We start from the raw sequence: 115,343 nt of genomic DNA, 5'->3' as shown, positions 1-115,343 counted from the left end.
AGGTTCACCAGTGCGCCGTCCCGGTCGGCGTGCAACAGGGCGTCCCACTCGCGGGCCCACACCACCTTGATGACGTTCCAGCCGGCCCCGCGGAAGAACGACTCCAGCTCCTGGATGATCTTGCCGTTGCCGCGCACCGGGCCGTCCAGGCGCTGCAGGTTGCAGTTGATCACGAAGGTCAGGTTGTCCAGGCCCTCGAGCGCGCCGACGTGCGCCAGCCCGCGGCTCTCCGGCTCGTCCATCTCGCCGTCGCCGAGGAAGCACCACACGTGCTGATCGGAGGTGTCCTTGATGCCGCGGTCGTGCAGGTAGTGGTTGAACCGCGCCTGGTAGATGGCGTTGAGCGGGCCCAGGCCCATCGACACCGTGGGGAACTCCCAGAAGTCGGGCATCAGCCGCGGGTGCGGATAGGACGGCAACCCGCCGGCGGCGTGGCTGTGTTCCTGGCGGAAGCCGTCGAGCCGGTCCTCGCTGAGCCGGCCTTCGAGGAAGGCGCGCGCGTAAATCCCCGGGGACGCGTGGCCCTGGATGAAGACCTGGTCGCCGCCGCCGGGATGCGACTTGCCCCGGAAGAAGTGGTTGAAGCCCACCTCATAGAGCGCCGCGGAGGAGGCGTAGGTCGAAATGTGGCCGCCCACACCGACTCCCGGCCGCTGGGCGCGGTGCACCATGATCGCGGCGTTCCACCGGATCCACGCCCGGAAGCGCCGCTCGACGTCCTCGTCGCCGGGGAACCACGGCTCCAGTTCGGTCGGGATCGTGTTGACGTAATCGGTTGAGGTCAGCGACGGAATGGCGACACGCTGCTCGCCGGCCCGCTCCAGCAGCCGCAACATCAGATACCGCGCCCGCGACGGTCCCGAGCGCTCCAGGAGCTCGTCGAACGACTCCAGCCACTCGGAGGTCTCTTCGGGGTCGATGTCGGGCAGGTACGAGGCGACGCCTTCGCGGATCACCCGAACGCGATCGGGTTCGCTTGCGCTGCTGGGGGTTTTCGCCAGATCGTGGCGCGCGAACTCGGTTGTCAACGCACTGCTCCTGTAGTTGGCGGGGGTTGTGCCCTCGGGTGCTGCGCACCGTCTCCCTCTATCGTGCCGCACCGGCGTTTCGCGGGGCCAGCCGACGCCTGCTAGCCGATGCGCGTTCGCCCGGCGGACACGAAGTCGTGCGTGGCGGGACTTTCGGCAAAGGCACCCGGTAACGTCAGGAGCCGTGCTCATCGGATGGCGTGCCGTCCCTGCGGGGATCTTCCCCAGGCGAGGCGCTCTGGCGCTCGGATGTATCGCGGCGACGCTGATGGGGATCGTGGGGTGTACCACCGTGACCAACGGCACGGCCACGCCCGACACCCAGGTGGCCCCGGCCTACCGCCAGTCGGTGTCCGCGTCGGTGTCGGCATCGTCGGCGACGTCGCGGGTGCGCGAGTCCCAGCGTCAGCAGTCGCTGACCACCAGGGCCGTGCGCACCTCATGCGACACGCTGGCCACGTCCAGCAAGGACGCGATCGACAAGGTGAACATCTTCGTCGGCGCGTTCAACGCGGGTCGCGGCACCGGCCCCACGGAGGGACCGGCCATCGACGCGCTGAACAACAGCGCCGACACCGTGAGCAACAGCTTCAACGATGCGCTGTCCCAGCAGCTGAAGGACGCGTTCAACACCTATATCGACGCCGCGCGCGGGGTGGCCAACGCCATCGGCACCCATGCGCCGACGGGGGAATTCAACCGGCGGGTGGACCGGCTCAACGACGCCAAGACCAAGGCGCTGAAACTCTGCCTGGCGTCCTTCTGAGGCGCCTCGTGAGGCACGAGTGACGACCGGGTTGCGGCTGTGCGACGATAATCCCCAATCGCAGAGCGCGCAGATGGCTTGCGAACAGATGCAAGGAGGCTCCACGGTGGTCGCGGCGGATCACGCCCCGGGCTACGCCCGCAAACTGGGCATCCAACGAGACCAAGTTGTCCAGGAATGGGGCTGGGACGAGGACACCGACGACGAGATCCGCGCTGACGTCGAGGAAGCGTGCGGCGGTGACTTGCTCGACGAGGACACCGACGAGGTGGTCGATGTCGTGCTGCTGTGGTGGCGCGACGGCGACGGCGACCTGGTGGACACCCTGATGGACGCGATCGGCCCGCTGGCCGAGGACGGCGTGATCTGGGTGTTGACGCCCAAGACCGGCAAGCCGGGTCACGTGCTGCCCGCCGAGATCGCCGAGGCGGCGCCCACCGCCGGTCTGATGCCGACCTCGTCGGTCAACCTGGGTGACTGGAGCGCCAGCCGGCTGGTGCAGCCGAAATCCCGAACCGGGAAGCGTTGATGCTGCCCGTCGGCGCCACCGCCCCGGACTTCACCCTGCGCGACCAGAATCAACAGCGAGTCACGCTGAGCGCCTACCGCGGCGCCAAGAACGTCCTCCTGGTGTTCTTCCCGCTGGCCTTCACCGGCATCTGCCAGGGCGAGCTGGATCAGCTGCGCGATCACCTGCCCGACTTCGAGAACGACCACAGCGCGGCGCTGGCCATCTCGGTGGGGCCACCGCCCACCCACCGGATCTGGTCGCTGGAGAGCGGGTTCACCTTCCCGGTGCTGTCGGATTTCTGGCCGCACGGCGAGGTCAGCCTGGCCTACGGCGTGTTCAACGCCGAGGCCGGCTACCCCAACCGCGGCACCTTCGTCATCGATACGTCCGGCGTCATCCGGTTCGCCGAGATGAAACAGCCCGGCGAATCCCGCAACCAGCGGCTGTGGACCGACGCGCTGGCGGCTTTGCGCGGCTGACACTTTTGGGTACTCGGGCTTGGTGCGTGTAGCCTGCCCGGCGGGCATGGGGCGCGTAGCTCAGTGGTAGAGCTCTGGTTTTACACACCAGCGGTCGGCGGTTCGATACCGTCCGCGCCCACTCATTCACCTTGGGCTTCACGACCGTAACGCCATGGCGTCTTTCGGCCCCGATTTTCGCCCTGGCGTTACGCTCGCGCAGTGAACGCGCAACCGGTGGAACCTTTTCGCATCGACGTGCCCGACGGGGTCCTGGATGACCTGCGCTCGCGGCTCGCCCGTACCCGCTGGCCGGATGCCGAATGCGTGGACGACTGGAGCCAGGGCATGCCGCTGGCCTATACCCGCGAGCTGGCCGGCTATTGGGCCAACGACTACGACTGGCGCTCACGCGAGGCCGCGCTCAACCGCTTCGACCAGTTCATCACCGAGATCGACGGGCTCGACATTCATTTCATCCACCGGCGCTCGCCGCACGACGACGCCTTCCCCCTGCTGATCACCCACGGCTGGCCCGGCTCGATCGTGGAGTTCCACAAGGTGATCGAGCCGCTGACGAACCCGGCATCCGGGCGCGCCGAGGACGCCTTCCACGTGATCTGCCCGTCGCTGCCGGGGTATGGATTCTCGGGCAAACCCACCCGCACGGGCTGGGGCGTCGAGAGGATCGCCGCGGCCTGGGAGACGCTGATGCTGCGCCTGGGCTACGACCGCTACGGCGCCCAGGGCGGCGACTGGGGCGCAGCGGTGACCACGCAGATCGGCCGGAACGGCGGCCACTGCGCGGGGATCCACCTGAACATGCCGATCGGGCGGCCCACGCCGGAGTCCCTGAAGAACCCGACCGAGGAGGAGCAGCGGGCGATGGCCGCGCTGGCCGAGCACCGCAAGTGGGGCACCGGCTATTCCAAGCAGCAGTCCACCCGGCCCCAGACGCTGGGCTACGGGCTGGCCGATTCGCCGGTGGGGCAGCTGGCGTGGATCGTCGAGAAGTTCTGGGCGTGGGCCGATTGCGACGGCCACCCCGAAAACGTGTTCACCCGCGACGAGCTGCTGGACAACGTGATGGTCTATTGGGTCACCGACACCGGCGCGTCCTCGGCCCGCCTTTACTGGGAGAGCTTCAGGGTGTGGGGGCAGCTGGACCGGGTCGAATTGCCCACGGGGGTGGCGGCTTTCCCGGGTGAGCTGCTCAAGGCGCCGAGGAGCTGGTGCGAGCCGGTCTACAACATCACGCACTGGACAAGGATGGAGCGCGGCGGGCACTTCGCCGCGTTCGAGCAACCCGAGCTGTTCGTCGAGGACGTCCGCGCGTTCTTCGCGACCGTGCGGGCCTAGACGATCCGCCAACCGCGTCGCGCGCGAAATCGCATGTCCCACAGGTAGACCTGGTAACCGAGGAGCCAGATCCCGTGCGGCAGGAAGAGGTCGGCCAGCCGCAGCGCCGACAGCAGCCACTCGAAGCGGCGCCGCTGGCCCGGCGACCAGTCGAACTGCATCAACGCGCGAAACTCCGGAGCCAGGAATCCCGTCGTCGCGAACAGGTTGAACCGGCCGGCGAGGACCCGCAACGGCCACGGCAAAAACGCCAGCGACGCCACACCGCGCAGATGCGCTCGCACCGGCGGGTCGATGCGCAGCTCGTCGAGCGAGCGCTTCCAGTACTCGCCGAACGCCGCCCGGTCCGGCGGCCACATCGATTCGGGCACCTGCAGCGTGGTGGCCAGCCGCCTGGCGTCGAGATAGACGGCGTCGGCGGACGCCTCGTCGAGCGGGCCGTGGAGGACCTCGTGCTGGTCGACGAAATAGCGGTACAGGCACGCCGCCACCCAGAGCTGCAGCTTGGGGTCGAAGGCGTTGTAGGACACCGGGCTTGACGGCGTGGAACGGACCTGCCGGTGCGCGGTGTCCACGGCGGCGCGGATCAACGCGCGGTCGGACTCGGTCCCGATGGTGGCGACCGCCAGGTACGTGCCGGTGGTGCGGGCCCGTTTGAACGGATGCTTGTAGACGTTGCCGCTGTCCACCGGGCTCTCCAGCACGCCGTAGCCGACGCCGGGCAAGGACAACTGCATGATCACGTTCGCGGCCGGCAACAACAGCGCCGCCGGGTTGAGCAGGTCGGCGACCCGGGTCGCGGGCCGCTTCATCGCCGACGACGCCATGTCCTCGAGTGAACCACGTGTGAGACGCTGCCGGGATGGTTGCGACGCGGACCAGGCTCGCCGGCGTGCTGGCCGGCTACCTGGCCGACGTCGCGCTGGGCGACCCGGCGTGGGGCCATCCGGTCGCGGTGTTCGGCCGCGCCGCCGCCTCGTTGGAGCGGGCGACCTACCGCGACAGCCGGGCCGCGGGGGCGGTGCACGTCGTCGTGCTGGTCGGGGCGGTGGGCCTGCTCGGCGCCGCGCTGCAACGGGCCGCCGGGCGCGGCGGCCCGCCCGCCTCGATCGCCGCCACCGCCGCCGCCACCTGGGTCTCGGTTGGCGGAACCTCGTTGGCCCGGACCGGCCTGGCCATGTCGGAACTGCTGGAGCGCGGCGACGTCGAGGCCGCGCGGCGGCTGCTGCCGGCGCTGTGCGGGCGCGACCCGGCCTGGCTGGACGGCGCCGGGTTGACGCGCGCGTCGCTGGAATCGGTCGCGGAAAACACGTCCGACGCCGAGGTGGCGCCGCTGCTATGCGCGGCCGTGGGCGGGGCGCCGGGGGTGCTGGCGTACCGCGGCATCAACACGTTGGACTCGATGATCGGTTATCGGTCGGCGCGCTATGCCCGATTCGGTTGGGCCGCAGCGAGATTGGATGACGCGGCCAACTATGTGGCCGCGCGGGTGACGGCGGCGCTGGTGGTGGTGTGCGCCCCCTTCGTCAGCGGGTCACCATCGGGCGCGGTGCGGGCCTGGCGCCGTGACGCCGCCCGTCACCCCAGTCCCAACGCCGGTGTCGTCGAGGCGGCCTTCGCCGGGGCGCTGGGGGTGCGGCTCGGCGGTCCCACCCAATACCGCCACGAGCTGCAGATTCGGCCCACACTGGGCGACGGCCACGAGCCGACCGTGGCCGACCTCCGTCGCGCGGTGGCGCTGTCGCGCATGGTGCAGGCGGGCGCGGCGCTGCTGGCGGGTTTGTTGAGCTATCGGCGGCGGCCGTAGCGGTCGGCGAGTTTGGCCTCCACGGTCGGTGGCGCCGGCGGGGCGTCCGGGGCCGCCGTGGCCGCGCCGGTCGCGGTTTGCTGCTGCTGCTTTTCCCGGCGACGGGCGCGGAGCTCGGAGTACGCGAAGTAACCCAATCCGAGCGGGGCGACGATGCCGAAGGAAATCCACTGGATGCCGTAGGACAGGAACGGCCCGGCGTCCAGGTGCGGCACCCCGATGACGCCCAGCCCGCCCGGCTGGTCCTCGGTCAACTGCAGATACGACCCGGCCAGGGGCACCTTGGTGAGCGCCGCGACCTGTCCGGTGTTGATCGAGTACACCTGCTGCACACCGTCCTCGGCGAGGGGTTCCCTGCCCGGGGCCACGGGTTCGGAATCGCGCAGCCGCGCGGTGACGGTGACCGTGTGCTGGGGCGGACGAGGGATCGGCGGGACGTGCGAGCCCTGTTCGGGCCGCACGTAGCCCCGGTCGACCAGGACGGTCGGCCCGTCGTCGACGACGAAGGGCGCCAACACCTCGAACGCCGGTTTGCCCTCGATGACCCGCAACCGGGCCAGCACCTGGACGTCGGGCAGATAGTGCCCGGTGGCCGTCACGCGGCGCCACTGGGCGTTCGGGGCCGACGAATCCTGCTGCGGCAGCAGCGTTTTGAGCGGGACGGGGTCGGTGTTGAGGGAATACTCGATCTGCCGGTTCTCCCGCGACGTCCGGTTGTGCTTGCCCAGCTGCCAGGGCGCGAGCACCGTGAAGCACAGGTACGTGAAGGCGATGACCACCAACGCCAGCGCTATCCAGCCCGGCCGCAGCAGGAACGCCAGCCGATGCAACGGCCCGGGCGTCATGGCGATCCGTTCCGGTCGAGTCGGTCGTCGACCCACGCGTGCAGGCCGGGCAACGACGCCTCGATGACGGTGAAGACGTCCTCGAAGTCCTGCGCGTCGCCGTAGTAGGGATCCTCGACGTCGAGGGCGTGCGCGCCCGAACGCGGATCGAAGGACCGCAACATCCGCACCCGCTCCTCGTCGACGCCCAGCTCGCGCAACATCCGAAGATGGTTGCGGCCCAGGGCCACCACCAGGTCGGCCGCGAGATGGCCGGCGTCGACCTGGGCGGCGCGGTGGTCGGTGGAGTAGCCGTGGGCGCGCAGGACGTCGGCCGCCCGGTCGTCGGCGCATTCGCCGACGTGCCAGTTGCCGGTGCCCGCGCTGGTCACCCGCACCGCGTCGGCCAGGCCGCGGCGGCGCAGCTGGTCGGCGAACATCTTCTCGGCCATCACCGACCGGCAGATGTTCCCCGTGCAGACGAACGTGACGTGCAGCGGCTCAGACACCGAGCACCCCCCGCAGTTCGTCGACGGTCGCGGCGTGCGTCACCACGGTGGACCCGGCCGCCGTCGCCCCGTCAGGGAAGTCGTCGCGACCGTAACCCCAGCCCACCACCACGGTGTCGATGCCGTGGGCGGCCGCACCGTGCACGTCGTGGCTGCGGTCGCCGACCATGAGCACCCGCCCGGGCAGCGGCCGCAGCTGCTCGAGCGCGTGGGCGAGCACCTCGACCTTGGTCTTGCGCGAGCCGTCGGGGCTCGCCCCGGCGATCACCTCGAAATGCCGATCGAGCCCGAAGTGGGCGAGGATGCGCCGGGCCGTCGGTTCCAGCTTCGAGGTGGCCACGGCCAGCCGGACACCGGCGGCCTCCAGGTCGGCCAGCAGGGGCTCGATGCCGTCGAACAGGGTGTTCATCGCCCAGCCCCGGCTGCCGTATTCGGCGCGGAAGGCGGCGATCGCCCGCTCGGCGTCCTCGCCCAGCATGGTGCGGAAGGTGTCGTCCATCGGCGGGCCGACGATCTGCGCCACCAGGTCGCCGTCGGGCACCGCGACGCCGACCTGGTCGAGCGCGTGCAGGAAGCTGGCCACGATCCCCTCCGCGGAGTCGGTGAGCGTGCCGTCGAGGTCGAAGATCACCAGCTGCGCCGCAGCGGGCGACGACGACGCTTCGCGGGGGGAAGCCGGCCGATCCGCCGACGTTGTGCCTGTCACCTCACCATTGTCCTCGATGGTCCGGACCGGCTGTGACGGTGTCGCTGCCACACGGCCAAGCCGCCCACTAGTGTTTCTCGGATGGCGAGTCTGAACCTGACCCCGCCTGCGGCGCGCTATCACGGTGATCAGGCCGTCGCGCCCGGGATGCTGGATTTCGCCGTCAACGTCCGTCACGGCCAACCGACCGAGTGGCTGATGCGGCGGCTGGCCGCGCGGCTGACCGATCTGGCGCGCTACCCGAGCGCCCACGACGTGGGCTCGGCGCAGGACGCGGTCGCCGAGCGGCACCGCCGCGCCCGCGACGAGGTGCTGCCGCTGGCCGGCGCGGCGGAGGGGTTCGCGTTGTTGCCCAACCTGCGTCCGGCGCGGGCGGCCGTCGTCGCGCCGTCGTTCACCGAACCGGCCGACGCGCTGAGCGCCGCCGGCGTGCCCGTGCACCACGTCGTGCTCGAGCCGCCCTTCGGCTTGGCGGGAGTCACCGTGCCCGACGACGCCGACCTCGTGGTGGTGGGCAACCCGACCAACCCCACGTCGGTGTTGCACACCCGCGAGCAGGTGCTCGCCCTGCGCCGGCCCGGGCGGATCCTGGTGGTCGACGAGGCGTTCGCGGATTCCATTCCCGGCGAATCCGAGTCGCTGGCCGCGGACTCGCTGCCCGACGTGCTCGTGCTGCGCAGCCTGACCAAGACGTGGGCGCTGGCCGGCCTGCGGGTCGGCTACGCCCTGGGCTCGCCGGAGGTGTTGGCCCGGTTGACGGCCCGGCGCGCCCACTGGCCGGTGGGGACGCTGCAACTGACGGCCATCGCGGCATGCTGCGGCCCGCAGGCCGTCGCCGAGGCGGCGGCCGGTGCGGTGCGGTTGGCGCAGGTGCGCGCCGAGATGGTGGCCGGGCTGACATCGGCGGGCGCCGAGGTGGTCGACGGCCGGGCGCCATTCGTGCTGTTTCGCATGCCCGACGCGGTTGCGATACGAAAGAGCTTGCGGGACAGGGGGATTGCCATCCGTCGCTGTGATACGTTCGTCGGCTTGGACGGGCGCTACCTGCGGGCCGCGGTGCGCCGGGAGTGGCCGCTGCTGGTCGAGGCGATTTCGGAGGTGCACCGGTGAGCGTGCGGCTGGCCGACGTCATCGGCGTGCTGGACGAGGCCTACCCGCCGCGGCTGGCCGAGTCGTGGGACTCGGTGGGCCTGGTGTGCGGCGACCCCGACGACACGATCGAGGCGGTGACCGTGGCGGTCGACCCGACGCCCGCGGTCGTCGACGAGGTTCCCGAGGGTGGCCTGCTGCTGGCCCATCACCCGCTGCTGCTGCGCGGGGTCGACACGGTGGCGGCCAGCACCCCCAAGGGCGCGCTGGTGCACCGCTTGATCCGGACCGGGCGCTCGCTGTTCACCGCGCACACCAACGCCGACTCGGCCGCGCCGGGGGTGTCCGACGCGCTGGCCCAGGCCCTGGGCCTGACCGTCGAAGCGGTCCTGGAGCCGCGCGCGGGCGGGCCCGACCTCGACAAGTGGGTGATCTACGTGCCGCGCGAGAACGCCGACGCGGTGCGGGCGGCCGTCTTCGAGGCCGGCGCCGGGCACATCGGGGACTATTCGCAGTGCAGTTGGAGCGTCAGCGGCATCGGGCAGTTCCTGCCGCACGACGGGGCGTCGCCCGCCGTGGGCAGCGTCGGAACCGTCGAGAAGGTCGCCGAAGACCGGTTCGAGGTCGTCGCGCCCGCGCGCATCCGGCCCGCCGTGCTATCGGCGATGCGCGCCGCCCACCCCTACGAGGAGCCCGCCTTCGACGTCTTCGCGTTGCTGCCGCCGCCCGGCGACACCGGGTTGGGCCGCGTGGCCACCCTGCCCCGGCCCGAACCGCTGCGCGACTTCGTGTCCCGCGTCGGCGCCGCCCTGCCCGCGACGGCGTGGGGTGTCCGCGCGGCCGGCGACCCCGACATGCCGGTGTCCCGGGTCGCCGTCTGCGGCGGGGCCGGCGACTCGCTGCTGGCGGCGGCCGCCGGCGCGGGCGTGCAGGCCTACGTGACGGCCGACCTGCGGCACCATCCGGCCGACGAGCACCGCCGGGCCTCCGGTGTGGCGCTCGTCGACGTGGCGCACTGGGCGAGCGAATTCCCCTGGTGCCGGCAGGCCGCCGACGTGCTGCGGTCCCATTTCGGTGCGGCGCTGACGGTGCGGGTGTGCACCATCCGCACCGACCCGTGGAACATGGGGCAGATGGACCAGTGCGGCGACGACAACGGGGGTGAGCGGTGATGAAGGCCGAAGTCGGTCAGCAGCGCTCGCTGCTCGAGCTCTCGAAGCTGGACGCCGAGCTGTCCCGCATCACCCACCGGGCCAGCCACCTGGCCGAGCAGCAAAACCTCGAGCGGGTGCGGGACGAACTCAGCACCGCCGGTGACCGCGTGGGCGCCATTCGAATCGCGTTGGAGGACATCGACGTTCAGGTGTCGCGATTGGAGTCCGAAGTCGAGGCGGTCCGGCAGCGCGAAGACCGCGACCGGGCGTTGCTGCAGTCCGGCGCCGCCGACGCGAAGCAACTGTCGGATCTGCAGCACGAGCTGGAGACGCTGACGCGGCGCCAAGCCAGCCTGGAGGATTCGCTGTTGGATGTGATGGAACGCCGCGAGGAGCTGCAGGGCCAGCTCGATGCGGCACAGGGCGACGTCGAGGCGCTGGAGGTCGAATTGGCCGGCGCGCAGCGGGCTCTCGACGCCGCGCTCACCGAAATCAGCGAGGCCCGCCAGGCGCACTCCTCGCGCCGTGACGTCCTGAGCGCGGCCCTGGACCCCGCGCTGGCCGCGCTCTACGAACGGCAGCGGGCCGGGGGAGGGCCGGGCGCCGGGCCGTTGTTGGGGCGGCGGTGCGGTGCCTGCCGGCTCGAGATCGACCGCGGTGAAATGTCCCGCATCACCGCCGCCGCCGAGGACGACGTGGTGCGGTGCCCGGAGTGTGGCGCGATCCTTTTGCGGGTCAAGGGGCTCGACCAGTGAAGGTGGTGATCGAGGCCGACGGTGGGTCGCGCGGCAATCCCGGGCCGGCCGGCTACGGCGCCGTGGTGTGGACCCAGGACCGCTCGACGGTGCTGGCGGAGACCAAGCAGGCCATCGGCCGGGCCACCAACAACGTGGCCGAATACCGGGGCCTGCTGGCCGGTTTGGGCGACGCCCTGGAACTCGGCGCGACCGAGGCCGCGGTCTTCCTGGACTCCAAGCTGTTGGTGGAGCAGATGTCGGGGCGATGGAAGGTCAAGCACCCCGACCTCATCGAATTGCACGCGCAGGCGCGAAAGCTGGCCGCGCGGTTCGAGCGGATCGACTACACGTGGATTCCGCGGGACCGCAACTCCTACGCCGACCGGTTGGCCAACGAGGCGATGGACGCCGCCGCGTCCGGCGACGCGTTGGAGGAACCCGAACCCCGGCAGCGGGCCGCCGAGCCCGCGAAAACCGCTGCGCCGCAATCCCCGCAGGCGCCCGGCTGGACCGGCGCGCGCGGCACCCCGACCAGGCTGCTGTTGCTGCGACACGGCCAGACCGAGCTCTCGGCGCAGCGCCGCTATTCGGGCCGCGGCAACCCGGCCCTCACCGAAGTGGGTCGCCGGCAGGCCGACGCCGCGGCGCGTTACCTGGCGCAACGCGGCGGAATCTCGGCGGTGTTCGCCTCCCCACTGCAACGGGCCTACGACACCGCGGCCAGGGCCGCCAAATCGCTCGGCCTGGACGTGACCGTCGACGACGACCTGATCGAGACCGATTTCGGCGCCTGGGAGGGGCTGACCTTCGGCGAGGCCGCCGAGCGCGACCCGGAGCTGCACGGCCGCTGGCTGCGTGACACCGGCACCACGCCGCCGGGCGGCGAAAGCTTCGACGACGTGCTCGACCGGGTCGTCCGCGCGCGCGAACGAATCATCGCCGCGCACCAGGGCACCACGGTGCTGGTGGTGTCGCACGTGACGCCGATCAAGATGCTGCTGCGGCTGGCGCTGGAGGCCGGGCCCGGCATCCTGTACCGGCTGCACCTCGACCTGGCATCGCTGAGCATCGCCGAGTTCTATCCCGACGGGGCGTCCTCCGTGCGTTTGGTGAACCAAACCGGATACCTTTAGCCGGAGGTTTAAGGAGACGTCGATGCAGCCGTCTGAGCCGGTCCGTGAATCGGTGCCCGCGGATGTCCGGGCGCGGGTGATGCCGGCGGTGCTCGACGAGTTGACCCGGTGGGGGGTCGAGCGGTTCAGTGTCGAGGCCCTGGCCGAGCGTCACCGTCTCGATGCGGCGATGGTTTACCGGTATTGGGGAGACCGTCGCCAGCTCATCGTCGATGCGGTGCTTTCCGATGTCGAGAAGATCAGTTCGGGCACCGACACCGGATCATTGCGCGGCGACCTACAGGCCTTGGCCCACAACGTGACCAATCGAATCAACAGCGAAGTCGGCCGCACACTCCTGCGCGCGCTGGTGATGGACCGGCGCGGCGGGCACGACGAAGCCACCCGGTCGCGGTTCTGGCGGGCGCACTTCACCGCGGTGCGCGCGGTTGTGGACCGTGCCCGGGAGCGGGGCGAACTGCGCGAGGGCGTGAACACTCTGGCCGCGGTGCAGATCGTGCTGGCGCCGCTCAACATTCGTGCCCTGTTCTCCGACGTTCCCGTCGACGACGACTATTGCGAGGCGATCGTCGACATGGCATGGCATGGTCTCGCGCGGCGCTGAGTGTGGGCGCGTTGCAGTTGATCGCGGCCGCGTAGCATCCCGGTATGAGAAGGACATTCGTCGCCACGTTCGCCTTCGGTTTGATCCTGGCCTTGTTCGGTTTGATTTGGGCGCTTCAGGGATTCGGGGTGCTTGGCGGGAGCCCGATGAGCAACACCACGACGTGGTCCGTCATCGGCCCCATCACGGTGGTGATCGGCCTCGTGATCGCGGTAGCCAGCTGGCGGAAACTCTCGTCGAAATAGCGCGTCAGGACCCTGCCACGGTGAAGTCCACCGTGTGCCAGCCGGTGGCGCCGTCGGGGACGGTGGCGACCCGATCCGCCGTCTGGGTGGCGCCGGTGTTGTCGGTGGCGCGCACGGTGATCGAGTGTTTCCCGGGGATTTTCGCCTGCCAGGGGAAGCTCCACAGCCGCCACGTCTCGTTGGAATAGCTCGCGCCCTGCTCGGCGGGCTGCCACTCGCCGCCGTCGATCCGGACTTCCACGGCCCGCACGCCGCGATTCTGCGCCCACGCGACACCGCCGAACACCACCGGGCCTATCGGGACCTGCTGCCCATCTCTCGGTACGTCGATCCGCGATTCGGTCTTGATGGGTGCACGCGCTGCCCAGCCCTGCCGCGTCCAGTAAGCCTCTGCTTTGTCGAAGCGGGTCAGCTCCATCTCGACGACCCACTTGGTGGCCGACACGTACCCGTAGAGCCCGGGCACGACCAGCCGGGCCGGATAACCATGCTCGATCGGCAGGGGCTGACCGTTGAGGGCGACCGCCAGGAGCGCGTCACGGCCATCGGTGAGTGCCTCCACCGGCGTGCCGGCGGTGAAGCCGTCGATCGATGTCGAGAGCACCATGTCGGCGTCCGGGTGCACGCCGGCCGCCGCCAGCAGATCGGCAACCCGGTAGCCTGTCCAGATCCCGGTTGAAATGAGGTCGCCGCCAACGGGATTAGACACGCAGGTGAGCGTCGTGCCCTTTTCGACGACGTCAAAACCGGCGAGATCGGCGAAGCTGTACGTGGCTTCGCGGTTCACCATGCCGTGGATACGCAACCGCCAGTCGCCGTGGCTGAGTTGCGGAACGCTGAGCGCGGTGTCCACCCGGTAGAAGTCGGCGCTGGGGGTGACAAAGCTCGGCAGGGCAACGCCTTTCGGTTGCACATCAGCTGGTATCGGTGCCGCGGAGATGCGCGGCCGGGGAAGCGTGAAACCACTGCGGTCGGCAGCCACCGAATGCACCAACCGCGTGATGACCGCGCCCGCCACGCCGCTCGCCACCCCCAATCCGAGCAGTCCGAGCGCGACCAACCTGCGCCTGCCGACATCGGTTTCGTCGTGATCGGCTCCGTCTCCGGGGTCTTGCGCGGCGGGCCGGAACCGACGGGTGAGCAGGCGTAGCGCCGCCACGCCGCAGGCCGCACCCGCGACGGTGGGTATGGTGTCGAGCGCTGTCGCGCCCTGCCGCGACAGCACCGCGACGCAGCCGAGCGCGCCCGCGGCGGTGATCGCGGCGCTGCCGAGCGGGCGGCGCCGGGTCTCGAGGGTCCCGGCGATTGCGGCGATCGCGGCGATCACCACGAGCACCGCGACTGCGACGAAGAGTTTGTCCAGGGAACCCAGGGTCTGAATCGCCCACTCTTTGACGGGGCCCGGCGCGAGGTCGACGACCGCCGAGCCGATCGCGGCACGCGCGTCGGCGCGAGCGCCGAAGGGGATGCCCACCAGCTGAGCCACCCCGAGCGCGATGGCCGCGGCGGCGACCCCGGCGATCATCCGCTCATTCGACGACGCGTCAGCCACTTGCATTCTGTTTCAACGAGATAGGGAGATGGCGCCCTCGGGGCAATTTTGCTCCGCGGCGACGGCCTGCGCCTCGAGTGCGCCGGAGACCTCGGCCACGAGCACGACGGAGTGGCCGAACTCGTCGGCGTCGAAGACGTCGGGCGCCAGGGTGTAGCAGCGGCCGTGCCCGGTGCAGCGGTCGGCGTCGACGACGATGCGAGTCATCAGCGGCGCTCCTCTCCCCAGCAGACGGGAGGTATCCCCGCGCATCGCGCGCGGATCATGGCAGACGAATCGTAAACCTGGTTTGCGCCTGGCGCACGAACTTGTCCTGGAGATGGCCGGTGTCTACCGGTGGCCGTCTGCGCCGGCGCGCGCCGGGCGGCGTTGCCGTGCAGGCCGCTCAGCCCAGCACGGCCAGCGCGGAGTCGTAATTCGGCTCCTGCTCGATTTCTGGCACCAGCTCCGTGTAAGTGACCGTGCCGTCGGGGCCGATCACCACGACGGCCCGGGCAAGGAGCCCCGCCATCGGACCGTCGGTAATTGTGACGCCGTAGTCTTCGCCGAAGCTGTCACGGAACGCCGAAGCTGTCGTGACGTTGTCGATGCCTTCGGCGCTGCAGAACCGTTGAAACGCGAACGGCAGGTCTTTTGACACGCACACCACGGACACACCGGTCGCGGCGGCGCGTTGGTTGAAGGTCCGCACGGTCGTCGCGCAAATCGCGATATCGACGGACGGAAAAATGTTCAGCACAAGGGGCTTGCCGCGGAACTGCTCGGCATCGACCACCCACAGGTCGGAGCCGATCAAATTGAAGGCCGGGGCTTTGGATCCGATGGCAGGCAGCTCGCCGACAGTGTTGACCGGTTTTCCACTCAGGGTTATCTGTGCCATGGGCACAGTGTGCCAGGCCCGCTTGAGCCAGGTCCGGGTGTTCCACTGAATTAGTGGAGCGTTGCGGACAATCCGTAGACACCCTCCGGACGACACAAGATCCATCGGCAAACCCGCGGAGCCTGGGACAAAGCCTGCGGATTCGACAGGCGCCACCACTCACTAAGTCGCCGTCGAGAGCAAGGCGGCTAAAGTTCAGCCCGTCGGGGCGTGTCTGGGCAATAATCACCACATGAGTGATGGACTCAAACGCCGTTGGCAGCGAGCAACTCAGCTCAGCTATCTCAGCCCGTTCGAACGCAGGCTCAATCGATCGCTCTGGGCGCTGGCGTGCGTTGCCCTGTCCTACTGCATTGCTCAACATGTTTTGCTCGCCAACGTGCCCGAAGTCTTCCGAGGTGGTGAGCGACTCGGCAGCGTCCTTTTCCACCTCGCCAACGGCTACGTTGAAGCGTTCATCTTTTACCTGCTGGTGGTCCGGCTGCCGTTGCGGCGGGATCGCCGGAACATCTACAGGAACCTGGAGCCGCTGATTGCTCGCGTCGTTGGCGAGGCGATCAGCCTCATGGCCACATTGAACCGGGCGGCCGGCTTCGACAGCCATCGGGAGAATACGTTGGCGAACGTTCAAGAGACGTGTAGCAGGATTGGACCCCAAACGCCTACCAACATGCTGATCGCGTCGGCCAGCCCGACTGCTCACGCGCCAATGTTGGATGCGATCAACTATCACATGGACCGTGCCCGCCGGGTGAATCGAGAGATTCTCGACCTGTCAGCGTTCGTCGCGTCGGAAGTCATTTGTCTGGTGAACGACATCGAAAGCCAGGGTTATTTCAGGGCCTTCGAGTTCGTCTACCCACTATTCAAGGCCGACCAGCTCAACAAGTCCGACCTGTCCTTTCTCTGTCGACACATCTTCGACTATCTGTTGATTGTCGACCGACTTGACGCCTACCGCCGCGACTTCCTTCCGGCGCCGTCACCGCGACCCACCTACCTCATTTCGGGCTCGATGCGCGAGAGCGACGAAGTTCCGCTACGACACTTCTCCGCCCCCGAGCGCGGGGGCGACGGCAACGGGATGCCCACGAGGCCCGGTGAGGAGCACCGAGCCTCTCGCGCCGTGAAGGTCTGAGCGGGGTCGTGACTGCCGCAACGCCGTCCGGCTAAGGCACCGGAAAGACCAGCGGCAGCGATTCCACGGAGCGCAGCGCGGCGGTGTAGGCCAGCTGGGTGCCGGGCTTGATCTCGTAATCCGGTATGCGCCTATGGAATTCGCGCAATGCCACCCGCAGCTCCATGCGGGCGAGGTGGGAGCCGAGGCACCGGTGCGGGCCGCCGCCGAACGCGCGGTGCCGGTTCGGGTTGCGGGTGAAGTCCACCAGCTCCGGGTCGGCGAACTCGGCCGGGTCGGTGTTGGCCGCGCCCAGCAGCGGGCTGACGCGTTCGCCCTTGCTGATGGGACAGCCGCCCACCTCGACGTCCTGCATGGCGACTCGAGCGACGCCGGGAACCGGTGTCTCCCAGCGCAACAACTCCTCGATGGCGCTCGGCAGCACGTCGGGCTGCTCGACCAGCTGATGGCGGTGGTCGGGGTGGCGTGCCAGGTAGACGAAGAAACAGTCGAGGGAGTCGGTCACCGTGTCCAGGCCGGCGATCAGGAATAGGAAGCAGATGTCGAGGAGTTCCTCGCGCGACAGCGGCCGCCCGGCGATGTCGGCGGCGATCATCGCCGACAGCACGTCGTCGCGGGGGCTGGCGATGTGGTCGTCGATGGCGCGGTCGAAGTAGTCGTAGATCTGTTGGGCCACCGCGGCCGAGCTCTCGTGGCGCCGGTCGAAACCGGAGTCACCCTCCGGGCGGATCACGCCGTCCTTCCATGCCAGAAACTTGTCGAGGTCTTCCAGCGGAAGCCCGAGCAGTTGCAGGAAGACGGTGCACGGAAGGGGCACGGCGAATTCGGTGTGGAAGTCGCACTCGCCCCGGTCGGCGAAGCGGTCGATCATCTCGTTCACCAGCGCGGTGACGCGCGGTTCGCGCCGGGCCATCTCGCGCGGAGTGAACAGCGGATCGAGGATGCGGCGGTACTTGGCGTGTTCGGGCGGGTCGATCTGCAGGGGGATCAGCGGCCGCACGTTACCCAGGTCGACCGCGTCCATGTTCGACGAGAACAACTCGGTGTGTTTGAGGGCCATCTCGATGTCGGCCAGGCGGCTGAGCACCACCGCCTGCGGCGACCGGAACACCGGGCTCGATTCGCGCAACGCCTTGTACATCGGCTGTGGGTCCGCCAGACCCGTCACCGTTTGGTCGACGAACCCTTCGGTATCTGTCATCTGGTCAGACTGGCACCAACGTGCCCGCCGGGCAATGGTCAATGCTAAGCGGTCGCCCAGTCGCTGTGCGACGGTCAACTGTGCAGGTGAAGCCGTTCGCCGGCGGTCCGCCCTCAGGCCGCGTCGTGAAAGATCAGGCCCAGGGCATACCGTTCGCCGGAGCGCACGAGCGATACACCGTGGCGCACCGGTGCCGCGGACCAGCCGCGGCTCGAGGCGACCGGCCGCTCCCGCGTGGTGAAGACGAAGCCGTGCCCCTGGGGCAATTGCGTTGCCAGGCCGCGGGACTGGGCCCGCAGCCGCTGTTCGACGAGGAGGAATTCCCCGCCGGTGTAGTCGGCGTCGGGCGAACTCAGGTTGATCACCACCTGAAGCGGAAACACCAAGTCCCCGTACAGGTCTCGATGCAGGGCGTTCCAGTCGCCCGCGCGGTACCGGAGCATCAGCGCGGTGGACCTGGTCTGCGCGGCGGCGCGGCAGGTCGCCAGCCAATCGTCCAGCCCGTCCGGCCAGGGCGCATCGCGGCCCAACTTGCCCCACCAGTCGCGGGCGATCGGCAGCAGCCGGGGGTAGAGCGCCTGTTTGAGCTCCTCGATCGGCGCGGGATAGGGCGCGTCGAAGTAGCGATACTGCCCGGCGCCGTATCGCCTGGGCGCCATGTCGATGGTCGAGCGGAACAGGGCGTCGTCGTCGTAGAGCTTGCGGAGCCGCGCCGCCTCGCCGGTGGTGACCAGCCGCGGCAGCAGCGCCCCGCCGTACTCGTTGACGGCGGCGGCGATGGCCGCCCAGTCGCCGGAGTCGACGCGCTTCTTCCACCGGGACATCCGCACCCTTCCCTATGGCTGCCTGCGAGGTCCACGATAGAGCCCGGGTTGCGGTCGTTGCTGGCAACGGGATCGCCCAGGTAGTAGCCTGGATCGTCGCGGACGAGTTGGCCGGGCGGCCGCGGGCCGCCGCGAGGCGGTTCGAGGAAAGTCCGGACTTCACAGAGCAGGGTGATTGCTAACGGCAATCCGAGGTGACTCGCGGGACAGTGCCACAGAAAACAGACCGCCACCTTCGCGGTGGTAAGGGTGAAACGGTGCGGTAAGAGCGCACCAGCATCCCGGGTGACCGGGGTGGCTAGGCAAACCCCACCCGAAGCAAGGCCAAGAAGGCCGCACCGAAAGGTGCGGCCGCGCAGGCGTTCGAGGGTTGCTCGCCCGAGCCTGCGGGTAGGCCGCTCGAGGCACCCGGTGACGGTGTGTCCAGATGGATGGTCGCCACCGTGCATCTCCGGCCGCGCCGGAGGTGTGCGGAACAGAATCCGGCTTACAGGCCAACTCGTCCGCCCCGCTCAGGACCGGGCCTTGCGCACCGCCTTGGCGAGTTTGCGCAACGCGTCGTCGAGCTGCTGTTCGCACCGCTCGGCCAAGTCGGCCTCCTGCTGGTACAGCAGGCCGTAGGTGAAGGTGTCCTCCCCGGCGGCGTGGGCGGCTTCGGATTCGTGGCGCAGGTGTTCGCGGCTGACCACGCTGTCCTGGTGGTCACCGAGCAGCGACTGAACGGCCTTCGCCTGCTCGGAGACCCTGTCGGCTCCGGTGGCCGCGGCGGTGTAGCGAAGTCGCTTGGCCCGCTTGCGAATCCGGTGGACCGCTTCGTCGCGCCCGTGCTCGTCGTCCGGGCGCTCCCGCTCCACCTCGGCGGCGGCCTTGGCGGCCTTGCGGACTTTCTTGTAGGCGGCGTCGATGGTGACCGGCGGGTGCTCCTCACCCGCCGCGATGCCGGGCGGTTGCGCCGCTATCGCGTCCAAGGCGTCGAGCAGCCGGAAGTAGCGCTGGGACCGCATGGCGATCAGCGACCGGCGCAGCCCCGTCTGGTAACGCCGCTGGGCACCGCCGACCAGGCGCTCGTGCACCGGCCCGCGCACCAAATCCGATGTGAGGCCGTCCAATTGGCGTTCGTAGCGCTCGGCGAGGACCTCGGCATCGCGTGCGATGCCGAGGATGCCGGCCAGCTCGCGCAGTTCGTCGAGCACCCAGCCGTCGTCGGGCAGCCCGAACGACTCCTGGTAGTCGCGCAGCAGGCTGCGCAACTTGCGGGTGGTGACCCGCATCTGGTGGATGGAATCGAAGGCGTCGGCCCGCACTGCGCGGTCCCACACCAAGAGTTCGCGAATCTGCTCGGCCACCGCGCGCTGCAACGGGTGCTCGGCGGGCGGCGCGCCATCGGGCTGCGGCGTCGTGCCGAGTACCCGCGCCAGCTTGGAGGCATGACCGGCCGGCGCGGCGCCGGCGTCGAGTAGCCGATTACCCAACCGGTTCAACAACTCGGTGTCCGGCGGCCCGTTCGATTCGACGAGTTCGAGTTCCCACTCGCGCCACTCCTGCTGGGTGGGCTCCAAGTCGGCGTCCTCGGAAGTGGCGGCCGACCAGGCGGTGACGTGGTCGTTGCAGAACTCGGCCAGTGGTGTGCCGTCGGCCGCCTTCAACACCTGGGTTTCGCGCTGGGTGGTGATGCGCGCGACCGGTTCCAGCGGGCGGTCGCGCACGATCGCCAGCACGACGTCCACCAACTCCTCCGGCACCGTGTCGGGCCCGCCCGGGCCCGAGGCGTCCAGCGGTGCCCGGACTTCGGTACGCGCTTCGGGCCCGGCCGGCAGCTTCAGGTGCCAACCCGCATCCGAGCCGCCGGTACGGCGGCGCAGGGTGATCTTGTTACGGGCGAGGTCCTGTGCGGGGGTGTCGAAGTACGTGGCGTCCAGTCGCTGCGCGGGTGACTTCTCGACGTGCGCCACCGCGGCGATGCCTTCGAACGAAGGTGACACGGTGGACTCGCCGACATCGAACTTGCGCTCCACCTCGCGGTGGCGCGAGGTTTGCGGCGCGTTTGCAGGCATTTTCGACTCCGTTGAGGGCGCGGTGCGGCGGCCTTGAACGTCGGGACGGTGGTGAGGTTCCCATAGCCTGCCATACCGCGGTTACGCGAATGGCGGTGACGGCTGGCCGTCCGGGGTGGGCCGTTCCCGGCCCCGGCGCTACGGGGGTGGCGGCGGGTCTTCGCGCAGATGCATGGCCAGGCCACCCAGCTCGCGGATCGTTTGAGTCTCGGGGTCACGGAAAGGCCGTCCGTCGGGTGCGAGCAGGTCGTGGAACCACTCGGCCGGCATGGCGGGGTACGGGTGCTCCCAGGAATCCCATGGAAAGAACGTCTGGGTTTTCCCGGCGACCAGCCCCCAGTTGAACGCGCCGACGTTGTAGCGCTTCGCGATGGGCAGCACACCCTGAACGGTGCTGCCCAACGGCCGCGCCATGTATTCGGTGCACAGGATCGGTCGCCCCTGGGGTGCGAGCTCGGCGATGCGGCTCTCGAATTCCGAGGGCTCGGCATAGGAGTGGAAGGTGATCACGTCGGAGTTGTCCAGCTGGATGCCGCTGATCACGCTGCGGCGCCCGGGGTCCGCCCACTCGCCGTCCCAGACGCCGCTGGTCAGCGGCTGAGACGGGTCGACCGCGCGCGCCCAGCCGAACACCTGCGGCAGCAGGTCGGCGACCAGGTCCAGCTTGTCGGCCCGCTCGACCGAGCGGTAGTACTTCGACGGGTTGTCGGGCTCGTTCCACAGGTCCCAGCCCAAAATGCGGTCGTCGGTGCGGAATTGGGTCAGCACTCCGGTGACGTAGCCGCGCAGGGTCTGCAGGTAGGCGCGGTCGTCGAGGCGTTGCGCGCCGGGGGCCTGCACCCACCCGGAGTTGTGCACGCCGGGGGTCGGCGCGCGCTGCGGACCGGACTGGGGATGCGGATCCCAGCAGGAGTCGAACAGGACGAACAACGGCCTGATGTCGTGGCGGGCCGCGATGTCGACGAACTGGCCCAGGCGGACTTGGAACCCCCGATGGTCCTGCGCCCACAGCAGGTCGTGCAGGAAGACCCGCACCGCGTTCAGCCCGTTGGCCCGGGCCCAGCCCAGCTCGGTGGCGATGCGTGGCGGGTCGAACGTCTCGGCCTGGAACATCTCCAGCTGGTTGATCGCGTTCGACGTGATGTAGTTCGCCCCGACCGGCCAGCCTTGCGCCTGATACCACCGGTTGGCGCGCTCGGGGGACCAGCGGCTTGCCTGCGGCGAGGTGCCAGGCGCGGGTTGCGCGGCCGCGCGAGGTGCTCGGGTCAGTGCAGCGCCTCCTGCCAATAGCAGCGGTATCTTCAGCACCGTCCGACGGTGCACGAAGTCACCAGAAATCCCCCGGTCGATGTGTTCACCCTTGCTCTCGGAGTCGAGACTTCATCATCCAAGAGCAATCGTACCCGCCTGCCACACAAGGATTTTCGGAATTGACAAAGATCGGTGGGCAACCGGTGGGTGCCGGTTCACGGAAACCTCTGGTCGCGTCCGTCAGAAGCAGTGCTCGTCGGCCGGGAAGACCCCTTCGGCCACCTCTTGCGCATATTGCATTGCCGCCCGGCGCAATTCCCCGCCGATGTCGCCGAACCGCTTGACGAAGCGGGCGGCCTTGCCGCTGCTGACCCCGGCCATGTCCTGCCACACCAGCACCTGGCCGTCGCAGTTGGGGCCGGCGCCGATCCCGATGGTCGGGATGGTCAGCTTGCCGGTGATCTGGGTGGCCAGCTCGGCCGGCACCATCTCCATCACGACCGAGAACGCTCCGGCTTCGGCGACCGCGATCGCGTCGGCGACGGTCTGTTCCGCCGCGTCGCCGCGGCCCTGCACCCGGAAGCCGCCCAGGCTGTTCACGCTCTGCGGCGTGAACCCGATGTGCGCCATCACCGGGATGCCCGCCGCGGTCAGGCAGGCGATCTGCTCGGCGACCCGTTCGCCGCCCTCGAGCTTGACGGCGTGGGCGCCGCCCTCCTTCATGAACCGGGTGGCCGAGGCCAGGGCCTGGGCCGGGCCCGCCTCGTAACTGCCGAACGGCAGGTCCGCGACGACCAGGGCGTGGCGGGCACCGCGCACCACGCCGCGAACCAGCGGGATCATCTCGTCGATCGAGACCGGCACCGTGGTGTCGTAGCCGTACACCACGTTGGCGGCCGAGTCGCCGACCAGCAAGACCGGAATGCCGGCCTCGTCGAAGATGCGGGCGGTCGAGTAGTCGTAGGCCGTGAGCATGGCCCACTTGTGCCCTTCGGCCTTCATCTTCTGCAGGTGGTGCGTGCGGATTTTGGTGAGCGGCTGCGCCTGCTCGGATGTGCCCGCACCGTAAACGTTCTGCTCAGACATCATTGTCCCTATGGGTGGTCGGGTCGATCCTCGAGGCCCTGAAGGTTGGAGTAGTCCTGGGCGGGTCCCCGGGTTCGTCTGACGGTGCCATTCTGCCACCTCTTGTGTGCGGTCGCACCGTCGGTGTGATGTGAGACATACCATGCCCGGCACGACCACCGCGCGCCGGTGGCAATCCAGGAGCCGCTCGCGGCCACCCGGTAACCCGCTGGTGGTGGCGCTCATGAGGATCTCAGCTTTCCTCTGGCAGCATATGTTGGCATGGGTCTGTCTCGCCGCGGCAAGGTCGCGCGCACGCTGCTGGTTTGGACAACGGTCGCTGCCGTGGCGCTCCTCGTCGCGGGTTGCGTTCGCGTTGTCGGTGGGCGCGCCGTCCTGGCGGGGCCCAGGCTCGGGCAGGCTGTGGAGTGGACGCCGTGCCGAAGCTCGAACCCGAAGGCCAAGATCCCCGCGGGCGCGCTGTGCGGCAAGCTGGCGGTCCCGGTCGACTACGACCACCTCGACGGAGACGTCGCGACGCTGGCGATGATTCGTTTCCCCGCCACCGGGGACAAGATCGGCTCGTTGGTGATCAATCCCGGCGGTCCCGGTGAATCCGGTATCGAGGCCGCCCTGGGGGTCGTCCAGTCGTTGCCGAAGCGGGTCCGCGAACGGTTTGATCTGGTGGGCTTCGACCCGCGGGGGGTGGGGTCGTCGCGGCCGTCGGTCTGGTGCAACTCCGACGCCGACAACGACCGGCTGCGCACCGAGCCGAACGTCGACTACAGCCCGGCGGGCGTCGCCCACATCGAGGACGAGACCAAGGAGTTCGTCGGCCGTTGCGTCGACAAGATGGGCAAGAACTTCTTGGCCAACGTCGGCACGGTCAACGTCGCCAGGGACCTGGACGCGATCCGCGCGGCGCTGGGCGACGACAAGCTGACCTACCTCGGTTACTCCTATGGCACCCGGATCGGCTCGGCCTACGCCGAGGCCTACCCGGACAAGGTGCGGGCGATGATCCTCGACGGTGCCGTCGACCCCAACGCCGATCCCATCGAGGCGGACCTGCGCCAGGCCAAGGGTTTTCAAGATGCCTTCAACGACTACGCCACCGATTGCGCCAAGCAGTCGAGCTGCCCGTTGGGCACCGACCCGGCCAAGGCCGTCGACGTCTATCACAGCCTGGTCGACCCGCTGGTCGACCCGAACAACCCGATGGTCGGCCGGCCGGCCCCCACGAATGACCCGCGGGGACTGAGCTACAGCGACGCCATCGTCGGCACGATCATGGCGCTGTACTCGCCGACGTTGTGGCACCACCTCACCGACGGGCTGAGCGAACTGGTCAACCACCGCGGCGACACCCTGCTGGCTTTGGCCGACATGTACATGCGCCGCGACGCGCACGGTCACTACACCAATGCCACCGACGCGCGGGTCGCCATCAACTGTGTCGATCAGCCGCCGATCACCGACCGTGCCAAGGTGATTGACGAAGACCGCCGCTCGCGGGAGATCGCGCCGTTCATGAGCTACGGCAAGTTCACCGGCGACGCCCCCCTGGGCACCTGCGCGTTCTGGCCCGTTCCGCCGACGAGCAAGCCACACACCATCTCCGCGCCCGGCCTGGCCCCGACCGTGGTGGTGTCGACCACCCATGATCCCGCCACCCCCTACAAGGCCGGGGTGGATCTGGCGAACCAGCTGCGCAGTTCGCTGCTCACCTACGACGGGACCCAGCACACGGTGGTGTTCCAGGGCGACAGTTGCATCGACAACTACGTCACCGCCTATCTGGTGGGCGGGGCGACGCCGCCCAGCGGCGCAAAGTGCTAGGGCGCGTAGAGGTCTGACGCGCAGCGCAATCTGACGCTCGGTGCGGGCCGCAGGCGAGACCAAGGCGTGACCGTTTCGCGCCGCTTCGGGTACCCGAGGCTGACACGATGACAGCCATGTCGCGCCTGAGACCGCTGAGTTCGGCGCTGCTGTCGTTCGGGCTGTTGGTCGGGCAATCCGCGATGGGATCGCCGGTCGTGGGCGCCACCCCCGAACCCGGTGCGGGGCAGACCGCGGCCCCCAGGCCATCGGCCGCGACGCCCCAGGCGTGGGGGAGTTGCGGTCAATTCGCCACGGACACAAGCGATGTCCCGACCGCGCAGTGCACCACCGTCTCCGTTCCGGTCGACTACGACAATCCCGGAGCGGGGCAGGCCAGGCTCGCGGTGATCCGCGTGCCGGCCACCGGCCAGCGGATCGGTTCCCTGCTGGTCAATCCGGGCGGTCCCGGCGGGTCGGCGGTCGACATGGTGGCCGGGATGGCGTCGAACCTCGACGGCACACCCATCAGGCGCAATTTCGACCTCGTCGGCTTCGACCCACGGGGGGTGGGGCACTCGACCCCGGCCCTGCGCTGCCGCTCGGACGCCGAGTTCGACGCCTACCGGCGCGAGCCGATGGTCGACTACAGCCCGGCCGGTGTGGCGCACATCGAACAGCTTTACCAGCAGCTGGCCCAGCAGTGCGTGAGCCGAATGGGGCCCGGGTTTCTGGCCAACGTCGGCACCGCCTCGGTCGCGCGCGACATGGACACGGTCCGCCAGACGCTGGGCGACGACCAGATCAACTACCTCGGCTACAGCTACGGCACCGAGCTGGGCACCGCATACCTGGAGAAGTTCGGTGCCCACGTCCGGGCGATGGTGCTCGACGGCGCGATCGACCCCACCGTCGGGCCGGTCGACGAGAACGTCCAGCAAATGGCGGGATTCCAAACCGCTTTCAACGACTACGCCACCGACTGCGCCCGATCGGCGGGCTGCCCGTTGGGCACCGACCCGGCCCAATTCGTCAACCGCTACCACGCGCTGGTCGACCCGTTGGTCGCCAAGCCGGGTCGTACGTCGGATCCCCGTGGACTGAGCTACGCCGACGCGACCACCGGCACCATCAACGCGCTGTACACGCCGGCGCACTGGAAGTATCTGACCAGCGGTCTGCTCGGGCTGCAGCGCGGCACCGATGCGGGCGATCTGCTGCTGCTCGCCGACGACTACGAGGGCCGCGACCGCGGGGGGCACTACACCAACGATCAGGACGCTTTCAATGCGATCCGATGCGTCGACGCGCCCACGCCGAAGGATTCGGCGAGCTGGGTCTCCGCCGATCAGCGCATCCGCCAGGCGGCGCCGTTCCTCAGCTACGGGCAGTTCACCGGGAACGCGCCCCGCGACCTGTGCGCGCTGTGGCCGGTGCCGGCGACGTCGACGCCGCACGCCGCGTCGCCCGCGGCGCCGGGCAAGGTCGTCGTGGTCTCCACCACGCACGATCCGGCCACCCCGTACCAGGCCGGGGTCAACCTGGCGCGCCAGCTGGGCGGCCCGTTGATCACCTACGACGGGACGCAGCACACCGCGGTGTTCAACGGGGACCAGTGTGTGGACGCCGCCGTGATGCGTTATCTCGTTGCCGGCGCGTTGCCGCCCCCGGCCTACCGATGCCAGTCATGACCACACTGAGCAGCTTGTTTGCAATGTCCGCAATAGTTCCGATTGTGCGTCGGTAACACAGAATTAACAGCCGTTGCCTACTGTTTCGGTTATGGATCGCCAGAAGGAATTCGTCCTCCGCACGCTGGAGGAACGGGATATCCGCTTCGTTCGGCTGTGGTTCACCGATGTGCTCGGTTTTCTCAAGTCAGTCGCCATCGCCCCGGCCGAACTCGAAGGTGCCTTCGAAGAGGGCATCGGCTTCGACGGATCCTCGATCGAGGGCTTCTCGCGGGTCTCGGAATCCGACACGGTGGCCAACCCCGACCCGTCGACCTTCCAGGTGCTGCCGTGGGCTTCCGGCGGGCACCACCACTCGGCGCGGATGTTCTGCGACATCACCATGCCGGATGGCTCGCCGTCGTGGGCGGACCCGCGCCACGTGCTGCGCCGCCAGCTGCAGAAGGCCAACGACCTCGGCTTCTCCTGCTACGTCCACCCCGAAATCGAATTCTTCTTGCTGAAACCCGGCCCGGACGACGGGTCGGTGCCCGTCCCGGTCGACAACGCCGGCTACTTCGACCAGGCCGTCCACGACTCCGCCTCGAACTTCCGCCGCCACGCGATCGAGTCACTGGAATTCATGGGCATCTCGGTGGAGTTCAGTCACCACGAGGGAGCGCCCGGACAGCAGGAGATCGACCTGCGCTTCGCCGACGCGCTCTCGATGGCCGACAACGTGATGACGTTCCGCTACGTCATCAAGGAGGTCGCGATCGAGAACGGCGCCCGCGCGTCCTTCATGCCCAAGCCGTTCGGGCAACACCCCGGCTCGGCGATGCACACCCACATGAGCCTGTTCGAGGGTGACGTCAACGCCTTCCACAGCCCCGACGACCCGCTGCAGCTGTCCGACGTGGGCAAGTCGTTCATCGCCGGCATCCTCGAGCACGCCTCGGAGATCAGCGCGGTCACCAATCAATGGGTCAACTCGTATAAGCGGCTGGTGGTCGGCGGCGAGGCGCCCACCGCGGCGTCGTGGGGTGCGGCCAACCGATCCGCACTGGTGCGGGTGCCCATGTACACCCCACACAAGACGTCGTCGCGGCGCATCGAGGTCCGCAGCCCCGACTCGGCGTGCAACCCCTACCTGACATTCGCCGTGCTGCTGGCCGCCGGGCTGCGCGGGGTCGAAAAGGGCTACGTGCTGGGGCCTCAGGCCGAGGACAACGTGTGGGACCTGACCCCCGAGGAGCGGATCGCGATGGGCTATCGCGAGCTGCCGACCAGCCTGGACAGCGCGCTGCGCGCCATGGAGTCCTCCGAGCTCGTCGCGGAAACCTTGGGAGAGCACGTTTTTGACTTCTTCCTGCGCAACAAGCGCACGGAATGGGCCAACTATCGCAGCCATGTCACGCAGTACGAGCTGAGTACCTACCTATCGTTGTAGCCACGTCGGCGTCAACAGGGCGCCCGACTTGCCCCTGCCGATCGGGCGGGTTGCGATACCGTCGTGATCGTGACCAAACCCGCGACCCAGCGCCCCCGCCTGCCCAGCCTGGGCCGGCTCGGCCTGGTCGATCCGCCGGCGGGCGATCGCCTGGCGCAGCTGGGTTGGTACGACCACGACGACCAGGCGCACGTCGACCTGCTGTGGTCGTTGTCGCGCGCGCCCGACCCCGACGCCGCCCTGCGCGCGCTGATCCGGCTGGCCGAGAACCCCGACACCGACTGGGACGAGCTGAACGCCGCGCTGCTGACCGAACGCCCGTTGCGCGGGCGGCTGTTCGCCGTGCTCGGCTCGTCGCTGGCCCTCGGCGATCACCTGGCCGTCCACCCGCAGTCGTGGAAACTGTTGCGGGGCACGGCCAGACTCCCTACGCACGAAGAGTTGGGCGCGGCGTTCATCGCGTGTGTCGAGGAGGCATCGGCCGATCCCGGTGCGGTGGTGCCGCGCCTGCAAATCCTGTACCGCGACCAGCTGCTGGTCTTGGCCGCGCTCGATCTGGCGGCGACGGTGGAGGACGAGCCGGTGCTGCCGTTCACCGCGGTGGGCGAGCAGCTGTCGGACTTGGCGGACGCCGCGCTGGCGGCCGCGCTGCGGGTGGCCGAACTGAGCGTGTGCGGCGACCGCACGCCGCCACGGCTCGCGGTCATCGCGATGGGCAAATGCGGTGCCCGCGAACTGAACTACGTCAGCGACGTCGACGTCATCTTCGTCGGCGAGCGCGCCGACCCGCTCACCACCCGGCTCGCCGGCGAGATGATGCGGGTGGCCTCGTCGGCCTTCTTCCAGGTCGACGCCGGGCTGCGGCCGGAGGGCCGCAGCGGTGAGCTGGTCCGCACCGTCGAATCGCACATCGCCTACTACCAGCGCTGGGCCAAGACCTGGGAGTTCCAGGCGCTGCTGAAAGCCCGCGCCGCCGTGGGTGACACGGAGCTCGCCGAGCGTTACCTGAACGCATTGATGCCGATGGTGTGGGTCGCCTGCGAGCGTGAGGATTTCGTCGTCGAGGTGCAGGCCATGCGCCGCCGGGTGGAGCAGCTGGTGCCGGCCGACGTGCGCGGCCGCGAGATCAAGCTGGGCAGCGGAGGGCTGCGCGACGTGGAGTTCGCGGTCCAGCTGCTGCAGCTGGTGCACGGCCGCGGCGACGAGTCGCTGCATGTGGCGTCCACGGTGGACGCGCTGGACGCGTTGGGGCAGGGCGGCTACATCGGACGCGAGGACGCGGCGAACCTGACGGCCTCCTACGAATTCCTCCGACTGCTCGAACACCGCCTACAGCTGCAGCGGCTCAAGCGCACCCACCTGTTGCCCGAGGTCGAGGATGAGGAGGCCGTGCGCTGGCTGGCGCGCGCCGCGCACATCCGGCCCGACGGGCGGCACGACGCCGCCGGCGTGCTCCGCGAGGAGCTGCGCCACCAGAACCTGCGGGTCTCCCAGCTGCACGCCAAGCTCTTCTACCAGCCGCTGCTGGAGTCGATCGGCCCGGCCGGGTTGGAGATTCGGCACGGCATGACCTCGGAAGCCGCCGAACGGCAGCTCGCCGCGCTCGGCTACGAGGGGCCGCAGACCGCGTTGAAACACATGTCGGCGCTGGTCAACCAGAGCGGCCGGCGTGGTCGCGTGCAGTCGGTGCTGCTGCCCAGGCTGCTGAACTGGATGTCGTACACCCCCGACCCCGACGGCGGGCTGTTGGCCTACCGCCGCCTCAGCGAGGCCCTGGCCGGGGAGAACTGGTACCTGTCCACGCTGCGCGACAAGCCGGCGGTTGCCAGGCGGCTCATGCACGTGCTGGGCACCTCCGCGTACGTGCCGGACCTGCTGATGCGCGCGCCCCGCGTGATCCAGGACTACGGCGACGGCCCGACCGGGCCCAAACTGCTCGAGACGGACCCCGCCGCGGTGGCCCGGGCGCTGATCGCGTCGGCGGGCCGCCACCCCGACGCGGTGCGCGCCATCGCCGCGGCCCGCACCCTGCGCCGCCGTGAGCTGGCCCGCATCGGCTCGGCCGACCTGCTGGGCTTCCTCGAGGTGACCGACGTGTGTCGCGGCCTTACCTCGGTATGGGTGGCCGTGCTGCAGGCCGCGCTGGAGGCGATCATCCGGGCCAACCTGCCCAAGGACGGCTCCGAAAAAGGGAAAGCGCCGGCGGCCATCGCGGTGATCGGCATGGGCAGGCTCGGCGGCGCCGAGCTGGGCTACGGGTCCGACGCCGACGTGATGTTCGTCTGCGAGCCGGCCCCCGGTGTCGAGGAGCCCGCGGCGATCCGGTGGTCGACGATGGTCGCCGAGCAGGTCCGCACGCTGCTGGGCACGCCCAGCGTCGACCCGCCGCTGGAGGTCGACGCCAACCTGCGGCCCGAGGGCCGCCAGGGCCCGCTGGTGCGCACCCTGGGTGCCTACGCCGCCTACTACGAACAGTGGGCGCAGCCGTGGGAGATTCAGGCGTTGCTGCGCGCGCACGCGGTGGCCGGCGACGCGGAGCTGGGCGAGCGGTTCTTGCTGGCGGCCGACAAGACGCGCTATCCCCCCGGCGGGGTGTCCGCCGAGATGGTGCGCGAGATCAGGCGCATCAAGGCCCGCGTCGAGTCCGAGCGGTTGCCGCGCGGCGCCGACCCCAACACGCATACCAAGCTGGGCCGCGGGGGCCTGGCCGACATCGAATGGACCGTGCAGCTGATGCAGCTGCGGCACGCGCACGAGATTCCCGCCCTGCACAACACCTCGACGCTGGCGTGCCTGGACGCGATCGCCGCGGCCGGCCTGGTGCCCTCCGAGGAGGTCGATCTGCTGCGGCAGGCGTGGCTGACCGCCACCCGGGCTCGCAACGCGCTGGTGCTGGTCCGCGGCAAGCCGACCGATCAGCTGCCGGGGCCGGGACGCCAGCTCAATGCGGTCGCGGTGGCGGCGGGCTGGCCGACCGACGACGGCGGGGAGTTCTTGGACAACTATTTACGGGTGACACGGCGGGCTAAAGCCGTGGTGCGGAAGGTGTTTGGGAGTTGAGTCAGGAGGCCGGCGCGTTGGACGCCATATTCGAGGTGCTCGACGCGGCGGAGGCTGATCGAGTGACAGCGCTCTACGCCCCGTTGGCCAACGCGGTGCGCGAGCTGATCGACGCCACCATCCGCACCGAGGTCGACGACGACGCCGTCGCGCAGGCGCGGTCGGCGATCGAGGCGGTCACCGCGTCGTTGCGGCAACGGACGCGCCCGGTCGGGGTGAGCTACCGCGTCGACGGCCGCCCGTTGCCGCTGGGCAACGCCGCGATCGGGGTGTGCAACCCGATCGCGCCGCCGATCGTCGTCCACCACGACGGCGGCGGCCGCTGCTGGAGTGAGTTCGTCCTCGGGTCAGCGTACGAGGGCCCGCCGAAGCTGGTGCACGGCGGCGTCAGCGCCCTGGTGCTCGACCACATGCTCGGCGAGGCGGCCAGCGAGGGGCTGTCCAAGGCGCGGTTCACCGGAACGATCACCGTGAAGTACCTGCGCGGCACCCCGCTGGGCCCGCTCCGTTGTGAGGCGTGGGTCGACGGCAAGGAGGGCCGCAAAGTGTTTGCGCGCGGCAACATTTCGGATGCTGCCGGGGTCACCGTCGAGGCCGAGGGCGTCTTCATCGAGCCGGCGTGGGCGCGGGACGCGCAGTGAAGTTCTACATCAGCAGCGCGTTCCTGAACACCCGGGAGATCCTCGAGCTCGCGAAGGCCGCCGACGAACTCGGCTACGACGGCATCGGCATACCCGACCATGTCGTCAACCTCGAGACCCTCGAGACCCCGTACCCGTACACCAAGGACGGGGAACGCCGCTGGCAGCCCTTCACCGACTGGCCCGATCCGTGGGTCCTCATCGGTGCGCTGGCTCAGGTCACCATGCGCCTGCGGTTCGTCAACACCGTCTACATCCCCGCGATGCGCAACCCCTATTCGGCGGCCAAAGCCATTGGCACCGCGGCGGTTCTGGCCTCTGGCCGGGTGGAACTCGGCATCGGCGTCGGCTGGTGCCGGGAGGAATTCGCGTTGATGGGCGAGCGGTTCGAGGCCCGCGGCAAACGCACCGACGAGATCATCGAGTTGATGCGGGCGCTGTGGCGGCCCGGCTGGACGGAGTTCGAGGGCGCGTTCTACCGCGCGCCTCGACTGGAAATGGAGCCCACGCCGCCGCCGATACCGGTGTACGTCGGCGGCCTCAGCGACATCGCGCTGCGCCGCGCGGCCCGCAACGACGGCTGGATCGGCGATCTGATCAAGACCGAACGCGCCATCGCGGCCGTGGAGCGGCTGCGAGAATTGCGCGCCGAAAACGGGCGGTCTATGGACGATTTCACGATCCTGACGCCGCTCACCGACGCCTTCACCACCGCCGACTATCGGCGCGCCGCCGACGCAGGCATCACCGGGATAATCACCATGCCGTGGATGTTCTATGCCGGGCCGGACGCCTCGCTGGACGACAAGATCGACGGCATGCAGCGCTTCCGCAAGGACCTGGCGCTCGACGGCTGATCGTCGGCTTTTCCGCTTTTTCGCTTTTCGTCACGCGAGCGCTTAACCTTGGCGACGACACGCCGGAAACCGCCGCCGTGGTTTATGTCTCGCGGTTCGGGGTTGAATGCGTGCGGTGCTGACAGCCGCCATGATCCGGCTGCCGCTGATTGACGCCCGACCTGCGTTCTGTGTGGCGATCTTCCCAATAATAGAGCGACCCTCGCAGCCCTGGCGCACAATACGGAGACGACTAGAAGGGTGGGCATGACGTCCAAATATGACACCGATGATCAAGCTCCCTCCACCGGCTGCTGCGCAGAACCCGCCAGCCATCGAATGAAATCGACGCACGCCAATGCCCATCAAGAACACCGCAACCACTGTGTGGGCTACGACGACGAGCTGTTCTTCAAACACTCCGGGAACTGCTCCCGATCAATCGCCAACTGGCCGTCGCTGATGCGCGATTGGTTCGCACCCGGAATCTCATGTGATTCGCCGAGCCGCAGCTGGATCGCGGTCGAAGAACCTGAACCACGGCCCGAAGGTGACTTCTGCCCGCTCGAGGCACTGACGTGAAAGGGAAACCTATAGAGCCGGGGGCGGAGACGCTCAGTGACGGCGCCGCGGCGAGTGGCCAGCGCCCGCGACGTCCGGGATTCCGACAAGATATCGAGGGTTTACGTGCCGTCGCGGTGCTGGCCGTTGTCCTCTTCCATAGCAATATGCCTGGCTTGGGTGGTGGGTTCGTCGGCGTGGACGTGTTCTTCGTCATTTCGGGCTTTCTGATCACTGGGCTGCTCTGGCGCGAGGCGAGCAGTGGCGGGACCATCCGGCTCGGTCGGTTCTACGGTGCGCGAGCGCGCCGACTACTGCCTGCGTCGGCCACGGTAGGCGTCGTTACCGCGATCGCCTCGGCTGTGCTGTTGAACCCCTTGCAGGCCAGGACCGTTATCGGTGACGGTATCGCCAGCGCGCTCTATGTCGGTAACTACCGGTTCGCTGTGCAAGGCGTTGACTACCAAATCGCCTACAGGCCGCCGTCGCCGTTTCAGCACTACTGGTCTCTTGGTGTGGAGGAGCAGTTTTACCTCTTATGGCCCGCGATAATTATCGGCACGGCGTGGCTCATCCGGCGGACCCGTCGGCACGCGGAGGTGCGCGCGGTGCCCACGTCAGCTCCGTACCTGTTGGTCTTGGCGCTGGTCGGTGCGGCGTCGTTTGCTGTGTCGCTGGTGGCTACTCATGTGGCGCCTTCTGTGGCATTCTTCTCGCTGCCCACCCGTGCGTGGGAGTTGGCAGTAGGCGGCCTGGTCGCCCTCAGCGCCAACCAATGGCGCCGATTACCGGTATCCGCGGCCGCGATCGCGGGATGGGCAGGTCTGGTTCTGATCCTGCTGTCCTGTAACACAATCGGTGCAACCACTCCTTACCCGGGGACAGCCGCGCTGCTGCCCGTGCTCGGCACAGCGCTGGTGATAGGCGCGGGCTGTGCTGGACCTGCCTGGGGATGCGGCCGACTCTTGGCGTTGGCGCCCATGCGAGCGGTCGGCCGGGTGTCGTACTCGTGGTACCTCTGGCACTGGCCGGTACTCCTGCTCGCGCCTCCATTGCTGGGCCGTTCGGGCCTGGGACCCGTGGATGGCCTGGCAGCGCTTGCCGTCTCCCTTGGCTTGGCCGTGCTCACGTTGCGCCTCATCGAGAACCCCTTCCGGTATGCCGCTTCGGTGCGCCGATCGGCAACCCGCAGTCTGGCTCTCGGCGGTGCCACCACCGCGCTAGCGGTGTGTGTGGGTGTGGCCCTGCTGGTATTGGTGCCTGACCCGGTCGGCCGCGGACCGGCGGCGCCAACCCTGACGGTCGCCGTCGGTCCTTTGCCGACGGGGCGAAACGCCGAGTTGTACGACGCGGCGGTGCAGCATGCGTTCGCGCAAGTACAGTCCGCGGTTGCGGCATCCGCCGAACTTAAGGCCCTACCGTCGAACCTCGACCCATCGCTTGCCGACGCGGTTAAAGCAGGAACCAACTCAAAGAGTTGCGTGCTCAATCTGTTAGAGATCGACCAGCCCGAGTGCGCATCGGGCGACACTGCCTCGACGACCACGGTGGCGTTGATCGGCGATTCGACTGCCGGGATGTGGGGCTCCGCGCTCCAGCAGGTCGCCGTCCAGCGGCACTGGCGGCTGGAGACCCTGAGCAAGGCTTCCTGCCCGATGTTGGACCTGCCCTTTACCAACGCTCTCCTGCAGCGGAAGTACACGGAATGCGATCAGTGGCGCGGACGAACCCTCGGTCGCTTACAGAGTGAGCACCCGCGGCTGGTCGTGCTTAGCATGTTGCGCCACGATCTACACACGGGTTTCCCTCCCTACGGCCGGGCGTGGAATGACAGCCTTACCCGCCTTTTGCGAGAGTTGCGGGGTACCGGCGCGAATGTGTTGGTGCTAGGGCCAATTCCGGATCTGCATTCAGATGTGCCGGAGTGCCTGTCCGTTCACCTAGATGACGCGACGGCCTGTTCGTCGCCGAGGACGACCGCGGTTGACGAACCTGGTATGGCCGCTGAGAGCGCCGCCACGAAAGCCGCTGGCGGACAATACGCCGACGTCACCGAGCTATTCTGCACGGCCGATCGCTGCCCGGCCTTCGTGGGCAACACCCTCGTGTACCACAACGAGTTTCATCTGACATCCAGGTATGCGCAACTCTTGGCGCCGGTAATTGATGCACTGGCCGACCGCGCGGTCGTCCTCGGCTAATATCTGCAGCATTTCGGCGGGACTCGCGCCGAACCATTGGTGTGAGGGGTTGTTTCGGGTCTCGTTTACTCCGCACCGGGCGACCCCACCGCACAATGTCAGTCTCGCGGGATCAAGAGGCCCGCGTTCCTTGATCGTCGTTTCCCCGCGACACTTAACCCACGTGAAGACACGACGGAAACGGTCGCCGTGGCTTATGTGACACCGACGGATGGTGGGAGCGTGCGCCGACGAAACCGCTTGCAAGCCTGGAAGAATGCCGGGCATGCCAGCCAACCTCGGCCGGGTGCGTCCGGCGTACGCGGAGGACGCCGCGGGATGCCTCGCGGTCTATCGCCCGTATGTCGAGGACACGACGATCAGCTGGGAAATCGAAGTCCCGAGCGTGGGGGAGATGGCCAGTCGCATCGCCGCCGCCCGCGAAGCCCACGAATGGCTCGTCCTCGAACGTGCGGGCCGGGTCGTCGGCTTCGCCTACGGCCACGCACTCGTGCGCCTGCCCAGTTTCCAGTGGTCGGCCGAAACCGGAATCTATGTCGACTCAGACCAGCGGCGCACGGGCGCCGGTCGCCGGCTCTACACGCGACTGCTACGCCGGCTCACCGAGCGTGGCTACCGCAGGGCTTTCGCCGGCATCACCCAACCGAACGAGGCCAGCGTGGAGTTTCACCGGTCATTCGGGTTTCGAGACGCCGGCCTGTATCGGCGCGTCGAATGGAAACACGGCCGCTGGCACGACGTCGCGTGGATGCAACTCGACCTGTTCGGCGCAGCCGAACAGGTCGACGAGCCGCCCGGCCCGATCGTGTGATCGGTTAGCGGCCCGCGCCGCCGCCGCCTCCGCTAACGCGGCCCGCGCCGCCGCCGCCTCCGCTAACGCGGCCCGCGCCGCCGCCGCCTCCGAAGCGGCCGCCGCCGCCCCCTCCGAAGCGGCCGCCGCCGCCCCCAACCATTACCTGTGCGGTGCTGATAGTCATGGCCGAAAAGTTAACGCCGGATCCCTTGCCGCCGCAAGAGTTTCAATCTTAACTTTCGGCGTCGACGAGCACCGTGCCGTGGCGCCGACGGACGCACGGGGCGGTGGGGCTCCGCACAGACGAAACCACCCGCGTGGCAATCGGCGATGCGATCGCGGCGCGGGTGGCGTCGTCTAGCGGATGCCCCTCGACTCAGACGTCGTAGTACAGCGCGAACTCGTACGGGTGCGGCCGGATCTGCACCGGCATGATCTCGTTCTCGCGCTTGAAGCTGATCCACGTCTCGATCAGGTCGGGCGTGAAAACGCCGCCCTCAGTGAGGTATTCGTGGTCCTCTTCCAGCCGGTCGATCACCGCGGACAGCTGGGTGGGCGCCTGCGGGATGTTGGCGGCCTCCTCCGGCGGCAACTCGTACAGGTCCTTGTCCACCGGGGCCTGCGGCTCGATCTTGTTCTTGATGCCGTCCAGCCCCGCCATCAGCATCGCCGAGAACGCCAGGTAGGGGTTGCCCGACGAGTCGGGGCAACGGAACTCGAGGCGCTTGGCCTTCGGGTTGCTGCCGGTGATCGGGATCCGCACACACGCCGAGCGGTTACGCTGGCTGTAGACCAGGTTGATCGGCGCCTCGTAACCCGGGACCAGTCGCTTGTAGGAGTTGACGGTCGGGTTGGTGAAGGCCAGCAGCGACGGGGCGTGGTGCAGCAGGCCGCCGATGTAGTGGCGGGCGGTGTCCGACAGGCCGGCGTAGCCGGTCTCGTCGTACATCAACGGGCTGCCGTCCTTCCACAGCGACTGGTGGGTGTGCATGCCGGACCCGTTGTCGCCGAACAGTGGCTTGGGCATGAAGGTGACGGTCTTGCCGTTCTGCCAGGCGGTGTTCTTGACGATGTACTTGTACAGCTGCATGTCGTCGGCGGCGTGCAGGAGGGTGTTGAACTTGTAGTTGATCTCGGCCTGCCCGCCGCTGCCCACCTCGTGGTGGCCCTTCTCCAGGCTGAAGCCGGCCTTGATGAGGTTCGACAGCATCGTGGCGCGCAGGTCGACGTAGTGGTCGACGGGAGCGACCGGGAAGTAGCCACCCTTGGGCCGGACCTTGTAGCCACGGTTGGGGGTGCCGTCGTTCTCGGTGGGCTCGCCGGTGTTCCACCAGCCCGAGATCGCGTCCACCTCGTAGAAGGAGCCGTTGGTGCGCGAGTCGAAGCTCACCGAGTCGAAGATGTAGAACTCCGCCTCAGCGCCGAAGTAGGCGGTGTCCGCGACGCCGGTGCTGATCAGGTAGTTCTCCGCCTTGCGGGCGATGTTGCGCGGGTCGCGCGAGTACGGCTCGAGCGTGAACGGGTCGTGCACGAAGAAGTTCAGGTTCAGTGTCTTGTATTCGGTGAACAGGTCGATCTGCGCCGTCGCGGGGTCGGGCAGGAGCAGCATGTCGGATTCGTGGATGGACTGGAATCCGCGAATCGAGGAGCCGTCGAAGGCCAAGCCGTCCTCGAAGACGCTCTCATCGAAAAACGAAACCGGAATCGTGAAGTGCTGCATGATGCCTGGCAAATCACAGAACCGGACGTCGACAAACTCGACGTTCTCGTCCTTGACGAGTTTGAAGACGTCGTCGGGCGTCGTTTCCGTCACAGAAATGCTCCTTTACTGGTGAGATCCGCGGCCTGACGCTATGGAGCAGATGTTGCCCGCCAGTCAACCCCGTGTTGCGCGCAGGTTACGCGACCAGTGTCATCCACCAAACAGGTGGGGTCGGCGGCGGGTTCTATTGTGGGGCCATGGATCGCAAGATCGTATCTGGTCGGGCGCGCGAGCGCAGCGCTCACTCTCGACTACAGGCCGTGCACGCGGGGAAGCCGAACGCCGGTCTGGGCCGATGACGCCGGAACCGCGATCCGCGTTCCCCGGCGAGAGGCTGGGCCTGCCGGCGAGCGGACCGGGATCCCTGGCCCCGATGGGACGCCGGCTGGGCGCGCTCATGATCGACTGGCTGATCTCCTACGGCCTGGCGGCGCTGGGCCTGCGCTTCGGCGTCTTCTCCGAACACACGCTGGCGACGGCGGTGCTGGCAATCTGGTTCGTGCTCGGCGTGGTCTCGGTCCGGCTGTTCAGCTTCACGCCGGGGCAGCTGGTGCTGGGTCTGCACGTCGTGACGGTCGACGGGAGGCCGTCGGTCGGCATCGTCCGCGCGGGGGTGCGGGGCGTGCTCGTCGGCACCGTCGTCCCCGCGTTGTTCACCGACTGGGACGGTCGCGGCCTGCAGGATCGGCTGACCGCAACGGCGGTCGTGCGCCGCTGAACCCGACGGCGGCGACCCGCGGCGCCCGGCTGCGCCGCGCTTGCGATCACCGCGGAGTTGGATGGCGGCGACCCGCGGCGCCCGGCTGCGCCGCGCTTGCGATCGCCGCGGAGTTGGATGGCGGCGACCCGCGGCGCCCGGCTGCGCCGCGCTTGCGATCGCCGCGGAGTTGGATGGCGGCGACCCGCGGCGCCCGGCTGCGCCGCGCTTGCGCTCGCCGCGGCTACTTGCGGCGCACGGTGCGCTGCACGCCGCGCATCTTGCCGGCGTTGGGCAGCGGCCCCTTGGGTAGGACCGCGGCGCCGGCCCGCGTCCCCAGCGCGGCCAGCCGGGACTCCAGCGTGTCCATCTGTTTGGCGGTGATGTTGGCCGGTAGGCGGTTGAGGTGGCGCTCCAGCTTGGCCAGCGGAACCTCGTCGTCGCCGTTGCCGACGACCAGGTCGTAGATCGGCACGTCGCCGATCAGCCGCGCGGTGCGCTTCTTCTCCTGGGCCAGCAGCGGCCGGACCCGGGCCGACGACCCTTCGGCCACCAAGATGACGCCGGGGCGGCCGACGACCCGGTGCACCGCGTCGAGGTGGCCTGTCGCCGCCACCCCGGGCGTCACCCGCCACTTGCCGCGCAGGTTGTCCAAAGCCCATGCGGCCGCGCCGGTTTGGCCCTCGGCCTTGCTGTAGACGCTCTTCTGGGCGCGGCGGCCGAAGATGATGAAGGTGACCAGCCCGCCGAGCAGCACGCCGAACGGGATCAGCGTGATCATCGTCAGCCCGCCCGCCCAGACGCCGACCGCCACCGAAATGCCCACGATCAGCACGAAGGCGCCGATCATGTAGGGCAACAGGCGCTTGTCCTCCTGGCGTTGCAGGTTGAACGCCTGCCACAACTGGGCGCGCCGCTCCTTGGCGGCGGCCTTGCGCGCGGCCTGCGCCTGCGCCCGGGCGGCCTTGCTCTGAGCGGCGGTGCGGGGTTTAGCCATAGTCAAAGAATACGTACCGGCGCCGCGGACAACCGCGCCCACGGCGCCGCGGGGTCTTCAGGCGCGGGTGCGCGCGGCTTGCTCGTAGAGCCGGCCCGCCCGATACGACGACCGCACCAGCGGCCCGGCCAGCACCCCGGCGAACCCCAGCCCCTCGGCGTGCCGGGCGAACTCGACGAACTCCTCGGGTCGCACCCAACGTTCGACCGGGTGGTGACGCGCCGACGGCCGCAGGTATTGGGTGATGGTCACGATGTCGCAGCCGGCGCTCCGCAGGTCGGCCAGCGCGGTGCGCACCTCGTCGGGGGTTTCGCCGAGCCCGAGGATGAGGTTGCTCTTGGTGACCAAGCCGGCGTCGCGCGCCGCCGTGATGACGTCCAGGCTGCGCTGATAGGTGAAGGCGGGCCGAATCCGTTTGAAGATGCGGGGCACGGTTTCGACGTTGTGCGCCAATACTTCCGGGCGCGACTCGAACACCTCGGCAAGCCGCGCCGGCTCGCCGTTGAAGTCCGGGATCAAGAGCTCGACGCCGGTCGACGGGTTGAGCTCCTTGATCGCGCGCACGGTCTCGGCGTAGAGCCAGGCCCCGCCGTCGGGCAGGTCATCGCGGGCCACCCCGGTGATGGTGGCGTAGCGCAGTCCCATGGTCCGCACGCTGTCGGCGACGCGTCTCGGCTCGTCGCGGTCCAGCGCGGCGGGCTTTCCGGTGTCGATCTGGCAGAAGTCGCAGCGCCGGGTGCACTGGTCACCACCGATCAGAAAGGTGGCTTCCCGGTCCTCCCAGCACTCGAAGATGTTGGGGCAGCCGGCCTCTTCGCAGACCGTGTGCAGGCCCTCGCGGCGGACCAAGCCCTTCAACTGGGTGTATTCGGGCCCCATCCGGGCCCGGACCCTGATCCACGGCGGCTTGCGCTCGATCGGGGTTTGCGCGTTGCGCACCTCGAGCCGCAGGAGTTTGCGGCCTTCGGGTGCGACAGTCACATGGCTGATGCTACGCGCGTGCCGGGGTGTTCCCGGACCGGCAGGGCGCCGTCAAGGGCGTCGCAGACGGCGGCGGCGACCGCCGCGCGGACCTCGTCGACGAGTACCGGGCGGCGCAGCTCGGCCGACAACGAGGTCACGCCGGCGTCGGTGATGCCGCACGGCACGATCGTGGTGAACGCGTCGAGATCGCAGTCACAGTTGAGTGCGAACCCGTGCAGGGTGGTCGCGCGCGAGACCCGGACTCCGATGGCGGCTACCTTGCGGTCGGGCCGGCCGGCACCGCCCGCCACCCACACCCCGGACCGGCCGTGCACCCGGCACGTTTCCAGGCCCAGGTCGCCGCACACCTTGATCAGCGCCTCCTCCAGGCGCCGAACGTAATTGACCACGTCGAGCGGTTCGCCCAGGCCGATGATCGGGTAGCCGACCAGTTGACCCGGGCCGTGCCAGGTGATCTTGCCGCCGCGGTCGGTGTCGACGACGGGGGTGCCGTTCACCGGCCGCTCGTGCGGCTCGGTGCGCCGTCCCGCGGTGTAGACGGGAGGGTGCTCCAGCAGCAGGAGGGTGTCGCCGCCACCGGCGATCCTGGCGTCGGCCAGCTCGCGCTGCAGCTGCCAGGCGGCGCGGTATTCGACGGTTCCGAGCTGGCGGACGTCGATCGCGGCCCGGCTGGACCGGATGGAATCGATCACGTTCGCGACGGTACTCGCCGGGCGATCGTGCCGCGGGCCGGACCCGCGACACCGGATGGCGGCGATCGGCGCCGCTCAGTGTGGCGACCCGCTTCGGCCGCGCTTGCGATCGCCACTAGTCGTGTTCGCGCCGGGCGGTGGCGTAGCCCAGCGCCTCGCCAATGGTGTTGTGGTGGAACTGAAAACCGGCCCGCTCCAGCGCCGACGGGATGGCGCGCTGGCCGATGAGCACGCCCTCGTCGGCGAACTCGCCGAGCGCGGCCCGCACCGCGAAGCCCGGCAGCATCAACGGGGTCGGACGGTTCACCGCCCGACCGAACGCGGTGGTGAATTCGGCGTTGGTGACCGGGGCGGGCCCGGTCATGTTCACCGGGCCGGACAACGCGGGGTCGGAGATGGCGAACAGCAGCGCTCGCACCTCGTCTTCGAGCGTGATCCAGGACATGTATTGACGGCCGCTGCCCAGCCGGGCCCCGAGGCCGGTCCGGAACAACGGCCGCAACCGCCCCAGCAGACCGCCCGCCGGGGCGATCACCAGCCCGGTGCGGGCCAGCACCACACGGGCACCCCCGTACTGCGCCGGCAGCGTGGCGGCCTCCCAGTCTTCGCACAACTGGGCCAGGAAACCCTTTCCCGCCCGGTCGTTTTCGTCGACCACGCGGTCTTTGGTGTTCCCGTAGTATCCCACCGCGCTGGCATTGACCAGGGTCGGCACCCCGGCCTCGGCGACGGCGTGCGCCAGGACTTCGGTGGGAGCGATGCGGCTGTCCCGCAGGCCCTGCTTGAAGGCGCCCGACCAGCGCCGCTGGCCGACGTTGACGCCGCAGAGGTTGACGACGACGTCGACGTCGCTGATCGCGTCGACGTCGAGTTCGCCCCTCTCGGGGTTCCAGTGCAACTCGTCGGAATTCGACGGTGCCCGGCGCACGATGCGCAGCACCCGGTGATCGGCCGCACGCAGCGCCGCCGTCAGGGCGGATCCGATCAGCCCGGACGAACCCGCTATGGCGATGACGGGCTTGGCCACGGTTCGGCAGCCCCCCTAAAGACCCAAGTCGGCCTCGAACGCTCCCTCTTCCAGCCGGTGCTTGATCGTGGTGAGGAACCGTCCGGCATCGGCGCCGTCGATGAGCCGATGGTCATAGGTCAGCGGGAGGTAGCAGATCGAGCGGACGCCGATGGATTCGTTGCCGAATTCGTCGACGATCACCCGGGGCCGCTTGACGATCGCCCCGGTGCCCAGCATGGCGGCCTGCGGCGGAACCAGGATGGGGGTGTCGAACAAAGCGCCCTGGCTGCCGATGTTGGTGATGGTGAAGGTGCCACCGGACAGCTCGTCGGGCTTGAGGTCGCCCGAGCGGGCGCGCGCGGCGATGTCGGCGATCGCCCGGGCCAGTCCGGCCAGCGACAGGTCGCCGGCGTTGTGGATGACGGGGGAGAGCAGACCCTGCTCGGTGTCCACGGCGAAGCCGAGATGTTCGGCGTCGTAGTAGGTGATCTCCTTGGTCTGCTCGTCGTAGCTGGCGTTGATGTTGGGGTGGATCTTCAGCGCGTCGATCACCGCCCTGGCGATGAACGGCAGAAAGGTCAGGTTCACGCCTTCGCGCTCGGCGAACGCGGACTTCGCCCTGGCCCGCAACCCGACGATCCTGGTCATGTCGACCTCGTGCGTCTGGGTGAGCTGGGCGGTCGCCTGCAGGGATTCCCGCGTCTTGTTCGCGGTGAGCTGGCGGATCCGGCTGGCCTTCTGCGTGGTGCCGCGCAGGTGCGCCAGCGCGGGCGCCGGGGTCGGCGCCGCGGCCGGGGCCGCCTTGCCGTCCGCCGCCGGCGCGGCGGGGGGTGCCTGCGGCGACGCGGGCGCTTTCTGGGCCTGCTGCTTCTGGCGTTGCTTCTCCTCCGCCGCGGCGAGCACGTCCTGCTTGCGGATGCGGCCGCCGACACCGGTGCCGGTGATCGCGGTCAGGTCGACACCGTTCTCGGTGGCCAGTTTGCGCACCAGCGGCGTCACGTACGGCGCCCCGTTCGGTCCCGAGTCGCTGGGTGCTTGCGCGGCCGGCTGCGCTTGCGCCGGTTGGGCTTTCGGGGCCGGCTCGGGCTGGCGTTGCGGCTGGGGCTCGGGCTTGGCCTCGGCCTTGGGCGGTTCGGGTGCCGGCTCGGGCTTGGATTCCGGTTTGGGGGCGGGCGCGGGCGTGGGAGCGGACGGGGCCTCGGAACCGGTGCCGATCCGCGCCAGCTCGCCGCCGACGGGCACGGTGGCGTCCTCCTCGGCGGTGATGCTGATCAGGACGCCGGCCACCGGTGACGGGATCTCGGTGTCCACCTTGTCGGTCGACACCTCCACCAGCGCGTCGTCGACCTGGACCGGGTCGCCCACCTTCTTCAGCCAGCGGGTCACCGTGCCCTCGGCGACGGACTCGCCGAGCTCGGGCATCAACACCGGCGTCGCGTCGCCGCCACCGGAACTCTGCGGGGCGGGCTCGGGTTCGGGCTCCGGCTGGGCCGGGGCCGGCGCTTCGGGCTCGGGCTCCTGCTGGGCCGGCGGGGCGGATTCAGCCTGCGGCTCCGGCTGGCTGGGCGCCTGCGCGGCCGCGTCCGAGCCGCCGCCCTCGGACGATTCGCCGCCCTCGGACGAGTCGCCGATGACGGCCAGTTCGCCGCCCACCTCGACGGTGTCGTCCTCCTGGGCGACGATCTTGGTCAGCACGCCCGCCGCGGGCGACGGGATTTCGGTGTCGACCTTGTCGGTGGACACCTCGACGAGGGGTTCGTCGAGTTCGACCGTGTCGCCCTCCTGCTTGAGCCAGCGGGTGACCGTCCCCTCGGTGACGCTCTCACCGAGTGCAGGCATCTGGACGGAGATGGCCATCGTTTTGACTCCTCGATCGCTCGTGGGTCGGGGCGGGTCGAACATCTGGCTAGCCGTTCGAAGTAACTATCCAAAACTATCCTGTCACTGCGTCCGCGCCGGCACACATCCAGGGCGGACCGCGCGGTTGCCGGGGCGGGCAGAATCCCCTTGCTACGGTGTGGCCACTGCAGTCGAAGCGGGGAGGTCCGATGCCGGGAACACAACAGCTAGCCCAGCATCTCGTCGAGAGCGCCGACGGCGCGCGAATCGCGGTCTTCGAAGAGGGCAACCCCGACGGCCCCACCGTCGTGCTGGTGCACGGCTTCCCCGACTCGCACGTGCTGTGGGACGGCGTCGTGCCGCTGCTGGCCGACCGGTTCCGCATCCTTCGCTACGACAACCGTGGCGTCGGTGAGTCATCGGTGCCCAAGCCGGTGTCGGCGTACACCATGGACCGGTTTGCCGACGACTTCGCCGCGGTGACCGGCGAGCTCAGCCCCGGCCGCCCCGTGCACGTGCTCGCCCACGACTGGGGCTCGGTGGGCGTGTGGCACTACCTGAAGCGGCCCGGCGCCGGTGACCGGATCGCCACGTTCACGTCGGTGTCCGGCCCGAGCCAGGACCAACTGGTCGACTACATCTTCAGCGGTCTGCGCACACCCTGGCGCCCCCGCACCTTCGCGCGGGCGATCAGCCAGGCGCTGCGGCTGACCTACATGATCTTCTTCTCGATACCGGTGCTCGCTCCGCTGGTTCTCCGGCTGACGCTGTCGATCCCGGCGCTTCGGCGCAACGCGGTGGACAACATCCCGGCCGAGCAGATCCACCACTCGCCGCAGCTGGCCCGCGATGCCGCCCGTTCGGTGAGAACCTACCCCGCCAACTACTTTCGTTCGTTCTCCGGCCGCGGGCGGGGCATCCACGTCGTCGACGTGCCGGTGCAGTTGATCGTCAACACCAAGGACAAGTACGTGCGGCCGTACGGCTACGACCACACGCCGCGCTTCGTGCCGCGGCTGTGGCGGCGCGACATCAAGGCCGGTCACTTCTCGCCGATGTCCCACCCGCAGGTGATGGCCGCGGCCGTGCACGACTTCGCCGATCTGGCCGAGGGCAAGCCGCCCAGCCGCGCGCTGCTGCGCGCGCAGGTCGGGCGTGCGCGCAAGTCCTTCGGCGACACCCTGGTCTCGGTCACCGGCGCCGGCAGTGGAATCGGCCGCGAGACGGCGTTCGCGTTCGCGCGCGAGGGCGCCGAGCTGGTCGTCAGCGACATCGACGAAGCGGCCGTCAAGGCGACCGCCGCCGAGATCGCCACCCGCGGTGGCGTCGCCCACGCCTACGTGCTGGACGTGTCCGACGCCCATGCGGTGGAGGCGTTCGCCGAGCGGGTCAGCGCCGAACACGGCGTGCCCGACATCGTGGTCAACAACGCCGGCATCGGACAGGCGGGTGGCTTCCTGGACACCCCGGCCGAACAGTTCGACCGGGTGCTCGACGTCAACCTGGGCGGCGTGGTCAACGGGTGCCGGTCGTTCGCGCGCCGCCTGGTCGAACGGGGCACCGGCGGCTACATCGTCAACGTGTCGTCGATGGCCGCCTACGCCCCGCTGCAATCGCTGAACGCCTACTGCACGTCGAAGGCGGCGACCTACATGTTCTCCGACTGCCTGCGCGCCGAACTCGACGCCGCCGGGGTGGGGCTCACCACGATCTGTCCGGGCGTCATCAACACCAACATCATCAACACCACCCGGTTCGACGCGCCCGCCGGCAAGGGCCAACAGGTCGACGGGCGGCGCGGCCAGCTGGGCAAGATGTTCGCGCTGCGCCACTACGGGCCCGACAAGGTCGCCAACGCCATCCTGTCGTCGGTGCAGAAGAAGAAGCCGATTCGCCCGGTGGCGCCGGAAGCCTATGCGCTGTACGGCGTTTCGCGTCTGGCGCCCCAGGGCTTGCGGAACTTCGCTCGGATGCGGGTCATCTGACGCGAGCTGGCGGCGCCCCCCTCCGGCTCAGGTGCCGGCCCGCGCCGCGCCCTGGCGGCCCGTCAGCAGTGTCCCGCCGATGGCGATGAGCCCGATGACCGCCAGCGGAATGGACCACGTTCGTCGGCTGCCCACCGACGACTGGCACTGCGCCACGTAATCGGTGTGCGGAACGACCTGGTTGAGGATCGGGATGTTCGCCACGCTGTTGTTGTTCGCGCTTCTGGCCGCGGACAGGTCCGTGGCGACGGCGTTCCCGCAGCCGATCGAATGGCCGTTGCCGTCGGAAATCGACACCGGCGCCAGGAGGCCGATCACGCCGGCCAGTAAAAGTACGGCCCCCACTCCGAGGATCAACCGTCGCACCGTCACGATCTCGCCTTTCTTCGTACTGGTTTTCGATCGGAGGGAGATTAGCCGCTGGGGGAGGCCGGTAAACGCGAAGTTGGCCGGATATCGCGCCCGATTCCTGGGTATCCCGCCGCGGTAGCCGAGAGGGGAATGCAACGTGGTGCTGAGTGCGACGCGGGACGTGGACGTGCCTTGCGAGCGGGTGTGGGAGGTACTGGCCCAGGGCTGGACCTACACCCAGTGGGTGGTCGGCAACAGCCGCATGCGGGCCGTCGACCCGAACTGGCCGGATCCGGGCTCCTCGATCAGGCACTCGATCGGGATCTGGCCGTTGGTGATCAACGACGCGACGATCGTGGAGGAGTGCGAACCGCCGCACAAGCTGGTGCTGTGTGCCCGCCTGGGGCCGCTGGGCGCCGCGAGGATCACGATGCTGCTGCACGAGACACCGCAGGGCTGCCGGGTGGAGATGATCGAGGTGCCCGTGCAAGGCCCGATGGCGGCCGTTCCCAATTCGCTGGCGCTGGCCGCGGCCTACCCGCGCAACAAGGAGTGCCTGTGGCGGTTGGCGGCTCTGGCGGAACGCGTGGAGCCGAGCCAGGTGAAGTGAGCGCGCGCGACACCGCCGACGCCGTCGTCATCGGGGCGGGGCACCACGGGCTGGTCGCCGCCTCGATGCTGGCCGACGCCGGATGGGACGTGCTGGTGCTCGAAGCCCAGCCGGAACCGGGCGGCGCGGTTCGCAGCGCCGAGCTGACGCCGGGCTACATCACCGACCTGTTCAGCTCCTACTACCCGATGACGGTCGCCTCACCCGCGATCGCGGCGCTGGGGCTCGAGGACCATGGCCTGCGGTGGTCACACGCCCCAGCGGTCGTCGGACATCCGCGCAGCGCGGCCGATGAGGACCCGCCCATCGTCTACCGCGACCCGGCGCGCACGGCAACGGAATTCGCGCGCCGGGAACCCGTCGACGGCGACAACTGGTGGCGGCTGGTGGAGTTGTGGCAGCGGATCAACGCGCCGCTGCTCGACGCCATGCTGGCGCCCTTCCCGCCCGTGCGGCCGATGCTGCGGCTGCTGACCAAACTCGGCACGTCCGAAGCGCTCCGGGTGGCGCGGCTGCTGGTGCAGCCGGCCAACACCATGGCGTGCGAGCTGTTCGCCGGCGAGGCTCCGCGAGTGTTGTTGCTGGGCAACGCGATGCATGCCGACGTCCCGCCGGACGCGCCCATCAGCGGCGCCATGGGATTCCTCATGACGATGCTGGCCCAGGACCGCGGCTGGCCCGTGCCAGTCGGGGGTTCGGGCCAGTTGACCGCCGCCCTGGTCAGCCGCGCCCGCTCCGCGGGCGCGCGAATCGAGTGCAACCAGAACGTGTCCCGCATCCAGGTGCGGGGCGGCCGCGCGGTCGGCGTGACCACGGCCGAGGGGCGCACGGTGGCGGCGCGGCGGGCGATCGTCGCCGACGTGACGGCGCCGCGCCTGTTCCGCGACATGCTGCCCGCGGATGCGCTGCCGCCCAAGCTGTTAGATGACCTCGAACACTTCGAGTGGGATCCGCCGGTGGTGAAGGTCAACTATGCGCTGGACCGGCCGGTTCCCTGGCGCGCGAAGAGCCTGCACGGCGTGGGCACCGTCCATCTGGGGGCCGACGGCGACGGGCTGGTCCGCTGGATGGCCGACCTGAACACCCGGGTGGTGCCCGAGCACCCGTTCATGTTGCTGGGGCAGACCACCACGGCCGACCCCAGCAGATCTCCCGAGGGAACCGAAAGCGTATGGGCCTACACCCATTTGCCGCGTAACGTCGCCGACGACGCGTCGGCCGACCGGCTCGCCGAAGCGGTGGACCGGGTCATCGAGGAGCATGCGCCGGGCTTCGGTTCGGCGGTCGTCGACCGGTTCGTGCAGCGGCCGTCGGACCTGGAGGCCAGTGACGCCAACCTGCACCTGGGTGCGCTCAACGGCGGGACCGCGCAATTGCAGCAGATGCTGATCTTTCGCCCGGCGCCCGGCATGGGCCGGGCCGAAACCCCGGTGCAGGGCCTGTATCTGGGCAGCGCTTCGGCCACCCCGGGTGGCTCGGTGCACGGCGCCTGCGGGCGCAACGCGGCCAACGCCGCGTTGGCCGCCGACGGCGCGAGCGGATGGCCGCGCCGCCAGGTGAGGCGCGCCGTCTTCTCGCTGCTGACCGGGAAGCGCTGAGGGCTAGCCGTTTACTAGCCTTTTTCGCAGATGTCTTCGAGCACCGCGAACATGGTGCGGGTCGGCACACCGGTGCCGCCCTTGGGCGTGTACCCCCACGGGCCGCTGGTGTTGTACGCCGGGCCGGCCACGTCGATGTGTGCCCAGCCCACCCCGTCGGCGACGAATTCGCGCAGGAAAACCCCGGCGACCAGCATGCCGGCGAAGCGCTGACCGCTGATGTTGGACAGATCGGCCACGGTGGATTTCAGGTCGTCCTTGAGCTCGTCGGGCAGCGGCATCGGCCAGCCGTTCTCGCCCACCTGCTGCGAGATCGCCGCGACGCGGTCGCGGAACTCGTCGCTGCCCATCACGCCCGGGATCCGGGCGCCCAGCGCCACCGTCTGCGCGCCGGTGAGGGTGGACGTCTCGATCAGGTAGTCCGGGTTGTCCTCACACGCGCGCACGATGGCGTCGGCCAGGATCAGCCGGCCCTCGGCGTCGGTGTTCTGCACCTCGACGGTGATGCCGCCGTATTGCGTCAGCACGTCGCCGGGCCGCTGCGCGGTGCCAGACGGCATGTTCTCGGCCATCGGCACCGTGGCGATCACGTCGATCGGCAAGCGCAACTGCGCGGCCAGCGCCACCGTGGCGATGACCGCGGCCGCGCCGCCCATGTCCGAGGTCATGTGGTGCATCGATGCCGCGGGCTTGATCGAGATGCCGCCGGTGTCGAACGTGATGCCCTTGCCGACCAGCGCGACGCGTTTCGCCTGTTTGGCCTTCTTGGCCAGCTTCGAACCCCGGTGGGTCAGCCGCACCAGCCGCGGTGGCCGCGACGAACCCTGGCCGACGCCGATCACGCCGCCGTAGCCCGCTTTCTGCAGCGCCTTCTCGTCGAGGACTTCCACCTCGAGACCCACGGATTCACCCAAAGCCCTTGCCCGCCGGGCGAATTCGGACGGATACAGGTGACTCGGCGGTGTGTTGACGAAGTCGCGGGCGGTGGCCACCGCGGTCGCCACGGCCGCGCCGTGCGCGCTGGCCGCCTTCGCGTCCTTCGCGGCGGACAGCACGGTGATCTTGCGCAGCCCTTTGTCTTTCGGCGCGGTCTTGCCGCTGCGGAACTCGGTGAACCGATAGCTGCCGAGAATCAGTCCCTCGACGGCCGCCGAGCACACGCCGGCGCCGGGCAACCCGCCCAGGGTGGTGAACACCGCCTCGGCGGTGCCCAGGGACCGCGCCGCCACACCGGCGGCGCGACGGATCACCTCGGCGGGCCATTCGGGCCGCGGTTTGCCCAGGCCGATCGTCAACACGCTGGACACCGGCAGCGACGGCACGACCAGGCGGTGGACCTGCTCACTGCCGCCGGTGGCGTCCAGCGCCCGCAGGCCGGATTCGATTGCGGCGACCGCGTCCGCGGTCAGCGGCGACTCGCCCTGGGCGACGACCGCCCCCGGCCTGTCCTCGTCGCCGGCCGAGACCACCGGCACGATCAACACCGAAGAGCCCGCCTGGCGTTTCGGCAGCGATGCGGCGACGTTGACGGCGGGGCTGCGATAGCTCAATTCGGTGGTCACGGGCAGTTACCCTAATCGCCGGAGCCCGCGCCGAGGTCGGCGGCGCCCCCGCCGTGCAGCTCGAAGGCGACGACGGGGTCGTCAAAGCCCTTGAGGTCAAAGGGGCCACGGGCGGTCGCCGGCCACTGCGGAAGTTGCTCGTGCAGGGCCGAATCGGCCAAGATCTGGGACGGGGCCGCGGCCCCGACCAGACGCGCCGCCAGGTTGACCGGACTGCCGAAGTAGTCACCGTTGATCGCCAGGACGGCGCCGTACGCGAGGCCCGCCCGCACCTGCAGACCCTCCTCGCGCGCCCGCGGATGCTCGACGAGGTCGACCGCCGCCCGGGCGAGGCGTTCGGGAGACGCGCTCACCCACATCACCTCGTCACCGATGAACTTCACCACCCGCCCGCCGTCGCGGTGCACCACGTCGGCGACGGTGCCGGCGAACTCGTTCAGCAAATACGAAAGCTGCGCGGGGTCGAGCGCGCGGGTGAGCACGGTGAAGCCGGACAGATCCGCAAAACCGATGCCGCACACCACGCTTGCCGAGGTATCGCGAAGGACGCCCTCGAAGTGGGTGCGGGCGCCGGTCAGATGGTGGCGGTGGACGACGTCGATCAGCGCCGAAATCCGGGGGACGAACTCCGCGACCGCGCGGTACGCCTGGGCCGTGGCGAGTTCGTCGTTGGTGTAGGTCATCTGGATGTCGGGCGTCCCGGCCCGGATCGCCGTCGACTCGGCCTCCGCGAGCCGGGCCATCGCGGCACCCAGCACCCGCAGCAATCCGAACGCGCCCTCCTCACCCACCACCGTCTTCAAGCCGACCCAGGTCGCCAGCGCGTCGACGTCGGCCTGGCTCAGCACCGGAACGTCGGGGCCGGCGACCGTCAGGCCGAGCAAACCCCACGCCTGGGCGACCTCCTCGGGCGACAATCCGAGTTGTTCGGCCGCGGTCGCAATCGTGTGGATCGGGCGCCCGGACCATTGCAGGACGTCGCCGGCGAGCCCGAACAGCCGTCCGCGTTGTTCGGCCTCCACCATCTCCTCGACGGTGAAGCCGAGCTCGTCCAGGTACTTGATCAGGTCGGCCCGCTCGCGCGCGTTGGCGATCCCGGCGGCCTCGAGCGCCGCGAAGTCCGGGGAATCGACCACCCACCCAAGTGTGCCAGCACACGGGATTAGGGTGAACCGTCGTGACCGATGACCTACAGCACGGCCCGCTGGAAGACCGCCACCGCGACCTGGGGGCCAGTTTCGCCGAGTTCAGCGGCTGGCTCATGCCCGTGTCGTATGCCGGCACCGTCAGCGAGCACAACGCCACCCGCAACGCGGTCGGCCTGTTCGACGTCAGCCACCTCGGCAAGGCGTTGATCCGCGGACCCGGTGCCGCCGAATTCGTCAACTCGACGCTCACCAACGACTTGAGCCGCATCGGCCCGGGCAAGGCGCAATACACGTTGTGTTGCACCGAATCCGGGGGCGTTATCGACGATTTGATCGCCTACTACGTCGGCGACGACGAGATCTTTCTGGTGCCCAACGCGGCCAACACCGCCGCGGTGGTCGAGGCGCTGCGGGCGGCGGCCCCCGCCGGCCTGACGATCACCAACGAGCATCGCTCCTATGCGGTGCTGGCGGTGCAGGGCCCGCGATCGGCGGCCGTGCTCGGCGAGGTCGGCCTGCCCACCGACATGGACTACATGGGCTACGCCGACGCCTCCTACGCCGGAGTGCCGGTGCGGGTGTGCCGGACCGGCTACACCGGAGAACACGGCTACGAGCTGCTACCGCCGTGGGAATCCTCGGGTGTGGTGTTCGACGCGCTGGCCACGGCCGTTGCCGCCGCCGGCGGCGAGCCGGCGGGCCTGGGCGCGCGGGACACGCTACGCACGGAGATGGGTTACCCGCTGCACGGGCATGAACTGGCGCGCGACATTTCGCCGCTGCAGGCCCGATGCGGGTGGGCGATCGGCTGGAAGAAGGACGCGTTCTTCGGCCGCGACGCGCTGCTGGCGGAGAAGGCGGCGGGGCCGCGGCGGCTGCTGCGCGGGCTGCGAATGGTCGGCCGCGGTGTGCTGCGCCCCGGCCTGACGGTGCTCGCCGGTGAGACGCCGGTGGGCGTCACCACGTCGGGGACGTTCTCCCCGACGCTGCAAGTCGGGATCGGGCTGGCGCTGATCGACGCCGACGCCGGGGTCGAGGACGGCCAGCGCATCACCGTCGACATCCGCGGGCGCGCCGCCGAGTGTGAGGTCGTGCGGCCGCCCTTCGTGGAAGCGAAGACCCGGTAGTGCCGCAGGTTCGGGTGAAAAGCCCGGTCGCAGGCGGATATACAATCACGCCATGACCAGCGGCTCCCTCGAGTTCACGGTTTCCCGCTCGGCCCATCCGGTGACCGACGCCGACCGTGAATCCATCCTGGCCGAGCCCGGTTTCGGCAAGTACTTCACCGACCACATGGTGTCGATCGATTACGACGAGGAGCAGGGCTGGCACAACGCGCGGGTCATCCCGTACGGCCCGATAGAGCTGGACCCGTCGGCGATCGTGCTGCACTACGCGCAGGAGATCTTCGAAGGGCTCAAGGCGTACCGCTGGGCCGACGGCTCGGTCGTGTCGTTTCGCGCCGAGGCCAACGCCGCGCGCATGCGGTCGTCGGCGCGGCGGCTCGCGATGCCCGAGCTGCCCGACGAACTGTTCATGGGCTCGCTGTGTCAACTCATCGCCGTCGATAAGCCCTGGGTTCCCGCCGCCGGGGGCGAACAGGCGCTGTATCTGCGCCCGTTCATCATCGCCACCGAGCCCGGGCTGGGCGTGCGGCCGTCCAAGCGGTACCGCTACCTGCTGATCGCCTCGCCGGCCGGGGCGTATTTCAAGGGCGGCATCAACCCCGTCACCGTCTGGGTGTCGACGGACTACGTGCGGGCCAGTCCCGGCGGCACCGGTGCGGCCAAGTTCGGTGGCAATTACGCCGCCTCGCTGCTGGCGCAGGCCGAGGCCGCCGCGCACGGGTGTGACCAGGTGGTGTGGCTGGACGCCGTCGAACGTCGCTTCGTCGAAGAGATGGGCGGCATGAACATCTTCTTCGTGTTCGGCAGCGGCGGGTCGGCGCGGTTGGTCACCCCGGAACTGTCCGGCTCGCTGTTGCCGGGGATCACCCGGGATTCGTTGCTGCAGTTAGCGATTGACGCGGGATTCTCCGTCGAGGAACGCAAGATCGACATCGACGAATGGCAGAAGAAGGCCGCCGCCGGCGAGATCACCGAGGTGTTCGCCTGCGGCACCGCCGCCGTAATCACCCCGGTCTCGCGCGTCAAGTACGGCGACACCGAGTTCACCGTCGCCGACGCCCAGCCCGGTGAGGTGACGATGGCGCTGCGCGACACGTTGACCGGGATCCAGCGGGGGACCTTCGCCGACACCCACGGCTGGATGGCGCGGCTGGGCTGATCGTCTCGCCCGAACGCCCGCCCAGCCGGGCCGCCGGGCCCGAGCGCCCGGCGGCCCGGGCGCTCGCGGCTAGAACCGCACCAATCCGGCGAGCGCCACGGCGCTCACCGTCGTGGTCAGCTCGATGGCGGCGCCCAGCACGTCACCGGTGATGCCGCCGAAGCGGCGCACGCAGTGCCGCACCAACACCGCGCCGCAGCACAGGCCCGCCAGCACGCCCGCCGGCCCCTGCCACGGCCGCGGACCGGCGGCCAGCGAGGCGGCCAGCAGCACCGCGACCCAGGCCACCACCACGGGCCCGGACTGGCTGCCCGCCACCCGCGCCCCCAGGGCGCTGCCCGCGGCCGCCGGCACCGACCGCCGTGCGGCCAGCACCGCGGCCACCCGGCCGGCGAACACCGCCACGGCGATGCCGACGATTCCCGGCCTGCCCGCCGCCCCGAGCGCGGCGAAGGCCAGCCCCTGCAGCGCGATCACCACGGCGACCGCCGCCGCGCCGAACGGTCCGGTCGACCCGTCGCGCATCACCGCCAGCGCACGCTGCGGCGGCCCGTAACAGCCCAGGCCGTCGGCCGTGTCGGCCACCCCGTCGATGTGCAGGCCACGGGTGGCCAGCAGCAGCGCCGCGACCGCGAGCAGCCCGGACAGCGGACTGGACGCCCCGAACGCCCACGCCCCGCCCCACGTCACGGCCGCGGCCAAGGCGCCCAGGACGGCGCCCACCGCGGGCAGCGCCGTCATGCCGCCCGGGCCCATCGCAGCGTCGTGCGCACGCGGCACGGGCAGCACTGTGCCGAACGCGAAAGCCGTTGCCAGCGAACGCATCACGACGGGGGAGCGGCCCGGTCGGACACGCCCGCCTGCGCGAACGTCGCCATCGACGACAGCGTGGCCACCGCGGCGCGCAACACCGGCAGCGCCAGCGCGGCGCCGCTGCCCTCGCCCAGCCGCATCCGCAGATCCAGGATCGGCTCCAGGCCGAGATCGGTCAGCGCCAGGGCATGGCCCGGCTCGGTGGACCGGTGACCGGCCTGCCACCACAGCCGCGCGCCGGGGGCGAGCCGTTCGGCGACCAACGCGGCGGCCGTCACCGCCATCCCGTCGAGCAGCAGCGGGGTGCGCCGCACGGCGGCCTGCGCGCAGAACCCCGCCAGCGCGGCCAGGTCGGCACCGCCGCCGCAGCGCAGCAGCGCCACCGGGTCGGGCAGCACCAGCCGCGCCCGGAACAGGGCATCGCGCACCGCGGCCGTCTTGCGCGCCCATCCGGCGTCGTCGATCCCGGTGCCGAAGCCCACCACCGCGACCGGTTCGGCGTTCGTCAGCGCCGCCACCAACACCGCGGCCGGGGTGGTGTTGCCGATCCCCATGTCCCCGGCGATCAGCAGGTCGGCGCCGGAGTCGACCTCCTCGTCGGCGATGGCCCGGCCCGCGGCGATCGCGGCGACGGTCTCGTCATGGGTCAGCGCGTCCTCGACGGTGATGTCGCCGCTGCCGCGCCGCACCTTGTGGGCGCCGATGCGGTCCGTGAACGCGTCGCCCGCCACCGCCACATCCGCGACGCGCACCGTGGCGCCGGCGACCTCGGCCAGCACATTGATCGCCGCTCCGCCGGCTTCGAAGTTGGCGACCATCTGGGCGGTCACCTCCGGTGGGTAGGCCGATACCCCGGACCGGGCGACCCCGTGGTCGCCGGCGAACACGACCACCCGGGCGCGCTCGAATTGCCTTGGCGGGCAATGCCCCTGACATGAGGCGAGCCACACCGACAGATCCTCGAGGCGGCCCAGCGCTCCCCTTGGCTTGGTCAGGGTGTCCTGGCGGGCGCGGGCCGTAGCGGCGACGCCCGCATCGGGCGGCGATACCGGGGCGAAGTCCATCAGGTCCCCGACGGCTTGATCGGCACCGCCTGCCCGGCCACCACCAGGACCACCCGGTCGCAGACGTCGGCGACGCGCTGGTTGAGGCCGCCCAGTTCGTCGGCGAACCGGCGCCCGGACGCGGTGGCCGGGACGACGGTCAGCCCGACCTCCGGGCTCACGACCACCAACGTGGAGCTGAATGAGCCGATCGCGGCGAGCAGGTCGCGGACCGGAGCCGCCACCGACCCGCCGTCCCACCCGCCGTGGCGGTCCAGCGTGCCGGTCAACCAGGCGCCCAGGTCGTCGACGAGCGTCGGGGTGTCCGGCGACCCGCGCAGTTGGCTTGCGATGTCGTCGGTTTCGACCGTCGACCAATGCCCCGGGCGGCGGCTGCGGTGCTCGGCGACCCGGTCCGCCCAGGCCGCGTCGTCCGCACCGGTCGGCCCCGGGGCCAGGTAACACACCGATCGGCCGGCCGGCAGCGCCTCGGCGATGGCGCCCTCCGCCCACCGGGATTTGCCCGATCGGATCCCGCCGAGCACCAGCGTGCGCACTCGCTCAGGCGGCTTTCCGGCGATGTCTAACGGACATCGCTGCCGCGCCCGACCTGAGGCCGCGGCGTGCGCAACCGCCGCATCTGCGACGCCCGGCTGGCGGCGTAGAGGCCCAGCTTCCAACGGGTTTCGGTGTTCTCCGGGAACTTCGCGTCCACCAGCTTGCTCACCTTGCGGCCCAGGAGCAGCCCGTCGACCATCATCACGCCCATCAGCAGCAGCATCGCCGGGGAGACGTAGAGCTGCAGCTGCGGGGTGGTGAACATGGCGAACATCAAGAACAGCGTCGCCGGCATGAACAGGCCCAGCAGGTTGCGCCGGGAATCCACCACGTCGCGCACGTAGCGCCGGACCGGGCCCTGGTCGCGCGGCAACAGGTATGCCTCGTCGCCGGCCATCATGCGCTCGCGTCGGTTGGCCATCTTCGCGCGGCTGGCCACCCGGTCGGCCTTGCGCTCCTCGCGGCTGAGCTTGGGGCCGGCCAACGATTTGCGGCGGGCCCGCGCCTCCGCCGCGGTCATCGGTGCGGGCGCGACCGGGCCCTTGCGCGCGGTGCGCCGCGCTTCGCTGCGTTTGGGCGTGGGGCGGCCCTTCGGGGTCGTCCCACGCGAGCCCCGAGAGGTCGCTTCTCCGGCTCCGGTGGCGTCGACCGCCGCCGCGCCCCCGTCAAGATCGTCCTGGCCCTTCTTACGGCCCATCAACTTCACAGAGGCCAGGTTACTTCGCGGATGTCCCGTCCCGGAATTGGCTTGGAATGCCTCGCTATTAGACCTGCGTCAGCGCCTCACTTGGCCCTACTCTTACCAGTGATGAACGGCTGCCTGTGATGGACGACGGGTCGATGGCCTCGGATGATGTTGCCTTTGGCCTCGCTCCCGGCCGTCTGCAGCTGCCCGCCATGCTCGTCCTGGTGGCCCCGGATTGCTATGGCGACAGCATGACTGCGGTGGAGGCCGCGGCGGCGATCGCGACGGGGTGGACCCGGTCCCGTCCGGGCGACCGGTTCATCGTCGCCCCGCAGTCCGACGGCGGCCCCGGCTTCCTCGAGGTGCTCGCCAGCCGGTTGGGGGGCAAGACGCGGCGCCTGCGGGTGTCCGGGCCGCTGTCCACCATGGTCGAAGCGCACTGGCTGTTCGACCCCGCGACGACGACCGCCTACCTGGAGTGCGCGCAGGCGTGCGGCCTGGCCCTGCTGGGCGGTCCGCCCACCCCGGAGACCGCGATGGCGGCCCACAGCAGGGGAGTGGGCCAGCTGATCGCCGAGGTGATGCGGGCCGGGGCGACGCGGATCGTGATCGGGCTGGGCGGCAGCGCGTGCACCGACGGCGGGCAGGGCATGATCGCCGAGCTCGGCGGCCTGGATTCCGCCCGTCGCCAACTGGGCAACGTGGAGCTCGTCGCCGCCTCCGACACCGAATATCCGCTGCTCGGGCCGTGGGGTGCGGCCAGGGTGTTCGGGCCGCAGAAGGGCGCGGACACGGTCACCGTCGCGGCTCTGGAAGTCCGCCTGCAGGCGTGGGCGCTCATCCTGGAAGCCGTCGCCGGACGCGACGTGAGTGCCGAACCGGGCGCGGCCGCCGCCGGCGGGATCGGCGCCGGGCTGCTGGCCCTGGGCGGCCGCTGCGAGTCGGGGGCGGCGATCATCGCCCATCACACCCGGCTCGCCGACGATCTGGACACGGCGGAGCTGATCGTCACCGGCGAAGGGCGCTTCGATGAGCAGTCGCTGCACGGCAAGGTGGTGGGCTTTCTCGCCGACGCGGCCCGCCCGCGGGGATTGCCCGTGATCGTGCTGGCGGGTCAGGTCGGCCTGGACAACGCCACGGTGCGCTCGGCGGGCATCATGGCCGCCTTGTCCATCGCCGACCACGCCGGATCGGTGCGGCTGGCGCAGGCCGACGCGGCCAACCAGCTCATGGGGCTGGCCTCGACGGTGGCGGCGCGACTCGGGAATAGCGGTCCGTCAAGGTACCGTTGATGCAGTGGGCTTTTTCCTGGCGGATTGGGCCGCCTAACGCGAGACCACCCGGCTCGACCTGAACGAACCCACCCAACGATGAGGCATGTAGGAGAAGCAATGACGGTGCAAAACGAGTCGAAGGCCAAGACGCACGGCGTGATCCTGACCGAGGCCGCCGCCACCAAGGCAAAGTCCCTGCTGGACCAGGAGGGACGGGACGACCTGGCGTTGCGTATCGCGGTCCAGCCGGGCGGGTGCGCAGGCCTGCGCTACAACCTCTTCTTCGACGACCGGACGCTGGACGGCGACCTGACCGCGGACTTCGGCGGCGTGAAGCTGACGGTGGACCGGATGAGCGCGCCCTACGTGGAGGGCGCGTCCATCGATTTCGTCGACACCATCGAGAAGCAGGGCTTCACGATCGACAACCCCAACGCCACCGGTTCGTGCGCCTGCGGCGACTCGTTCAACTGACCGGGTAGGCCCGCCAGCGCACCGGCTCAGTACGAGCCCCCGGTGCGCAGCACGTACGAGCACACCATGATCTGGCCCCGCTGAAAGAGCAGCTGGGCGATGCCCTGCAGGTCACCGCGCAGGGGGCCCCCGGTCGCGGGCGACGCCTTCATGGTGAACAGCGCCTGGGCCTGGTACTGCGACAGGTAGACGATCTTGTCGATCGAGGTCACCTCGACCTGGGAGAACTGCTTGCGGAACGCGTCGCTGCTCAGCTTGGCCAGCGCCTGGTCGGACCGTTTGTCGCGGACGCCGTCGTACATGCCGCACAGCGCGTTGCGTTCGATCTCCTCGATGTCGCGGTGGTCGAGCGCGTCCAGGTACCCCTGGATGGCCGTCTTGGCGGCGCCCTCGGAGAACGTGGCGCCGGTGTTGGCCCCGTTGGTGCGAACGCCGTACACGATCGCCACCGTCAGGGCGGCGACCACCGCGACGGCCAGCAGAACGCCGATGATCAGCCGCCGCTTGGGCCGGCGCTGCGGGTAGGGCATCGGCGGGGGCGGTTGCCCGGCATAATTGGCGGGGGCTGCGTCGCGGGCGCGGGGATCTTCGGGGAAATCGAACGGCCGAGGTTGGGCCGGCGGCTCGGGTCCGCTGGGTCCGCTACCGCCGACAGTGTGGTTCGGCGAGTGCGGACCTGCCATCGTGGTCTCCTACGGTGGTAGACGGGACTTGTACACGGGCTGGGTGCCGGGTAACCCCGACCGAGCGTCGTGTCCCGGCGACTTGAGCGAGTTCCCTAGGGAGGCTAGCGCACCGCTTCGCGCCGGCCGTGGACACAGCGACGGTCCGGACGCGTGGGTAAGCTAGATAACCTTACTAACGAAGGGCGGAGACATTCGTGACGATCGCGGTGACAGGTTCGATTGCGACCGACAACTTGATGCGGTTCCCGGGCAAATTTTCCGAGCACCTGCTGGCGGAGCACCTGCAGAAGGTATCGCTCAGTTTTCTGGTCGACGACCTGGTGATTCACCGCGGCGGCGTGGCGGGCAACATCGCCTACGCGATCGGCGTGCTCGGCGGTGACGTGGCGCTGGTCGGCGCGGCCGGCGACGACTTCGACGACTACCGGCAGTGGCTGCAGTCCCACGGTGTCAACTGCGACAACGTCCTCATCTCGAAGACGGCCCACACGGCCCGCTTCACCTGCACCACCGACGTCGACATGGCTCAGATCGCGTCGTTCTACCCGGGCGCCATGTCGGAGGCCCGCAACATCAAGCTCGCCGACGTGGTGTCGTCCATCGGCGAGCCGGACCTGGTCATCATCGGGGCGAACGACCCGGACGCGATGGTGGTGCACACCGAGGAGTGCCGCAAGCTGGGCCTGCCCTTCGCCGCCGACCCGTCCCAGCAGCTGCCCCGCCTGTCCGGCGCGGAGATCGACAGGCTCGTCGACGGCGCCGCCTACCTGTTCACCAACGACTACGAGTGGGAGCTGCTGCTCAACAAGACCGGCTGGTCGGAGGCCGACGTGCAGGGCAAGGTCGGCCTGCGGGTGACCACGCTGGGCCCCAAGGGCGTCGACATCGTCGAGCCCGACGGCACGACCACCCACGTGGGCGTGGTGCCCGAAACCAGCCAGACCGACCCGACCGGCGTCGGCGACGCCTTCCGCGCCGGTTTCCTGACCGGCCGCAGCGCCGGCCTGAGCCTGGAGCGCTCGGCGCAGCTGGGCTCGCTGGTCGCGGTGCTGGTCCTGGAGTCGACCGGCACCCAGAATTGGGACTGGAACCGCGAGACCGCGGTGAGCCGGTTGGCCGGTGCCTACGGCGACGACGCGGCCCACGAGATCGCCGCGGTGCTGGCCTAGGTTCCCGCCCCGGCTCGCGGTAGCACCTCAGAGCTGCACGGGGTACTGCGGCTCGCTGATCTGCGGCACCACGCTGTGTTCGACGAAGATCGCGTGCCAGAGCATGAAGATCAGCAGCGTCCACAGCCGGCGGCTGTGATCGCCGGCGCCGTTGCGGTGCTCGTCGAGCATGCGGCGGACGGCGGCCAGGTCGACGAGGTGACCGGCCTGGGAGGACGCCACCAACCCGTAGGCCCAGTCCAGCAATTCGCCGGCGCGCAGCCAGTGCCGGATCGGCACGGGAAACCCGAGCTTGGGCCGGTGCAGGACGTGCGGGGGGACGATCGGTTCCAGGGCCCGGCGCAGCGCGTACTTGGTCGTCGTTCGCGTGATTTTGGCCTCGACCGGCAGCCGCGAGGCGACGGCGAACACCTCGGGATCCAAGAACGGCACCCGCAGCTCCAGCGAGTTGGCCATCGTCATCTTGTCGGCCTTGACCAGGATGTCGCCGCGCAGCCAGGTGAACAGGTCGACGTGCTGCATGCGGGCCACCGGGTCCCAGCCGGCCGACTGCGCGTACACCGGTGCGGTCACGTCGGTGTGGGTCCACTCGTCGCGGAACCCCGGCAACACGTCGCGCAGCTGCGCGTCGGAGAAGCTGCGGGCGTTGCCGTAGTAGCGCTCCTCGAGCGTCAACGAGCCGCGGTGCAGCAGGCTCTTGCCGCGCATGCCCTCCGGCAGTGGTTTGGACACCTTGCCCATCGACCGCCGCAGCGGCCGGGGGAGATAGTCAAAGGGCTTGAGCGACAACGGCTCCCGGTAGATGGTGTAGCCGCCGAACAGCTCGTCGGCCCCCTCTCCGGACAGCACCACCTTGACGTGCTTGCGGGCCTCTCGGGCGACGAAGAAGAGGGGCACCAGCGCGGGGTCGGCCACCGGCTCGTCGAGGTACCACACGATTTCGGGCAGGGCGGCGACGAACTCGTCCGGGTGGACGACCTTGGCGATGTGGCGGGCGCCGATCGCCTCGGCGGAGGCCACCGCGACGTCGATCTCGGAGAAGCCCTCCCGCTCGAAACCGGTGGTGAACGTAATCAGCTTGGGGTTGTGCCGGATGGCCAGCGCCGCGATGGCGGTGGAGTCGATGCCGCCGGACAGAAACGCCCCGACGGTGACGTCGGCGCGCATGTGCTTGGCCACCGAGTCCTCGAGCACCGCGGTGATCTCGTCGTAGCGGGCCTGTTCGGTGTCGCGGGTGATCGGCGTGGCGGCGAAGCGCGGCGTGAAGTACCGGGTGACCTCGGGCCGGCGCCCGGGCCGGATCCGCGCGGAGCAGCCCGACTCCAGTCGGCGCACCCCGCGGTGCAGCGTCTCGGGCTCGGGCACGTATTGCAGCACGGTGTAGTGCTGCACGGCCCGGTCGTCGATGCGGGTGTCGAACCCGACCAAATCCGCCAGGTCCAGCAGGCATTTCTTCTCGCTGGCGACGGCCGTGCCACCCGGGCCGGTCGCCATGAAGAGCGGCTTGATACCGAAAGGGTCTCGGGCGCAGAACAATTCGAGGGTGGCGGTATCCCATAGGGCGAAGGCGAACATGCCGCGCAGCCTGGTGAGCACGTCGGCGCCCCAGAAGTGGTAACCGGCGACGATGGCCTCGGCGTCGCCGTCGGTGGCGAAGACCGCGCCGTGGGCGGTGGCCAGCTCGTCGCGCAGCTCGAGGTAGTTGTAGATCTCGCCGTTGAACACCAGCACGTAGCGGTCGGGCGCCTCCGGCGGCCCCCACCGCAGCGGCTGGTGCGAATGCGCGATGTCGATGATCGACAGCCGGTTGAAGCCGAACACGACGCTTCCGTCGGCGCCCGGGTCGGTCCACGTGCCCGCCTCGTCGGGCCCGCGGTGGCGCATCAGGTGCGCCGCGCGCGCGATCGCCCCGTCGGCCCGGGCGGCAGCGTCGTCACTGGCACTGTCAGGGGCAGCGACGAACGCCAGCAGACCACACACGGCGCCCCAGTATGCCGCACTTCGACCCCGGCCGTGGCCGTCGCACCCGGCACGTCCGCGATCCGCCGGGCGGGCCGGTGGGCCGGGGTTTCGTCGCTCGGGTCAGCGGCGTGGTCTACGCTGCGTAGTATTCGATATCCGAGCAGGAGGCGCCAACGTGACACCTCGCGAGCAGGTCCGTTCGCAACGTTTGTCGCAGGGCAGGTTTCGGGGCCTTTTCGGCGGCCGTTCCGCGGCCGTTCGGCGGGGTCGGTCCCGTCGGCTGCGGCCGGTGGCGCTGGCCGCGACGTTCGGCGTGCTGGCGGTGACCCTGAGCGGATGCAGCTGGTCGGACGTGCTCGGTCTGGGCTGGCCCAAGGGCATCACCCCGCAGGCCCACCTCAACCGCGAGCTGTGGGTCGGAGCGACCATCGCCTCGCTCGTCGTCGGGGTCATCGTGTGGGGCCTGATCTTTTGGGCGTCGGCCTTCCACCGCAAGAAGGCCACTGACACCGAACTGCCCCGCCAGTTCGGCTACAACATGCCGCTGGAACTGGTGCTGACGGTGACGCCGTTCCTGATCATCTCGGTGCTGTTCTACTTCACCGTGGTGGTGCAGGAGAAGATGCTGCACGTCGACAAGGACCCCGAGGTGGTGGTCGACGTCACGGCCTTCCAGTGGAACTGGAAGTTCGGCTATCAGCGCGTCGATTTCAAGGACGGCACGCTGACCTACGACGGTGTCGACCAGGCCCGCAAGAACGCGATGGTCTCCAAGCCCGAAGGCAAGGACGCCCACGGCGAGGAACTCGTGGGACCGGTCCGCGGGCTCAACACCTCGGACCGGACCTACCTGAACTTCGACAAGGTCGAAACCTTGGGCACCAGCGATGAGATCCCGGTGCTGGTGCTGCCGACGGGCAAGCGCATCCAGTTCCGGTTGGCGTCCGCGGACGTCGTCCACACCTTCTGGGTGCCGGAGTTCCTGTTCAAGCGCGACGTGATCCCCAATGCCGAGGCGAACAACTCGGTGAACGTCTTCCAGGTCGACGACATCAGCAAGCCCGGGGCTTTCGTCGGGCACTGCGCCGAGTTCTGTGGCACCTATCACTCGATGATGAACTTCGAGGTTCGGGTGGTGCCGCCCAACGACTTCAAGGCTTACCTGCAGCAGCGGATCGACGGAAAGACCAACGCCCAGGCCTTGCAGTCGATCGGTCAGGCGCCGCTCGCGGTGTCCACCCACCCGTTCGACACCCGCCGCGGCCAGTTGGCCGGACGTCAGTAGGTTAGGACACCAAATGCATATTGAAGCCAGGCTTTTCGAATTCGTCGCCGGGTTTTTCATTGTGGTGGCGGTCCTCTACGGCGTACTTACCGCGCTATTCGCCACCGGCGGTGAGGAGTGGGCGGGCACGACCGCGCTGGCGCTGACCGGTGGCTTGGCATTGATCGTGGCCACCTTCTTCCGGTTCGTGGCGCGTCGCCTCGATACCCGCCCCGAGGACTACGAGGGCGCCGAGATCAGCGACGGAGCAGGCGAATTGGGCTTTTTCAGCCCGCACAGCTGGTGGCCGATCCTGGTCGCGCTGTCGGCCTCGGTGACCGCGGTCGGGATCGCGCTGTGGCTGCCGTGGCTGATCGCCGCCGGGGTGACGTTCGTGCTCGCCTCGGTCGCGGGCCTGATCTTCGAGTACTACGTCGGGCCCGAGAAGCACTGATTCGCGCCAAAAGGTCACAATCCGATCACGTGAGCTGTGGCCGGTTCGCCAGGACTTCTCTGCCCCTCTCGGTTCGGTAATGTTTTGCCCAGGCAAATGACAATTTCTCAAGCGCGCGCGCAACGGTATGGCCGCCGGGCCCCGCGCGCTGGTGAGGCAGTCGGACAGGGCAGGCAAAGATGAGTGGGCCGAAACCCCCGGAATGGGAACCTGAGGAACCCGATTCCGTGAACGAGGCTCCCCACCAACCGGATTCCGACATCGAGCCCACGGGCGGCCCCGAGCCGGGGGAGGAACCCGGTCCCGTCGACGAGATCGAACCCTTCGACGACGGCGCCGAGCCGGCGGTCGACCAGACGGGCCAGACCGACGCCTATTCGCGGGCCTATTCGGCCCCCGAGTCGGAGCACTTCATCAGCGGCCCCTACCTGCCGGCCGATCTGAGGCTTTACGACTACGACGCCTTCGACGAGTCGGCCGACACCGACGACGAGCACGGTGCGCCGCGCTGGCCCTGGGTGGTCGGGGTCGCCGCCATCGTGGCCGCCATCGCGCTGGTGGTGTCGGTGTCGCTGCTGTTCGCGCGCACGGACACCACCAAGCTGGCCAACCCCAACACCACCACCGTCCCGTCGACGCCGCCGATGCAGGACGAGATCACGACCACCAAGCCGCCGCCCCGCCTCCGCCGCCCCCACCCACGACCGAACCGCCGCCCCCGACAGCAACGGAGACACAGACCGTGACGGTGACGCCTGCCCCGCCGCCGCCACCCCCGCCGCCCGCGCCGGCGCCGCCCCCGGCCACCTCGACCGCGGCGGCCCCGCCGCCACCTCCACCGACGACCCCCGCGGGGCCGCGGCAGGTGACCTACTCGGTGACCGGCACCAAGGCGCCCGGTGACATCATCTCGGTGACCTATGTCGACGCGTCGGGCCGGCGGCGCACGCAGCACAACGTGTACATCCCGTGGTCGATGACCGTCACGCCGATCTCCCAGTCCGACGTGGGCTCGGTCGAGGCGTCCAGCCTTTTCCGGGTCAGCCGGCTCAACTGCTCGATCACGACGAGTGACGGAACGGTCCTGTCGTCGAACACCAACGACTCGCCGCAGACGAGCTGCTGATGGTGAGCAGGTATTCGGCGTACCGCCGCGGGTTCGGCGACGACACCATTTCGCCCGACGTCATCGACCGCATCCTGATCGGCGCCTGCGCCGCCGTCTGGCTGGTCTTGCTGGGCGTGAGTGTGGCCGCGACCGTCGCGCTGGCGGACCTGGGTCGGGGCTTTCACAAGGCGGCCGGCAGCACGCACACCACCTCGTGGGTGCTCTATGCCGTGATCATCGTGTCCGCGCTGATCATCGCCGGGGCGATCCCGATGCTGTTGCGGGCCCGCCGGATGGCCCAGACCGAGCCGGCGGCCAGGGGGATGGCCGTGGCCAGTCGGCCCCCGGTGCGCCTGATGTCCCAGGCGCCGCGGACCGCGGCCGAACGGGCGCGCCTACCGCGGGGCCAGGCGCTCGCTCAGGAGACCGACTCCGAGTGGTCGGGTGAGGCGGTGGATCGGGCCTGGTTGCGCGGCACCGTGCTCCTGGTCGGCGCGATGGGAGCCGCGCTGGTCGCGGTGGCCACGGCGACGTACCTGATGGCCGTGGGCCACGACAGCCCGTCCTGGGTCGCGTACGGCGTGGCCGGCCTGGTGACCGCCGGGATGCCGGCGATCGAATGGCTGCACGTCCGCCAATTGCGTCGCGCCGTCGCCGCTCAGTAAGTCCGCGTCACGACTTGGCGTACCTGCGGACCAATTCGTCGTCGCCGAACGTGCCCGTGTATTGCTTGCCGTGGTCGTCGCGGCCGAAGAATGTCCAGCGCCGGGGAGTGGTCTGCGGCCCGCTGATCATCTTGACGGTGTAACGCAGTGCGGTGGGACGCAACGTGCCGATGATGTCACCCACGCGGATCTTCGATGGGTGGATCTCCGGGGCGTCGCCCCAGTCCTGTATCGCCATTGCCCATCCTCACCCTGTCGCCCCCCGCTCACCCGGACAGCGCCACGGTCGGACCCTCGCCACTGTAGTCCACCAGACGGCGCCAGGGCGGTCCGCGCGGCCCGACCTGCCCCGCTACGGCGCCTTCCGGTCCGCCGGCCGGGACGACCGAGCCCGCGCCGTGCGGCCCCTGGCCGCCCCGTGGGGTGGCGGTGGCGTAGCGTTGACCCCGAGCCGTTTCATTGTCAGCGGCGGTCCGCAGCCACCCGTGCGGATGCCGGCCACGGGCAATGCGATTCCTCCGTCCGCCCCGCGCCCGCCGGGGTGAACGACGCCGACGTGAAGGGATCCGCCCGTGATTGTCGCGAATCTGCCTCGCCCCCGGGCTCTCGGATGACCGAATCGTTCGAACGCCGACGCCGAGCCAATCCAGTCCGGGTGTCGGTGGCCCGTGAACTGGGCCGTGCCATCGACGGAGCGTGGTGGCCGCGCGCGGACCGCATCACCAACGAATTGCCCGAGCTGATCGCCGTCCTGACACCCCTGCTGGGAGACGTCAGCTCCATCAACGTCAACTGGCCGCCGCTGCAACGACCACCCGACCTGAACTGGGCGGGCTGGGAACGGAAACGCCAGCACGTGATGACCATCATCGGGGGCGACGCACGCGTCAACCTGCTGATCATCCCGTACACGACCTATAGCGCGCTCGGCCTGATGATGCTGCGCTGTGCGGCCAACCTCCCCGTCGAGTCGCACGACCAGACCAAACCGGCATTCCTGACCGCCGGCTCCATCCTTCGGGCGGCCCACCAACAGTGCGGCGCGGTCTTCAGCGAACCAGCACGGAGCTAGTGGTGCTCGCCGTTCTTCCCGTTGGTCGAACCGGCGATGCTGTCCTGGTGCTCGCGCAGCGCGGTGAGGGCACGTTGCTCGGAGCCGTGTGCCGCCTCGCGCAGGGCCGCGTCCTCCGACGCCGGGTCGGCGAACAGGAAGCTGCCGTGCCCCGGTGAACCGGCCGAGCCCAGCTTGTTCATCCGCTTGGGCAGCGCCGCGCCCTGGTACTCGAGCGGTATCGGGTGGCCGTGGTCGTCGACGGGGCCGAGCGGCTGATGCAACTCGATGTACGCCCCGTGCGGCAGCCGCTTGATGATGCCCGTCTCGATCCCATGCGCCAGGACCTCGCGGTCGCTGCGCTGCAGCGCGACACACCACCGGTAGGTGACGAAGTAGACCACCGGCGGCAGGATGACCATCCCGATGCGGCCGATCCACGTCGTCGCGTTCAACGAGATGTCGAACTTGAACGCGATGATGTCGTTCATCGCGCTCAGCGTCAGCACCATGTAGAACGCGATCGCCATCGCGCCGATCGAGGTACGCACCGGCACGTCCCGCGGACGTTGCAGCAGGTTGTGGTGGGCGTAGTCGCCGCTGAACCGCTTCTCCAGGAAGGGATAGATGATCAGCAGGACGAAGATCAGGCCCATCAGCAGCGCCACCCACACCGGGGCGGGAACGGTGTGGTGCCAGAAGTAAAACTCCCACGGCGGCCAGATGCGGGCCAGGCCTTCCGTCCACATCATGTAGAAGTCCGGCTGCGAACCGGCCGAAACGTGAGATGGCTTGTAGGGCCCCAGGTTCCAGATCGGGTTGATCTGCAGCAGGCCGCCCATCAGGCCGAGCACACCGACGATCGCGGCGAAGAACGCACCGGACTTCACCGCGAAGATCGGCATCACCCGCACGCCGACCACGTTCTGCTCGGTGCGGCCGGGGCCGGGGAACTGCGTGTGCTTCTGGAACCACACCATCGCCAGGTGCAGCCCGATCAGGGCCAGGATGATCCCCGGCAGCAGCAGGATGTGCAGGGCGTACATGCGCGGGATGATGATCCCCACCGTGGCGCACTCGTTGCCCACGCCGCCGCACGGGAAGTCGCCGCCGAACAGGGCCCAGTGCAGCCAGGTGCCGATGATAGGCATCCCCAGCGTGATCGAGGACAGCGCGGCGCGCAGCCCGATGCCGGACAGCAGGTCGTCGGGCAGCGAGTAGCCGAAGTAGCCCTCGAACATCGCCAGGATCAGCAGCAGCGAGCCGATGACCCAGTTGGCCTCACGCGGCCGCCGGAACGCGCCGGTGAAGAAGATGCGGGCGAGGTGCACCATGATCGCCGCCGCGAAAATCAGCGCGGCCCAGTGGTGCACCTGACGGACGAACAGGCCGCCCCGCACCTCGAAGGAGATGTCGAGGGTCGACGCGAAGGCCTTGGACATGTCGACGCCGCGCAGCGGCTGGTAGGCCCCGTTGTAGGTCACCTCGGCCATGGACGGGTCGAAGAACAGCGTCAGGTACACGCCCGTGAGCAGCAGCACGATGAAGCTGTACATCGCGATCTCGCCCAGCAGGAAGGACCAGTGGGTCGGGAAGACCTTGTTGAGCTGCCGGCGTACCGCCGCCGAGGGGTGATAGCGCGTGTCGATGTCTTCGCCCTGACGGGCCAGGACGTCGCCGATCTTGGGCGGTTTCGGGGGACTCAGTTTTGGACTCATGTTGTCGTCCTCTCCCAGAATGCCGGTCCGACGGGCTCGATGAAGTCACCGTTGGCGACCAGATATCCGTCGGTGTCGATCGTGATGGGCAGTTGCGCCAGCGCGCGCGCCGCCGGGCCGAAGATCGGCTTGGCGAAGTGCAGGGCGTCGAACTGCGACTGGTGACAAGGGCACAGGATCCGGTAGGACTGCTCCTCGTACAGCGACGCGGGGCAACCCAGGTGCGAACAGACCTTGGTGTAGGCGAACAACTCGCCGTAATTGAAGCTCTCCTGGCCCTGCCGCTTGACCACCCGGGGCATGTCGGACGGCCGGATGCGAATGAGCATCACGGGATTACGGACGCCCTGGTTGATCGCGCGGAGCCTTTCCTGCGATTCCGGGGTGGTGCCGTCACCGTCGGACTCCCGCCACGGGAAGACGGTTTCCATGCCGCCGGCGTCGAGGTCCTCGGGACGCATCTTGATGAACGGCGACGCACCGGCCGACCCGGTCGCCCGCGCGAGGAAGATGGTCTCGCCCGCATAGCGCGGGGTCCAGCCGGACGTCCACAGCACGGCCTTCTTGCCGTTTGCGGTGGGCACCACCGGCTTCCACGGGTTTTTGATCAGGCCGCCGGCGAACGCGACCAGCGTCGACAGCCCGAACGCGCCCAGGCCGAGTCCCAACGACAGCCCGACCACCTTGCGCCGCCGCACCGTCGAGCCCTCCAGGGCGTCGGTGAGGTTCGCCACGACCGTCTTGCGGTCGACCTCCCGGGAGGCACCGTCGTGCCGCTCCTGGATCGAAATCTCTTCGGGGATAAACCTTTTCTGGTACAGGATGGTGCCGATCGCGATCGACAGGATCGACATCCCGAAGGTCAGCCCGTACAGCGGCGTGGTCAGCGTGTACAGCAGGCTGCCCGGGGCGCTCTTCGGCTTGTACTCCCACGGCCAGAACAGGAAGATCAGCAGCAGCGCCAGTCCGAAAACGCCACCGAGCAACAGCCACAGGGCGACTCCGCGCTCGGCGCGCTTCTCGGCCTTGGTGCCCTGCACGGGCCAGCGGGGCTCCTTGACGATCGTCTCGACCCCGTCGAGCTTCCCGCCCAGTGCCACCAGCTCGTCGCGCGACATCGCTGCCAGCGCCGCGTCGTCGGGTTCCTTCTCGCCGACACCGTGGGTGGTTCCGCCGGCGTCGGCGCCGCGAACGTCGTCTTCGCTCATGATGCTCGTGCCCCAATCCACAGTGCCAAAGCGATGGCGGCGACCATCCCGATGATCCACGCGGCCATACCCTCGGGTGCGGGCCCGAATCCACCGAGGCCGTAGCCGCCGGGCTGGCGCTCTTCGGTGACCGCCTTGATGTAACCGATGATGTCCTTCTTGGCCTCGAAGGACAGCTGACGGTCGGAGAACTTCGGCATGCTCTGCGGGCCGGTCCGCATCGCCGCCAGGATCTGCTGCTCGTTGGCCGGGTCCAGCGGCGGCGCGTACTTACCCGACGACAGCGCCCCGCCCTTGCCGGTGAAGTTGTGGCAGGAGGAGCAGTTCAGCCGGAACAGGTCCCCGCCGCGGCCCAGATCGTCGCCGCGCAGCGACTTCATGGCCAGGCTGCCGTCCGGGTTGCGCACCGTCGTCGGGCCGCCGCCGTTGGCCTGCACGTAGGCGCCCAGCGCGTCGACCTGCCCCTCGTCGAAGATCGGCTCCTTGCGGGGCGCCTGGGCCTCGCCGGTCATCGCGGGCATCCGGCCGGTCGAGACCTGGAAGTACACGGCCTCCTCGCCGACGCCGATCAGGCTGGGCCCACGGTCGGGCACGCCCTGCAGGTTGGCGCCGTGGCACGACACGCACGACGTCTCGAACAACTGCTTGCCGGTCCGCAGCAGCGCCGAAGACGACTCGTCGGCCACGGCGACCTGCGGGCGCGGTGTCAGCACGGCGGCCAGCCCGCCGGCGACCGTGAGCGCGATCAGCAGCAACAGCCCGCCCGACAGGCGGCGGCGCAGCCGCCGCCGGGAGCGATCACCAGCGGCTTTTCGCGGCTGCCCGGGCCGCGCACCGGATCGGGTAGACCCCAGTTTCTTCAACCCAGCACTCCTGTTCGTCCAGCGTCGGCTCATCGGATGAAATAGATCACGGTGAACAGCGCGATCCACACGATGTCGACGAAATGCCAGTAGTAGGAGACGACGATGCTCGCGGTGGCCTGCGCCGGGGTGAACTTGCTCATCCGGGTGCGGGCGAGCAAGAAGATGAACGCGATCAGACCGCCGGTGACGTGCAGGCCGTGGAACCCGGTCGCCAGGTAGAACACGCTGCCGTAGGCGCTGCCGGGAATCGTGGTGCCGTGGGTCGCCAGGTGGAAGTACTCGTAGCCCTGTCCGCAAACGAAGAACAGGCCCATCAGGAAGGTGATCACGTACCACCGGCGCAGCCCGAAGACGTCGCCACGTTCGGCTGCGAACACCCCCATCTGGCAGGTGAACGACGACGCGATCAGCACCAGCGTCACCGGGACGGCCTGATAGAGGTTGAGCTCGGTGGGCGGCGGCGGCCACTTCCCGCCGGACTGCGCACGCGCGGTGAAGTACATCGCGAACAGGCCGGCAAAGAACATCAGCTCGCTGGAGAGCCAAACGATGGTGCCGACACTGACCATGTTGGGTCGATTCAAGGAATGAACCCGCGACGTGATTGCAGTACCTGAGGTCCCTACAGCGCTGGTCACATCCGCAAGTATGACGCTTTGTAGTTGTTCAACTCCACCCGGGGCGGCATTTGATGTTTTCGCGTCGCGGCCGGGTCCGGGGCGGGCGCCTTTCCGCGCCGGTTGGGGGAGGTCCGGTCCGCGTGGGACCATCGGCGCGTGGCTGTGTCACCCGAGGCTTCGCCCCCCGGCGGTTCCACCGCGGGCCCGGGGGCGGCGCCGTCGTGGCCGCAGGTCCTGGCCCGGTTGACCGACGGCCGGGACCTGCTCCGCGGCCAGGCCGGCTGGGCCATGGAACGGGTCATGGCGGGCGACGCGAGCCCGGCCCAGGTCGCCGCCTTCGCGGTGGCGATGACGATGAAGGTCCCCACCTCGGCCGAGGTCAGTGAGCTGGCCGACGTCATGCTGAGCCACGCGCGCCCGATGCCCGCCATGGGTGCCGACGCGGTGGACATCGTCGGCACCGGCGGGGACGGCGTCAACACCGTCAACCTGTCCACCATGGCGGCGATCGTGGCCGCGGCCGCGGGCGTGCCCGTGGTCAAACACGGCAACCGCGCGTCGTCGTCGTTGTCGGGCGGTGCCGACACGCTCGAGGCGCTCGGGGTGCGCATCGAACTCGAACCCGAGCAGGTCGCGCAGAGCCTGACCGAGGTGGGCATCGGGTTCTGCTTCGCGCCGGTGTTTCATCCGTCGTACCGGCACGCGTCGGCGGTGCGCCGCGAGATCGGCGTGCCGACCGTGTTCAATCTCCTTGGGCCGCTGACCAATCCGGCCAGGCCACGGGCGGGCCTGATCGGTTGCGCGTTCGCCGATCTGGCGGAGGTGATGGCGGGGGTGTTCGCCGCACGGCGGTCCAGTGTGCTGGTGGTGCACGGTGACGACGGGCTGGACGAGCTGACCACGACGACCACCAGCACGATTTGGCGGGTGCAGGCCGGGACGGTGGACAAGCTGACGTTCGATCCGGCCGGATTCGGTTTCGCCCGAGCCGATCTCGACGATCTGCTGGGCGGCGACGCGCAGGCCAACGCGGCGGAGGTACGTGCGGTGCTGGGCGGCGCCAAGGGCCCGGTCCGGGACGCCGTGGTGCTCAACGCCGCCGGGGCGATCGTCGCGCACGCCGGCCTATCCAGCCGCGCTGAATGGTTGCCGGCGTGGGAGGACGGGCTGCAGCGCGCGGCCGCGGCGATCGATTCCGGGGCGGCCGAACAGCTGCTCGCGCGATGGGTGCGGTTCGGCCAGCAGGTCTGAATCGTATTGCGCCGCTTGCTCGTAGGCGAGCCGCGCCGAGCGCGCCGATGCCGCCCACGCGGCCCAGGCCCCGGCCGAACGCAGCGGCGAGGCCCAGCCCGCGGCGTCGGGGGAGTCGTCGACGCGGACGATGCGCACCCCCGGAGCGGTCAGCCAGCGCGCGATGAGAGCGGATTCCTCCACCAACGCCCCGCCGAGGGGGGCCGCCGTCGGCAAGATCGCCTGCGCCCCAGCCACAATCGCGTCGACCACCGGCATCGGGGGCACCCCGCGCGCGGCGGTACCGGCCGCCGCGAGCTGGCCGTGCCGGACGACGGCCAGGTGATACCCGCCCTGGCCGTCGGGGGCGGCGGCGATCAGCTCGGGCAGCGTGGCCAGCGCGCGCAACCGCTGGCCCCGCCAGAGGATCTCGACGGCGGTGGCGGTGCGGTCACGCAGGCGCGCGGCGCTCTCGAAATGTCGTCGCTCGGCCAGCGTCGTGACCTGATCCACGGCGGCCGACAGGGCGGCGTTCTCCATCCCGTCGATCAGTGCCGCGCCGCGCGCCACCGCCGCGGCGTATTGCGTGGCCGTGATGCCGCGCCCGGCGGGACAGGGCGAGATCTCCGCCTCGGCGCAGACCGGCCCGTGCAGGACCGAGCGCCCCAGCCGCGTGGTGCACGTCCGCAGCCCGGTGCAGCGGGCCAGCAGTTCGGCCGTGTCGGCGGCGTCGGTGCGCGACCGGAAGGGCCCGACGGCCCGGTCGTGGCGGGGTGCTCGCACCACCGCGAGCCGCGGGAACGCCTCGTCGGTGAGCGCCACCCACCACCACCGGTGCGGGAACTTCGACCGGCGGTTGTAGGGCGGGGCGTGCGCGGCCAGCAGCCGCAGCTCGCGGACGCCGGCCTCCAGCGCGTGGGCGCACTCGACGTGGTCGACGGCGGTGGCCAGGTTGACCATTTCCTTCATTCGGCCGCGCGGGTCGGCGCCGGTGAAGTACTGGCCGACCCGGCGGCGCAGATCGACGGCGGTCCCGACGTAGAGCACCTCGCCCGACGGCCCGCGGAACAGGTAGACCCCGGGCCGGCGGGGCAGGCCCTCGGCGAGGGCCCGCTTGCGCCGCTGCGCCGGCGTCACGTCCGGCAGGTAGGAGCGCAGGTCGGCATACGTGTGCACGCCCTGGTTGCCCACCCGTTCGATGAGGGCGTGCAGCACGTCGACGGTGGCGCGGGCGTCGTCGAGGGCCCGGTGTGTGGGCCGGGTGGCCACGGCGAACAGCCGCGCCAGGGCGGCCAGCCGCACGCTGGGGGCTTCCTCGCGGCTGAGCACGCGGCGGGCCAGCCGCACCGTGCACAGGACCTGCGGCCGCGGCCAGGGCAGATCGCAGCGCGCCGCCGCCGCGCGCAGGAATCCGATGTCGAACCCGGCGTTGTGCGCGACCAGCACCGCCCCGCCGGCGAACTCGAGGAACATCGGCAACACGGCGTCGATGGTCGGGGCGTCGGACACCATCGCGGTGGTGATCCCGGTCAGCTGCACGATCTGCGGGGGGATGCTGCGCTGGGGGTCGACGAGCGTGGCGAACTCGCCGAGCACCACGCCGCCGCGGACCTTGACCGCCCCGATCTCGGTGATGGCGTCGGGGGCGTTTCCGCCCGTACTTTTCGTGCGACCCCCCGTGGTCTCCAGGTCCACCACGACGAACGTGGTGTCGCGCAGCGAGACGTCGGCGGTTTCGAAGGACGACCCCAGGTCGGCGAAACTGAGCTGAGTCGCACCACCGGCACCCATGCCGCGACGTTAAGCGCGGCCACCGACACCCGGGTGGCTCCCACGCCGAACGAACCCCGGCCGTTTACCGCCCGAACGCGGCGCCGGCCGGTTGTCGGTGGCTGCGGTTACCGTTTGGGCAGTCCGACCTGACGTTCGCCGAGCCTTGACCGAGAGGACCGATCCTGATGGCACGAAGCAGTGGACCCGACAGCAACGGCGCGACCGTGCCGGAAGCGGGGGCGCCGGTGGTGATCGACTGCGACGACTGCGCGGTCCGGGGGCCGGGTTGCCGCGATTGCGTCGTCAGCGTGTTACTCGGGGTTCCGCAAACTTTGTTGGAGGACGAATGCGCTGCATTGGCGGTACTCGCCGATGCGGGCCTGGCACCGCGATTACGGCTAGTGCCTATCCGCCGCGAGCGCGATTCGGGCGTCGCCTAAGATGCTTTGCGTGCCAAAGGTTTACGAGGGGGTCGGCGTCGTTCACATGATAATGACAGAAATCTTGCCAATTTCTTAACCGCTCGCTTTGGACAAACGTCGATATCGTTTCGTAACCTGTTTGAGACCTAAACCCAGCTCGACGACGCGCGTGGTCGTCGATGGCCGTTTAAGGAAGCAAAATCTTGAGGCTTGACTCTAGATACCCGTTTGCGCGTGTCGTCACACGATCTGCCATCGGGGCGCTAGCGGGCTTCACCCTGTTATCCGGTGTCCTTGCCGCCCACGTGTCGGCCGACCCGGCCGAGGACGCGCTGGCGAAGCTCAACCAGTTGTCCCGTCAGGCCGAGCAGACCACCGAGGCGATGCACAGCGCGCAGCTGGACCTCAACGCCAAGCTGGCGGCCCAGCGCGCGGCGGACAAGAAGCACGACGACGCCCAGGCCGCCGTCGATGCGGCCAAGGCCCGCTTGGCGTCCTTCCAAAGCGCCGTCAACAAGCTCGCCGCCGCCACCTACATGGGCGGCCGCGTCGACGGCATGACCGCCATGTTGACCGCGGGATCGCCGCAAGGGCTGATCGACAAGCTGGCCATGCAGCGACAGATGGCGACGCAGATGGCCGACCAGATGACGAACTTCCGGGCCGCCGGCGAGCAGGCCGCCAAGGCCGAGCGGGAGGCCGCCAAGTCGGCGGCCGACGCGAAGAGCGCGGCCGAGCAGGCCGCGGCGGTACGGGCCAGCCTGCAGTCCAAGCAAAGTCAGCTGCAGGTGCAGATCGCGGTCGTCAAGTCGCAGTACGTCGCCCTGTCGCCCGAGCAGCGCACCGCGCTCGCCGATCCGGGTACCGTCCCGGCCGGTCTCCCGGCACCGGGCGCGCCCGCGCCGGAGGCCGCGCCGCCCGGCGCGCCGCCGCCAGCGGGGCAGGCACCCGGTGAGGCGCCGCCGCCCGGCGGAATGCCCGGCCCGTTCGGCGGCCCGTTCGGCGGCGGTGACCGTGCGACCGTCGTGCAGGCGGCGCTGACCCAGGTCGGTTCGCCCTACGTGTGGGGCGGCGCCGCGCCCGGCGGGTTCGACTGCTCCGGGCTGGTCATGTGGGCGTTCCAGCAGGCCGGCATTTCGCTGCCGCACTCCAGCCAGGCGCAGGCCGTGGGCGGCCAACCGGTGTCGCTGTCGGACCTGCAGCCCGGGGACGTGATCACCTTCTATAACGACGCGTCACACAGCGGCCTCTACGTCGGTGACGGCATGGTGATCCATTCCTCCACCTACGGCCAGCCGGTGCGGGTGGTGCCGATGAATGCCGCAGGCCCGGTCCACGACGCCCGCCGCTACTAGCGGCCCCGGCCGGCGTCGCCGCCGGCTCGCGGTGCTGCTTGGCTGGGTGTTCGCCGTCGAGCTCGTCGTGGCGGCCGCCGTGCCGCTCGAAGCCGAACGCGGTATCGGGATACGGCCCGCGCAACTGGTCACCCCCCCACACGGCCAGATCAGTCCCGCGACGAAGTCGCTGAACGTGGGCGACCGCACCGTCCGGCTGACCGCCCTCGGCGGTCCGGCCGGTGACCGGCTGCTGTCCCGGGTGGCGTCCGGGATCGGCGCCGCGATCACCGCGGTCGAGGCTTTCTGGGGCGTCGATTGGTCACGCGACATCTCGGTGGTCGCGACCCGCACGAACGAGGAGTTCCGCGCCGCCGCGGGCGGGGGACCGGCGGCGCAATGGGCCGACATCGCGGCCGTGACGGTCGTCGACCGCGTCGACCCCGCGCACCGGGTGGCCGCCGGTCAGCGGATCGTGTTCGCGCCGGGAGCGGCCAACATGACCGCGGAGGCGCTACGAATCGTGTTGACCCACGAGCTTTTTCACTACGCGGCCCGCGTGGACACCGCCCCGGACGCGCCCCAGTGGCTGACCGAAGGGGTGGCCGATTTCGTCGCCCGGCCCCCGGCCCCGGTGCCCGCCGACGCGCTGCCGGTACCGCTGACGCTGCCTTCGGACGCCGAACTGGACGGACCCGGGCCGCAGCGCTCGCTGGCATACGACCGCGCGTGGTGGTTCGCGCGTTTCGTCGCGGACACCTACGGGCCGGCCAAGCTGCACGACCTGTACCTGGCCGTCTGTGGTGTCGGGCGCACCGACGTCCCCTCGGCCGTGCACGACGTCCTGGCCACCGACTCACCCGGGCTGCTCGTGCGCTGGCACGCGTGGCTCGCCCACCCGGGGTGAGCCACGCCCTCCCACGGTCCTCGCGCACCGTCAGGCTAGCCTGACGCAGTGAGTCGGGTCCTGCTGGTAACCAACGACTTTCCGCCCCGGCCGGGCGGCATCCAGTCCTACCTGAGCGACTTCGTCGGTCGGCTGGTCGACGCCCGGCTGCATTCGGTGACGGTGTACGCGCCGCAATGGAAGGGCGCCGACGCCTTCGACGCCTCGGCCGAGGCGGCCGGTTACCGGGTGGTCCGCCATCCCGGCACCCTGATGCTGCCCGGCCCGGCGGTGGACGCCCGCATGCGCCGGCTGATCGCCGCCGACGACATCGACACCGTCTGGTTCGGCGCGGCCGCGCCGCTGGCGCTGCTGGCGTCGCGGGCCCGGCAGGCCGGGGCGGGCCGGGTGGTGGCCAGCACGCACGGGCACGAAGTCGGCTGGTCGATGCTGCCGGTCGCCCGCTCGGTGCTGCGCCGCATCGGCGACACCACGGACGTCGTCACGTTCGTCAGCCGCTACACCCGCGGCCGGTTCGCGCCGGCGTTCGGACCCCACGCCTCGCTGGAATACCTGCCGCCCGGGGTGAACACCGAAAGGTTCCGGCCCGACCCGGCGGCCGGGGCCGGGCTGCGCGACCGGTATGGGCTGGGTGAGCGGCCCACGGTCGTGTGCGTGTCCCGCCTGGTACCGCGCAAGGGCCAGGACATGTTGATCAGGGCCATGCCGTCGATCCGGCAACGCGTCGACGGGGCCGCCCTGGTCATCGTCGGCGGCGGTCCCTACCTGGACTCGCTGCGCAAGCTGGCCCGCGATTGCGGGGTGGAAGAGCACGTGACGTTCACCGGGGGCGTGCTGGCCGCCGAACTGCCGGCGCACCATGCGCTGGCCGACGTCTTCGCGATGCCCTGCCGCACCCGCGGCGCCGGCATGGACGTCGAGGGCCTGGGCATCGTCTTCCTCGAGGCGTCCGCGACGGGCAAGCCGGTGGTCGCCGGCGACTCCGGCGGAGCGCCGGAAGCCGTGCAGCACAACAAGACTGGGTTGGTGGTCGACGGGCGTTCGCTGACCGCAATCGCCGACGCCGTCGCCGGGCTGCTCGGCGACCGCGACCGCGCCGCGGCCATGGGCGCGGCCGGGCGCGAGTGGGTGATGGCCCACTGGCGGTGGGACACGCTGGCGGCGCGGCTCGCCGAGCTTCTGCGCGCCTGACGGCTCGAGCGACGCGCTGGTGTGACGCTCGGACGGCCCCGCGTCACGCCCGGCGACTCACGACAGGCCCGCTACTCCTTTTCGTAGATCGAGTCGATGTCGGAGGCGAACTTCTCTGCGACGACGTTGCGCTTGACCTTCATCGTCGGCGTCAGCTCACCGGTGTCCTCGGTGAAGTCGACCGGCAGGATGCGGAACTTGCGGATCGACTCGGCGTGCGACACCGCCTGGTTGGCGTGCTTGACCGCGGCGTCCACCTCGGCGACCAGGTCCGGGTCGTTGGCCAGGTCGGCCACCGAGGCGCCGGCCGCCTTGTGGTTGCGTTCCTTCCAGGCGCCGAACGCCTCCGGATCGATGGTGATCAGCGCGCCGATGAACGGCTTGGCGTCGCCCACCACCATGGCCTGGCTGATCAGCGCGTGCGCGCGCAGCTGGTCCTCGAGCACGGCCGGGGCGACGTTCTTGCCCCCGGCGGTGACGATGATCTCCTTCTTGCGGCCGGTGATCTTCAGGAAGCCGTCCTCGTCGAGCGTGCCGAGGTCGCCCGTCTTGAACCAGCCGTCGGTGAACGCGTCGTTGGTGGCCTGCTCGTTGTGCCAGTAGCCGCTGAACACGACGCCGCCGCGCACCAGCAGCTCGCCGTCCTCGGCGATGCGCATGCTGTTGCCCGGCAACAACGTTCCGACCGTGCCGATCCTGACGTTGCCGACCTGGTTGACGGTGATCGCCGAGCTGGTCTCCGTCAGGCCGTAGCCCTCGTGGATCGTCAGGCCCACCCCCCGGTAGAAATGGCCCAGCCGTGCGCCCAGCGGTGCGCCACCCGACACGGACGCGTGGCATTCACCGCCCAGCGCGGCACGCAGCTTGTGGTACACCAGCCGGTCGAACAACGCATGCTTGGCGCGCAGCACCAGCCCCGTCCGCCCGCGGTCCCGCGCCTGGCTCCAGTCGACCGCGGTTTGCACGGCGGCCGCGAAGATCCGCCCCTTGCCGTCGTTGACCGCGTTCTGCTCGGCGGTGTTGTAGACCTTCTCGAACACCCGCGGCACCGACACCACCACCGTCGGCTTGAACACCGCGAACATGGGCAGCAGGTTCTTGATGTCGCTGGTGAACCCGACGGTCACCTTGTTGGCGAAGGCCGAGAGCGTCAGCGAGCGCGCCAGGACGTGGGCCAGCGGCAGGAAGATCAGCAGCCGCTGCCCCTCATCGAGCAGGGTCGGCAGGCACTCCTTGGCGCCGCGGGTCTCGTACAGCAGGTTGGCATGGGTGAGCTGGCAGCCCTTGGGTCGTCCGGTGGTCCCCGAGGTGTAGATGAGTGTCGCCGGGTCGTCGGAGCGCAGCGCCTGCTGGCGGGCGGTGAGTTCGGCCGGCTCGACCGACGCGCCCGCCTCGTCGAGCTGATCGAGCGCCTTGGGGCCCGAGCCGTCGATGTGCAGCACGCGGCGCAGCGCCGGCAGTTCGGCGGTCAGCTCGGTGACCATCGCCGCGTGCGCGTCGGTTTCGGCGAAGGCCAGCACCACCTCGGAGTCCTGCAGCACCCAACGCACCTGCTCGGCCGACGACGTCTCGTAGATCGGCACGGTGACCGCGCCCACCGACAGGATCGCCAGGTCGATGATCGCCCACTCGTAGCGGGTGGCCGAGAAGATGGACACCCGGTCGCCGGCCTGGACCCCGAGCGCGATCAGGCCCAGCGCCGCGGAGCGCACTTGACTGGCGACCTGCGCGCAGGTGACGTCGGTCCACTCGCCGTCGACCAGACGCCGGAAGATGCCGAAGCTGGGGTCCTCGCGCTCGTGGTCGAAGACCATGGCCGCGATGTTGTCGTGCTCGCCGACGGAGAAGCGGGCGGGGACACTGTACTCACGCACTCTTACTGACCTCGTTTGGCTTGGGTGACGTTCCGGGGGGGACGGCTTGTTGTCGTCCAGCCTAATCCGCGCATTCGCGCAGGAACGGTGGCACTCTGCCGTCCGGGGCCCGCATTGCCGGCCGCCCTCGGCGTGGCCATCGGGATCGGTGTGTGAAGCTGGGGTGGTGAACAGCATCCAGATCGCGGACGAGACGTTCATCGCCGCCGACGGCGCGCGGGTCGGTGCCGCGGTCGCGGATCGGTCGTGCTGGCGTCGCTGGTGGCCCGACCTGCGGTTGCAGGTCATCGAGGATCGCGCCGACAAGGGCATCCGGTGGGCGGTCACCGGTGCGTTGACCGGCACCATGGAGATCTGGCTGGAGCCGTCGCTGGACGGGGTGGTGTTGCACTATTTCCTGCACGCCGAACCGACGGGGGTGGCCGCCTGGCAGCTGGCCAAGCTCAATCTCGCGAAAATGACGCACCGCCGTCGGGTGGCGGGCAAGAAAATGGCCTTCGAGGTCAAGACGACACTGGAACGCACACGTCCGGTCGGAGTTTCTCCGGTAGTTTAGCCGGGTCAGGTTGCGGGAAGAGTACCGTTTCGGACCGGAGGCCCGGGGGCTGGACCCGCACGGTAGTTTCCCCGCCGGCGGTGTCGACCGCCAGCGGGAGAGAGGGCAGCACCAGGTGGCGGAGAAGACGTCGCAAACCATCTACATCGACGCCGACCCGGGCACGGTGATGGGCGTCATCGCGGATATCGATTCCTACCCGCAGTGGATCTCGGAGTACCGCGAAGCCGAGGTCAAGGAGAAGGACGCCGACGGCTACCCCAAGGTCGCGCGGGTGGTGCTGGACGCCGCCGTCCTCAAGGACACGTTGGTGATGTCCTACGAGTGGCCCAAGGACCGGCAATCGGTCAGTTGGTCACTGGTGTCCAGCTCGCTGCTGCGTTCGCTGGAGGGCACATATCGATTGTCCCCCAAGGGATCTGGCACCGAGGTCACCTACGAGCTGTCGGTCGATCTCGCCGTCCCGATGATCGGACTGCTCAAGCGCAAGGCCGAGCGCCGGTTGACCGACACCGCGTTGAAGGATCTGAAGAAACGAGTCGAGGGCTGAGTGAGTCCAGCGAATTGCGGGCGCCCTCCCCGGCACGGATCAGTCTCTTCGTTGGCAAGGGTGGGGTAGGAAAGTCCACGCTGGCATGTGCCACCGCGGTCGGCGCCGCGGGTGCGGGGCAGCGGGTGCTGGTGGTGTCCACGGACCAGGCGCACTCACTCGGCGACGTGCTCGGTGTCCCGGTCCCGCCGAGCCAGGGTGAACTGGTCCGCGTCCTCGCCGATGACGCGCAGGCCGGCGGCGGCTTTCTCGACGCGCTGGCGTTGGACACGTTGGCCCTGCTCGAGGCCCGCTGGCGCCATGTGGTGGACACACTGGATCGGCGGTTCATCGATTCCGAGCTGAGTACCATTGCGCCCGAAGAACTTTCGGCGTTGCCGGGCGTTCAGGAGGTGCTCGGGCTGCACGCCGTCGGTGAGCTGGCGGTGTCCGGGCGCTGGGATCGCATCGTCGTCGACTGCGCGTCGACGGCCGACGCGCTGCGCATGCTGACCCTGCCCGCCACCTTCGGGCTCTACGTCGAGCGCGCCTGGCCGCGTCATCGCCGGCTGTCGGTCAGCGCCGACGACACCCGGTCGGCGGCGGTGGTGGAGCTGCTGGAGCGCGTCAGCGCCAGCGTGGAGGCGCTCAGCGACCTGCTGACCGACGGCGAATTGGTCAGTGCGCATTTGGTTTTGACGCCCGAGCGGGTGGTCGCCGCCGAAGCGGCCCGGACGCTGGGCTCGCTGGCGTTGATGGGTGTGCGCGTCGAGGAACTCATCGTCAATCAGGTGCTGTCCGAGGACGAGTCCTACGAATACCGCAACCTGCCCGAGCACCCCGCGTTCTATTGGTACGCCGAACGCATTTCCGAACAACGTGGTGTTCTCGACGAGCTCGACGCGACCATTGGTGAGGTGGCCCTGGTGATGACCCCGCACCTATCCGGGGAGCCGATCGGCCCCAAGGCGCTGGGCGCTTTGCTCGACAGCGCGCGGCGCCGGGGCGGAACGGCGCCGCCGGGTCCGCTCCGTCCGACGGTGGACCTCGAATCCGGAACGGGACTTGGCTCCATTTACCGAATGCGGCTAGCGTTGCCGCAACTCGATCCGTCGGGGCTGACGCTGGGGCGCGTCGACGATGACCTGATCATCAGCGCGGGCGGATTGCGGCGCAGGGTGCGGTTGGCGTCCGTGCTCCGGCGGTGCACGGTGCTGGACGCGCACCTGCGGGGTACCGAGCTGACTGTACGTTTTCGACCAGACCCGGAGGTGTGGCCTAAGTGAGCGGGGCTCATCCCGAAATTGGTCCGGAGCTGCGCAGGCTCGCCCAGGCGATCCTGGATGGGATCGACCCGGCGATGCGGACGGCCGCCGCGCTGACGGCGGGCCGGGGCGTGGGGACCGGCAAGTGTCAGCAGGTGTGGTGTCCGGTGTGCGCGTTGGCCGCCTTGGCGACCGGCGATCAGCACCCCCTGATCACCGTGATCGCCGACCACAGCATCGCGCTGCTCGAGGTGGTCCGCGCGATGCTCGACGACATGAACGGCGCGGCGAAACCCCCGCCCGACGGTCCGCCCGGCGATGGCGCGACCGAGGCGGAGGCTCCCGACGCCGCGACCAGAACCCGCTACCAGCCCATCCCCGTCACCGTCGAGGAGTGAGCCGGCTGCGTCGAAGGTGGTCCCTTGCGCATGCGATGGGTACAGTTGGCGCAGAACACCGGCGGGCGGGCGAGAGGGCGGGCCATGTGGTACTGGCTATTCAAGTACGTACTGCTCGGCCCGCTGCTGTACCTGCTCGGTCGGCCAAAAGTCGAAGGGCTGGAACACATTCCGAGTTCCGGCCCGGCGATCTTGGCCAGTAACCACCTCGCGGTGATGGACAGCTTCTATCTGCCGTTGGTGGTGCGTCGCCGGATCACCTTCCTGGCCAAAGCGGAGTACTTCACCGGAACCGGCCTGAAGGGTTGGTTCCAGCGCTGGTTCTTCACCGCGGTGGGCCAGGTTCCGATCGACCGCACCGACGCCGACAGCGCGCAGGCCGCGCTGACCACCGCCGAAAGGCTGCTGTCGGCGGGCAAGCTGCTGGGGATGTACCCCGAAGGCACCCGTTCGCCGGACGGCCGGCTGTACAAGGGCAAGACCGGCCTGGCGCGGCTGGCCCTGCACACCGGGGTGCCGGTGATCCCGGTGGCGATGATCGGTACCAACGTCGTCAACCCGCCCGGCACCAACATGCTGCGCTTCGGGCGGGTCACCGTTCGCTTCGGCAAGCCGATGGACTTCTCCCGTTTCGAAGGGCTGGCCGGCAACCGTTTCATCGAGCGGGCCGTCACCGACGAGGTGATCTACGAGCTGATGGGGCTTTCCGGCCAGGAGTACGTGGACATCTACGCGGCCAGCCTCAAGGAAAATCGCAACGGCTCGAACGGTCACGGATCGACCGGCGAGGCAGCGCGGATCCCCGAAACCGCCGCGGGTTGATCCGCGACGTCGACTAGCCGACCGCTGTTGCCGGCGTCAATTGCTGCGGCGGCGAATCGCGGGCGGCTTTGCGGGCGGTGACCGTCAGCCCGGCCGCCACGATGACCGCCAGGGCCCACCACACGTACGACATCCCGACGAGTTGGCGCCACCAGACCGCCGTCGTCTCGTGATGCTTGGGCAGCAGGTCGATCGGCGACCACCTCATCAGCGCCACCCCCGCGACGGCGACCACCGCCAGCGCCGCGTTCCGGCGCCGCCAGGCCAACACGGCCAGCACCACGACCGTGGGCAGTCCCCACACCCAGTGGTGTGACCAGGAGACCGGCGAGACCACCAGCCCGAACAGCGCGACGCACACGACCGCCAGCACGGGCTCGTCCGCCCGCAGCACCCTGCGCATCGCCCACACCGTGAGCGCGAGCACCAGCAGCGAGGCCGCCACCCACAGCAGGAAGCGTTGTTGCTCTCCCAGCCCCAGCCGGGCCAGCGCCCCGGCGATGTTCTGATCGGTGTTCAGTGCCGCTTCACCGATTCGGTCGGTGTGAGCCAGGGTGTGCGTCCAGTACTCCCACGAGTCGCTCCACGCGAGAACGAAACCCACCGCCGTCGCACCCACGAAGGACGCCAGGGCCGTCAGCGCCGCGCGGTTGTCGCGACGTAGCAGGAAATAGAGCAGGAACACCGCCGGCGTGAGTTTGAGCGCTATCCCCACGCCCAGCAGCAGGCCCCGCGGCCACGGGGTGCGGCGGGGCAGGCAGTCGGCGATCACCAGGGTCATCAGCACGACGTTGATCTGGCCGAAAGCGAAGTTCGAGGTGATGGGTTCCAGCCAGGTCGACGCCGCCAGGGTGATGACGACCGCCAGCCACCAGCGCCGCAACCACGCCGGGCCGGGCAGGGCGGTCGAGGCGGCCCAGACGTCCAGGCGGGTCAGCACGATCACCGTCGAGACGACGAGCAGCACCAGCGTCAACGCCGTGATCGCGACGCTGGCGGCCGGCATCTGCAGCCAGGCGAACGGGCAGAACACGATCGCCGCCAGCGGGGGATAGGTGAACGGTAGGTCGATCCCGATCGGTGTGTGGAACAACACATCGCCGTGGTACAGCGAATGGCCGTGCATCCAGGCCTGCGCGCCCATCTGATAGACGTCGATATCGATGCGATAGGGGATGTGCCCGAACAGTTGCCAGGCCACATAGCCCAGTCCCGCCGCCGCCAGCAGCCAAAGACCGCACCACAACAGGACCTGCCCGGGGCCGCGTCTGCCTGGGAAGCCCACGCCGTGCACCCGCCATCTACTCATGTCGCACAACAGCGTAATCGGTGTGCGGGTGTGGCAGGTGGCCCGCGCGGCTCCCGCGGGGTCGACGGCCGCAGGCGTACGTTTCAAGAGTGCTCCACTGGTTCGTGCAGCGGGTGACGCACTGGTTCGCGCAGGACATCCTCGCCGGCGGCAGGTTGCCCCTGCTGTGCTGCCTGGTGGCGTTCATCATGACCTTCTTCGTCACGCGGACCTTCGTGCGCTTCATCCGGCACCGCGCGGACGCCGGCCGCCCGGCCAGATGGTGGCACCCGCGCAACGTCCACCTCGGCGGCGTGCACATCCATCACGTGACGTTCGGAGTGGTCCTGGTGTTGCTCTCCGGCCTGACCCTGGTGACCCTGTCCATCGACGGACACGAGCCCGAATTCACGTTGTCCGCAGTCTTTTTCGGGATCGGCGCGGCCCTGGTGCTCGACGAGTACGCGTTGATCCTGCACCTGTCCGACGTCTACTGGGAAGAGGACGGGCGCACGTCGGTGGACGCGGTGTTCGCTGCGGTGGGAGTCGCCGGCCTGTTGATCATGGGCCTGCACCCGCTGATGTTCTTCCTCCCGGTCTGGGAGGGAGCCGGTTCGTGGCCGCTGCGGGCCGCGGTGGCCGGCGGCCTGGTGCTGACGCTGCCGCTGGCCGTGGTGGTGGTGCTCAAGGGCAAGGTGTGGACCGGTCTGCTCGGCATGTTCATCGTCGTCTTGCTGGTGATCGGCGCCGTCCGGTTGTCGCGCCCCCACGCGCCCTGGGCGCGCTGGCGATACACCACCCAACCGGAGAAGATGCGGCGCGCGCTGCAGCGCGAACGCCGGCTGCGTCGCCCGATCGTGCGGGCCAAGCTGTGGGTCCAGTGCGCGATCGCGGGCACCCCGGGCCTGCCCGACGAACGCGCGGTCGACGCCCAGCTCGACCACGACGTCCACGCCGCCCCGCCGCCCACAGAGCCCATCCTGATCAGTCGATAGGCTTCTGCCGGTGCGGTACTTCTACGACACCGAATTCATCGAGGACGGCCGCACCATCGAGTTGATCTCCATCGGTGTGGTGGCCGAGGACGGCCGCGAGTATTACGCGGTGTCCACGGAATTCGATCCCGAGCGCGCCGGCGGCTGGGTGCGTGCCAACGTGCTGCCCAAGCTGCCGCCCCCGGCGTCGCAGCTGTGGCGCTCGCGCCGGCAGATCCGGGAGGAACTCGAGGATTTTTTCGGCGTCCGGGGCACCGACCCCATCGAACTGTGGGCGTGGATCGGCGCCTACGACCACGTGGCCTTGTGCCAACTGTGGGGCACCATGCCCGAGTTGCCGCGGGCGCTACCCCGCTTCACCCGGGACCTGCGGCAGCTGTGGGAGGACCGGGGGTGCCCGCCGATGCCGCCGCGCTCGCGCGACGCCCACGACGCGCTGGTCGACGCCCGCGACCAGCTGCGGCGGTTCCGGCTGATCACTGCGGACGACGGGAACGGGCCGGGCCGCGATCCGAGCGGGGGAGCGTCGGCCTGAGGCCGCCCGCACGACGTTCGCGCTGATCAGTCACCGTCGCGCCCCGGTTACCATGGACCGATGAACTGGACCGTCGACATCCCGATCGACCAGCTGCCGTCGCTGCCCCCGCTGCCGAGCGACCTGCGGGCGCGCCTCGACGCCGCGCTGGCCAAGCCGGCCGCCCAGCAGCCCAGCTGGCCGGCCGAACAGGCAGCCGCGATGCGCACGGTCCTCGAGAGCGTGCCCCCGGTGACCGTGCCCTCGGAGATCGTCCGCCTGCAGGAGCAGCTGGCGCAGGTCGCCAAGGGTGAGGCGTTCCTGCTGCAGGGCGGCGACTGCGCGGAGACGTTCACCGACAACACCGAACCCCACATCCGGGGCAACATCCGCGCCCTGCTGCAGATGGCCGTGGTGCTGACCTACGGCGCCAGCATGCCGGTGGTCAAGGTGGCCCGCATCGCGGGCCAGTACGCCAAGCCGCGCTCGGCCGACATCGACGCGCTGGGGTTGCGGTCCTACCGCGGAGACATGATCAACGGCTTCGCCCCCGACGCGGCCGCGCGGGAGCACGACCCGTCGCGCCTGGTCCGCGCCTACGCCAACGCCAGCGCGGCGATGAACCTGGTGCGGGCGCTGACATCCTCCGGCCTGGCGTCGCTGCACCTGGTCCACGACTGGAACCGCGAATTCGTCCGGACGTCGCCGGCCGGTGCCCGCTACGAGGCGCTGGCCACCGAAATCGACCGCGGCCTGCGCTTCATGAGCGCCTGCGGCGTGGCCGACCGCAACCTGCAGACCGCCGAGATCTACGCCAGCCATGAGGCTTTGGTGCTCGATTACGAGCGGGCCATGCTGCGGCTCTCGGAGAGCGACGACGGCGAGCCGCAGCTGTTCGACCTGTCGGCGCACACCGTCTGGATCGGTGAGCGGACCCGCCAGCTCGACGGCGCCCACATCGCGTTTGCGGAGGTGATCGCCAACCCGATCGGCGTGAAGATCGGCCCGACGATGACCCCGGAGCTGGCCGTCGAATACGTGGAACGGCTTGACCCGCACAACAAGCCCGGGCGGTTGACGTTGGTGAGCCGGATGGGCAACCACAAGGTGCGCGATCTGCTGCCGCCCATCGTCGAGAAGGTGCAGGCCACCGGTCACCAGGTGATCTGGCAGTGCGACCCCATGCACGGCAACACCCACGAGTCGTCCAATGGGTACAAGACCCGGCACTTCGACCGCGTGGTCGACGAGGTGCAAGGATTCTTCGAGGTGCACCGCGCGCTGGGCACCCACCCGGGTGGCATCCACGTCGAGATCACCGGCGAGAACGTCACGGAGTGCCTCGGTGGGGCGCAAGACATTTCGGACCTGGACCTGGCCGGCCGCTACGAGACGGCGTGCGACCCGCGGCTGAACACCCAGCAGTCGCTGGAGTTGGCGTTCCTGGTCGCCGAGATGCTGCGCGACTGAGTCGATGGCGTGCTCGCGGGCGAAGGCCTAGAGCAGTCCGTTCAGGTTGCTCCCGATCGTCCACGCCGCGGTGGCCACCAGGCCGGTGAGCGCCAGCACCAGCGCCACCCAGACCAGCACCATGCGCCGGCCATGCTGCCGGGCGAACGCGAATTCGCTGATCGGGATGCCCGCGAATTCCCCTGTGACAGGCCGATATTCGTATTCCTCGGGTTCGTCGTCGGACGGCGGTAGGCGCGGTGGCCCCGACCAGTCCTCGGGGCCGCGGGTCAACTGCCGGGTGGGCTGACGAACCGGTGCGGCCGCGGGCGGTGCGGGCGGTTGCGCGCCGAGGGGCCGTTGGCTCGCGCGGCTGTGCTGCACGGCCGCCGAGCGGTGTAGCGCGGAGTTGCGCGGCGCCGGGACCCGAAAGCCCGGCAGCGCAAGTTCTTCGGCGATCGCGTCGAGTTCGGCGCCCATCTCGATCGCGTCGGCGTAGCGGTTCGCGGGGTCGCGTGCGGTCGCGCGCTGCACGAACTCGTCGAACTGCGGGGGGACACCGTCGATCGCGGCGCCGGGCGCCGGCACGTCGGTGTCCAGCCGTTGGTAGGCGATCGACAACGGCGAGTCACCGGTGAAGGGGGTGCGCCCGGTGAGCAACTCGTAGGTGAGGATCCCGGCGGAATACACGTCGCCGCGGGGACTGGCGTCGCCGTGGCGCACCTGCTCGGGCGACAGGTAGGCCGCCGTGCCCAAAATGACGCTGGTGGAGGTGATTCCGGCGGCGGCGACGGCGCGGACCAACCCGAAGTCGGCGATCTTGACGTCGCCGTCGTCGGAGATCAGCACGTTCTCGGGCTTGACGTCGCGATGGACCAGACCGGCCCGGTGCGCCGCGGCCAGCCCGCCCAGCACCGGGCGCAGCACCGCGGCCACGGCATACGGCGGCATCGGCCCACGCTCGGCCAGCAGCTCGCGCAGCGTGCCGCCCTCGATGAGCTCCATGACCAGAAACGGGTGCCGGGCGTCCAAGCCCTGGTCGTAGACGGCGACCAGGCCCGGGTCCTTGAGCCGGGCGACCGTCCGGGCCTCCCGCTGGAACCGGGTCAGGAACTGGTCGTCGCCGGCGTAGCGGGTATCCATCACCTTCACCGCGACGGGGCGGTCGAGCCGGGTGTCGAGGCCGCGATACACCGTCGACGTGCCCCCGCTGGCGATCTTGGACTGCACCAGGTAGCGGCCATCCAGCAACGCGCCGTCCAAGGCGTCTGCCGTCGCGGCTTCACCCGGGCGGCGATGCGGGCCGGGACGGCCCGGGAGGGACCCGGGCAATTCAGCTTCGGCCACCGGGCCATCGTAGGTGCGACCCCGTGATTGGGCGGAAAACCCGGGTTCAATCCGCGTGCCAAGGCCTACACTTGCGCCGTGAGCAGTATTCCTGCCGGCGACGATGTTTTGGATCCTGACGAGCCAACCTACGACCTGCCGCGGGTCGCCGAACTGCTCAGGATCTCGGTCAGCAAGGTACAGCAGCAACTCCGCGAGGGTCACCTGGTCGCGGTGAAACGCAACGGCGGCGTGGTGGTGCCGCAGGTGTTCTTCACCAAGTCCGGCGAGGTGGTCAAGAGCCTGCCGGGACTGTTGACGATCCTGCACGACGGCGGCTATCACGACACCGAGATCGTGCGGTGGTTGTTCACCCCCGACCCGTCGCTGACGATCACCCATGACGGCAGCCGGGATGTGGTCAGCAACGCCCGTCCCGTCGACGCCCTGCACGCGCACCAGGCCCGCGAGGTCGTGCGCCGGGCGCAGGCCATGGCCTACTGAGCGCAGACTTCCCCGGTTGTGCCGGCCCGCCGGTCGGGGGCACGGCAGAGGCTGTACCACGCCATCAGCGCGCAGGCGGTGGCCAGCGAGACGTGCAGCCATGAGTACATCCCGTGCGAGCCATCGGGTTTGAAGATGACCATCACCCACGTCGACAGGCCCGCGATGACGGCGATCGCCCGTCGTGACTGCGCCAGCGGGGCCGCCACCGCCAGCGGCCAGGAGTAGTACCACGGCAGGGCCGCGGGCACGAACAGCACCACGACCAGCATCGAGAACGCGATGCCGGTCAGCGCGGCCCGGTCATCGCGCCGGAACCGCCACCACAGCAGCGGCAGCGACACCGCGATGATCGCGATCCCGACGAACCGGGTGATCCGCAGCAGGGGGTAGAAGTGCACCGCGAAGACCCCGCTGAAGACCGCGTGGATGAGGTTGGCGGCCGCGGTCGGCACCGTCAGCCAGTTGATGATCTTCACCGACCCGGCCAGGGCCGTCAGCCAACCCAGGCCCACGTGGGCCGCGGCCGACAGGATGCCGAACACCACGGCGAAGATCAGCAGCGACATCGCCGTGGCCGCCACGAACGCCCAGGCCTGCCGGTAGCCGCGGCGGTCGCGCAAATGGCGCGTCCACACCCACACCATGAACGGCAGGGCGATTCCGGCGGTGGCCTTGACCGCGATCGCCACGGTGATCAGCGAAGTACCCGAAGCGTGGCGGCCGGCGAAACTCAGCGCGATACCGGCGGCCATCAGTCCCACCATGAGCATCTCGTTGTGCACCCCACCCATCAGATGGATGAGCACCAGCGGATTGAGAACACAGATCCATAGCGCCGTCGGGCCGTCGGTGCCCAGGTGGCGGGTCAAGCGTGGGGTGGCCCAGATCAGCAGCGCGAGCCCCGGCAGCATGCACAGCCGCAGCAGCGCCGTCCCGGCCACCACGTTGTTGCCGACGGCCATGGTGACGAACTTGGCCACCAAGATGAACGCCGGGCCGTAGGGGGCGGTGGTGATCGTCCAGATGGGACTCACATTGTCCAGCAGGATGTTCGGGTTGGCGACCGGCCCGACCGCGTAGGGGTCAAGGCCGTCGCGCAGCAGCGCGCCCTGGGCCAGATACGAATAGGTGTCCCGGCTGAACACGGGAACCGACAGCAGCAACGGCGCCAGCCAGAAGCCGGTGGTGGCCTTCATCATGAACTCGGTCATCTCGCCGGCCAGCACGCGCCGGCCCAGCCCCACCCAGGCGATCAGCATGAGGCCCACGCCCGCCCACAACACGATGGACGACAACACCAGGCCGTGGCCAAAACGCAGCCACGACATGTGGATCGACTCCAGCAGCGGGTCGTGCTGCCGGATGCTGCCCGCGCCCAGGCCGCCCACAGCGATCAATAGCGAACCGAGCATGCCGAGCTTCGCCGGCCGGGACTGCTCGGCGGTGGCGAACGCGCGCAGCCGCGAAAACCCCTCGCCGACAGGCGGTTCCGTCGCGGGGGTGTGCGACGGTGGGATGTGCGTGGGACTCGTCATCGGCTCAGGCGGACCGGTCGGTGGCCATCCTGGCCAGCTCGGACAGCCCCTCCTTGGCGGCCGCGTCGATCGGCGCGGACGCCAGCGCGGCCAGCGCCCGCTGGGTCAGCTCGGCGATGCGTCGCTCCGCTGCGGCCAGGGCGCCCACCGACTCGATGACGCCGCGCAGCCGGTCCACCTCGGCGTCGGTCAGCTGCGCCCCGATCGAATCACGTATCAGCTTGGCGGCCAACGGGTCCGACTTATCCGCCAGTTCCACCGCCTCGGCCAGCAGCACGGTGCGCTTGCCCGAGCGCAGATCGTCCCCCGACGGCTTGCCGGTCACCGCCGGATCCCCGAACACGCCCAGCACGTCGTCGCGGAGCTGAAACGCCACCCCGAGGTCCACCCCGAACCGGCCGAAGACGTCGTGCACGTCGGGACGGTCGGCGGCGGCGGCCGCCCCCAATTGCAGCGGTCGCGACACGGTGTAACAGGCGGTCTTGTAGGTGTCGACGTTCATCGCGGACGCGATCGACTCGGCGGCGCTGGCTTCGGCGACGATGTCCAGGTATTGACCGCCCAGCACTTCGGTGCGGATTTCGGCCCACACCCGCTGGACCCGCCGCGCGGCGTCGGGGGACAGGTCGGCGCGGAAGACGATGTCGTCGGCCCAGGACAGCGCGAGGTCACCGAGCAGGATCGCGGCCGACATGCCGAACCGCTCCGCCGAGCCGCGCCATTGCCGGTTGCGGTGCAACTCGGCGAACTGGACATGAGCGGTCGGCCGGCCTCGGCGGGTGGAGGAGTCGTCGATCACGTCGTCATGCACCAGCGCGCAGGCATGTAGCAGCTCGAGCGCGGAAAACAGCAGCAGCGCTTCGGAAGTGGGCTCCCCGGTGGCAACGGCGCGCCAGCCCCAGTAGGCGAAGGCCGGCCGCAGCCGCTTGCCGCCGTTGAGCACGAATTCCTCGAGGGCTGCGACCAGCACCTGGTAGTCGCCGCCGATGTAGGCGGTGTCGGCACGCCGGTCGTGCAGATACCGCCGAAGTCGATCGGTGATCGCGCCGGTCAACTCGACGGTTGCCGCTGCCGCTGGGGCTTTCGGGCTCAGCGCGGCGCCCCTTTCTCCCTCGACGTGGCTCGATGTGTGGCGGGCCCGACCAGTGTATTCGGCGCGGTACCGGAGATCTTGCCCACATCGCGCGGGCGGGACACCGCGTTTGCTTCGACTGCCTCACTATTCCCCCGTAAGTGGGCGGTACCCCCACGCCTATGCTGGCGGGGGTGTCGGGGCCGTCCGCCGCTGTGCGGCCGGGAGACGCCCCAAAGCCACTAGTCGTCGGATGGAGAGAGGCCGCGTGACACTGAACACCATTGCGCTCGAGCTGGTGCCGCCCAACGCCGACGAAGGCCGGGAGCGGGCGCTCGAGGACGCGCGAAAGGTGGTGCAGTACTCGGCGGAATTCGGTCTGGCCGGCCGGCTTCGGCACGTGATGATCCCCGGGATCATCGCCGAGGACGACGACCGTCCCATCGCGATGAAACCCAAGCTGGACGTGCTCGACTTCTGGTCGATCGTCAAGCCCGAGCTGGCGGGGCTGCATGGCCTGTGCACCCAGGTCACCGCCTTCTCCGACGAGCCGACGCTGCGCAAGCGGCTCACCGATCTGCTCGGCGCCGGGATGGAGGGCGTGGTCTTCGTCGGCGTCCCGCGCACCATGAACGACGGCGAGGGATCCGGCGTCGCTCCGACGGACGCCCTGTCGATCTATCGCGACTTGGTGCCCAACCGCGGCGTGATCCTGATCCCGACCCGCGACGGGGAGCAGGGCCGGTTCGAGTTCAAGTGCGACCAGGGCGCGACCTACGGCATGACCCAGCTGTTGTATTCCGACGCGATCGTGGGATTCCTGCGCGAGTTCGCCGAAAACACCGATCACCGGCCGGAGATACTGCTGTCGTTCGGTTTCGTCCCGAAGATGGAGAGCCGGGTCGGCCTGATCAACTGGCTGATTCAGGACCCGGGTAACGCGGCGGTGGCCGACGAGCAGGAGTTCGTCAGGCAACTGGCCGGCAGCGAACCGCCCCGGAAGCGCCGGCTCATGGTCGACCTCTACAAACGCGTGATCGACGGGGTGGCCGGGCTGGGCTTTCCGCTGAGCATCCACCTCGAGGCGACCTACGGGGTGTCGGCGCCCGCCTTCCAGACGTTCGGCGAGATGCTGGCGTACTGGTCACCCGCCGGGCAGGGTTAGCCCGGAGGCTGGTCGCGGGGTGTGGTGACCCGCGGCGAGCGGTCGCGGTTCATCCAGGCCAGCAGCGCGACCACGCCGGCGGCCGCAAACGACGCGATGCCCAGCCATACGCCCGCCCCGGTGAACGAGCGGGTGTTCGGGTCGGTGTAGCGGGCCTGGGCGGTCATGGTGCTGACCACGCCCGGCTTGAGCTTCCAGGAGACCACCGTGGACTCGACCCGGTCGCCGTTGGTGGAGGTCACCACGCCCGGGAAGGCGACGGTCAGCTCGACGTCGGCTTCGGAGTCGGTCAGCGAGGTCAGGTCCGCGCGACCCTCCAGGATCACCAGGTTGCCGTTACGGCGCAGCGACAGGCTCACGCCCTGCGCGTCGGAATTCATGTTGGCCAGCTGCGGCAGCTCGGCGAAGGTCAGATCGGAGAACACCGCTTGGGATCCCACGTAGCCGTCGCTGTCGTAATTCGACACCGCCACCTTCTGGCTGAACGGCAAGTTGTTGCTGTCGAGCTGGGGGCCGGTGTCCTTGGGAGTCTTGGGTTTAGCGGCGGCGACGATCTCGCCGGACACCAGGTCGTCGGGCGAAATGGTCAACGATGCCCTGACCCGCAGGCACCCGGTGGCCAGCGGCACCAGCATGAGCAGCATCGCGATGGCCACCAACCGGCGCCGCCGCGCGGTGAATCCTCGGCTTCGGGACGGGGCATGGCTGGCGCGCACCAGGTCATCGTGCCAGATGCCGACGCTCACAGCGGCAGCTTGCGCCCCAGGATCGCGAATGCCCGTGGGTCGCCTGCGAAGTGGTAGCGGCGGATGACGTCGGTGAACCCCAGGCGCCGGTACAACCGCCAGGCCCGGTTGGGCTCGCCGGTGGTCTCCGGCGTGGACAGCAGGACATTCTCTTCGGCCCGGCCTTCGAGAAGCCGCCGGGCCAGCGCCTCGCCGAGACCACGACCCTGCGCCCGCGGATGAATGTGCAGCTCGGTCAGCTCGAAATAACTGTTCATCAGGCCCGCGATCTCCTGGGGCGGTAGACCGCCGCGTTGCAAGCCGAGGATGACCTGCTGTTGCCACCACTGCCCGGGCGCCCCCGGGTAGCCGTAGGCCACGCCGAGCAAGGGCGCGTTGCTCAGTTCGGCGGGCGGCGGGTTCGCCGCGTCCGCGCCCTCGCCCAGCTCGGCATCCACGACGCCCACCCCTCGCCAGCCGCGCCGGCGGATGTGCTCGAGCCACATCCCGGCACGCTGATTTTCGGTGCCCCGGGGGTAGCGCATCGCGTCGACGTACACCTTGAGGGCGTCACCGAGACGACGCTCCATGTCGGTGGGCGGCAGATCGATGAGGAAGATCGCCAACTCGCGGTGTCCTCCTCGTCCGTGCCCGGGTTCGCTGTGCTCCGGGGTTTCGCGCGGCCCCAGCCCTCACCGCCATTATCGGACCCGGGGGAGGTGCGTTGACGAGCGGTCGCGGCAACGAACCCACGGGCCACCCCTGGCGCAAGCCGGTTGTAGCGCACGGCCGTTGCGGCTCGGCTGAGGGCGCGGCCGCGGCCGGGATAGAATCGCCACGGAACCAGTGGTATGGCGCAGAATGACCTCGTATCATTCAATTAGTTGCCCGGCAACGGGCATCCGCGTGCTATCGATAGTTACGCGCCAGACTGTCGGCAAGGAGGGACGAATGCCACTCTCCGATCATGAGCAGCGGATGCTCGATCAGATCGAGAGCGCTCTCTACGCCGAAGATCCCAAATTCGCGTCGAGCGTCCGCGGCGGAGGGTTCCGTGCACCCACCGCGCGCCGCCGCCTGCAGGGCGCGGCGCTGTTCGTCATCGGACTGGCAATGTTGGTTTCCGGTGTGGCCTTCAAAGCGACCATGATCGGAAACTTCCCGATTCTCAGCGTCTTCGGATTCATCGTGATGTTCGGCGGCGTGGTGTTCGCCATCACGGGCCCCCGGTTGTCCGGCCGGCCCGACCAAGCAGGATCGGCGCCCGGGTCGGTGCGCCAGCGCCGCGCCAAGGGCGGATCGTTCACCAGTCGTATGGAAGACCGGTTTCGCCGCCGCTTCGACGACTAGCGGCATCTCCAACCCATCGGGGTAGCCATCGGCTACCCCGTTTTCATGCCCGGTCGTCTACCGGCCACGCCCGGCGGCCGGCGCGATCATCACAGACACACCCCGGCTGCGAGGCGATCGCCGGGCCGTCGATGCCGTTTTGACGCCGGATCGAGCCCGAACCGAGCTTCGAGGCAGGACTTGAGCCCCACCGGGCCCCACTGTGGCCCCCCACTTCACCCCACACGCCCGTCCGCAGCCCTGTGAAGTGCGGTTTTCCCCCGATCATCGGGGGGTCCCGCGTGAGCACCGAACGCCCTGTCCCGGAGTGTGGGCGCCCGTAGGTGGCAGATAACCCGGAAAACGACGCCACGACACTCCACGAATGGGGCGAAGTGGGGGATTGTGGGGTATGGTGGCTGCAGTGTTTGGGTGACCCCGAGCGGGAGGTGAGCTGGTGTTTCTCGGCACCTACACGCCCAAACTCGACGACAAGGGGCGGCTGACATTGCCCGCCAAGTTCCGCGACGCACTGGCAGGGGGGTTGATGGTCACCAAGAGTCAAGACCACAGCCTCGCCGTCTACCCGCGGGGGGAATTCGAGCAGCTCGCGCGCCGGGCGAGCAAGGCCTCCCGCAGCAACCCCGACGCCCGCGCGTTCCTGCGCAACCTCGCGGCCGGCACCGACGAGCAGCATCCCGACGCGCAGGGACGCATCACGTTGTCGGCCGACCACCGCCGCTACGCCAACCTCTCCAAGGATTGCGTGGTGATCGGGGCGGTCGACTACCTGGAGATCTGGGATGCACAGGCATGGCAGGACTACCAGCAGACCCACGAAGAGAACTTCTCCGCGGCAAGCGATGAAGCACTCGGCGACATCATCTGAGGCGCATGCCCGTGCAACGTGGCCTCTGCCCGAACCGACCCTGGCGTACTTCCCCAACGCCAGGTTCGTGCCTTCGGACAGGGACCTCGATGCAAGGGCGCCGGCCCGCCGGGCCGCCGAGGGGTCAGGGGCATTCAGCCCGACCCGGGGAGGTGTTGGGGTGGTTGACGATTCACCGGACTTCGGGCATGTGCCCGTCCTGCTGGACCGCTGTGTCGAGCTGCTCACCCCGGCGCTGACCCGCGACCACGCCGACGGTGCGGGCGCGGTGCTCCTCGACGCCACCCTGGGCGCCGGCGGGCATGCCGAACGGTTCCTGACCGACCTGCCGGGGTTGCGGCTGATCGGACTCGACCGCGATCCCAGCGGACTGGAAATCGCCCGGGCCCGGCTGGCGCCATTCGCCGATCGGGTCACCCTGGTGCGCACCCGCTACGACGGCATCGCCGCGGCGCTGGCCGAATCCGGTTACGGCGCAGCCGGATCGGTCGACGGGATGCTGTTCGACCTCGGAGTGTCATCGATGCAGCTCGACCGCGCCGAGCGGGGCTTCGCCTACGCCCAGGACGCGCCGCTGGACATGCGGATGGATCCCGAGTCGCCCTTGACGGCGGCCGACATCGTCAACACCTACGACGAGGCGGCGCTGGCCGACATCCTGCACCGCTACGGCGAAGAACGGTTCGCGCGCCGCATCGCGGCACAGATCGTGCGCCAGCGCGCCCGCACCCCCTTCACGTCGACCGGGGAATTGGTGGCCCTGCTGTACCGGGCGATTCCGGCCCCCGCCCGGCGCACCGGCGGGCATCCGGCCAAGCGGACCTTCCAGGCCCTGCGGATCGCCGTCAACGACGAACTGGACTCGTTGCGCGGCGCGATCCCGGCCGGGCTGGACGCGCTCGCCGTCGGTGGACGGATGGTGGTGTTGGCCTATCAATCGCTGGAAGACCGGATCGTCAAACGGTTGTTCGCCGATGCGGTCGCCTCGCGCACGCCGGTTGACCTGCCCGTCGAACTCCCCGGCCACGAGCCGCGATTCCGGTCGCTGACCCACGGCGCCGAACGTGCGGACGCCGCCGAGGTGGAACGCAATCCCCGCAGCGCAGCGGTGCGACTACGAGCCGTGCAACGGGTCCAGCAGGCAACCGGAAAGGGCGACGCATGAAAGCAAAGCGGGAGACGCCGAATCGCCGTGGCGGGCGTGACGGTTCCGCCCGGCGGGGCGTGCGCTCGGCCACCGATCCCGGCCCCGTGCGACGGACCCGGCCCGGGCGGGCCTCGGCGCCCACCCGCGAGAGCCGCGCGCCCAAGTCCGGACCGCAGACCAGTCCCGTCGCCCGGCCGGTCGAGCGGCCGGCGCGGCCCAAGAGCACCAGTCAGGCCAAGGCCCGAGCCAAGGCGCGGAAAGCTAAGGCGCCCAAGGTCATTCGCCCTCGCCTGACTGAGCGTTTGGCGGCCCGGCTGGCTGCGATCGATTTGCGGCCCCGCACATTGGCGAGCAAGGTCCCCTTCGTCGTGCTGGTCATCGGCGCGCTCGGCGTCGGGCTGGGCCTGACGCTGTGGTTGTCCACCGACTCCGCCGAGCGCTCGTACAAGTTGAGCCACGCGCGGGAGAAGACCCGGCTGCTGCAACAGCAGAAGGAGGCGCTGGAACGCGATGTGCGCGAGGCGGAATCCGCACCGGCGCTGGCCGAGGCGGCCCGCAAGCAGGGCATGATCCCGACGCGCGACACCGCGCACCTGGTCCAGGACCCGTCGGGCAACTGGGTGGTGGTCGGCACACCCAAGCCGGCCGACGGGGTGCCGCCCCCACCGCTGAACAGCAAGCTCCCCGAACAGGGTCCGCCGCAGCCCGTGGCGCCGCCGGCGCCTCCCGCGGAGGTCCCGGTGCGGGTGCAACCCAACCCCGCGGGGCCGCCACCGGCCCGCTCAGGACCCGAGGCGCTGTTGCGCGCACCGGACGGATCGTCGACGCTGGGCGGCCAGCACCTGGCACAGGCCGGGCCCCAGCTGCCGGGCATGCCGGGCTCGCCGGCCATCGGGCAGGCACCGGGTGCGCTGCCCGCGCCGGGTGCGCCGGTACCGGGGCTGCCCGCTCCGGCGCCGGGACCCGCGCTCGCCCCGGTGCCCGCCGAGGTGCCGATCCCGCTGGGCGGCTTGCCCATTCCGCCGCCCGGCCAGGTGCCCGCGCCGTTACCCGCGGAGGTGCCGGTTCCGGTGCAGCGCGCGCCCGCGGTTCCCCAAGGGATCGTCCCCGCCGCCCCCGTGCTCGTGCCGCAGCCCGCCGCCCCGGCGCTCGTGCCGCCCGCGGCCCCGGCCCCCGTCGTGACACCGGGTGCGTCCCGGTGAGCCGCGGCGACTCGAAGCGCACCCGCCGGTCGCAGCCGACGCGCGGCCCCGGTAAGGCGCAGGACGCCAAGGGGCTTCGCCAGCCCAAGCGGCGCGCGAAGCAACAGCAAGCCCAAGATGTCCGGGAGCCGAAGAGGTTCCGCAAATCCAAGCAGCCCAAGGATGCCGGGAAAGCCAGGCCGGCCGACCAGCCGGACGCGGTGGCGACCGGGCACTCGGCGCGGGAGCGGCGCACCCGGCAACTCGTGCAGGCCGGCGGCCGCGGCGCGTCGTTCGTCTTCCGGCATCGAGCCGGCAACGCGGCCATCGGGGTCTTGATCGTGGTGGCGGCGGCCCAGTTGTTCGTCCTGCAGGTCACCGAAGCCCCCTCGCTGCGCGCCCAGGCCGCGAGCCAGCTCAAGGTCACCGACGTCGAGAAGGCCGTCCGCGGCAGCATCGTCGACCGCAACAAGGATCAGCTGGCGTTCACCACCGAGTCGCGGGCGCTGACGTTCCAGCCCAAGAGGATTCGCAAGCAACTGGAAGAGGCCAAGAACAAGAACTCGGTGGCCCCCGATCCCCAGCAGCGGCTGCGAGACATCGCCCAGGAGGTCGCCACCCGGCTGGGCAACAAACCGGATTCGGCGACCGTGTTGAAGAAGCTGCAAAGCGACGAGAACTTCGTGTATCTGGCACGCGCCGTCGACCCCGCCGTCGCCAGCGCCATCTCCGACAAGTTCCCCGAGGTCGGTTGGGAGCGGCAAGACCTCCGGCAGTACCCCGGCGGGTCGTTGGCGGCCAACATCGTCGGCGGCATCGACTGGGATGGTCACGGGCTGCTGGGATTGGAGGAGTCGCTGGACTCCGTGCTGTCCGGAACCGACGGCTCGGTCACCTACGACCGTGGGTCCGACGGTGTCGTCATCCCGGGCAGCTACCGCAACCGGCATCGGGCGGTCAACGGTTCGATGGTCCAGCTCACCCTCGACGATGACATCCAGTTCTACGTGCAGCAGCAGGTCCAGCAGGCCAAGAATCTCTCTGGCGCACACAATGTCTCGGCCGTCGTGCTGGACTCTAAGACCGGCGAAGTGCTGGCCATGGCCAATGACAACACCTTCGACCCGTCCCAGGACATCGGGCGCCAGGGCGACAAACAGCTGGGCAACCTGGCGGTGTCCTCACCGTTCGAGCCCGGCTCGGTGAACAAGGTCATCACCGCGTCCTCGGTCATCGAGTACGGCCTGTCCAACCCCGACGAGGTGCTGCAGGTGCCCGGGTCGATCCAGATGGGCGGGGTGTCCATCCACGACGCGTGGGACCACGGCGTGATGCCCTACACCACCACCGGCGTGTTCGGAAAGTCCTCCAACGTCGGCACGTTGATGCTCGCCCAACGCGTCGGTCCGGAACGCTTCTACGACATGGTGCGCAAGTTCGGGCTCGGGCAGCGCACGAACGTGGGCCTGCCCGGCGAGAGCGCGGGGCTGGTGCCGCCCATCGACCAATGGTCGGGCAGCACCTTCTCGAACCTGCCGATCGGGCAGGGCCTTTCAATGACGCTGTTGCAGATGACCGGCATGTACCAGACCATCGCCAACGACGGGGTGCGCATACCGCCGCGGATCGTCAAGGCCACCATCGCGCCGGACGGCACCCGGACCGAGGAGCCGCGTCCCGACGGGGTGCGAGTGGTTTCCCCGCAGACGGCCCAGACCGTGCGAAACATGCTGCGCGCCGTCGTGCAACGCGACCCCATGGGTTACCAGCAGGGCACCGGGCCCGCCGCCGCGGTGACGGGTTACCAGATGGCCGGCAAGACGGGCACCGCGCAGCAGATCAACCCGGCCTGCGGCTGCTACTTCGACAACGTCTACTGGATCACCTTCGCCGGGATGGCCACCGTGGACAACCCGCGTTACGTCATCGGCATCATGATGGACAACCCGGAGCGCAACGCGGACGGTACGCCGGGCCACTCGGCGGCCCCGCTGTTCCACAACATCGCCGGCTGGCTCATGCAGCGCGAGAACGTGCCGCTCTCGCCGGATCCCGGCCCGCCGCTGACGCTGCAGGCCACCTAGCGGCCGGAGACCCCCGGGCCATCGCTCCTGCGGTGACGGCGTCGGGTGTGCGCCCAGGGCGGGATTCGGGCCCAAATCACGCCCGCAGCGCACACTGAAGGCCCTCAACGCACGCTCAATTGACGAGGCCACCGGGGTGGCGGGTGCCTCTCGGTAGGGTGTCATGGCCGATCATGAGGATCACGCGGCGTCTGCAGGGAGGTGTGAACGGGTGGTGCCGATGCCCACTGATTTGCGCCCCGGCGCGGGCGCGGGGACGCGCCTGCCCGCGCTGGCGGCCCAGGTCGGGGCGGTGCTCGCGGACCGGGGCACCGCGGTTCCCGACGTGGCCGTCACCGGCGTGACGCTGCGCGCCCAGGAGGTGCGGCCCGGCGACCTGTTCGCGGCGCTGACGGGCTCCTCGACGCACGGCGCCCGCTACGCGGCCGAGGCGATCGAACGCGGCGCCGTCGCGGTGCTCACCGACGCCGCCGGGGTCGCGGAGATGGGTGGCTCGGCGACGGTGCCGACGCTGGTGCACCCGGCACCCCGCACGGTGCTCGGCTCGGTGGCCGCCACGGTGTACGGCAACCCGTCGGAGCGGCTCACGGTCGTCGGGATCACCGGTACCGCCGGCAAGACCACCACGACGTATCTGGTCGAATCGGGGCTGCGGGCCGCCGGCCGGACGGCCGCGCTGATCGGCACGATCGGCATCCGCATCGACGGCGCCGACGTTCCCAGCGCGCTGACCACCCCCGAGGCGCCCGCCCTGCAGGCGATGTTCGCCGCGATGGCCGAACGCGGGGTCGACACCGTCGTGATGGAGGTGTCCAGCCACGCGCTGGCGCTCGGCCGGGTGGACGGCACCGGGTTCGCGGTGGCCGGCTTCACCAACCTGTCCCGCGACCACCTCGACTTCCACCCGACCATGGCCGACTACTTCGAGGCCAAGGCGAAGCTGTTCGACCCCGCGTCGCCGCTGCGGGCCCGCCGGGTGGTGGTCTGCATCGACGACGACGCGGGGCGGGCCATGGCCGCCCGGGCCGGTGACGCGATCACCGTCAGCGTCGCCGGCCAGCCCGCGCACTGGCGCGCCATGGACGTGCTCCCGATGGGCGCCGGCGGGCAGCAGTTCACCGCGATCGATCCCCCCGGCGTGCGCCACCGGGTCGGCATCCGGCTGCCGGGGCATTACAACGTCGCCAATTGCCTTGTCGCACTGGCGATTCTCGATGCGGTGGGAGTGTCGCCGGAGCAGGCGGCGCCCGGGCTGCTGGAAACCCGGGTGCCCGGCCGCATGGAAGAGATCGACTGCGGCCAGGATTTCCTCGCGCTGGTCGACTACGCCCACAAGCCCGAGGCGCTCCGTTCGGTGCTGGCCAACCTGCGCCGCCCCGGTCGCCGGCTTGCGGTGGTGTTCGGCGCGGGCGGTGACCGCGATGCGGGCAAGCGGCGACCGATGGGTGAGATCGCCGCGGAGCTGGCCGATTTCGTCGTCGTCACCGACGACAACCCGCGCAGCGAGGACCCCGCCGCCATTCGGCGCGAAATCCTGGCCGGGGCGCGCGGCGGCAACGCCGAGGTCGTCGAGATCGGCGACCGCCGCGCCGCGATCGATCGTGCGGTGGCCTGGGCGCGCCCCGGGGACGTCGTTCTGGTCGCGGGCAAGGGTCACGAGACCGGCCAGCGCGCCGGGGGCGAGACCCGTCCCTTCGACGACCGGGTGGAGCTCGGCGCGGCCCTGAAAGCTTTGGGGGCGCGGCCGTGATCGACTTGACCGTCGCCCAGATCGCCGACATCGTGGGCGGCACGCTGGCCGACATCTCGCCGCAGGCCGCCGCAGAGCTCCGCGTCACGGGCACAGTCGAATTCGACTCGCGCGCCGTCGGCCCCGGTGGGCTGTTCCTCGCGCTGCCCGGCGCGCACGCCGACGGGCACGACTACGCGGGCGCGGCGGCGGCGGCCGGCGCGGTCGCCGTGCTGGCCGCCCGGCCGGTGGGGGTGCCCGCCGTCGTGGTGCCCCCGCAACCGCGGGCCGGCCGCCTCGACGGTGGCCTGGCCGGGGTTCTCGAACACGATTCCGACGGCTCGGGTGCGGCGGTGCTGGCGGCGCTCGCCAAGCTGGCCAAAGCGGTGGCCGCGGAGCTGGTGGCGGGCGGACTGACCATCGTCGGGATCACCGGCTCGTCGGGGAAGACATCGACGAAAGACCTGGTGGCGGCCGTGCTCGAGCCGCTGGGCGAGGTGGTGGCCCCACCCGGGTCGTTCAACAACGAGCTGGGGCACCCGTGGACGGTGTTGCGCGCGACGCGTCACACCGAGTACCTCGTTCTCGAGATGTCGGCCCGCCACCCCGGCAACATCGCCGCGCTGGCCGACATCGCCCGGCCGGCGATCGGCGTCGTCCTCAACGTCGGCACTGCCCACCTGGGTGAGTTCGGCTCGCGGGAAGCCATCGCGCGCACCAAATCCGAACTGCCCCAATCTGTTCCGTCCTCCGGTGTGGTGATCCTCAACTTCGACGACCCGGCCGTGGCGGCGATGGCCCGCGTCACCGATGCGCGCGTGGTGCGCGTCAGCCGGTTCAGCCACACCGATTCGGGGCCCAGCGACGTCTGGGCCGACGGAGTGTCGCTCGACGAACTGGCCAGGCCCCGCTTTACCCTGCACGCGATGGACAGCCGAGGTCCCGTGGAGGTCGACGTGCAGCTGGGCGTCTACGGCGACCATCAGGTCACCAATGCGTTGTGCGCGAGCGCCGTCGCGTTGCAGTGCGGCGCCACCGTCGAGCAGGTCGCCGCGGCGCTGGCGCACGCCGGGCCGGTGTCGCGGCACCGCATGCACGTGACGACCCGCGCGGACGGGGTCACCGTGATCGACGACGCCTACAACGCCAACCCCGACTCGGTGCGGGCCGGGCTGCAGGCGCTGGCCTGGATCGCTCACGCGCCTCGACAAGGCCACAGCGCCGGCGCCGGCGAAAAGCGCAGGAGTTGGGCCGTGCTGGGCGAAATGGCCGAGCTCGGCGAGGACGCGGTGGCCGAGCACGATCGCATCGGCCGGCTGGCGGTGCGCTTAGATGTGTCTCGACTTGTCGTCGTGGGAAGTGGGAGGTCGATGAGCGCCATGCACCACGGAGCGGTCACGGAGGGCTCGTGGGGGGCCGGGGACGATCGGGGGGCCGTCAACGTGGCCGACGCCGATGCCGCCCTGGCGTTGTTGCGGGCCGAGATCCGGCCCGGCGACGTGGTCCTGGTGAAGGCCTCCAACGCCGCCGGTCTGGGTGCGCTGGCCGACGCGCTCGCCACGGAGGGTTCCGCGACCGCGAACGGGGGGACGGCCTCGTGAGGCAGATCCTCATCGCGGTGGCCGTCGCGCTCGCGGTGTCGATCCTGTTGACTCCGGCCCTGATCCGGCTGTTCACCCGGCAGGGGTTCGGACACCACACGCGCGAGGACGGCCCGCCCAGCCACCACACCAAGCGCGGCACGCCGTCGATGGGTGGGGTGGCCATCCTGGCCGGCATCTGGGCGGGTTACCTGGGGACGCACCTGGCCGGGCTGGTGTTCGACGGGGAGGGTGTTTCCGCTTCTGGTCTGCTGGTGCTGGGCCTGGCGACCGCGCTCGGGGGCGTCGGTTTCCTCGATGACCTGATCAAGATCCGCCGGTCGCGCAACCTCGGGCTGAACAAAACGGCCAAGGCCTTGGGGCAGGTCGCGGCCGCGGTGCTGTTCGGGGTGCTGGTGTTGCAGTTCCGCAATGGCAGCGGGTTGACGCCGGCCAGCTCGGACCTGTCCTACGTGCGCGAGATCGCCACCGTCGCTTTCGCTCCCGCGCTGTTCGTGTTGTTCTGCGTGGTGGTGGTCAGCGCCTGGTCCAACGCGGTCAACTTCACCGACGGGCTCGACGGGCTGGCGGCCGGGTGCATGGCGATGGTCACCGCCGCCTACGTGCTGATCACCTTCTGGCAGTACCGCAACGCGTGCGTCACCGCGCCGGGTCTGGGCTGCTACAACGTGCGCGACCCGCTGGACCTGGCGCTCGTCGCGGCCGCCACCGCGGGCGCCTGCATCGGCTTCTTGTGGTGGAATGCCGCTCCCGCAAAGATTTTCATGGGGGACACCGGGTCGTTGGCGCTGGGCGGCATCATCGCGGGCCTGTCGGTCACCAGCCGCACGGAGATCCTGGCCGTCGTGCTGGGGTCGCTGTTCGTCGCCGAGGTCACCTCGGTGGTGCTGCAGATCCTGGCGTTTCGGACCACCGGGCGCCGGGTGTTCCGGATGGCGCCCTTCCATCACCATTTCGAGCTGGCCGGCTGGGCCGAGACGACGGTCATCATCCGCTTCTGGCTGCTGACGGCCATCACCTGCGGTCTGGGCGTCGCCCTGTTCTACGGTGAATGGCTGGCCGCGATCGGTGCCTGACGTGCCCGATCTCGACCCCCTGGTGCCTGGCGCGCCCGTGCTGGTGGCCGGCGGCGGCGTCACCGGCAGGGCGGTGCTGGCGGCCCTGACCCGGTTCGGCGCGGTGCCGACCCTGTGCGACGACGACCCGGCCACGCTGCGCCGCTACGCCGAAACCGGCGTGGCGACCGTGACCACGTCGACGGCCACCCGGCGTCCCGCGGACTATGCCCTGGTGGTCACCAGCCCGGGGTTTGCGCCGGACACTCCGCTGCTGGTCGCCGCGGGGGCGGCGGGCGTGCCCGTCTGGGGCGACGTGGAGCTGGCCTGGCGGCTCGACGCCGCGGGCCGGTACGGACCGCCGCGCCGCTGGCTGGTGGTCACCGGCACCAACGGCAAGACCACCACGACGTCGATGTTGCAGGCCATGCTGATCGCCGGGGGCCGGCGCAGCCGGTTGTGCGGCAACATCGGCGATCCGGTCCTCGATGTGCTCGCGGAGCCGGCGGACCTGCTGGCCGTCGAGCTGTCCAGCTTCCAGCTGCACTGGGCGCCCTCGGTGCGGCCCGAGGCGGGCGCCGTCCTCAACATCGCCGAAGACCACCTGGATTGGCACTCCAGCATGGCCGAATACACGGCTGCGAAGGCGCGGGTGCTGCGCGGCCGGGTCGCGGTGGTCGGGCTCGACGACGCCCGGGCGGCGGCACTGCTGGGCACCGCCCCGGCGCCGGTGCGCGTCGGCTTCCGGCTCGGCGAGCCCTCGCCGGGCGAACTGGGTGTGCGCGACGGCCAACTGATCGACCGGGCCTTCGCCGCCGACCTCCCGCTGCTGCCCGTCGACTCGATCCCCGTGCCGGGACCCGTCGGCATCCTGGACGCCCTGGCCGCGGCGGCGCTGGCGCGCAGCGTCGGCGTGCCCGCCGATGCGATCGCCGACGCGGTCGCGGCCTTCCGGGTGGGTCGGCATCGGGCGGAGGTGGTCGCCATCGCCGACGGAGTCACCTACGTCGACGACTCCAAGGCCACCAATCCGCACGCCGCCGAGGCGTCCGTGCTGGCCTATCCGCGCGTGGTGTGGGTGGCCGGCGGTCTGCTCAAGGGCGCATCGGTGGACGCCGAGGTCGCCAGGATCGCCCCCCGGCTGGTCGGCGCGGTGCTCATCGGCCGGGATCGCCATGAGGTTGCAGAGGCGTTATCGCGACACGCGCCGGATGTCCCCGTCGTCCAGGTTGTGACAGGCGAGGATGCTGATATGAAAGCGACGCCTGTGGTTGTTGGTGCAGATGTGACAGAAGTGAAACATTCGGGCGGGGATCTCGGCACTTCCGTCATGACCGCGGCGGTGGCCGCGGCCCGCGACCTGGCACGGCCCGGCGACACCGTGCTGCTGGCACCGGCCGGCGCGTCGTTCGACCAGTTCACCGGGTACGCCGACCGCGGCGACGCCTTCGCCGCCGCCGTCCGCGCGGCCACTCGGTAGGCGGGCGTGGGTAATCCGCTGGCCCGGCTGCGACGCCGGGACAAAGCAACCGAGGCGACCGCCGGCACCGCCGCGGCCGAGCCGGGGGAGGCCGACGCCGACGAGGCGACCGGCCCGGTGAGCCCCGCCGGGACATCGGAGGCCAAGCCGGCCGCGAAAACCCCGGTCAAGACCGACGAGCGCAACCGGTTCGGCGCCTGGCTGAGCCGGCCCATGACCTCCTTTCACCTGATCATCGCGGTGGCCGGGCTGTTGACGACGCTCGGCCTGATCATGGTGCTCTCGGCGTCCGGCGTGCGGTCCTATGACGCCGACGGATCGGCCTGGGTCATCTTCGGCAAGCAGGTGTTGTGGACGTTGATCGGCCTGATCGCCTGTTATGCCTCCCTGCGCATGTCGGTGCGGTTCATCCGCCGCGTCGCCTTCACCGGCTACGTCGTCACCGTCATCTTGTTGGTGCTCGTGCTCGTTCCCGGCATCGGAAACCTGGCCAACGGGTCGCGGAAGTGGTTCGTCGTCGCCGGCTTTTCCATGCAGCCCTCCGAGCTGGCCAAGATCGCCTTCGCCATCTGGGGCGCGCACCTGCTGGCGGCCCGCCGGCTGGAGCGGGCCTCGCTGCGCGAGATGCTCATCCCGCTGGTACCCGCCGCGGTCATCGCGCTGGCGCTGATCGTGGCCCAGCCCGACCTCGGGCAGACCGTGTCGCTGGGCATCATCCTGCTGGCGTTGTTGTGGTACGCCGGGCTGCCACTGCGCGTCTTCGCCACCTCGCTGCTGGCGGTGTTCATGGCCGGGGCCGTCCTGGCCATGTCGGCCGGTTACCGCTCCGACCGGGTGAAGTCGTGGATGAACCCCGAGAACGACCCGATGGACACCGGTTACCAGGCGCGCCAGGCGAAGTTCGCGCTGGCCCACGGTGGCATCTTCGGCGACGGCCTGGGCCAGGGCGTGGCCAAGTGGAACTACCTGCCCAACGCCCACAACGACTTCATCTTCGCGATCATCGGCGAGGAGCTGGGCTTCGTCGGCGCCTTCGGGCTGCTCGTCCTCTTCGGGCTGTTCGCCTACACCGGGATGCGCATCGCCCGCCGGTCGGCCGACCCCTTCCTGCGGCTGCTCACCGCCACCACGACGATGTGGGTGCTGGGTCAGGCGTTCATCAACATCGGTTACGTGATCGGGATCCTGCCCGTCACCGGCATTCAGCTGCCACTCATCTCCGCGGGCGGAACATCGACGGCGGCAACGCTTTTCATGATCGGGATCATGGCCAACGCGGCCCGTCACGAGCCCGAGGCGGTGGCCGCCCTGCGCGCTGGCCGCGACGACAAGGTGAACCGGTTCCTCCGGCTGCCGCTGCCCCAGCCGTACGTGCCGACCCGGCTGGAGTCGTTCCGCGACCGCAAGCGGGCAGGCAAGCCGCCGGCCAAGGGCGCCCCTTCGCGCAGCGGCGCGCGGAAGGCCGCCCAGGCGTCGACCCGCAAGGCCGCCCGCAAGGCCGAGGAACCGCTGCGACCGGCGTTCTCCCGCACAGCCGCACGGCCGGCCCGCGCGGCGGTGCATCATGGATCTGGCCAGCGCTCCGCCAGTCGGCGAGCCGGCCAGCGTCAACCACGGCGCGCTCGCGCACTGGAAGGTCAGCGTTACGGGTGAACCACACGGTCAGCAAGCCGACCGGCGGGCGGGGGACAAGTCCCCAGCCCGCCGGTGCCGCGTTGTCGGCTTTTAAGCCGCTGTCGGTCGTCCTGGCCGGCGGCGGCACCGCCGGCCACGTCGAGCCCGCGATGGCCGTGGCCGACGCGCTCAGCGCGCTCGACCCGCAGGTGCGGATCACGGCGCTGGGCACCCACCGCGGCCTCGAGACCCGGCTGGTGCCCCAGCGGGGCTACCACCTCGAGCTGATCACGCCGGTGCCGCTGCCGCGCAAGCCCAGCGGCGACCTGGCGCGGCTGCCCCCACGGGTGTGGCGCGCGGTCCGGGAGACCCGCGCCGTGCTCGACGCGGTCGACGCCGACGTCATCATCGGTTTCGGCGGATATGTGGCGCTGCCGGCGTACCTGGCGGCCCGCGGGATCCCCCGCGGTCTCGGCCGCAGGCGCCGCGTCCCGGTGCTGATCCACGAGGCCAACGCCAGCGCCGGGCTGGCCAACCGGATCGGCGCCCGCCGCGCCGACCGGGTGCTCTCCGCGGTACCCGATTGCGGGTTGCCGCGCGCCGAGGTGGTGGGGGTGCCGGTGCGGGCGGCCATCACCTCGCTGGACCGCGCGGCCCTGCGCGCCGAGGCGCGCAGGCACTTCGGCTTCGCCGACGACGCGCGGGTGTTGCTGGTCTTCGGCGGGTCTCAGGGCGCCGTGTCGTTGAACCGGGCGGTGTCCGCGGCGGCCGCCGACCTGGCCGCCGCGGGCGTGTCGGTGCTGCACGCGCACGGCCCGAAAAACTCTCTCGAGCTGCGCGAACCCCGCCCCGGCGAGCCGCCCTACGTGGCGGTGCCCTACCTGGACCGGATGGACCTGGCCTACGCCGCCGCCGACCTGGCGATCTGCCGGTCCGGCGCCATGACCGTCGCCGAGGTCTCGGCGGTCGGCCTGCCGGCCATCTATGTGCCGCTGCCGATCGGCAACGGCGAGCAGCGGCTCAACGCGCTGCCGGTGGTCAACGCCGGGGGCGGCATGGTGGTCGCCGATGCCGCGCTGACGCCGCAGTTGGTCGCTCGCGAGGTGGCCGGGCTGCTCAACGACCCGCCGCGGTTGGCGGCGATGACGACGGCCGCCGCGCGCGTGGGGCATCCCGACGCGGCGCGCCACGTGGCACAGGCTGCTCTGGACATCGCCAGGAAGGCAGCGGAGGGAGGGCGGCGGTGACCGCCGGACAGCTGCCGCCCGAGCTGCAGCGGGTGCACATGGTGGGCATCGGGGGAGCCGGCATGTCGGGCATCGCCCGGATTCTGCTGGACCGCGGCGCGCTGGTGTCCGGGTCGGACGCCAAGGAGTCGCGCGGCGTGCACGCGTTGCGGGCCCGGGGCGCCTCGATCCGCATCGGCCACGATGCGTCGTCGCTCGACCTGTTGCCCGGCGGCCCCACCGCGGTCATCACGACCCACGCCGCCATCCCGAAGACCAACCCCGAGCTCGTCGAAGCCCGGCGGCGCGGCATCCCGGTGATCCTGCGGCCCGCGGTCCTGGCCAGGCTGATGGACGAGCGCACCACGCTGATGGTCACCGGGACCCACGGCAAGACCACGACGACGTCGATGTTGATCGTGGCGTTGCAGCACTGTGGACGCGACCCGTCCTTCGCGGTCGGCGGCGAGATGGGGGAGGCCGGCACCAACGCGCACCACGGCAGCGGTGACTGCTTCGTCGCCGAGGCCGACGAAAGCGACGGCTCGCTGCTGGAATACACGCCCGACGTCGCGGTGGTCACCAACATCGAGACCGATCACCTGGACTTCTACGGCAGCGCCGACGCCTACCTCGGGGTGTTCGACGCCTTCGTGGAGCGGCTCGCGCCCGGGGGAGCGCTGGTGGTGTGCGTCGATGATCCGGGCGCGGCCGCGCTGGCCGAACGCACCGCGGAGCTGGGGATCCGGGTGCTGCGGTACGGGTCCACGCCGGATGAAGGCAACGCCGCGACCCTGCTGTCCTGGGAGCAGCAGGGCACCGAAGCGGTCGCGCACATCCAGCTCGCCCCGGACCTGGACCCGGAACCGTATCCCCGCGCGATGCGGCTGTCGGTGCCCGGGCGGCACATGGCGCTCAACGCGCTGGGCGCGCTGCTGGCGGCGATCGAGATCGGCGCCTCGGTCGACGCGGTGCTCGACGGGCTGGCCGGATTCGAGGGGGTGCGCCGCCGGTTCGAACTGGTCGGCAACGCCGGGTCGGTGCGCGTCTTCGACGATTACGCCCACCATCCCACCGAGATCAGCGCCACGCTGGCCGCGGTCCGCACGCTCCTCGAGCAGAGTGGCGGCGGGCGCAGCCTGGTGGTCTTTCAACCCCATTTGTATTCGCGCACAAAGGAATTCGCTGCACAATTCGGCCGTGCGCTCGATGCCGCCGACGAGGTGTTCGTCCTCGACGTCTACGGCGCCCGCGAGCAACCGCTGGCCGGCGTCAGCGGCGCCAGCGTCGCCGAGCACGTCACCGCGCCGGTGCGCTACCTGCCCAACTTCTCCGCGGTCGCCGAGCAGGTGGCGGCGGCCGCCGGCCCCGGCGACGTGATCGTCACGATGGGCGCGGGTGACGTCACCCTGTTGGGGCCCGAGATCGTGACCGCGCTGCGGATCCGGGACAACCGCAGCGCACCCGGCCGGCCGGGAGTGCGGCAATGACGCGGCCCAACGACGCGACGCCGACGGACGGCCCGGAGCCGGGCAATCTGGGCGTGGTGGGCCAGCCGGCCGACGCCGGGGAGGCCGTCACCGAGCCGCTGTTCGTCGGAGGACCCGAGGCCGAAAAGCAGGCGCCCGCGGACGAATTCGAGGGGCCGCGCCGGCGGGCGCGCCGCGAACGGGCGGAACGCCGCGCCGCGCAGGCGCGCGCCACGGCCATCGAGGAAGCCCGGCGGGAGGCCAAACGCCGGGTCAGCGGGCGCGCGGTCGACGAGCCCAAACCCGTCGCGCGCGGCGTGGTTCGTGGCTTGAAGATGCTGTTGGTCACGGTGCTGCTGGTCGTCGTCGGCATCGGCCTCGCGTTGACCCTGTATTTCACCCCCGCGATGTCGGCCCGCAGCATCGTCGTGGTCGGCACGGGGGAGGTGACCCGCGAAGAGGTGCTCGACGCGGCGCGGGTGCGGCCCGGGACGCCGCTGCTGCAGATCAACACCAACCAGGTCGCCGACCGGGTGGCGGCGATCCGGCGCGTGGCCAGCGCGCGGGTGCAGCGCCAGTATCCGTCGGCGCTGCGTATCACCATCGTCGAGCGAGTTCCGGTGGCCGTGAAGGACTTTCCGGACGGTCCGCACCTGTTCGACCACGACGGCGTCGACTTCGCGACCGGGCCGCCGCCGCCGGCGCTGCCCTACCTCGACGTCGCCAATCCCGGCCCCAACGACCCGGCGACCAAGGCCGCGCTCCAGGTGCTGACGGCGCTGCGGCCCGAGGTCGCGGGCCAGGTGGCCCGGGTCGCGGCCCCCTCGGTGGCCTCGATCACGCTCACGCTGGGCGATGGCCGCGTGGTCATCTGGGGGACGACCGATCGCACCGACGAGAAGGCCGAGAAGCTGGCGGCGCTGCTGACCCAGCCCGGGCGGACCTACGACGTCTCCAGCCCCGACCTGCCCACGGTGAAGTAGCGAAGCCCGCGGCGACCCGCGTGTGACGTCGGCAACAGAAAAAATTTGCGAGCCGCGCGTCGGCGCGCCTGCGGGGTTCGCGCGCGCCGTGCCCATACCGTTCTGGTTGCGCGGAACTACTTGACATAACTCTAACTCTATGGTTGAGGTTGAGGGTTTGCCAGGGCGGACCGCGAACGTTCGGGAGAAACCCCGTCGCGAAGAACTTGAGCCCATCAGGGAGGAAACCGAATGATGACCCCCCCGCATAACTACCTGGCCGTCATCAAGGTCGTGGGTATCGGTGGCGGCGGTGTCAACGCCGTGAACCGGATGATCGAGCAGGGCCTCAAGGGCGTGGAGTTCATCGCGATCAACACCGACGCGCAGGCGCTGTTGATGAGCGATGCCGACGTCAAACTCGACGTCGGCCGCGACTCCACCCGCGGGCTGGGCGCCGGCGCCGACCCGGAGGTCGGTCGCAAGGCCGCCGAGGACGCCAAGGACGAGATCGAGGAGCTGCTCCGCGGTGCGGACATGGTGTTCGTCACCGCCGGCGAGGGCGGCGGGACGGGCACCGGGGGCGCACCCGTGGTCGCCAGCATCGCCCGTAAGCTGGGCGCGCTGACCGTCGGCGTGGTCACCCGGCCGTTCTCGTTCGAGGGCAAGCGGCGGGGCAATCAGGCCGAAGCCGGCATCGCCTCGCTGCGCGAGAGCTGCGACACCCTGATCGTCATCCCCAACGACCGGCTGCTGCAGATGGGCGACGCCGCGGTGTCCCTGATGGACGCGTTCCGCAGCGCCGACGAGGTGCTGCTCAACGGCGTGCAGGGCATCACCGACCTGATCACCACGCCCGGTCTGATCAACGTCGACTTCGCCGACGTCAAGGGCATCATGTCCGGGGCCGGCACCGCGCTGATGGGCATCGGGTCGGCCCGCGGCGAGGGACGTTCGCTCAAGGCCGCCGAGATCGCGATCAACTCGCCGCTGCTGGAGGCGTCGATGGAGGGCGCACAGGGCGTGCTGATGTCGATCGCCGGCGGCAGCGACCTGGGCCTGTTCGAGATCAACGAGGCGGCGTCGCTGGTGCAGGACGCCGCCCACCAGGACGCCAACATCATCTTCGGCACCGTCATCGACGACTCGCTGGGCGACGAGGTGCGCGTCACCGTGATCGCCGCCGGCTTCGACGCGGTCGGTTCCGGCCGCAGGCCCGTCGTCGGCGGCACGGCCGGCGAGAAGCCCGGGGCGCACCGGATCGAGTCGGCGAAGGCCGGCAAGCTCACCTCTACCTTGTTCGAACCCGTCGACGCCGTCAGCGTGCCGGTCCCAACCAACGGCGCCACGCTGAACATCGGCGGCGACGACGACGACGTCGACGTGCCGCCGTTCATGCGCCGCTGAGGGTCTCGATTCGCTTGCCAGTGCGCGACAAACCGGCCACGAAAAATGGGGGCCGGATGGCGTTGCCCTCAGGCAGTGAGTGCGGTCCGGATACTGAACATGTGAGCGTGCGCATCCGGCGGGTGACCACCACCCGCGCGGGCGGTGTCTCGGGCCCACCGTTCGAGTCCTTCAACCTGGGCGACCACGTCGGTGACGACCCGGCGGCGGTGTCCGCCAACCGACACCGGCTCGCCACCGCCATCGGCCTCGGGCCCGACCGCGTGGTGTGGATGAACCAGGTCCACGGCGACCGGGTCGAGGTGGTCGACGGGCCACAGCGCACCGCGGTCGGTGGAAAGGTGGGCACCGATGCGCTGGTGACCACCACCCCGCGGCTGGCGCTGGCGGTGGTGACCGCCGACTGCGTGCCGGTGCTGCTGGCCGACGCGCGCGCGGGCGTGGCCGCGGCGGTTCATGCCGGTCGCGTCGGGGCGCAGCTGGGGGTGGTGTCCCGCACCGTGGAGGTGATGCTCGCCCTGGGCGCGCACGCCGGGGACATCTCGGCCCTGCTGGGTCCGGCGGTCAGCGGGCGCAACTACGAGGTGCCCGCGGCCATGGCCGACGAGGTGGAGGCCGCGCTGCCCGGCAGCCGCACCACGACCACGGCCGGCACCCCCGGACTCGACCTTCGGGCCGGAATCGCTTGTCAGTTAAAGTGTTTGGGCGTCACGGCCATCGACGTCGACCCGCGGTGCACGGTGGCCGAGCCGAGCCTGTTCAGCCACCGCCGGGACGCGCCGACCGGGCGGCTGGCCTCGTTGGTGTGGATGGAGTGACCGCGATGGCGGTAGACATGCCAGCCGGGGGCGACCGTGAAACGGAATTGATGCACGCATTAGCGGCCGTGCGCTCGCGCCTTGCGGCGGCCGCGGAAGCGGCGGGTCGCAATGTCGGGGAAATCGAACTTCTGCCCATTACCAAATTCTTTCCAGCAACCGATGTCGTGACTTTGTCCCGATTGGGTTGCCGCGCCGTCGGCGAATCGCGTGATCAGGAAGCGTCGGCGAAAGTGAGCGAAGTCACCAAACTCTTGGCGGCCTCTGCGCGGGCGGACGCGCCGGGCCTGCGCTGGCACATGGTGGGCCACATTCAGCGAAACAAGGCCCGCTCGGTCGCGCGGTGGGCGCACACCGCCCACTCGGTCGACAGCGCGCAGCTCATCGGCGCCCTCGATCGGGGGGTGTCGGCGGCCCTGGCCGAGGGTCGCCGCGCCGACTCGATGCGGATCTACATCCAGATCAGCCTCGATGGCGACGATTCGCGCGGCGGCGTCGACATCTCGACGCCGGGTGCGGTCGACGAGTTGTGCGACCGGGCCGAGGAGTCCAAGCACCTGGAACTGGCCGGGCTGATGGCGATCCCGCCGCTGGGATCGGACCCGGAAGCGGCCTTCGCGCGCCTGCGCACCGAGCACCTGCGCGTTCTCGAGTCGCATCCGAACGCCGTCGGCCTGTCCGCGGGCATGTCCGACGATTTCGAAGTCGCCGTCAAACACGGTTCCACATGTGTGCGTGTCGGTACCGCGCTATTGGGCCCACGGCCGCTACCGTCACCGTATTAAGTCACTGTAGTCACATCTTCATCACTGACACCAGCATCAGGGGCTAGAAGGGGTCAACGCAATGAGCACACTGCACAAAGTCAAGGCCTATTTCGGTATGGCCCCGATGGACGACTACGACGACGAGTATTACGACGACCACGCCGCTCCCTCCCGCGGTTTCCCGCGGGCGCGTTTCGACGACGGCTATGGACGCCTCGAGGGGCGTTACGAGGGGCGCGACTACGACGACCCCCGCGAGCCCGCCGACTACCCGCTGCCCGGCGGCTACCGCGGCGGTTACGGGGACGAGCCGCGCTACGGCGCCGTCCACCCGCGCGAGTTCGAGCGGCCCGAGATGGGCAGGCCCCGGTTCGGGTCCTGGCTGCGCAACTCCACCCGCGGCGCGCTGGCGATGGACCCGCGCCGGATGGCGATGATGTTCGAGGAGGGTCACCCGCTCTCGAAGATCACCACGTTGCGGCCGAAGGACTACAGCGAGGCCCGCACCATCGGCGAGCGGTTCCGCGACGGCACCCCGGTCATCATGGACCTGGTGTCGATGGACAACGCCGACGCGAAGCGCCTCGTCGACTTCGCGGCCGGCCTCGCCTTCGCGCTGCGCGGCTCCTTCGACAAGGTGGCGAC

General features: G+C 69.9%; 106 protein-coding genes, 1 tRNA gene, 1 other RNA gene and 2 pseudogenes (2 of these 110 cut by a window edge). 69 read left to right on the top strand and 41 right to left on the bottom strand.

Going from position 1 to position 115,343, the window contains the following annotated elements; genetic code table 11:
- A protein-coding gene (gene aceE / locus G6N51_RS06085) for a pyruvate dehydrogenase (acetyl-transferring), homodimeric type (RefSeq protein WP_083172800.1) crosses the window boundary here: on the bottom strand, positions 1-1,028 show its start. The gene continues 1,762 nt to the left of window position 1, outside the view; only the first 1,028 of its 2,790 coding nucleotides appear in the window; its start codon is at positions 1,026-1,028; the stop codon falls past the left edge of the window.
- Between the two features lie 184 nt (positions 1,029-1,212).
- Here aceE and G6N51_RS06080 point away from each other — a divergent pair, with 184 nt between their 5' ends.
- The 5 genes from G6N51_RS06080 (at position 1,213) to G6N51_RS06060 (ending at position 4,122) form a co-directional block, all read left to right on the top strand.
- Positions 1,213-1,794, top strand: a complete 582-nt coding sequence (locus G6N51_RS06080; protein WP_083172801.1) for a hypothetical protein — start codon at positions 1,213-1,215, stop codon at positions 1,792-1,794.
- A 106-nt stretch (positions 1,795-1,900) separates the two neighbouring features.
- Positions 1,901-2,323, top strand: coding sequence for a DUF3052 domain-containing protein (locus G6N51_RS06075; RefSeq protein ID WP_083172855.1), 423 nt, complete (start codon positions 1,901-1,903; stop codon positions 2,321-2,323).
- Positions 2,323-2,784 carry a peroxiredoxin gene (locus G6N51_RS06070; RefSeq protein WP_083172802.1) on the top strand — a complete coding sequence of 154 codons (462 nt, stop codon included), beginning with the start codon at positions 2,323-2,325 and terminating at the stop codon, positions 2,782-2,784. Before G6N51_RS06075 ends, G6N51_RS06070 begins: the two co-directional genes overlap by 1 nt.
- 49 nt (positions 2,785-2,833) lie before the next feature.
- A tRNA-Val gene (locus tag G6N51_RS06065) sits at positions 2,834-2,905 on the top strand.
- A gap of 95 nt (positions 2,906-3,000) precedes the next feature.
- Complete coding sequence (locus G6N51_RS06060; protein ID WP_083172856.1) at positions 3,001-4,122, top strand: epoxide hydrolase family protein; 1,122 nt, start codon at positions 3,001-3,003, stop codon at positions 4,120-4,122.
- On the opposite strand, the gene G6N51_RS06055 is transcribed toward G6N51_RS06060, so the two are convergent.
- Positions 4,119-4,934, bottom strand: a complete 816-nt coding sequence (locus G6N51_RS06055; protein WP_083172857.1) for an oxygenase MpaB family protein — start codon at positions 4,932-4,934, stop codon at positions 4,119-4,121. The genes G6N51_RS06060 and G6N51_RS06055 overlap by 4 nt on opposite strands.
- Positions 4,935-4,984: 50 nt before the next feature.
- Here G6N51_RS06055 and G6N51_RS06050 point away from each other — a divergent pair, with 50 nt between their 5' ends.
- Entirely contained in the window at positions 4,985-5,929 is a 945-nt protein-coding gene (locus tag G6N51_RS06050) for a cobalamin biosynthesis protein (protein ID WP_083172803.1), read from the top strand.
- Here G6N51_RS06050 and G6N51_RS06045 read toward each other — a convergent pair.
- The 3 genes from G6N51_RS06045 to G6N51_RS06035 are packed head-to-tail and all read right to left on the bottom strand — an operon-like array spanning position 5,911 to position 7,968.
- A complete protein-coding gene (locus tag G6N51_RS06045) occupies positions 5,911-6,759 on the bottom strand; it encodes an SURF1 family cytochrome oxidase biogenesis protein (protein ID WP_142275031.1) in 849 nt (282 codons plus the stop codon). The two genes, G6N51_RS06050 and G6N51_RS06045, sit on opposite strands and share 19 nt — an antisense overlap.
- Positions 6,760-6,770: 11 nt before the next feature.
- Entirely contained in the window at positions 6,771-7,262 is a 492-nt protein-coding gene (locus G6N51_RS06040) for a low molecular weight protein-tyrosine-phosphatase (RefSeq protein WP_083172805.1), read from the bottom strand.
- Positions 7,255-7,968 (bottom strand): HAD-IA family hydrolase, encoded by a 714-nt coding sequence (locus G6N51_RS06035; protein ID WP_174814296.1) that lies wholly within the window; start codon positions 7,966-7,968, stop codon positions 7,255-7,257. Before G6N51_RS06035 ends, G6N51_RS06040 begins: the two co-directional genes overlap by 8 nt.
- Positions 7,969-8,049: 81 nt before the next feature.
- On the opposite strand from G6N51_RS06035, the gene cobC reads away from it, so the two are divergent.
- From cobC to G6N51_RS06005, 6 genes are read left to right on the top strand one after another with little or no spacing between them, the layout of a single operon-like run.
- Positions 8,050-9,078 carry an Rv2231c family pyridoxal phosphate-dependent protein CobC gene (gene cobC, locus G6N51_RS06030; protein WP_083172807.1) on the top strand — a complete coding sequence of 343 codons (1,029 nt, stop codon included), beginning with the start codon at positions 8,050-8,052 and terminating at the stop codon, positions 9,076-9,078.
- Positions 9,075-10,229 (top strand): Nif3-like dinuclear metal center hexameric protein, encoded by a 1,155-nt coding sequence (locus tag G6N51_RS06025; RefSeq protein WP_083172808.1) that lies wholly within the window; start codon positions 9,075-9,077, stop codon positions 10,227-10,229. Before cobC ends, G6N51_RS06025 begins: the two co-directional genes overlap by 4 nt.
- Positions 10,229-10,966 carry a zinc ribbon domain-containing protein gene (locus G6N51_RS06020; RefSeq protein ID WP_083172809.1) on the top strand — a complete coding sequence of 246 codons (738 nt, stop codon included), beginning with the start codon at positions 10,229-10,231 and terminating at the stop codon, positions 10,964-10,966. Before G6N51_RS06025 ends, G6N51_RS06020 begins: the two co-directional genes overlap by 1 nt.
- Entirely contained in the window at positions 10,963-12,081 is a 1,119-nt protein-coding gene (locus G6N51_RS06015; protein WP_083172810.1) for a bifunctional RNase H/acid phosphatase, read from the top strand. The genes G6N51_RS06020 and G6N51_RS06015 overlap by 4 nt, the downstream gene beginning before the upstream one ends.
- A 22-nt stretch (positions 12,082-12,103) precedes the next feature.
- Positions 12,104-12,685 carry a TetR-like C-terminal domain-containing protein gene (locus G6N51_RS06010; protein WP_083172811.1) on the top strand — a complete coding sequence of 194 codons (582 nt, stop codon included), beginning with the start codon at positions 12,104-12,106 and terminating at the stop codon, positions 12,683-12,685.
- Between the two features lie 44 nt (positions 12,686-12,729).
- Complete coding sequence (locus G6N51_RS06005; protein WP_083172812.1) at positions 12,730-12,930, top strand: hypothetical protein; 201 nt, start codon at positions 12,730-12,732, stop codon at positions 12,928-12,930.
- 4 nt (positions 12,931-12,934) lie between these two features.
- Here the strand turns inward: G6N51_RS06005 and G6N51_RS06000 are convergent, their stop codons facing one another.
- The 3 genes from G6N51_RS06000 to tpx all read right to left on the bottom strand — a co-directional run bounded on the left by G6N51_RS06000 (position 12,935) and on the right by tpx (position 15,362).
- Entirely contained in the window at positions 12,935-14,455 is a 1,521-nt protein-coding gene (locus G6N51_RS06000; RefSeq protein ID WP_083172858.1) for a molybdopterin-dependent oxidoreductase, read from the bottom strand.
- A gap of 39 nt (positions 14,456-14,494) precedes the next feature.
- Positions 14,495-14,689, bottom strand: coding sequence for a ferredoxin (locus G6N51_RS05995; RefSeq protein WP_083172813.1), 195 nt, complete (start codon positions 14,687-14,689; stop codon positions 14,495-14,497).
- A 178-nt stretch (positions 14,690-14,867) separates the two neighbouring features.
- Positions 14,868-15,362: a thiol peroxidase gene (gene tpx / locus G6N51_RS05990; RefSeq protein ID WP_083172814.1), complete on the bottom strand. Its 495-nt coding sequence runs from the start codon at positions 15,360-15,362 to the stop codon at positions 14,868-14,870.
- 232 nt (positions 15,363-15,594) lie between these two features.
- Here tpx and G6N51_RS05985 point away from each other — a divergent pair, with 232 nt between their 5' ends.
- Positions 15,595-16,500, top strand: a complete 906-nt coding sequence (locus G6N51_RS05985) for a hypothetical protein (RefSeq protein WP_142275025.1) — start codon at positions 15,595-15,597, stop codon at positions 16,498-16,500.
- A 31-nt stretch (positions 16,501-16,531) separates the two neighbouring features.
- Here G6N51_RS05985 and G6N51_RS05980 read toward each other — a convergent pair whose 3' ends face one another.
- Together G6N51_RS05980 and G6N51_RS05975 are read right to left on the bottom strand one after the other, a co-directional pair.
- Positions 16,532-17,701, bottom strand: a complete 1,170-nt coding sequence (locus G6N51_RS05980) for a cytochrome P450 (protein WP_083172816.1) — start codon at positions 17,699-17,701, stop codon at positions 16,532-16,534.
- 113 nt (positions 17,702-17,814) lie between these two features.
- On the bottom strand, positions 17,815-18,525 hold the full coding sequence (locus tag G6N51_RS05975; protein WP_083172817.1) for a 2OG-Fe(II) oxygenase: 711 nt from the start codon (positions 18,523-18,525) through the stop codon (positions 17,815-17,817).
- 103 nt (positions 18,526-18,628) lie between these two features.
- Between G6N51_RS05975 and rnpB the strand changes: the two genes are divergently transcribed.
- An RNA gene (gene rnpB / locus G6N51_RS05970) (RNase P RNA component class A) lies at positions 18,629-19,031 on the top strand.
- A 6-nt stretch (positions 19,032-19,037) separates the two neighbouring features.
- Here the strand turns inward: rnpB and G6N51_RS05965 are convergent.
- The 3 genes from G6N51_RS05965 to panB form a co-directional block, all read right to left on the bottom strand.
- The gene (locus tag G6N51_RS05965; protein WP_083172818.1) at positions 19,038-20,579 is read right to left on the bottom strand and encodes a CYTH and CHAD domain-containing protein; all 1,542 of its coding nucleotides are present in this window, start codon (positions 20,577-20,579) and stop codon (positions 19,038-19,040) included.
- Between the two features lie 138 nt (positions 20,580-20,717).
- Positions 20,718-21,902, bottom strand: coding sequence for a glycoside hydrolase 5 family protein (locus tag G6N51_RS05960; protein ID WP_083172819.1), 1,185 nt, complete (start codon positions 21,900-21,902; stop codon positions 20,718-20,720).
- A 168-nt stretch (positions 21,903-22,070) separates the two neighbouring features.
- Complete coding sequence (gene panB, locus G6N51_RS05955) at positions 22,071-22,916, bottom strand: 3-methyl-2-oxobutanoate hydroxymethyltransferase (protein ID WP_083172859.1); 846 nt, start codon at positions 22,914-22,916, stop codon at positions 22,071-22,073.
- 261 nt (positions 22,917-23,177) lie between these two features.
- Between panB and G6N51_RS05950 the strand changes: the two genes are divergently transcribed.
- The 9 genes from G6N51_RS05950 (at position 23,178) to G6N51_RS05910 (ending at position 35,943) form a co-directional block, all read left to right on the top strand.
- Positions 23,178-24,734 carry an alpha/beta hydrolase gene (locus G6N51_RS05950; RefSeq protein WP_083172820.1) on the top strand — a complete coding sequence of 519 codons (1,557 nt, stop codon included), beginning with the start codon at positions 23,178-23,180 and terminating at the stop codon, positions 24,732-24,734.
- Between the two features lie 107 nt (positions 24,735-24,841).
- Positions 24,842-26,404 carry an alpha/beta hydrolase gene (locus tag G6N51_RS05945; protein WP_142275026.1) on the top strand — a complete coding sequence of 521 codons (1,563 nt, stop codon included), beginning with the start codon at positions 24,842-24,844 and terminating at the stop codon, positions 26,402-26,404.
- Positions 26,405-26,495: 91 nt separating this feature from the next.
- Positions 26,496-27,833, top strand: a complete 1,338-nt coding sequence (locus G6N51_RS05940; RefSeq protein WP_083172822.1) for a glutamine synthetase family protein — start codon at positions 26,496-26,498, stop codon at positions 27,831-27,833.
- A gap of 63 nt (positions 27,834-27,896) precedes the next feature.
- On the top strand, positions 27,897-30,893 hold the full coding sequence (locus tag G6N51_RS05935) for a bifunctional [glutamine synthetase] adenylyltransferase/[glutamine synthetase]-adenylyl-L-tyrosine phosphorylase (protein ID WP_083172823.1): 2,997 nt from the start codon (positions 27,897-27,899) through the stop codon (positions 30,891-30,893).
- Positions 30,890-31,534: a PaaI family thioesterase gene (locus tag G6N51_RS05930; RefSeq protein WP_163750660.1), complete on the top strand. Its 645-nt coding sequence runs from the start codon at positions 30,890-30,892 to the stop codon at positions 31,532-31,534. Before G6N51_RS05935 ends, G6N51_RS05930 begins: the two co-directional genes overlap by 4 nt.
- On the top strand, positions 31,531-32,391 hold the full coding sequence (locus G6N51_RS05925; protein WP_083172825.1) for a TIGR03619 family F420-dependent LLM class oxidoreductase: 861 nt from the start codon (positions 31,531-31,533) through the stop codon (positions 32,389-32,391). Before G6N51_RS05930 ends, G6N51_RS05925 begins: the two co-directional genes overlap by 4 nt.
- 246 nt (positions 32,392-32,637) lie before the next feature.
- Positions 32,638-32,952, top strand: coding sequence for a hypothetical protein (locus tag G6N51_RS05920; protein ID WP_142275027.1), 315 nt, complete (start codon positions 32,638-32,640; stop codon positions 32,950-32,952).
- An 11-nt stretch (positions 32,953-32,963) separates the two neighbouring features.
- The gene (locus tag G6N51_RS05915) at positions 32,964-35,132 is read left to right on the top strand and encodes an acyltransferase family protein (RefSeq protein ID WP_083172860.1); all 2,169 of its coding nucleotides are present in this window, start codon (positions 32,964-32,966) and stop codon (positions 35,130-35,132) included.
- A gap of 265 nt (positions 35,133-35,397) precedes the next feature.
- Positions 35,398-35,943, top strand: coding sequence for a GNAT family N-acetyltransferase (locus G6N51_RS05910; RefSeq protein WP_083172827.1), 546 nt, complete (start codon positions 35,398-35,400; stop codon positions 35,941-35,943).
- A 358-nt stretch (positions 35,944-36,301) separates the two neighbouring features.
- Here G6N51_RS05910 and glnA read toward each other — a convergent pair whose 3' ends face one another.
- Positions 36,302-37,738: a type I glutamate--ammonia ligase gene (gene glnA, locus G6N51_RS05905; protein WP_083172828.1), complete on the bottom strand. Its 1,437-nt coding sequence runs from the start codon at positions 37,736-37,738 to the stop codon at positions 36,302-36,304.
- Positions 37,739-37,982: 244 nt separating this feature from the next.
- On the opposite strand from glnA, the gene G6N51_RS05900 reads away from it, so the two are divergent.
- Positions 37,983-38,405, top strand: coding sequence for an RDD family protein (locus tag G6N51_RS05900; protein ID WP_083172829.1), 423 nt, complete (start codon positions 37,983-37,985; stop codon positions 38,403-38,405).
- 223 nt (positions 38,406-38,628) lie between these two features.
- Here G6N51_RS05900 and G6N51_RS05890 read toward each other — a convergent pair whose 3' ends face one another.
- From G6N51_RS05890 to sucB, 5 genes are all read right to left on the bottom strand, one after another.
- Positions 38,629-39,381: a DUF4191 domain-containing protein gene (locus G6N51_RS05890; protein WP_083172830.1), complete on the bottom strand. Its 753-nt coding sequence runs from the start codon at positions 39,379-39,381 to the stop codon at positions 38,629-38,631.
- A gap of 57 nt (positions 39,382-39,438) precedes the next feature.
- Complete coding sequence (gene lipA / locus G6N51_RS05885; protein WP_083172831.1) at positions 39,439-40,362, bottom strand: lipoyl synthase; 924 nt, start codon at positions 40,360-40,362, stop codon at positions 39,439-39,441.
- Positions 40,359-41,057 (bottom strand): lipoyl(octanoyl) transferase LipB, encoded by a 699-nt coding sequence (lipB, locus tag G6N51_RS05880; protein WP_083172832.1) that lies wholly within the window; start codon positions 41,055-41,057, stop codon positions 40,359-40,361. Before lipB ends, lipA begins: the two co-directional genes overlap by 4 nt.
- A gap of 115 nt (positions 41,058-41,172) precedes the next feature.
- Positions 41,173-42,084, bottom strand: a complete 912-nt coding sequence (locus G6N51_RS05875) for a TIGR01777 family oxidoreductase (protein ID WP_083172833.1) — start codon at positions 42,082-42,084, stop codon at positions 41,173-41,175.
- 15 nt (positions 42,085-42,099) lie between these two features.
- Positions 42,100-43,923, bottom strand: a complete 1,824-nt coding sequence (sucB, locus tag G6N51_RS05870) for a 2-oxoglutarate dehydrogenase, E2 component, dihydrolipoamide succinyltransferase (protein ID WP_083172834.1) — start codon at positions 43,921-43,923, stop codon at positions 42,100-42,102.
- Positions 43,924-44,114: 191 nt separating this feature from the next.
- Between sucB and G6N51_RS05865 the strand changes: the two genes are divergently transcribed.
- Positions 44,115-45,890, top strand: a complete 1,776-nt coding sequence (locus G6N51_RS05865; protein WP_083172835.1) for an SDR family oxidoreductase — start codon at positions 44,115-44,117, stop codon at positions 45,888-45,890.
- A gap of 27 nt (positions 45,891-45,917) precedes the next feature.
- Here G6N51_RS05865 and G6N51_RS05860 read toward each other — a convergent pair whose 3' ends face one another.
- The gene (locus G6N51_RS05860; protein ID WP_083172836.1) at positions 45,918-46,262 is read right to left on the bottom strand and encodes an aminopeptidase; all 345 of its coding nucleotides are present in this window, start codon (positions 46,260-46,262) and stop codon (positions 45,918-45,920) included.
- Between the two features lie 139 nt (positions 46,263-46,401).
- On the opposite strand from G6N51_RS05860, the gene G6N51_RS05855 reads away from it, so the two are divergent.
- On the top strand, positions 46,402-46,851 hold the full coding sequence (locus G6N51_RS05855; RefSeq protein ID WP_083172861.1) for an SRPBCC family protein: 450 nt from the start codon (positions 46,402-46,404) through the stop codon (positions 46,849-46,851).
- The gene (locus G6N51_RS05850; RefSeq protein WP_163750658.1) at positions 46,848-48,449 is read left to right on the top strand and encodes a phytoene desaturase family protein; all 1,602 of its coding nucleotides are present in this window, start codon (positions 46,848-46,850) and stop codon (positions 48,447-48,449) included. The genes G6N51_RS05855 and G6N51_RS05850 overlap by 4 nt, the downstream gene beginning before the upstream one ends.
- Before the next feature lie 14 nt (positions 48,450-48,463).
- On the opposite strand, the gene G6N51_RS05845 is transcribed toward G6N51_RS05850, so the two are convergent.
- Positions 48,464-50,011, bottom strand: coding sequence for a leucyl aminopeptidase (locus G6N51_RS05845; protein ID WP_083172838.1), 1,548 nt, complete (start codon positions 50,009-50,011; stop codon positions 48,464-48,466).
- A gap of 11 nt (positions 50,012-50,022) precedes the next feature.
- Positions 50,023-51,147, bottom strand: a complete 1,125-nt coding sequence (locus tag G6N51_RS05840; protein WP_083172839.1) for an adenylate/guanylate cyclase domain-containing protein — start codon at positions 51,145-51,147, stop codon at positions 50,023-50,025.
- A gap of 41 nt (positions 51,148-51,188) precedes the next feature.
- On the opposite strand from G6N51_RS05840, the gene gcvT reads away from it, so the two are divergent.
- Both gcvT and G6N51_RS05830 read left to right on the top strand, forming a co-directional pair.
- Positions 51,189-52,286, top strand: a complete 1,098-nt coding sequence (gene gcvT / locus G6N51_RS05835; protein ID WP_083172840.1) for a glycine cleavage system aminomethyltransferase GcvT — start codon at positions 51,189-51,191, stop codon at positions 52,284-52,286.
- Between the two features lie 52 nt (positions 52,287-52,338).
- Positions 52,339-53,445 carry a branched-chain amino acid aminotransferase gene (locus G6N51_RS05830; RefSeq protein ID WP_083172841.1) on the top strand — a complete coding sequence of 369 codons (1,107 nt, stop codon included), beginning with the start codon at positions 52,339-52,341 and terminating at the stop codon, positions 53,443-53,445.
- A 69-nt stretch (positions 53,446-53,514) separates the two neighbouring features.
- On the opposite strand, the gene G6N51_RS05825 is transcribed toward G6N51_RS05830, so the two are convergent.
- Genes G6N51_RS05825 through G6N51_RS05810 form a run of 4 tightly spaced genes read right to left on the bottom strand, consistent with a single transcriptional unit; the run spans position 53,515 to position 56,565 of the window.
- Complete coding sequence (locus G6N51_RS05825) at positions 53,515-54,273, bottom strand: adenosylcobinamide-GDP ribazoletransferase (protein ID WP_083172842.1); 759 nt, start codon at positions 54,271-54,273, stop codon at positions 53,515-53,517.
- Positions 54,270-55,325 carry a nicotinate-nucleotide--dimethylbenzimidazole phosphoribosyltransferase gene (cobT, locus tag G6N51_RS05820; protein ID WP_142275032.1) on the bottom strand — a complete coding sequence of 352 codons (1,056 nt, stop codon included), beginning with the start codon at positions 55,323-55,325 and terminating at the stop codon, positions 54,270-54,272. The genes G6N51_RS05825 and cobT overlap by 4 nt, the downstream gene beginning before the upstream one ends.
- Positions 55,322-55,858, bottom strand: coding sequence for a bifunctional adenosylcobinamide kinase/adenosylcobinamide-phosphate guanylyltransferase (locus G6N51_RS05815; protein ID WP_083172844.1), 537 nt, complete (start codon positions 55,856-55,858; stop codon positions 55,322-55,324). The genes cobT and G6N51_RS05815 overlap by 4 nt, the downstream gene beginning before the upstream one ends.
- 26 nt (positions 55,859-55,884) lie before the next feature.
- Complete coding sequence (locus G6N51_RS05810; protein WP_083172845.1) at positions 55,885-56,565, bottom strand: DUF3043 domain-containing protein; 681 nt, start codon at positions 56,563-56,565, stop codon at positions 55,885-55,887.
- A 191-nt stretch (positions 56,566-56,756) separates the two neighbouring features.
- Between G6N51_RS05810 and G6N51_RS05805 the strand changes: the two genes are divergently transcribed.
- Both G6N51_RS05805 and G6N51_RS05800 read left to right on the top strand, forming a co-directional pair.
- Positions 56,757-57,836, top strand: coding sequence for a glycerate kinase family protein (locus tag G6N51_RS05805; RefSeq protein WP_083172862.1), 1,080 nt, complete (start codon positions 56,757-56,759; stop codon positions 57,834-57,836).
- Between the two features lie 99 nt (positions 57,837-57,935).
- Positions 57,936-58,292: a HesB/IscA family protein gene (locus G6N51_RS05800; protein WP_083172846.1), complete on the top strand. Its 357-nt coding sequence runs from the start codon at positions 57,936-57,938 to the stop codon at positions 58,290-58,292.
- 26 nt (positions 58,293-58,318) lie between these two features.
- Here the strand turns inward: G6N51_RS05800 and G6N51_RS05795 are convergent, their stop codons facing one another.
- Positions 58,319-58,975: an Rv0361 family membrane protein gene (locus tag G6N51_RS05795; RefSeq protein WP_083172847.1), complete on the bottom strand. Its 657-nt coding sequence runs from the start codon at positions 58,973-58,975 to the stop codon at positions 58,319-58,321.
- Positions 58,976-59,172: 197 nt separating this feature from the next.
- Here G6N51_RS05795 and G6N51_RS05790 point away from each other — a divergent pair, with 197 nt between their 5' ends.
- Positions 59,173-60,147 carry a carbohydrate kinase family protein gene (locus G6N51_RS05790; protein ID WP_083172848.1) on the top strand — a complete coding sequence of 325 codons (975 nt, stop codon included), beginning with the start codon at positions 59,173-59,175 and terminating at the stop codon, positions 60,145-60,147.
- 27 nt (positions 60,148-60,174) lie between these two features.
- On the opposite strand, the gene asnB is transcribed toward G6N51_RS05790, so the two are convergent.
- Positions 60,175-62,127, bottom strand: coding sequence for an asparagine synthase (glutamine-hydrolyzing) (gene asnB / locus G6N51_RS05785; RefSeq protein ID WP_083172849.1), 1,953 nt, complete (start codon positions 62,125-62,127; stop codon positions 60,175-60,177).
- Positions 62,128-62,284: 157 nt separating this feature from the next.
- On the opposite strand from asnB, the gene ctaC reads away from it, so the two are divergent.
- From ctaC to G6N51_RS05765, 4 genes and pseudogenes are all read left to right on the top strand, one after another.
- Positions 62,285-63,394 (top strand): aa3-type cytochrome oxidase subunit II, encoded by a 1,110-nt coding sequence (gene ctaC / locus G6N51_RS05780; RefSeq protein WP_083172850.1) that lies wholly within the window; start codon positions 62,285-62,287, stop codon positions 63,392-63,394.
- A gap of 13 nt (positions 63,395-63,407) precedes the next feature.
- Positions 63,408-63,827 (top strand): cytochrome c oxidase subunit 4, encoded by a 420-nt coding sequence (locus G6N51_RS05775; RefSeq protein WP_083172851.1) that lies wholly within the window; start codon positions 63,408-63,410, stop codon positions 63,825-63,827.
- Positions 63,828-64,006: 179 nt separating this feature from the next.
- Positions 64,007-64,953 (top strand): annotated as a pseudogene (locus tag G6N51_RS05770) (MmpS family transport accessory protein).
- Positions 64,953-65,600, top strand: coding sequence for a DUF2561 family protein (locus G6N51_RS05765; protein ID WP_083176268.1), 648 nt, complete (start codon positions 64,953-64,955; stop codon positions 65,598-65,600). Before G6N51_RS05770 ends, G6N51_RS05765 begins: the two are co-directional and overlap by 1 nt.
- Positions 65,601-65,607: 7 nt before the next feature.
- Here G6N51_RS05765 and G6N51_RS05760 read toward each other — a convergent pair whose 3' ends face one another.
- Complete coding sequence (locus tag G6N51_RS05760) at positions 65,608-65,838, bottom strand: hypothetical protein (protein WP_083176270.1); 231 nt, start codon at positions 65,836-65,838, stop codon at positions 65,608-65,610.
- Between the two features lie 372 nt (positions 65,839-66,210).
- On the opposite strand from G6N51_RS05760, the gene G6N51_RS05755 reads away from it, so the two are divergent.
- Positions 66,211-66,672 carry a DUF5994 family protein gene (locus G6N51_RS05755; protein ID WP_083176272.1) on the top strand — a complete coding sequence of 154 codons (462 nt, stop codon included), beginning with the start codon at positions 66,211-66,213 and terminating at the stop codon, positions 66,670-66,672.
- Here the strand turns inward: G6N51_RS05755 and qcrB are convergent.
- From qcrB to ctaE, 4 genes are read right to left on the bottom strand one after another with little or no spacing between them, the layout of a single operon-like run.
- The gene (qcrB, locus tag G6N51_RS05750) at positions 66,669-68,369 is read right to left on the bottom strand and encodes a cytochrome bc1 complex cytochrome b subunit (protein ID WP_083176274.1); all 1,701 of its coding nucleotides are present in this window, start codon (positions 68,367-68,369) and stop codon (positions 66,669-66,671) included. The genes G6N51_RS05755 and qcrB overlap by 4 nt on opposite strands.
- Positions 68,366-69,577, bottom strand: a complete 1,212-nt coding sequence (gene qcrA / locus G6N51_RS05745; RefSeq protein ID WP_083176276.1) for a cytochrome bc1 complex Rieske iron-sulfur subunit — start codon at positions 69,575-69,577, stop codon at positions 68,366-68,368. The genes qcrB and qcrA overlap by 4 nt, the downstream gene beginning before the upstream one ends.
- Positions 69,574-70,440 carry a cytochrome bc1 complex diheme cytochrome c subunit gene (qcrC, locus tag G6N51_RS05740; protein ID WP_232078214.1) on the bottom strand — a complete coding sequence of 289 codons (867 nt, stop codon included), beginning with the start codon at positions 70,438-70,440 and terminating at the stop codon, positions 69,574-69,576. The genes qcrA and qcrC overlap by 4 nt, the downstream gene beginning before the upstream one ends.
- Before the next feature lie 29 nt (positions 70,441-70,469).
- Complete coding sequence (ctaE, locus tag G6N51_RS05735; RefSeq protein WP_083176278.1) at positions 70,470-71,081, bottom strand: aa3-type cytochrome oxidase subunit III; 612 nt, start codon at positions 71,079-71,081, stop codon at positions 70,470-70,472.
- Between the two features lie 138 nt (positions 71,082-71,219).
- Between ctaE and trpD the strand changes: the two genes are divergently transcribed.
- A complete protein-coding gene (gene trpD / locus G6N51_RS29060) occupies positions 71,220-72,314 on the top strand; it encodes an anthranilate phosphoribosyltransferase (RefSeq protein WP_158086268.1) in 1,095 nt (364 codons plus the stop codon).
- Here trpD and G6N51_RS05725 read toward each other — a convergent pair.
- Positions 72,252-74,084: pseudogene (locus G6N51_RS05725) on the bottom strand (DEDD exonuclease domain-containing protein); the annotation flags it as partial. The gene trpD and the pseudogene G6N51_RS05725 overlap by 63 nt on opposite strands.
- 167 nt (positions 74,085-74,251) lie before the next feature.
- Between G6N51_RS05725 and G6N51_RS05720 the strand changes: the two are divergent.
- The 4 genes from G6N51_RS05720 (at position 74,252) to pimB (ending at position 77,920) form a co-directional block, all read left to right on the top strand.
- A complete protein-coding gene (locus G6N51_RS05720; RefSeq protein ID WP_083176282.1) occupies positions 74,252-74,506 on the top strand; it encodes a hypothetical protein in 255 nt (84 codons plus the stop codon).
- Between the two features lie 185 nt (positions 74,507-74,691).
- Positions 74,692-75,843 carry a peptidoglycan hydrolase RipC gene (gene ripC / locus G6N51_RS05715; protein WP_083176284.1) on the top strand — a complete coding sequence of 384 codons (1,152 nt, stop codon included), beginning with the start codon at positions 74,692-74,694 and terminating at the stop codon, positions 75,841-75,843.
- 46 nt (positions 75,844-75,889) lie between these two features.
- Positions 75,890-76,729: a hypothetical protein gene (locus tag G6N51_RS05710; RefSeq protein ID WP_083176298.1), complete on the top strand. Its 840-nt coding sequence runs from the start codon at positions 75,890-75,892 to the stop codon at positions 76,727-76,729.
- 48 nt (positions 76,730-76,777) lie between these two features.
- A complete protein-coding gene (gene pimB / locus G6N51_RS05705) occupies positions 76,778-77,920 on the top strand; it encodes a GDP-mannose-dependent alpha-(1-6)-phosphatidylinositol monomannoside mannosyltransferase (RefSeq protein ID WP_083176286.1) in 1,143 nt (380 codons plus the stop codon).
- Between the two features lie 71 nt (positions 77,921-77,991).
- Here pimB and G6N51_RS05700 read toward each other — a convergent pair whose 3' ends face one another.
- Positions 77,992-79,794, bottom strand: a complete 1,803-nt coding sequence (locus G6N51_RS05700) for an AMP-dependent synthetase/ligase (protein ID WP_083176288.1) — start codon at positions 79,792-79,794, stop codon at positions 77,992-77,994.
- 166 nt (positions 79,795-79,960) lie between these two features.
- On the opposite strand from G6N51_RS05700, the gene G6N51_RS05695 reads away from it, so the two are divergent.
- The 5 genes from G6N51_RS05695 (at position 79,961) to G6N51_RS05675 (ending at position 83,364) form a co-directional block, all read left to right on the top strand.
- Entirely contained in the window at positions 79,961-80,350 is a 390-nt protein-coding gene (locus G6N51_RS05695) for a polyketide cyclase / dehydrase and lipid transport (RefSeq protein WP_083176300.1), read from the top strand.
- Positions 80,351-80,465: 115 nt separating this feature from the next.
- Positions 80,466-80,900 carry an SRPBCC family protein gene (locus tag G6N51_RS05690; protein WP_083176290.1) on the top strand — a complete coding sequence of 145 codons (435 nt, stop codon included), beginning with the start codon at positions 80,466-80,468 and terminating at the stop codon, positions 80,898-80,900.
- A gap of 14 nt (positions 80,901-80,914) precedes the next feature.
- Positions 80,915-82,165 carry an ArsA family ATPase gene (locus tag G6N51_RS05685; protein ID WP_083176292.1) on the top strand — a complete coding sequence of 417 codons (1,251 nt, stop codon included), beginning with the start codon at positions 80,915-80,917 and terminating at the stop codon, positions 82,163-82,165.
- Positions 82,162-82,542, top strand: a complete 381-nt coding sequence (locus G6N51_RS05680) for a hypothetical protein (protein WP_083176294.1) — start codon at positions 82,162-82,164, stop codon at positions 82,540-82,542. Before G6N51_RS05685 ends, G6N51_RS05680 begins: the two co-directional genes overlap by 4 nt.
- 84 nt (positions 82,543-82,626) lie before the next feature.
- Positions 82,627-83,364: a lysophospholipid acyltransferase family protein gene (locus G6N51_RS05675; RefSeq protein WP_083176360.1), complete on the top strand. Its 738-nt coding sequence runs from the start codon at positions 82,627-82,629 to the stop codon at positions 83,362-83,364.
- 13 nt (positions 83,365-83,377) lie between these two features.
- Here G6N51_RS05675 and G6N51_RS05670 read toward each other — a convergent pair whose 3' ends face one another.
- Complete coding sequence (locus tag G6N51_RS05670; RefSeq protein WP_083176362.1) at positions 83,378-84,673, bottom strand: glycosyltransferase 87 family protein; 1,296 nt, start codon at positions 84,671-84,673, stop codon at positions 83,378-83,380.
- Positions 84,674-84,762: 89 nt separating this feature from the next.
- Between G6N51_RS05670 and G6N51_RS05665 the strand changes: the two genes are divergently transcribed.
- From G6N51_RS05665 to G6N51_RS05655, 3 genes are read left to right on the top strand one after another with little or no spacing between them, the layout of a single operon-like run.
- Positions 84,763-85,647, top strand: coding sequence for a hypothetical protein (locus G6N51_RS05665; RefSeq protein ID WP_083176364.1), 885 nt, complete (start codon positions 84,763-84,765; stop codon positions 85,645-85,647).
- 10 nt (positions 85,648-85,657) lie between these two features.
- Positions 85,658-86,182 (top strand): polyadenylate-specific 3'-exoribonuclease AS, encoded by a 525-nt coding sequence (locus G6N51_RS05660; RefSeq protein ID WP_083176366.1) that lies wholly within the window; start codon positions 85,658-85,660, stop codon positions 86,180-86,182.
- 60 nt (positions 86,183-86,242) lie between these two features.
- Positions 86,243-87,631, top strand: a complete 1,389-nt coding sequence (locus G6N51_RS05655; protein WP_083176368.1) for a class II 3-deoxy-7-phosphoheptulonate synthase — start codon at positions 86,243-86,245, stop codon at positions 87,629-87,631.
- A gap of 27 nt (positions 87,632-87,658) precedes the next feature.
- Here G6N51_RS05655 and G6N51_RS05650 read toward each other — a convergent pair whose 3' ends face one another.
- Positions 87,659-88,942, bottom strand: a complete 1,284-nt coding sequence (locus tag G6N51_RS05650) for a protein kinase domain-containing protein (RefSeq protein WP_232078528.1) — start codon at positions 88,940-88,942, stop codon at positions 87,659-87,661.
- Positions 88,943-89,035: 93 nt separating this feature from the next.
- Here G6N51_RS05650 and G6N51_RS05645 point away from each other — a divergent pair, with 93 nt between their 5' ends.
- Positions 89,036-89,440 (top strand): Rv2175c family DNA-binding protein, encoded by a 405-nt coding sequence (locus G6N51_RS05645; RefSeq protein WP_083176384.1) that lies wholly within the window; start codon positions 89,036-89,038, stop codon positions 89,438-89,440.
- Here the strand turns inward: G6N51_RS05645 and G6N51_RS05640 are convergent.
- Together G6N51_RS05640 and idsA2 are read right to left on the bottom strand one after the other, a co-directional pair.
- Complete coding sequence (locus tag G6N51_RS05640) at positions 89,434-90,978, bottom strand: alpha-(1->6)-mannopyranosyltransferase A (protein WP_083176372.1); 1,545 nt, start codon at positions 90,976-90,978, stop codon at positions 89,434-89,436. The two genes, G6N51_RS05645 and G6N51_RS05640, sit on opposite strands and share 7 nt — an antisense overlap.
- A 4-nt stretch (positions 90,979-90,982) precedes the next feature.
- On the bottom strand, positions 90,983-92,032 hold the full coding sequence (gene idsA2, locus G6N51_RS05635) for a bifunctional (2E,6E)-farnesyl/geranyl diphosphate synthase (RefSeq protein ID WP_083176374.1): 1,050 nt from the start codon (positions 92,030-92,032) through the stop codon (positions 90,983-90,985).
- A 286-nt stretch (positions 92,033-92,318) separates the two neighbouring features.
- Between idsA2 and G6N51_RS05630 the strand changes: the two genes are divergently transcribed.
- The gene (locus G6N51_RS05630) at positions 92,319-93,215 is read left to right on the top strand and encodes a mycobacterial-type methylenetetrahydrofolate reductase (protein ID WP_083176376.1); all 897 of its coding nucleotides are present in this window, start codon (positions 92,319-92,321) and stop codon (positions 93,213-93,215) included.
- Here G6N51_RS05630 and lppM read toward each other — a convergent pair.
- On the bottom strand, positions 93,212-93,859 hold the full coding sequence (gene lppM, locus G6N51_RS05625; protein WP_083176386.1) for a lipoprotein LppM: 648 nt from the start codon (positions 93,857-93,859) through the stop codon (positions 93,212-93,214). The two genes, G6N51_RS05630 and lppM, sit on opposite strands and share 4 nt — an antisense overlap.
- Positions 93,860-93,957: 98 nt before the next feature.
- Positions 93,958-94,566 (bottom strand): GNAT family N-acetyltransferase, encoded by a 609-nt coding sequence (locus tag G6N51_RS05620; protein ID WP_083176378.1) that lies wholly within the window; start codon positions 94,564-94,566, stop codon positions 93,958-93,960.
- A gap of 325 nt (positions 94,567-94,891) precedes the next feature.
- Here G6N51_RS05620 and G6N51_RS05615 point away from each other — a divergent pair, with 325 nt between their 5' ends.
- From G6N51_RS05615 to G6N51_RS05535, 17 genes are all read left to right on the top strand, one after another.
- Positions 94,892-95,290: a DUF3040 domain-containing protein gene (locus G6N51_RS05615; protein WP_083176380.1), complete on the top strand. Its 399-nt coding sequence runs from the start codon at positions 94,892-94,894 to the stop codon at positions 95,288-95,290.
- A gap of 436 nt (positions 95,291-95,726) precedes the next feature.
- On the top strand, positions 95,727-96,158 hold the full coding sequence (gene mraZ / locus G6N51_RS05610) for a division/cell wall cluster transcriptional repressor MraZ (RefSeq protein ID WP_007170790.1): 432 nt from the start codon (positions 95,727-95,729) through the stop codon (positions 96,156-96,158).
- The gene (rsmH, locus tag G6N51_RS05605) at positions 96,133-97,323 is read left to right on the top strand and encodes a 16S rRNA (cytosine(1402)-N(4))-methyltransferase RsmH (protein WP_142275271.1); all 1,191 of its coding nucleotides are present in this window, start codon (positions 96,133-96,135) and stop codon (positions 97,321-97,323) included. Before mraZ ends, rsmH begins: the two co-directional genes overlap by 26 nt.
- Positions 97,320-98,507 carry a hypothetical protein gene (locus tag G6N51_RS05600; protein WP_163750655.1) on the top strand — a complete coding sequence of 396 codons (1,188 nt, stop codon included), beginning with the start codon at positions 97,320-97,322 and terminating at the stop codon, positions 98,505-98,507. Before rsmH ends, G6N51_RS05600 begins: the two co-directional genes overlap by 4 nt.
- A complete protein-coding gene (locus G6N51_RS05595) occupies positions 98,504-100,570 on the top strand; it encodes a peptidoglycan D,D-transpeptidase FtsI family protein (protein ID WP_083172751.1) in 2,067 nt (688 codons plus the stop codon). The genes G6N51_RS05600 and G6N51_RS05595 overlap by 4 nt, the downstream gene beginning before the upstream one ends.
- 163 nt (positions 100,571-100,733) lie before the next feature.
- The gene (locus G6N51_RS05590; protein ID WP_083172750.1) at positions 100,734-102,320 is read left to right on the top strand and encodes a UDP-N-acetylmuramoyl-L-alanyl-D-glutamate--2,6-diaminopimelate ligase; all 1,587 of its coding nucleotides are present in this window, start codon (positions 100,734-100,736) and stop codon (positions 102,318-102,320) included.
- Positions 102,317-103,900 (top strand): UDP-N-acetylmuramoyl-tripeptide--D-alanyl-D-alanine ligase, encoded by a 1,584-nt coding sequence (locus tag G6N51_RS05585; RefSeq protein ID WP_083172749.1) that lies wholly within the window; start codon positions 102,317-102,319, stop codon positions 103,898-103,900. The genes G6N51_RS05590 and G6N51_RS05585 overlap by 4 nt, the downstream gene beginning before the upstream one ends.
- A complete protein-coding gene (gene mraY / locus G6N51_RS05580) occupies positions 103,897-104,976 on the top strand; it encodes a phospho-N-acetylmuramoyl-pentapeptide-transferase (protein WP_083172748.1) in 1,080 nt (359 codons plus the stop codon). The genes G6N51_RS05585 and mraY overlap by 4 nt, the downstream gene beginning before the upstream one ends.
- Before the next feature lies 1 nt (position 104,977).
- Positions 104,978-106,435, top strand: coding sequence for a UDP-N-acetylmuramoyl-L-alanine--D-glutamate ligase (murD, locus tag G6N51_RS05575; RefSeq protein WP_372510266.1), 1,458 nt, complete (start codon positions 104,978-104,980; stop codon positions 106,433-106,435).
- A 6-nt stretch (positions 106,436-106,441) separates the two neighbouring features.
- Positions 106,442-108,088, top strand: a complete 1,647-nt coding sequence (gene ftsW, locus G6N51_RS05570; protein ID WP_083172747.1) for a putative lipid II flippase FtsW — start codon at positions 106,442-106,444, stop codon at positions 108,086-108,088.
- Complete coding sequence (gene murG / locus G6N51_RS05565; protein ID WP_083172746.1) at positions 108,085-109,296, top strand: undecaprenyldiphospho-muramoylpentapeptide beta-N-acetylglucosaminyltransferase; 1,212 nt, start codon at positions 108,085-108,087, stop codon at positions 109,294-109,296. The genes ftsW and murG overlap by 4 nt, the downstream gene beginning before the upstream one ends.
- Positions 109,293-110,765 (top strand): UDP-N-acetylmuramate--L-alanine ligase, encoded by a 1,473-nt coding sequence (gene murC / locus G6N51_RS05560; protein ID WP_083172745.1) that lies wholly within the window; start codon positions 109,293-109,295, stop codon positions 110,763-110,765. Before murG ends, murC begins: the two co-directional genes overlap by 4 nt.
- Positions 110,762-111,727 (top strand): cell division protein FtsQ/DivIB, encoded by a 966-nt coding sequence (locus tag G6N51_RS05555; RefSeq protein ID WP_083172744.1) that lies wholly within the window; start codon positions 110,762-110,764, stop codon positions 111,725-111,727. The genes murC and G6N51_RS05555 overlap by 4 nt, the downstream gene beginning before the upstream one ends.
- 234 nt (positions 111,728-111,961) lie before the next feature.
- The gene (gene ftsZ / locus G6N51_RS05550) at positions 111,962-113,113 is read left to right on the top strand and encodes a cell division protein FtsZ (RefSeq protein ID WP_083172743.1); all 1,152 of its coding nucleotides are present in this window, start codon (positions 111,962-111,964) and stop codon (positions 113,111-113,113) included.
- Between the two features lie 101 nt (positions 113,114-113,214).
- Positions 113,215-113,931 (top strand): peptidoglycan editing factor PgeF, encoded by a 717-nt coding sequence (pgeF, locus tag G6N51_RS05545; RefSeq protein WP_083172742.1) that lies wholly within the window; start codon positions 113,215-113,217, stop codon positions 113,929-113,931.
- A gap of 5 nt (positions 113,932-113,936) precedes the next feature.
- The gene (locus G6N51_RS05540; RefSeq protein ID WP_083172762.1) at positions 113,937-114,716 is read left to right on the top strand and encodes a YggS family pyridoxal phosphate-dependent enzyme; all 780 of its coding nucleotides are present in this window, start codon (positions 113,937-113,939) and stop codon (positions 114,714-114,716) included.
- A gap of 61 nt (positions 114,717-114,777) precedes the next feature.
- Positions 114,778-115,343, top strand: partial view of a cell division protein SepF gene (locus tag G6N51_RS05535; protein WP_083172741.1) — the 5' portion only. 91 nt of this gene lie beyond the right edge of the window; 566 of the gene's 657 nt are visible here — the first part of the coding sequence; the start codon lies at positions 114,778-114,780; the stop codon falls past the right edge of the window.

Origin of the sequence: Mycobacterium paraseoulense (genome assembly GCF_010731655.1) — a bacterium.
GTDB lineage: Bacteria > Actinomycetota > Actinomycetes > Mycobacteriales > Mycobacteriaceae > Mycobacterium > Mycobacterium paraseoulense.
This window is presented reverse-complemented; position numbering and strand designations above follow the sequence as displayed.

What these genes read in the sequence shown, in the direction of transcription:
- G6N51_RS06070 (WP_083172802.1), top strand. Translation starts at nt 2,323, where the DNA reads ATGCTGCCCGTCGGCGCCACCGCCCCGGACTTCACCCTGCGCGACCAG.
- G6N51_RS06055 (WP_083172857.1), bottom strand. Translation starts at nt 4,934, where the DNA reads ATGAAGCGGCCCGCGACCCGGGTCGCCGACCTGCTCAACCCGGCGGCG.
- G6N51_RS06050 (WP_083172803.1), top strand. Translation starts at nt 4,985, where the DNA reads ATGGTTGCGACGCGGACCAGGCTCGCCGGCGTGCTGGCCGGCTACCTG.
- cobC (WP_083172807.1), top strand. Translation starts at nt 8,050, where the DNA reads ATGGCGAGTCTGAACCTGACCCCGCCTGCGGCGCGCTATCACGGTGAT.
- G6N51_RS06020 (WP_083172809.1), top strand. Translation starts at nt 10,229, where the DNA reads ATGAAGGCCGAAGTCGGTCAGCAGCGCTCGCTGCTCGAGCTCTCGAAG.
- G6N51_RS06010 (WP_083172811.1), top strand. Translation starts at nt 12,104, where the DNA reads ATGCAGCCGTCTGAGCCGGTCCGTGAATCGGTGCCCGCGGATGTCCGG.
- G6N51_RS06005 (WP_083172812.1), top strand. Translation starts at nt 12,730, where the DNA reads ATGAGAAGGACATTCGTCGCCACGTTCGCCTTCGGTTTGATCCTGGCC.
- G6N51_RS06000 (WP_083172858.1), bottom strand. Translation starts at nt 14,455, where the DNA reads ATGATCGCCGGGGTCGCCGCCGCGGCCATCGCGCTCGGGGTGGCTCAG.
- G6N51_RS05995 (WP_083172813.1), bottom strand. Translation starts at nt 14,689, where the DNA reads ATGACTCGCATCGTCGTCGACGCCGACCGCTGCACCGGGCACGGCCGC.
- tpx (WP_083172814.1), bottom strand. Translation starts at nt 15,362, where the DNA reads ATGGCACAGATAACCCTGAGTGGAAAACCGGTCAACACTGTCGGCGAG.
- G6N51_RS05985 (WP_142275025.1), top strand. Translation starts at nt 15,595, where the DNA reads ATGAGTGATGGACTCAAACGCCGTTGGCAGCGAGCAACTCAGCTCAGC.
- G6N51_RS05980 (WP_083172816.1), bottom strand. Translation starts at nt 17,701, where the DNA reads ATGACAGATACCGAAGGGTTCGTCGACCAAACGGTGACGGGTCTGGCG.
- G6N51_RS05975 (WP_083172817.1), bottom strand. Translation starts at nt 18,525, where the DNA reads ATGTCCCGGTGGAAGAAGCGCGTCGACTCCGGCGACTGGGCGGCCATC.
- G6N51_RS05965 (WP_083172818.1), bottom strand. Translation starts at nt 20,579, where the DNA reads ATGCCTGCAAACGCGCCGCAAACCTCGCGCCACCGCGAGGTGGAGCGC.
- panB (WP_083172859.1), bottom strand. Translation starts at nt 22,916, where the DNA reads ATGTCTGAGCAGAACGTTTACGGTGCGGGCACATCCGAGCAGGCGCAG.
- G6N51_RS05950 (WP_083172820.1), top strand. Translation starts at nt 23,178, where the DNA reads ATGGGTCTGTCTCGCCGCGGCAAGGTCGCGCGCACGCTGCTGGTTTGG.
- G6N51_RS05945 (WP_142275026.1), top strand. Translation starts at nt 24,842, where the DNA reads ATGACAGCCATGTCGCGCCTGAGACCGCTGAGTTCGGCGCTGCTGTCG.
- G6N51_RS05940 (WP_083172822.1), top strand. Translation starts at nt 26,496, where the DNA reads ATGGATCGCCAGAAGGAATTCGTCCTCCGCACGCTGGAGGAACGGGAT.
- G6N51_RS05920 (WP_142275027.1), top strand. Translation starts at nt 32,638, where the DNA reads ATGACGTCCAAATATGACACCGATGATCAAGCTCCCTCCACCGGCTGC.
- G6N51_RS05910 (WP_083172827.1), top strand. Translation starts at nt 35,398, where the DNA reads ATGCCAGCCAACCTCGGCCGGGTGCGTCCGGCGTACGCGGAGGACGCC.
- G6N51_RS05900 (WP_083172829.1), top strand. Translation starts at nt 37,983, where the DNA reads ATGACGCCGGAACCGCGATCCGCGTTCCCCGGCGAGAGGCTGGGCCTG.
- G6N51_RS05890 (WP_083172830.1), bottom strand. Translation starts at nt 39,381, where the DNA reads ATGGCTAAACCCCGCACCGCCGCTCAGAGCAAGGCCGCCCGGGCGCAG.
- sucB (WP_083172834.1), bottom strand. Translation starts at nt 43,923, where the DNA reads ATGGCCATCTCCGTCCAGATGCCTGCACTCGGTGAGAGCGTCACCGAG.
- G6N51_RS05865 (WP_083172835.1), top strand. Translation starts at nt 44,115, where the DNA reads ATGCCGGGAACACAACAGCTAGCCCAGCATCTCGTCGAGAGCGCCGAC.
- G6N51_RS05830 (WP_083172841.1), top strand. Translation starts at nt 52,339, where the DNA reads ATGACCAGCGGCTCCCTCGAGTTCACGGTTTCCCGCTCGGCCCATCCG.
- G6N51_RS05805 (WP_083172862.1), top strand. Translation starts at nt 56,757, where the DNA reads ATGCTCGTCCTGGTGGCCCCGGATTGCTATGGCGACAGCATGACTGCG.
- G6N51_RS05800 (WP_083172846.1), top strand. Translation starts at nt 57,936, where the DNA reads ATGACGGTGCAAAACGAGTCGAAGGCCAAGACGCACGGCGTGATCCTG.
- G6N51_RS05795 (WP_083172847.1), bottom strand. Translation starts at nt 58,975, where the DNA reads ATGGCAGGTCCGCACTCGCCGAACCACACTGTCGGCGGTAGCGGACCC.
- G6N51_RS05775 (WP_083172851.1), top strand. Translation starts at nt 63,408, where the DNA reads ATGCATATTGAAGCCAGGCTTTTCGAATTCGTCGCCGGGTTTTTCATT.
- G6N51_RS05765 (WP_083176268.1), top strand. Translation starts at nt 64,953, where the DNA reads ATGGTGAGCAGGTATTCGGCGTACCGCCGCGGGTTCGGCGACGACACC.
- G6N51_RS05760 (WP_083176270.1), bottom strand. Translation starts at nt 65,838, where the DNA reads ATGGCGATACAGGACTGGGGCGACGCCCCGGAGATCCACCCATCGAAG.
- G6N51_RS05755 (WP_083176272.1), top strand. Translation starts at nt 66,211, where the DNA reads ATGACCGAATCGTTCGAACGCCGACGCCGAGCCAATCCAGTCCGGGTG.
- qcrB (WP_083176274.1), bottom strand. Translation starts at nt 68,369, where the DNA reads ATGAGTCCAAAACTGAGTCCCCCGAAACCGCCCAAGATCGGCGACGTC.
- qcrA (WP_083176276.1), bottom strand. Translation starts at nt 69,577, where the DNA reads ATGAGCGAAGACGACGTTCGCGGCGCCGACGCCGGCGGAACCACCCAC.
- G6N51_RS05720 (WP_083176282.1), top strand. Translation starts at nt 74,252, where the DNA reads ATGGCACGAAGCAGTGGACCCGACAGCAACGGCGCGACCGTGCCGGAA.
- G6N51_RS05675 (WP_083176360.1), top strand. Translation starts at nt 82,627, where the DNA reads ATGTGGTACTGGCTATTCAAGTACGTACTGCTCGGCCCGCTGCTGTAC.
- G6N51_RS05670 (WP_083176362.1), bottom strand. Translation starts at nt 84,673, where the DNA reads ATGAGTAGATGGCGGGTGCACGGCGTGGGCTTCCCAGGCAGACGCGGC.
- G6N51_RS05655 (WP_083176368.1), top strand. Translation starts at nt 86,243, where the DNA reads ATGAACTGGACCGTCGACATCCCGATCGACCAGCTGCCGTCGCTGCCC.
- G6N51_RS05640 (WP_083176372.1), bottom strand. Translation starts at nt 90,978, where the DNA reads ATGACGAGTCCCACGCACATCCCACCGTCGCACACCCCCGCGACGGAA.
- lppM (WP_083176386.1), bottom strand. Translation starts at nt 93,859, where the DNA reads ATGCTGCTCATGCTGGTGCCGCTGGCCACCGGGTGCCTGCGGGTCAGG.
- G6N51_RS05615 (WP_083176380.1), top strand. Translation starts at nt 94,892, where the DNA reads ATGCCACTCTCCGATCATGAGCAGCGGATGCTCGATCAGATCGAGAGC.
- rsmH (WP_142275271.1), top strand. Translation starts at nt 96,133, where the DNA reads ATGAAGCACTCGGCGACATCATCTGAGGCGCATGCCCGTGCAACGTGG.
- G6N51_RS05600 (WP_163750655.1), top strand. Translation starts at nt 97,320, where the DNA reads ATGAAAGCAAAGCGGGAGACGCCGAATCGCCGTGGCGGGCGTGACGGT.
- G6N51_RS05590 (WP_083172750.1), top strand. Translation starts at nt 100,734, where the DNA reads ATGGCCGATCATGAGGATCACGCGGCGTCTGCAGGGAGGTGTGAACGG.
- G6N51_RS05555 (WP_083172744.1), top strand. Translation starts at nt 110,762, where the DNA reads ATGACGCGGCCCAACGACGCGACGCCGACGGACGGCCCGGAGCCGGGC.
- ftsZ (WP_083172743.1), top strand. Translation starts at nt 111,962, where the DNA reads ATGACCCCCCCGCATAACTACCTGGCCGTCATCAAGGTCGTGGGTATC.
- G6N51_RS05540 (WP_083172762.1), top strand. Translation starts at nt 113,937, where the DNA reads ATGGCGGTAGACATGCCAGCCGGGGGCGACCGTGAAACGGAATTGATG.